This is a genomic window from Lactiplantibacillus sp. 30.2.29, from assembly GCF_018991255.1.
GTDB classification, from domain to species: Bacteria; Bacillota; Bacilli; order Lactobacillales; family Lactobacillaceae; genus Lactiplantibacillus; species Lactiplantibacillus pentosus.
Window position 1 is genome coordinate 1 of the sequence record NZ_JAGYGU010000008.1, and the last position, 115,343, is coordinate 115,343.

Sequence of the window (115,343 nt, forward strand, 5' to 3'; positions counted from 1 at the left end):
TCAAAATCAAGAGACCCTACACATTTGATTCGTCGAAACTTTGTTCAGTTTTCAAAGGTCTAAATCGTTCGTTGATTACCTCAACGCAACTTAATCATCATATCAAGTTATCAACATCTTGTCAACAACTTTTTATAATTAATTTTTCGTTGGAAGCAAGCAGCTAACCGCTTTGTGCGCCTCAACAACGTATACTAATTTACCAATTATCCAGATGAATTGCAACCCCTAAAACGTAAAAATAACCAGTCAATAATATCATGTTAATTAATCCAGCATTCGAATGTACGGTATTAATTTTCGAGCCACCCTTTTTCACTCGTAATTGACCCGGTTTGTCACTCAAAAATTCGGTTTTCCTTAATTTTATCCAACTCGCATCGCAACAATGTTCGGTTAAAAATTTTTGAACTTTTTTTCAATCAAAACGTTTTCTAAAGTTAAGCGGCACTAAAAAACGGCATCTAACTCAGGTCAACTGAGCTAAATACCGTTAAAAAATTACTTATCTTCTTCTGGACGCATGGTTGGGAAAAGTAAAACGTCGCGAATTGAATCCGCATCCGTCATCAACATAACCAACCGGTCGATCCCAATTCCTAATCCACCAGTAGGCGGCATCCCGTATTCCAACGCCTCGACAAAGTCTTCATCGATATGTTCCGCTTCATCATTACCAGCAGTCCGTTCAGCCGCTTGAGCTTCGAACCGTTGCCGTTGATCAATTGGATCATTCAATTCACTAAAGGCATTGGCATATTCATTACCTAAGATAAATAATTCGAATCGGTCGGTAAACCGAGGGTCGTCTTCATTCTTCTTAGCTAATGGTGAAATTTCAACTGGATGACCATAAACAAAGGTCGGTTCGTTTAAGGTATCTTCAACGAATTCTTCAAAGAACGCGTTGATAATATGACCAACCTTCCAGTATGGTTCATATTTAACGTGATGTTCATCCGCTAATTTTTGCGCATCTTCTACTGACATTGGTTGCCAGAAATCGATACCCGTCTTTTCTTTGATCGCATCAACCATGTGAATTTGCTTAAATGGTTGGTTGAAATCAACTTTTTGGTCATGGTAAGTCACGATGCCATCTTCAGTCACGGCATTAGCCGCAGCTTTAAAGATACCCTCAGTCTCGGCCATGACATCGTGGAAGTCATAGTAAGCCACGTACGTTTCCATCATTGTAAATTCAGGATTGTGTTCGCGGTCCATTCCTTCATTCCGGAAGACCCGGCCGATTTCGTAGACTTTTTCCATCCCACCAACGATCAAACGCTTTAGATGTAATTCTAAGGCGATTCGTAGGTATAAGTCGATGTTCAAAGCGTTGTGATGCGTGATAAATGGTCGTGCAGCAGCACCACCCGCCTGATTATGCAACATTGGCGTCTCAACTTCAGTGAAGCCCTGACCGTCCAAGTGATGCCGAATCGCAGAAATAATCTTCGTCCGCTTCAAGAAACGATCGAAACTATCCCGATTCGAAATCAGGTCCAAGTAACGTTGACGGTAAATCTGTTCCACATTCTGTAAACCATGGAACTTGTCTGGTAATGGGCGTAATGCCTTCGATAGGAATGTTAAGCCCGTCACTTTGATCGTCAATTCACCGAAGTCCGTCTTGAAGACTTGACCAGTGATCCCTAAGAAATCACCGATATCGGAACGTTTGAAAATATGATAAGTGTCTTCGCCGACCACGTCTTTACGTACGTAGAGTTGCATCTTACCTGAGCGATCCCAGATATCAGCAAAGCCTACTTTACCTTTACCACGCTTAGCAAGCATCCGCCCAGCAATCGTTGCTGTAACTTGCTTAGCATCCAACTCGTCCTTATCCATCTCGCCATACTTGTCTTGCAAGTCTTGGGCTAAATCAGTCCGTTCAAACCGGTGACCAAAAGGATCGATGCCTTCTTCACGCAGTTCATCCATTTTTTCGCGACGAACCTTTAATTGGTCGTTCATCGTCTGTTCTTGTCGTGCCACTAGTGTTCCTCCATTTCTAGTTAGCGTATAGATTACTCCATACCTAAACAATCACTACATGTTAATTTTGACAATCACGCCGTCAAAATGCAAGTTAATTATTCACTTTACCACATGGTCGGCTAAATAAGTCGCTAATTGCGCTTGAAAATCCGTCAAAATCGACTTCATCGCTGCCAACGAGTCTGCTTCCATCAGGGCCACCTTTGTTCGAGCTGAACGTGGAATGCCCTTTGAATAGTACGGGGCCTGTTCACGGAATTCGTGACAGCCACCACGTTCACCCTTCAGTGCCACCAACCGTTCTAAATGTTCGATGGCCGTTTGCATCTTAGCCATCGGTGTCGGCGGCGTTAACAGTTCCCCCGTTTCCAAATAATGAACGGTTTGCGTCAGCATCCAGGGATTGCCTTCGACTGCGCGACCAATCATGACCGCGTCAGCACCGACTTCCGTTAACATCCGAGCGGCATCCTGGGGTGTTTGGACATCGCCATTTCCCATAAACGGAATCGTGACGGCATCCGCAACGCGTTTTAACACGTCCCAGTCAGCGTGTCCCTGATACATCTGCTTACGAGTCCGACCGTGCATCGCAATTGCAGCGGCCCCGGCGCGTTCAGCTGCCCGTGCATTTTCGACTGCATAGACATGTTCTGCATCCCAACCAGTCCGCATTTTGACTGTCACTGGTTTATTGACCGCGGCCGTTACCGCTGCGACCATCTCATAGACTTTGTTAGGGTCCAGTAGCCACTTAGCGCCCGCATCCGTCTTAACGACCTTATTGACCGGACATCCCATATTAATATCAATAATATCCGCATTCGTCTGCTGGTCGACAAATTCAGCCGCCTGCACTAAGGTTTCCTGACTGCCACCAAAGATTTGAATGCTCATCGGATGTTCCTTCGGGTCGACAAACATCATTTCGAGCGTTTTGCGATTATGGTACATGATGCCCCGGTCGGAAATCATCTCGCAAACCACCAGTCCCGCACCAAAATCCTTACAAATAACCCGAAATGCGGCGTTAGTCACCCCAGCCATCGGTGCAACCACGACCCGGTTGGGAATCGTCACGTCACCAATCTGCCAAGCACTCGTCATTATTCAGCACCCTTAGACCGTGAGAGGACTGCTTCAAGTTCGGCCTCACTGAACTGGTATTGCGACCCACAGAAATGACAAACCGCCGTCGCACCATGGTCTTCATCGATCATGGCCCGAACTTCATGCTTTGGTAAGGCCATTAAGGCTTCGGCAAACCGTTCCTTAGAACAATCACATTCAAACTTGACGGGCATCTTGTCTAATACTTTGACATCACCATCAAATAGCAAGTCCAAAATATCTTCGGGGGTCTTACCCTCGCGCATCAGTTGTGAAACGAGTGGTAAATCTTTGAGCTTGGCTTCCAAACTACTAATCGCCTCATCAGTAGCGTTCGGCAATACTTGGACTAAAAAGCCCCCGGCCACACCAATCGAGTTATCATCATTCACAAACACCGACAAACCAACCGCTGACGGAATCTGTTCTGACTGGGCCAGGTAGTAAGTGAAGTCTTCGCCTAATTCACCAGAAACCAAGGCGACCGTCCCCGTAAACGGATCACCGACACCCTGATCCTTGGTGACTGACAAGAAACCGTCCGTCCCGACCGCCGTCTTAACATCAATCTTATGTTGTTCATTTAATGGTAGGTGGATGTGTGGATGCTGCAGGTAACCTTTGACCGTTCCCTTGGCATTGCCGTCGATCACGATGCCACCAACTGGGCCGTTACCGTTGATTTTAACGGTCATCTGTTCGTCACCCTTCAATACGGACGACGCTAACAAGAGCGTCCCCACTAAGCTTCGACCTAAAGCGGCGGAAGCAGCACTCCAAGTATCATGACGCTGCTGCGCTTCTGCAACGACCCCGGTCGCGTCGACCGCGTAGGCCCGAAACATTTCGTTACCGGCCACGCTCTTGACTAAATAATCTGACATTCAATCAAACTCCTATCTTTAATTAGATTTACTTGTACTTTTGATCATACGGTTCATTACTGCACTCAAATACGGTTGCCAGGCGGTTCGACCACCGCCAGTGTATTTGCCTGAAATATCATAACGCAAAAAAGGAGCTGAGACAAAGTCCCAACTCCTTAATAACCATTTTAATTGCGCCTACGCTTGAGAATTAGAATCATCCTGTGACGTTGGTGCCGCACTTTCAGCATGTGGTAAGCCAGTCTCTGAAGTGGATGTCGCACCACTCGTCGCTGAACTAGTTGCAGAAGTTGCATCTGCTGAACTAGCTTGACTGTCTGCACTTGCTTCAGAACGAACTTCCGCTTCACTTAGGAAAGTTGGTTCTTCGACACTGGTCTTGGCCGTGTCATCAGAATCAGTGCTGTCAGCATCGGTACCTTGGTGTTGCGCGTGCTTTTCAGCTTCGCGCCGTTCCAATTCACGCTTGGATTCTTCAAAGGTTGCAGCCTTTTCACTAGGGAATTGGTTGCTATCCTTTTCAGGCATCTTCCCAGTCTTGAATAAACTGAGAATTTGCTTTTCGTCCAAGGTTTCGTACTTCAACAAGGCTTCCGCGATCAACTTGTGTTGTTCACGGTGTGATTGAATAATATCCGTAGCCGTTTGATGTGCTTCTTGACTCAAACGACGAACTTCATCATCAATTAACTGAGCCGTATGTTGTGAGAAGGCACTGGCGCCCATCCCTTGTTGGTAAGCGGCTTGCTGGTTGGCATTTTCTAATTCAACTGGGCCAAGTTTTTCACTCATCCCATATTGAGTGACCATCGCACGGGCAATTTGAGTTGCCTGTTCGAAGTCATTAGAAGCTCCGGATGATTGTGCACCAAAGATAATTTCTTCGGCTGCACGCCCACCCATCAAACCAGCCATTTGTTCCTTCGCATCACGTTTCGACATTAACATCTGGTCTTCACGCGGTAACATGATGGCGTATCCGCCAGCACGACCCCGTGGCACGATCGTTACCTTATGAACGACCCGCGCATCATTTAAGACCAACCCAACGATCGTATGACCCGCTTCGTGATAAGCAACGGTTTCCCGTTCATGCTTGTTCACGACGCGATCATGCTTTGCTGGTCCGGCAATGACCCGGTCCTCAGCCTCATCTAGGTCCGCTGCGTCGACTTGCTTCTTATTCCGACGAGCCGCTAATAAGGCCGCTTCGTTCAGTAAGTTTTCCAAATCGGCACCCACGAATCCGGGTGTTTGCTTGGCGATTTCCTTCAGGTCAACGTCAGCTGCTAAAGGCTTGTTCTTGGCATGGACTTTCAAAATGGCTTCGCGGCCCTTGACGTCCGGACGACCAACTAAGATCTTCCGGTCGAAACGACCTGGACGAAGTAAGGCAGGGTCTAGGACATCAGAACGGTTCGTCGCCGCCATGACGATGACCCCTTCATTACCCGTAAATCCATCCATTTCAACCAGCAATTGGTTCAAGGTTTGTTCACGTTCATCGTGACCGCCGCCCATACCATTACCACGTTGACGTCCAACCGCATCAATTTCATCAATGAAGATAATTGATGGGGCATTCTTCTTCGCTTGTTCGAATAAGTCCCGAACCCGGCTAGCACCGACCCCGACGAACATTTCGACGAAATCAGAACCAGAGATCGAGAAGAATGGCACACCGGCTTCACCGGCAACCGCCTTGGCAAGCAAGGTTTTACCAGTACCAGGAGGCCCCTCGAGAAGCACCCCAGATGGAATCCGGGCACCTAAGGAGACAAACTTCCTTGGATCCTTCAAGAATTCGACAACTTCGACCAATTCTTGTTTTTCTTCTTCTTCACCGGCAACGTCTGAGAAACGAACTTTGTTTTGCTTACTATCAGCTGGTTTGGCCTTCGTCTTACCAAAGTTCATCACCCGGTTGTTCCCGCCGCCTTGTCCTGCTTGTCCCATCATCATATAGAAGAGGAACAACATTAGGATGACTGGCGCGATGTACATTAATAACGTGACCCAGATGCCGCTAGATTCCTCGGCTTTCGCCGTCACCTTCACGTCATGCTTAGCCGCCAACTTGGAGACTTGGTCAACCGTTGAGTTGTTTTCCAACATGGTTGTTGAAAATGACGTGGTCTTTGTCGACGCGCTCTTGATTCCAAGGGCGTTAGCAGAAGAAGTCGTCCGTGCTTTCCGGTATGAACCAGTTACCTTGTAGACGCCGCCACTAGGCTGGATACTAACGTTTTTAACGTTATTCTTATCTAATTGTTTGACAAATTCGCTATAACGAATATTTTGCGTCTGCGAGCTTGAATTTCCACCAAAGAAAAAGTAGATAATTCCCATCAAACTCAAGAACATCAAAATGTAAAATAAGCTATTACGAAAGAGTCCATTGCGTCGATTGTTCATATGTGCCTCCTTCATCGAAACTTTTATATTCAGTTACTTCGATAGTCTAAATAATAGCACATTTGACTATCATTGACCAATTATTTATGCTCGTAAATCGCAGGTTTTAAAATCCCAACGTACGGTAAGTTCCGATACCGTTCGGCGTAGTCCAAGCCGTAGCCGACCACAAACTCATTTGGTACTTCAAATCCGATATAATCCGCCTTAATATCAACGAGTCGACCAGCTGGTTTATCCAAAAGCGTGCAGACCTTTACCGAGTTCACATCGCGGCGTTTCAACAGGTCGACCAGGAACTTCAAGGTCCGACCGGTATCAATGATATCTTCAATAACTAGCACATCGCGGCCCGTAACGTCAGCGTCTAAGTCCTTAGTCAGCTGAACCTCACCACTCGAGATGGTTTCATTACCGTAACTTGATAAGTTAATAAAATCAAGGTCCGCGTAAATATCCATCTCCCGAATAATATCAGTGGTAAATAAGACGGCACCCTTGAGTACGCAAATAATTAATGGGTTCTTACCAGCATAGGCGGTTGTCAGTTCTTTTCCTAATTTTTGTGCAACCTGATGGATATCCTCGCGACTATATAGTACTCGTTCAATGTCGTTGTTCATCGTTTCAGATGTACTCCTTTCAACTCTTGTGTTTTAAGGCTAAAAATACGGCCTGAGTGCCAGTCGTTCGATAACTATATTTATGACCAACGACCCATAGGACCTCCCCTTGAGCATTCACTAACACTTGCACCTGATCTCGCTGTTCAGCCGGCACTTTTTGATTGATCAGTAGCCGTCGAACCGTCTGATGCCCGCCACCCTTTAAGGTCACTCGGTCACCAGACTGCCACGGTCGCCAAACTAGCGGCCAATCAGCGGTCGTTAACCAAAATGGTTGACTAGTAGCAGTCGGTGCTTGTGTAAAGATTCCAACCGTCTGGGTTGTCGTGATTTTCTGCCATTGGTTTAAGTCTACCATAATTTTTTCTTGGGGCATTAACTTTTTACCCCTTTTTTTGATTGGCGCAGCTTCAATGATATCGGCACTGCGCTGTAATTCCCAGCTCGCATTCACCGCCACGGTTCGAGACGCTGAGGACGATGGTCGTGCCCAGGCAACGAGTGGCTTCAACTTCAGCTCACTCACTAGGCTGCCCGTCCGTTCAGTCAACCACGCCTTGAACACTGGCAGTTGCCACTGGTCCGGCACTCGTTGCCACTGACTCACGATCAGTCCCCCAGTTTTCGTCATCACGGTCGGTAATAACGTCGCTACCATCTGTTGCTTAGCTGCCAACAAATCGGCCAACTGTTGCTGATAATCCGCAACATGACTCAGTAACCGCGGATTGACCGTCATCAACTCTGGAACAACGCGCTGCCGAATCCGATTACGCGTCAGCTGGACATCTTGATTCGTCGCATCTTCGAAGTAGGTAACATCATGTTGGGCCGCATAGTCTCTTAGCTCCGCCTTCGACCAATCCAGTAGCGGTCGTACTAATTGTCCGCCCGCAAACGGCCGACTATCAGCGATTCCCGTCAATTGTGCGATGTCGCCACCGCGCGCTAGCTTCATTAAATAGGTCTCAACTTGGTCATTGGCGTGATGGGCCGTCAACACGGCTTTAGCTCCCGTTGCTTGCATCACCTTGGTGAAAAAACGATACCGAAACTGGCGGCCAGCTGCTTCAACGCCATGTTCGGGATGGTCCGTCACCTGCCAATCCGCCAGCTTTAAGTTCAATTGATGCTCCTGACAATAATGCTGTAAGTACGCCGCTTCCGTCTGGCTTTGTGCCCGCAAATGGTGATTAACATGCGCGACGACCAAATGCGGCCGCTCCGTCACCGGCAATTGTTGCAACAACCGCAACAACACCATCGAATCCACTCCCGTCGACACCGCCACCACGACCGTCACTTGCGGCGACAAAAGTCTTGCGGCCGCCAACCGCCGATTGAATTTTTGAATTGGGGTCATTTGACACCTCCTATCTATAAAACATCATTCTTCATTGTATATTGACATTTCAAAATCAAAACCGACCAGCTTAGGTACGCTCGAATCAAAGTGAGGCAGTCATGTTCGTCTGCATCAGGTTCGTCCTAGTCCGACCTCCGGGGGTGGCTGACAATTGCTGGAACGTAAGCCGACATCGATTTGAACTCACGCAGAAACCCACTGCGCAATTTCAAATACGAGTCTTATTCTAAGCCGGAAGCAACCCACTTCCGACTAAGAATAATTTGGCTACTGAGCATTGTCCGCCACCCCCTCCAGTCGGGAACCCGTTCGAATGGCGGATGAACGGCCACCTATCTTGGTGTAATTGGCCACTGAATATTGGGAGACTGGTTCTTCAAGCAAACTCTGAATTGATACCGATGATGAGTTATTGAACAACGGATTTATTCAAAATAAATACTTGTCCGATTCAAATACTGAGATGATGGCCTGAAAATCATTCACTAATCTCAATGAATTGGCCTTAAGATCAATCAATAGAATTACCCTTCGTTTGGTGTTTAAAGCATTGTTATCTTAGATGGTTAGAGAAAGTTCTGACAATGTTCAGTAATGTTGCTGATTCCGATGATTAAAGCATGAGTATGACAGCTTTTATCAGGAACCAACCTTACAGTTTAATGTCAAAACAATTTTTACTAGAATTAGCGATCAGTTTATTTAAATTTGGGTCCGCACACGTCTGTCTTTCGAATACCATCCCCGGCTGGAAGGCGTTTCTGACAATGCTCAGCGCTTTTCAGAGTGTGAGGTTCAGACGAGTTGGGACTGAGGATTAGCCTAGCTAGAGCGTTAAGCGGCGCATTTCCGCTTGGCGTTCTGGCGTAGCTAACCGGAAGTCCCAGTCTGACCCGAACACGTTTCATCCATATTGCATGGAACGTGGAAGACCAGTATTTAAGACGTGGTCTTCGGCTTAAATCTGCGTCCATCGCGTTCCAGCGTTGTCGGAAATGCCTGGAAGCCGGACTAGGACTATCTACCACTGCAAGTTTACACTAACTCGCCCTATTTCCAGCGCCCCTAAGCTGGCCTGCGGTTGACTTTGAATTAGTACCAACCGCCAAGTTTTGAACAAAAAAAGCACGGTCTGACTTTAGTCGCACCGTGCTTCTCAATTTAACTAGATTAATGGCAAGTCACTAAGTTTAGCTACGACGACCGCCACGGCCACCGCGTTTACCTTCCGTATTACGCTTTAAGGTCGCTAACCGATCCTCGCTGTCTTTTAAGAAACCAGACATCAATGAGTCAAAGTCTTGCTTCTTAGGTTCATGTTGCCGTGATTGGTAACGGCCACCGCCATTGCCGCCGCGGCTATGAAAATTATTGCTGTGTTCACGATGATTACCATTGGATTGGCGTTCGCCACGGCCATGGTTATTGCCTTGATGATTATTATTTGGACGGCCACCACCTTGATGATTGCCATGATGTTCATGTTCACCCTGTGGCTTGTCGACAGCTTTACGAATTGATAAGCCAATCTTACCGTCGTCACCGACTGATAAGACCTTGACCGTCACTTCATCGCCAACACTCAAGACGTCATGGATGTCCTTCACGAACCCATCGGAAACTTCACTGATGTGTACCAGCCCCGTTTGATTATTACCCAAGTTTACAAATGCACCAAAATTCGTAATCCCAGATACCTTACCAGTGACTTTTGTTCCTACTTCAATTGCCATAAAAAAAGTTGTTCCTCCTATGAAATAATGGTTTTAGTATAGCATACTTTGTGAAATGTTGAGTTATACATTTAAGCAATTATTAAAAAGTGGTCTACCTACATAAAGTAGACCAAATTCCCGACTAGTTGGCAGTTACATCCGCAGCGCTGTCATTTGGTAAACTGTAGACCGTTTCGCCACTCTTCGTATAATCATACTTTGAACGTAATAACTTTTGTAAGTAATCCTTATTATTCAGCTGTTTGATCTGACCTTCGAGTTGGTCATTTCGCTGCTGCACCTTTTTTAATTTAACTTGACTGGTCGCAACTTGGCGGTTCATCTGGTGCAGATTAGACCGCGTATTAATTAACTGAAAGCCTAAAAATAATATCAACGCGCCGAACACCGCAACAATCAAAACAAACCGTCGCCGTCGCACCTGTGAGACTCGCTGGGCTTGCCCATGCTCATTAGTTGCAACTTGGCGGATGTAATCATTATCTAACTGTTTGATTTTATCCCGTGACCCATTCGTCATGTTGGTCCAGTCCTTTCAAATTGGGTTGCCTAAATTATAACAACTTCACCGGCTGGTGTAAACGACATCATTACGATTAAATCAACGCTTACGACCATTTTAATGAACGGATGCCCGCAATTAATCGCTGAATGGTTGCCGATAATCCGTTTTATAATCTTCACTGACAATATCATACATTAATTCAGCGTCATTTTTCTTGGTCGTTTCCAATAATTGCGTCACTTTGACCGTTAATGTCTTATTACCAAAACTAATGACTAATTCATCACCAACACTGACATTGCTGGAAGATTTGGCGACTTTGCCGTTGATTTGAATCCGGCCCTTATCCGCAATTTCTTTGGCGACCGAACGCCGTTTAATAATCCGTGATACTTTTAAAAATTTATCTAACCGCATACTCATGAATGATGTTCCTTTCCTTTTGCAACGGCCTTAATTAGCCGTTTTCCGTATGGTAAGACTAACCACTCGCGAATCGTGAATAATCGGGCGTAGATTGCGCCGACTAGGAAGACGATCACGCCGAGCACGACCCCGACGACCGTCACGATTCCCGCCATTCCACGCGTATTTGCGAGGACCGGGTTGACGAGCGCGGTCATCTGATGGCTGGTGAGAATCACCACAATGCCCATCACCGCACTGATGGCGAGTAGTTTAATCAAATAACCACTCTCTAATAACACTTGCTGTAAATCTTCAGGTGACCCGAGCCACATCACCGCAAACATCACGGCGAGGCTGAGCACGGTCACCGCACTGGCCCCGTTAATGCCGTAGTGAACGACAAAGACGTAATTGGCGAGCACCTTGGTTGCCAGACCAGCTATGATGCCAATAATCATGGCGGTATACTGGTTCAAACTTTGCAGAACGCTCGTATACGTCGTGATGAGGGCGGCAAACAAAATACTAATAATATAAATTCTCAGCGCGGTGGTCCCTTCTAGTGAGCCAAACAATAATCGGTTGATTTGCGGCATCAAGGCAATTAAGCCGACAGTTGCCGCCATCGATAAGGCCAAACTCACGTGGACCATCGCCTGGGTCTGCCGTTTAAATTCAATGGGTTGACGTTTGGCGAGTGCATCCGTCAACGCCGGTAATAAAGTGGCCGAAAAGGCAGTCGCCACGACCAACCCGAGTTGAACTAACGGTTGGCCTCGGTCATAGACCCCTTTTAAGGTTTTGGCGACGTCTGGTAGCTGGCCCTGGCGAACGAGTCCACGCATCACGGTGAACGAATCCACGAGCTGTAGCAAGATTACGACGGCCGCGACCAGACACAGCGTCCCACCTTCGACGATAAACCGTTTGGTCAGCTTACGATAACTCGGCAACGGCCGGGTTGCGGCGGGCGCGGGTGCTAACAAGTATTTCAACCCAAAAGTCGTAAAAATCAGTGAGGAACAAATTGCCGCAATCGGCGCAGAGCTCATCGCCCACGTGCCCATGTGGTAATTGTCCCAACCAAGCCGGACACTGAAGTAGGCTGCCATAATAATGATGCCGACCCGAACGACCTGCTCAATCAGCTGGGAGACAGCGGTCGGGCCCATCAAAAACTTGCCTTGATAGTAGCCACGCCCTGTCGCCAGCCACGGCATGAAGATAAACATCCACGCGACCGCACTAATGATTGGCGCCAAACTGGCATCGCCCATATGGACCGCAATCCAAGTCGCCCCTAGCTGAAGGCCAAAGAAGACGATCAACGACAGTCCTGTCAAAATATGGAAGGCCCGTCGCGCAATCAGTGACTTACTGGTCTCATCCGGCTGCTCCGCCACTAACTTTGAAATGAAATTTGGAAACCCATTTAACGCAAAGGTCATGCCAATGCCGTACAAGGGGTAAATTTGTTGATAAACGTAAAATCCCGTATTACCAACCATGTTCTGTAACGGAATTCGGTATACCGCGCTCAGTATCTTAGCAACTAATGATGATATCGATAAGATGAGTGCGCCTTTGAACATGGTGTTCAAGTGATCCTTTGGCATAACCAATCCCTTCTACCGAGCGACTCGGTGCTTCAATCTAACTGACTGACTGAATTTCCCAGTCAGGTGTGCCGACCAGCCTGACTACGACGCGGTTGTACGGCGCGCCACACTGGAAGCCAGAATTTACTCACGATCTTGACAGTCAGTGACAACTTTCAACCAGCCATCCGTTGCGGGTCACCGGCTAAAAGGTGCTTTAAGCCATGCGATTTAGGACGCACTGGCCACGTCGTCTTCTGCCAAGATCAAACTGAGCTGTTCGACAAACTGGGTTAACTGTTCGAGCCATTCATCCTGTTGCATCTTCGGTTGAATGACTAATTTAACCTTCATTTTATCATCATCAATTCCAACTGTCGCTTTTAATTTGGTTTTTGCTAAGGCCTTAAAAATATCTTTAGTATCTAGCTTAGCGGTACCTTGTTGCGACAACGTCAACTGTAAGTCGCTGTCTTCACGTTGAATCTTTTCAATCAGCGCATCATCGGCTAACATTTTCAGCTTACCGACTGCCAACAGTCCCGCTACTTCAACCGGATAGTCGCCAAAGCGATCCATCAAATCATCCTGGACTTCCAAGTACTGATCGTTGTTTTCCAACTGCCGAATCCGCTTGTAAATCTCAATCTTCTGCCGTTCGTCTTCAATATAGGACGTTGGCAAGTAAGCTTCGATGCCCAATTCGACGGTCGCATCCGTCTTGACTTTCGTAGCCTGCCCGCGTTTCTTGGCCACCGCTTCCGACAGCATCTGTGTATAGAGGTCATACCCAACTGAGTCGATGAAACCGTGCTGTTGCTTACCTAGTAAGTTCCCAGCGCCCCGAATCGAGAGGTCGCGCATCGCGATTTTGAAACCAGAACCTAGTTCCGTGAAGTCCTTGATGGCTTGTAGCCGTTTTTCACCGACTTCCGTCAAGACTTTGTCCTGTTGATAGGTGAAGTAAGCATATGCGACCCGACTACTACGGCCGATCCGTCCCCGCAATTGGTACAGCTGTGACAAGCCCATCCGATCCGCATTCTCCACAAACAAGGTGTTGACATTTGGAATATCGACCCCGGTCTCGATGATGGTCGTCGTCACGAGCACATCGTATTCGCCACGAATGAAGTCGTAGAGAATCCCTTCCAGCTGTGACTCGGGCATTTGGCCGTCAATGTGCGCCACGGCGGCATCCGGCACTAAATCCTTAATCTGCGCCACGACTTTGTCAATATCATGCACGCGATTATGCAAGTAAAAGACTTGACCATTACGCTGCATCTCACGCTCGATGCCTTCCTTGATGACGCCAAAGTTCTGGGCCATGACGTACGTCTGAATCGGATAACGGTTCGTTGGTGGCGTCTCAATCACTGACAAGTCCCGCACACCCAGCATCGACATGTGCAGCGTTCGTGGAATTGGCGTGGCGGTCAATGTCAGCACATCGACACTGGCCTTCAATGATTTCAACCGTTCCTTATGCTTCACACCAAATCGTTGCTCCTCATCAATAATCAGTAGACCGAGGTCGGCAAACGCGACGTCCTTTGATAACAGACGGTGCGTCCCGACGACGATGTCTAGCTCCCCATTCTTGAGTTGTTGGACCGTCTCCTTCATTTCCTTGGAAGTCCGGAAACGTGACAGCATGCCAACGTTGATCGGATAACCTTCAAAGCGATTAAGCATCGTTTCGTAATGTTGTTGGGCCAAAATCGTGGTCGGCACTAGGAAGGCGACTTGCTTGCCGGCTTCAATCGCCTTAAATGCCGCCCGCAAGGCAACTTCCGTCTTCCCATAACCAACGTCACCAACTAGCAAGCGGTCCATTGGTTTCGGCCGTTCCATATCATGCTTGATTTCGTTGATACTCCGCAATTGGTCCGGGGTTTCAGGATATGGAAAATCATTGTCAAAGTCTTCTTGGTAACTGTCATCGGGTGGAAAGGCATAGCCCTTCTCCGCTTCACGTTTGGCATACAAGTCCACGAGTTCATCCGCAATATCCTCAATCTTGGCTGCGACTTTACGCTTGGCTTTCGTCCACTCGGTCCCGCCTAACTTGTTGATCTTAGGCGTCTTAGATTCGGATGAGACGTACTTCTGGACCAAGTTCAGTTGTGTGACCGGAATAAAGATTTTGGCGTTATTTTGGTACGCGATCGTGATGTAGTCCTGATGCACGCCGTCAACTTCCAGCGTTTCCATGCCGACGTACTTCCCAATCCCGTGGTTGACGTGGACGACATAGTCTCCCGGCTTCAAGTCGGTATAACTCTTCAGCCGTTCTGCGTTGGCCAAGGTCTGGCGCCGCGGCCGCTTCTTAGCGACTTTCTTGAACATTTCCTGTTCAGTGACGATCACCAGTTTGCCATCCGGGAACTCAAACCCGTTCTGCAGGCTGCCCTGAACGATCTGGACTTCCCCTGGTTGCAAGTTGGTCGCCTTAGTCATCACCGCCTCGATTTCAAAATCATCGAGGGTATCACTGACTTTGGTCAGGCGTTCGGCTTCCGACACCATCAAAACGACCGTCTGCTGTAACTTATGCCAGCGGTCCAATTCAGTCTTCAAGGCCGGCAATTGACCAAAGAATTCTTGCATCGGCCGAGTCCGCACGTTGGTCACTTGCGCCAACCGAACGTTCCCGATGCCCTTTTGGAAGAGCGAGATCAGTAATTGCGCGTGGGCGTCATCCCGCAACAAATCCCGAATGTCATTGCCGTAACTGGCCGTTGCCAGTACCCGATGATGGGAAAGCTGGTCGGTGACCCAGTCAGCTTCTTGGGTCAAAAGTTGTTGTTCATTATCTAGGAGTCGCGAGTATTCTTCAAAAATCACCAGCCCGTTTTCAGCCACGTAGTCTAAAATGCTGGTCTTGCTGTCATATAAATAATCACCGTACAATAACAAATCATTGCCGATAATTCCTTTTTGCATATCGGCCAAGGGTTGTGCCAAGTTGTCCGCTAATGTCTGACGATCAGCTGGTTTGAGCTTCTTGCTCTCCGTTGCCATCGCGGCCTTTAACCGCTCAGCCCCGGCCGTCATCATGTCGTCGGTCAAAATAAAATCGGTCGCTGGCAAGACGGTATACGCATCGAGTGATTCCACTGAACGTTGGGTCTCCGGGTCAAAATACTTCAAGGTATCAATCTCAGTATCGAAGAAGTCTAACCGCAATGGGTAATCCGCGTCGAGCGGGTAGATGTCCACGATTGAGCCCCGGACCGCATAGTCACCTGGCCGTGCGACCAGCTTTTCTTTGACGTAGCCCATCTCATGTAATTGATGTTGGAGCACTTCTAGATCAATATCCTTGCCAACTGCTAAGGATAACGTCGCTGCTTTGAACTGTTCGACTGGTGGTAAAAACCGGCGGGCACCCGCAACGGAGGTCACAACTACTGCCGGCTGCGGACTGAGTAAGGCGTTGAGTGCCTCGACCCGTTGTGCCCGTGATTCTGGTGAACTAGTCGCCACCTCGGTCGCAATCATCTCTTCTGCCGGGAACAGATAGACTTGGTCTTCATCTAATAGACTGGTCAAATCATCCACTAACTGACTGGCATGAAAACCGTTGTCAGTCACGATCAATAATGAATGCGTTAATTGATGAAATAGCGCACTTAAATAAACCGTTCTCGCCGAACCGTTTAATCCTGTAATCAATTGACGACTGTGCGGACTGATTGCCGCTAAAATCGTTTGAAAGTCGGGCGTTTGCTCAACAATCGTCTCAATATCCATACTGTGTTTCCTCCCGGGCTAGTTATACTGATTCATAACTGCCGCAAAATCATCGTTTGCTAACCACGCTTCGATTGCCGCCAAAGCGGTCGTCTTCGCATCTTCAAACTGGGCCACTTCCGCCGGTTTAAATTTGCCGAGCACGTAATCGACCACCGACATCTTTTGTGGATGGTCAATGCCGACCTTGACGCGTTTGAAATGCTGGTCACCGACATGGCTGATAATACTCTTAATGCCATTGTGACCGCCCGCGGAGCCCTTTTGCTTCAACCGGACCTTACCGAGTGGCAGATCTAAGTCGTCGTGAATCACCAGCAGATCTGCCGGCTCGATATTGTAGTAACTCATCAGTGGGCCGACCGCCCGACCCGAATCGTTCATATAAGTCGACGGTTTGACCAGCAAAATCTTCTCACCATTCTGAAATGCAGTCGCCACTTGGGCTTCAAACTTACTCGTCTGAAAATCAGCGTTCAACTTAGCCGCTAATTCATCAATTATCATAAAGCCGACATTGTGCCGTGTTTGGGCGTACTGGCGCCCGATATTACCTAATCCAACGATCATTTTCATTACGTTTATCTACTCCCATTACTTGGCCTACCAAAACAGGCCGAACCGGTTATCCACCGATTCGGCAACTTAGCGTGGACCAGCCAGGCTCGTCACACGCACACCACACCAATTTAGCTGGGGCGGTGCTCAAAAGTTAGCGTTTATTAAGTGCAGTAAGTATACCACAAAGCGCTTGTTGACGCCCGTCAAAGGATTTCGGCAAGATTGCTAACAATCACATGAGAAGCATGTTCAATTCCACACTTGGCTGGCGTAAATATGTTACAATACAACCGTAAAACTAAATTTTCATTATGAGAGGATGACTTATTTTGTCAAGCATGCCAAATCATCAAAAAGTTGTGTTAGTCGGCGACGGCGCTGTTGGTTCTAGTTACGCTTTTGCCATGGCACAACAAGGAATTGCTGAAGAATTTGTAATTGTCGATGTTGTTAAGGATCGGACAAAGGGTGACGCCCTTGATCTTGAAGACGCCCAAGCTTTCACCGCTCCCAAGAAGATTTACTCCGGCGAATATTCCGATTGCAAGGACGCCGATTTAGTTGTGATTACCGCTGGTGCCCCACAAAAGCCTGGCGAATCACGTTTAGACTTAGTTAACAAGAACTTGAACATTTTATCATCAATCGTAAAACCAGTGGTCGACTCCGGCTTCGACGGCATCTTCTTAGTTGCTGCTAACCCAGTTGACATCCTGACTTACGCGACTTGGAAATTCTCTGGTTTTCCAAAGGAACGCGTCATTGGTTCCGGGACTTCCTTAGATTCTTCACGTCTACGGGTTGCGTTAGGCAAGCAATTCAATGTCGACCCTCGCTCCGTTGATGCTTACATCATGGGTGAACACGGTGACTCTGAATTCGCTGCTTACTCAACTGCCACTATCGGGACTCGCCCTGTACGCGACGTTGCTAAGGAACAAGGCGTTTCTGACGACGACTTAGCTAAGTTGGAAGATGGCGTTCGGAACAAAGCTTACGACATCATCAACTTAAAGGGTGCAACCTTCTACGGTATCGGGACTGCTTTAATGCGGATCTCAAAGGCCATCTTACGTGATGAAAATGCCGTCTTACCAGTTGGCGCCTACATGGACGGCCAATATGGTTTGAATGACATCTACATCGGGACACCAGCAATCATCGGTGGAACTGGTTTGAAGCAAATCATCGAATCCCCACTTTCAGCTGATGAACTGAAGAAGATGCAAGATTCTGCCGCTACTTTGAAAAAAGTGCTTAACGACGGTTTAGCAGAATTAGAAAACAAATAATCCGAATTAATTAAGCTTACATGCGCACGCTCAACCGACCACTCGCTGGCCTGAGCGTGCGCTTTTTATTTGCTCACATCAAGTTGGAACATGACTGGTCACGCGTTGTGGGCGTTAATTTGTCATGAATCATGATTAAAGCGTGCGGTTCTTAAGTTCAAGAGCTGCCAGCTGAGATCCGCTGGAAACAAAGCGAGTTCGCGTAAGCTTTCTGTTGTAGCTGCGTCCTATTCCGGCTTCCAGGCATTCTGTGCAATGGCCGGAACGTGGTGGACACAGATTTAAGCCGACAGCCCACGTCTTAAATACTGGTCTTTCACTAACCAAGCACAAAACGCTTGCTAAGTGAAATTTCACCACTGGGCCTTGCTCAGAATACCTTCCAGCCGGGATGGTATTCGAAAGGCGGACACGTGCGGACTCAACTTTTCGTTGGACTAGTCGTTGGTGCCTTGGTACACGGTCATTTTTATATTCAACTGTCAGACCGGTTTCTAACAATCACTAAACTTCCTTACCCATGATTTAATGCTTCGGTCGCGCGGCTCCACTGAAATTGCTGGAATTTTCTTGAGTTACCTGAAACAACAAGATCTTGAATCCTGAGCGCAGGCAATTTTATCGACTAGTTTTAAGATTTGTTGTCATTGAAATTTGTGGTATATGAGATAAGTGATTAATATTCAGGTCATCTTCTCAGTGATTAGATGCCATAAATTATCATCCATGCTGATTCAAAAAGTTTGCCTGAAGGACTAGATGCTTAACATTCAATGGTCAATTGTACCCAGATAGGTGGTCGTTCATCCGCCATTCGAGTGGCTTCCCGACTGTCCGGACTGCCGGACAATGCTCAAGGGCGAAATTCTTCTTGTCCGGGTGGGCTTCCCGGGCTAGAAGAAGACTCGTATTTGAAATTGCGCAGTGGGTTTCTGCGTGAGTTCAAATCGATGTCCGCCCTGTTCCAGCGTTGTCAACCGGCCCCGGAAGTCAGACTAGGAAGCACATCGGCTGACGAACAGGAATCCACCAATTGGCACGATTTAATCATCCTTAAATGTTAAAGAATAGCTCAACGCGTGACTGACCGTTAATCGTTAAATAGGCAAATATTAACGCGCGTACCACGGATTTAACAATTTCTTATCACGATTCCCGGCCTTGACGTTTGCACTCGCGCCACTTCTGTTATAAGGTGAGTTTATTACAAATAGATGGAGGACCAACTTAATTATGAAACATAAACGCGGGCTAATCGTCGGGGACAGCATCCTCGGTCTTTTAGTCATCGGGTACGTTGTCACCAGTCTGGTCTGGCAACACCAACAAACGTTCCTCACGAATACTTCGGTAGCCGGCGTCGACGTCAGCGGTAAGACCGCAGCGCAAGCCGCACCCAAGGTCAATCGGGCCTTAGAACACCGAACCTATCGGATTATTGAAAATGGAAAAACGCAATATCACTTTACAAGCAAGTCTGCGGGCATCACGATCAATACCAAAAAAGATTTGACCAAGCTGGTTGCCAAGCAAAATTATTGGCGCTGGCCACTCGCCCTCTTACAATCAGCGCAAGCCGCTGACTCAGCCGCGGTCGGACAACTGACGATCAAGCACAGTGATTTGAACACACTCCTGCAAAAAATCACGACGACTGCTAATCAAACTAAACGAACCAAGACTGAGAACGCCAAGTTAGTTTATAAAAATAACCAAGTGGTGATTCAAAAAGAAGTGCAAGGGACCGAGCTTGACCAAACCAAGCTGAAGGACGTTGTGACCAAGGCAATCAGTAATGGGCAGTCCCAAATTGCCCTGAAAAAGGCCTACGTCACGCCAACGGTAACTAGCACAAGTGCCAGTTTGAAAACCGCCAAGACCAAATCGGCTAAATACGCGAGTGAAACGGCGACCTATAATATCAACGGTCACAAGTTCACGATTCCGCACGACTTGATTCTTAGCTGGATCAAAGTCGATAAACAGGGCAAGGTCAGCCTCGACCAGAGCGCCGTCTTAGCCTACGTCAAAAAGCTCAATGATAAGTATCATACCTATCACACCACGCGGAAGTTCAAGAGTACTGCCCGTGGCACGGTCACGGTCAGCGGTGGTTTCTACGGTTGGACGATCAAAACTGAGTCCGAAGCCAAGGCATTAGCGGCTGAGATTCTAAAAGGTAAAGACTTCACCCGCTCGCCAATCACCAGCGGTTCCGGCTATAACAACAATGGGACCGACATTGGGAACACGTACGTCGAAGTCGATAAAGTCAACCAGCACATGTACGTCTACGTTGACGGTAAGCTCAAAGTTTCGACCGACGTTGTCACTGGGAAACCAGGCAAGCACGCCACAACGACTGGTGTCTGGTATATCTGGAATAAGGAAAAGAACGCGACGTTGAAGGGTGACAATGATGATGGCTCAAGCTATTCACAGCCCGTCTCCTACTGGATGCCATTTGATGACACTGGTGAAGGCATTCATGATTCATCCTGGCAAACCCATTACGGTGGCACTTGGTACAAGAAGCACGGGTCGCACGGTTGTGTGAACACCCCACCTTCCGTCATGAAGAAAGTCTTCGCGGCTGTTCCTGAAGGTACGCCTGTGATTGTTTTCTAATTTAAATTTAATTTAAAGAAGCCGGCCTGACAACGTTCAGGCCGGCTTTTGACGCCCATTATTACGGTTTGCGGTTGCAGAATGATACCAGTTTGCGGCGGTTTTATGGTATTATTTATTAAAACAAACTAATAAATCTGGGGGACCAACTGCTATGCTATTAAAAACACTCGTTAAGCCTAAAGAACGCCTCGTCACGATCACGGCTGACGCAACTTTAGAAGACGCCTTAAAAGTCTTGGAAGATTCCGGCTTCCGCTGTGTGCCAATCTTAGACGAAACCGGCCATATTTTCCGCGGTAACATTTACAAAATGCATATCTACCGCCACAAGTCTCGGGGTGGCGACATGTCACTTCCCGTCACGACCTTACTGAAAAACGCGACTAAGACGATTCAAGTCGATTCAGCGTTTTACAACATCTTCTTCTCCATCAAAGATTTGCCATACATCGCCGTCCTCGATGAACACGGCTACTTTTATGGCATCTTGACGCATACACGCCTGCTGGATATGCTGTCACAATCTTGGAACGTCAACGTTGGCAGTTACGTCCTCACCGTTGTCTCCGTTGGTGAACGTGGAGACTTAGCCGCCATGGCCAAAATCATCACCAAATATACGTCAATCGCCGGCTGTTTGACCTTGGACGTTCAAAATGGCACCTTGGGCTACCGGACGCTCTTCACCCTGCCAGAAAACGTCGACAGTGAAAAACTCAAACGCATCATCGATAACTTGAACCGCAAACAATTCAAAGTTATCGAAGTTGAAGACTTACAAGCTGAATAGTCAGTATGCTTTGGCAGCCGCATTAAGAATTGAATCCTTGATGCGGCTTTTTTTGTGCTGGAATGCTGGGTCAGATGTCCTCTGTTCGTCAGCCGGTGATCTTCCTCGTCCGACTTCCGGAGCCGGCATAGGGCGCCACCCGCCACTGCAAATTTACGCGAACTCGCCATGTTTCCAGTGGGCCACAGCTGGTCGCTTTTGAGCTTAAGAATTGCACGTTTTAATCAAGATTCACAACACCTTAACTCGCACAACACCTACCTGTATTTTTTCAAGAATACATTTGACAAGCGCGAAATCCAATGATAAAGTAATCAACATTAAATAAAGATTAGAAAATAATTAAACGTCACGATTAGGAAAGTAGCCCTTAATGACTGTTCAGAGAAGTTCCGGTTGGTGCAAGGAACTCATGTTATTAGCACGCGAAAATCCCCTAATCACGGTGAGTGCAATCAATTTTTGTGAGTACTCAATGGCGGCATCCATTATCCTGCTAGCGCATCGTAACTGAGTTTACCGTGCGTGAATTAAGGTCAGTTTTTTTGACAAAGCATAGGTGGTACCGCGGCGACGCCCTATATCAATCCAGTATTCGATTGATATAGGGCGTTTTTTGTTTTCCAATTATTTGGAGGTCATTTTATGTTAACAGGCACACATTTATTACAGCTTCACAACGGGTTTCATTTATTCACACGCACAGTCGGTCATGGGCCAGTCAAACTACTGTGTGTTCACGGTGGCCCAGGCAGCAACCACACCGAATTCGAAAACTTCGCTGCTGAACTTGGTGAAGATCAGGTTCAAGTTAGTATGTATGACCAATTAGGGTCCTTTTACTCAGATCAACCTGACTATACGCAACCCGAGAATCGGCAGTACCTCTCCCTGGACTACTACCTATCCGAATTAGAGGAAGTCCGCCAACAACTCGGATTGGAAGATTTTTATTTGCTCGGTCATTCCTGGGGCGGCTTATTGGCGCAAGAATACGCCCTAAAATATGGGCAACATCTTAAGGGACTCATTATCATGAGTATGATTGATAACATTGCGGAATACGCGCCCCACGTTAATGCGTTGCGTCAACAAACGCTCTCCACCAGCCAAGTCGATTACATGAAAGGCATCGAAAAAGCAGAAGCGTTCGATGATCCTGAATATCAACATCTCGTTGACGTCCTCAATGCACACTTTGTTTGTCGACACCCAGAAAATGGGCCACGACAGCTCGTATCGACACTTGCAACGCCCGTTTACAATTACTTTCAAGGTAATAATGAATTCGTGATGGTCGGTGCACTAAATGGTTGGGACCAACGGAAAAATCTCCATCAAATCACCGTCCCAACTTTGTTGACCTTTGGCGAATACGACACGATGCCGCTAAATGTCGCCCGGCGCATGCAGCAAACACTTCCACACGCTCGGCTGACACTCACACCGGATGGCGGTCATTGTCACAGCGTCGATAACCCGGCAGCGTTCTTCCACAACTTGCATCAATATTTGCATGATGTTGAAGCTGACCAATTCACGGCATATTAATTTGGAGGTGTGCATATGAAAATGAAGACAATGGTCATTGCGAGTTGCTTGTTATTAGTCGCCCCCTTAGCCGCCTGCGGACGTGCCCATGCGAATACGACAACCACGCAAAAAACGTTACACTTAATGCAAGATACGGAGCTGACTTCCTTGGACACATCTAATACCGCGACGCTGACCCAATGGAACGTGCTGCAACAATCCATGGAAGGCCTCTACCGGATGAATGCCCATAATCAAGTCGTAGGTGCGATGGCAACTAAAGTCGTTAAGCCTACCAATCACGGTAAAACCTACACGTTCCATTTAAGGAAATCAGCTAAATGGAGTAACGGTCACCCCGTTACCGCTGCAGATTTCGTCACCGCTTGGCGTCGGTCGGTCAGTTCAACTTCCACTTCTGGCTATAGTTACATTTATGAAGGGATCAAGAATGCTGCCCAGATTTCAGCGGGTCACAAATCAACCAAAACGCTCGGTGTCACCGCAGTTAACAAACACACCTTACGCGTAACACTCAGTCATGCGATGCCTTATCTTAGCAAAATGCTGACGATGCCGGCGTTCTTCCCGCAAGACCATCAAGTCGTCTCCAAGTATGGCAAGGATTACGGCACTAGCAGCGCTAAAATGGCTTATAATGGTCCGTTTACAGTTAGCGGTTGGAACGGCACCAACGATTCCTGGAATTTGCTAAAAAATACATATTATTATGACAAACAATCAATCAAACTCAACAAGATGACGATGCAGGTCGTCAAGGATTCAACGACTGCCCACAACCTATTTTCACAAGGTAAACTAGACGATGCGACTGTTACCGGCGTCACGGCTCAAGGCGTCCAAAATGATAGTCACCTCAAACATGTCAGCAAAGCCGGCACTTATTACTTACGCTTGAACATGCAGAAGAATCGGGCCCTCAATAACAAGTACTTGCGGCAGGCCTTGAATCTCGTACTCAATAAGAAGACGCTGACGAAAAACGTGCTCAGTGATGGTTCGACGCCTGCTTATAATTACGTGACACCTGGTCTCACGACTGACCCAACCACGAACAAGGATTTTGGTACAGAAACGCAGAGTAGCTATCGCTATAACGTTAAGAAGGCCCAAGCCCTATGGAACAAAGGATTGAAGCAACTCGGCCGGTCTTCAGTCACCTTGAAGTTGGTCAGCGATGACACGACGGTTGCCAAAAACATTGACCAATTCGTTCAGGCAGCGGTCAAGCAGCATTTAAACAATGCCAAAGTTACCGTTTCAGCGGTGCCGTCCAAGTCATCCGGAGATGCCGTCACCTCTGGCAATTATGATATGACTTATACGCTGTGGCTAGCGGACTACGCGGACCCAGTCTCGTTCTTCGACATCCTAACTAAGAACAACCCGCAAAACTACGGTCACTATGACGATACCGTCTTCAACCAACAAATTAGTGCCGCGCACAATCAAAATGCAACGAACACAACTGCTTACTGGAAAAACATGCGAACGGCTGCTAATCGGCTGAACCAAACCGCTGCGGTGGTGCCACTGTATAACATGACGGAAAGTCATCTCGTTAATTCCAATTTGAAAGGCGTAAGCTACCATTCCGTTGGCGAGAACGACTATACTCGGGCGTATTTCAAATAATTGTTTAAGTAACGCATTGTGCTAGTTAACTTGTCATGATTCATGGTTAAATCATGACAAGTTGGCGTCCTGTTCGTCAGCCGATGCGCGCCTTATTCCGACTTCCGGGGCCGGCTGACAACGCTGGAACAGGGCGGACATCGATTTGAACTCACGCAGAAGACCACTGCGCAATTTCAAATACGAGTCTTCTTCTAGCCCGGGAAGACCACCCGGACAAGAAGAATTTCGCCCTTGAGCATTGTCCGCCAGCCCCTCCAGTCGGGAACCCGCTCGAATGGCGGATGAGCAACCACTTAATTTAGCACAATTGTCCACTGAATATTGGGAGACTGTTCCTTCAAACAGACTTTAAATCAGCATCGCTAATGATTATGACAGTTAAATACTGAGAAAATGGATGAATATTATCAACTAGTCCCAACAAAAAATCAGTCTTGAGGCTAGCTGATAGCATCGCCAATCATGTAAAATCTCGGACTTGGCCATCTCAGTCGAAAAGGAAAATACCAACAATGTTCAGTAATATTGACGGTTGATCAAATCGAAAGAAGCGTATGACAGCTTAGGGATCGCTTCAGACTAACCTTAGAGTTTGATGCTAAATGACTCGTTACTAAGAATCAACGACTAGTTCATCAAAAGTTAGGTCCGCACACGTCAGCCTTTCGAATAGGATCCCCGGCCGGAAGGTGTTTCTGACAATGCTCAGCGATAAAATTCCACTTAGCAAGCGTTTTGTGCTTGGTTAGTGGAAGACCAGTATTTAAGACGTGGGCTTGTCGGCTTAAATCTGTGTCCATCGCGTTCCAGCATTGTCAGAAATTCCTGGAGGCCGGTGTAGGACGCGACTATCAAATCAGGTTTACGCTAACTCGCCTCGTTTCCAGCGGGTCACAGCTGGCCGCTTTTGACTTTGATTTTGACTTTGATTTCGACGTTGCCCTTGCTCCAATCCTCAATCCAACTCAAAAAGACCGTTACAATCACCGACATGAATCGGTATTGTAACGGTCTTTTAGGTCATCTAGACACGAGTTAACCTATTGGATCCGGTCACTAAAGTGTAAGATGCGATCTAAGCTATACATAATTGGTGCGGTAATACTCATGATAATTAATTCGGATAATGCGGTCGTAAGGTACGTTGGCCAGAATGCGACGCCGCTGCTCATCATGGTGATCATGATGGCAATCATGAACATCGAGACGGTGAAGAGGAAGATGTTCAGTAACATCCGCTGCCACACCGTCTTCAACTTAGGCGCGAGCCAAGTCAAAATCAGTAAGGCCAGTAAGGATTGGCCGCCACCGAATAAGACGTTAAGTAGGCTGGCACCTGGGCCAAAGGCGTCGAATAAAATCACCCCGGCAACGATGCCCCAAATATACTTGCGATTGAAGACTGCCAAATGATTCAGGCCTTCTGAGACCCGAAATTGGATGGCACCCGAGGCCAGACTGAAGGCTGCGGGACCGAGACATAGTACGACATACATTGCAGCGACCAGGGCATTAATGATCCATGGTCGAATTTTGGATTGCGTCATCCGCTTGATTCCTCCTAGTTTTTTAACGTGGGATGGTTACGAACCACGTATTAATTATGAAACAAAGCGAATATTATCGTAGCACGCCCTCAGCTTTCCCGCAAGCCAGCTAGGCAAAAATGCTGTCGGGAATAAATAGATCGCCCAAAGTTGCGGCCATGACTGCCTTGATTGCGGGCATTCGGTTGGCGGCCTCCTCGAAGACGACCGATTGCTTGCTTTGGAAGACGTCGTCGGTGATTTCAAACGCCGCAAGCTGGTATTGTTCACCGAGTTTGGCACCGAGATCAGTCTGATGGTCATGGAGTGCTGGTAAACAGTGCATGACGATGGTCGTGTCCTTGCCAGTTGCCGCTAGCAGGTCGGCGTTAATTTGAAATGGCAAGAGTTGTTTGATTCGTGCGCCATAATCGACCTGTTCACCCATGGAGACCCAGACATCCGTATACAAGGCATCTGCTTGGGCCACGGCCTGCTGCGGGTCGGCCGTGATCACGACGGTGCTTCCGGCGGCTTGCGCATACTGTTGTGCTAACGCGGTCACGTGGGCATCCGGCTGGAGTGCTGCGGGTGCGCCGATTGCCATATTGATACCGAGCATGGCACCAGCGACTAACAAACTGTTGGCCATATTATTGCGGCCGTCACCAACGTACGCTAGTGTCAGTCCTTTTAAATGTCCGAAGTGTTCTTTGAGCGTTAAAAAGTCGGCTAAAATCTGGGTCGGATGCCAGTCATCCGTTAGACCGTTCCATACCGGTACGCCGCTATATTGCGCTAAGTCCTCGACAGTAGCCTGTTTGAAGCCCCGAAACTCGATGCCGTCATACATTGAGCCGAGCACTTTGGCCGTATCAACGACCGATTCCTTAGTGCCAAACTGAATATCGTTTTTACCGAGAAATTCAGGATGCGCGCCCAGGTCATTAGCTGCGACCGTAAAAGCCGAGCGCGTCCGTGTCGAAGTCTTCTCAAAGAGCAACGCGATATTCTTACCTTGTAAATAAGGATGCGGAATATGTTGGGCTTTGAGCGCTTTTAAATGGCTCGCAAAATCGATCAGATAGGTCAATTCTGCGGGTGTAAAGTCGATTTCTTTTAAAAATGACTGACCTTGAAAATGATTATTCATGGGTTTAAACCTCCGTCGTTAAAGCTGATAAGACTTGCGTAATCGTGGCAACTCCGGCTAATAAGTCGTCGGGTTGCATCACGATCGGTGGCAATAGGCGTAACGTATTATCCCCAGCCGATAGTGTCAATAACCCGGCTGCTTGTAATTGGGTGATGACCTGGCTGACGGGCAGCTGCTCGTCCAAATGAATCCCGACCATCAAACCTTTACCCGTCAATTGTTTGACGGCTGGTAATGGGGCCACCTGAGTCTCAAGCGCGTGCCACAAGGTTGCGGCGTGGTCACGAACTTCCGCTAACAACTCGGGGGTCAATTGCGTCAAAACACTGTTTGCGGCCGCCATTGCGAGGGCGTTGCCCGCAAAAGTCGAGCCATGGCTACCCGGACCAAACGCGCTCGCGAATTGCTTGCGGCCAACCATTGCGCCAACCGGAATCCCGTTTGCTAACCCCTTCGCAACCGTATAAATGTCGGGGTCCAGGCCGTAGCCTTCATACGCCATCCGGTAACCGGTCCGGCCGATGCCCGTCTGAACTTCATCAATAATCAGTAAGACGCCGGTTGCCTGACATTTCGCATTAACGTGTTGTAACCAGGCTTGTTCACCCGTGTAGACGCCACCCTCACCTTGGACGACTTCTAGAATGACCGCTGCTAAGTCCGGAGTGATTTGTGCTAGTGCCGCCTCATCGTTGTAAGGGGCAAAACTAATTCCTGGGACCAATGGCGCGTAACCGGCTTGAATGTGGGGATTGCCCGTCATCGACATCGCACCATAAGTCCGGCCGTGAAAGGAATGTTGGAAGGCTAAGATATTAGTCTTACCCGTATATTTGCGGGCGAGTTTGAGCGCCGCTTCGTTGGCCTCGGTCCCGGAATTGGCAAAATACACCAACCGGTCTTCACCGTGGGTCAATAAGCCGGCGACTTGGTCCTGCAAGTCATTTTCATAGAGATTTGGCGTATGCCAGATATGCGTCAATTGCTCAGCGACCGCTTGTTGAATCTGGGGTTGATGGTAGCCAAAGTTACAGACCCCGATACCGGCCGTGAAATCTAAGTATGTGTTGCCGTGATTGTCCGTCAAGTGAACGCCTTGACCGTCTTCAATCACAAATGGGAACCGTTGGTAAGTTGGAAAAACGTGTTGCATGGTCATACGGCCACCTCCTGAATAATTGCTGTACCGGGACGATCAATGGCATTCGTAATGACTGCCTGCTTGACACCGGTCTGAATTGCGGCGATTGCCGCCCGTACTTTGGGTTGCATGCCCGCCGTGATAACGGCCGTTTGAATCAATCGCTGGGCCTGATGAGGCGAAAGTGACGTCATCAAATTGCCATGGTGCATGATGCCGGGAACATCCGTCAACAAGACTAATTTTTCTGCGTGTAACTGTTGTGCTAGAACCGTCGCCGCCATATCGGCATTAACATTCAACCATTGCCCATTTTCTGTAAGGGCCAGAGGTGCCAAAACGCCAATGTGGTGAGCCAACAGATGACTGAGCTGGTTGTCGTCGACTGCCGTGATGCGGCCAACATAGCCCAACTGTTGGTAATCGACGAGTTCCCCCGTCAACAATTGATTGTCGGCAGCATTCAGTCCAAGTACTGGTAGTCCATGTTGACTGAGTTGGCTCAGCAATGCGGGTTGCGCATCCCCTAACAGCGCTAGTTTGGTCAAATTAAGGGTAGCGGCATCCGTGACGCGTAAGCCGTTGACTTTTTTGACTGGCAGGGCCAATTCATCCGTCAGCTGCGTAATCATTGGGCCGCCGCCATGTACGATCAGTAGTTGATAATCTTGGTCGCGCCAGTGCTGTAACTGGGTAAAAAACGTTGGTTGTAGTTGGTGGATCGCCTGCCCGCCAATTTTAATTACGATTAACTTTTGCATCATGTGACAGACCTCCGTTTAAGTATGGTAGCTGGCGTTGATTTTGACATAGTTGTAAGTCAGGTCACAGCCCCACGCCTGTCCACTGGCCGTGCCATGGTGCAAATCGACGTCAATCATGATTTGACTGTCATGCAAGGTCCCTTGAACGGCGGCTAGGTCAAAGTCAACCGCTAAACTGTCCTGAACTAGTGGAATCCCATTCATTTCAATATCGACCGTGTCGATGTCAATGTCTGCATCGGTCGCGCCAATCGTACTGATGATCCGGCCCCAGTTCGGGTCTTCGCCAAAGATGGCGGCCTTCACGAGGTTGGAACCCACGATGGCCTTGGCAATCTTTTGACCATCTTCATCCGAGGCCGCGTGGGTCACGTTACATTCGACTAACTTGGTCGCCCCTTCACCGTCCGCCGCAATTTGTTTGGCGAGTTGCCCCAAGACATAATGCAAGGCTTGATTAAAAATGTCATAGTCGGTGGTCCCGGGTTCTAAGCTAGGATTGTCGGCTAACCCGTTGGCCATCGTTACGACCATGTCATTGGTAGAGGTATCGCCATCGACCGTGATTTGGTTAAAGGTCGAATCCACGTTGGTACTTAACATGCTTTGGAGCACGTCGCCATCTACCTGGGCATCAGTCGTGACAAAGCCGAGCATCGTGGCCATCTTCGGATGAATCATCCCGGACCCCTTGGCAAATCCGGTCAGCGTCACTAAATGGCCACTCAATTCACACTGCACACAGACGGTTTTCGGATGTTTGTCGGTCGTCAAAACGGCGTAGGTCACGGCATCGCTCTTAGTCGGTGTCAACTGTGGTAAGCCATTTTGAATTTTATCCATCGGTAGCTGAGCCCCAATCAATCCGGTCGAAGCCACGCCAATCAAGTCAGGGGCAACGGCTAGTTTATTGGCTAGCCAAGTTTGTTCTTGCAAGGCATTTTGCCAGCCCTGCGCACCGGTACAGGAATTGGCGATGGCGCTGTTCAACAATAAGCCCTGTAACTGATGATTGTGGTCGATCATCTGCTTGGTCAGCTTAGTAGGTGCCGCCTGAAACTGGTTCGTGGTATACGTTCCAGCCGCACTGGCAGGCACTTTTGAAAACAACCAGCCGAAATCTTTCTTATGCCGACGTAGCCCAATATGAATGCCATCACTGTAAAACCCATTCGGCCACTGAAAAGCGACCGTTTCAAATTTCGTATTCGTTAAAACTTGCATCTGAATAACTTCCTCTCTTATGGAACTACCGGACATGGAAACTACGGGTCATAGAACGACGAGTCATGCATCCAAGAGTCATAAAACTAGGGTCATAAAACTAGCGTCCTAAAACGACGAATTAAGGGAATACGGGTAATGTCGGTAGCCCTGCCGTCACGGGTAACTCAAAGTAACGATTGAAGTTTTGAATGGCCTGGCCCGCCGCCCCCTTCATTAAATTGTCGATGACGCTGACGACCACGATCGTATTCGTGACCGGATTATAATCGACCCCTAACGCGCAGTTGTTCGACCCAACGACGTCTTTTAAGGTCGGCATGCCCGTTGGTAAAACTTGCACGAACGGTTGCGCTTGATAGCTGTCATTAAACGTGGCCTGAAGTTGCGCCGTCGTCAGTGGTTGTTGGGCCTTGGCGTAAATTGTGGCCATAATGCCGCGGGTCACGGGAATCAGCGTCGTTGTAAATTCGATGGCCGGAACCGCTGACCACCATTGCTGCAATTGCTGCATGATCTCTGGAATGTGCTGATGCTGGTTTAATTTGTATAAACTCAAATTATCATTCACGGCAACGTAGTGACTACTATCCGTCGCACGTTTGCCCGCCCCCGATAACCCCGACTTGGCATCGACGACGATCGAGGTCGGGTCAATCAACTGATGCTGGACGAGCGGTGCTAATCCTAATAGCGTCGCCGTTGCGTAACACCCCGGATTAGCAATGTAGGTCGTCAGGGTGGCCGGTATATCTGCTAAACCGTAACTCGCCTGCGCCAACGCTGCGGCCGGAGCGGGCTCACGATGATACCAATGTTGATACTGTTGTGGGTCATGTAGTCGAAAATCACCAGACAAATCGATGACTGGAAAATGTGCTTCAATTAATGGTAAGGCGAGCTGCCGGGTGATTCCCGCCGAAGTGGCGAAGAAGACGACCGCATCGTCGCGCATAATTGTAGCTGCATCGAATGGTCGAATCTCAGCCGTTTCTTCCTGGTACATCGTGGCAACCGTCTTTAATGGAACGGTCGCCGCATCCGCATGCCCGTATAAGTGGATCTCATCAACTTGCGGGTGTTGCTTCAAGAGTCGGTACAACACCATGCCACTGTATCCCGTAACGCCAACTAGCGCGACTTGCATATAATCACCTCAAATATTCAAAAATAGTTTTCAAATCGCATATTCATGCAACGAGTATGCTTCACACTATATTCTCATTATTTTTAAAACGCAAGCTTTTTTGAAAAAATATTCAAATTAATTCATTATAATGCATAAAATTGACTTTATTCAGCCGTTTATACAGTTATTTTGTATTTTTAATTGACATTCGTTTTAAAATGCTGTTTACTTATCCCATTAACTAAAATAAAATTTTAACCAAATCATCAGAAAGGGTGCGATTGGGATGAACAAATACTTAACTTTAGCGGATGGCACACAGTGGATTGGAACGGCGATTGGGGATTGCCAATTAGAGACGTCCGGACAAGTCGTCTTCAATACGGGGATGACCGGTTATCAAGAAACGCTGACTGATCCGTCCTACTTAAATCAAATGATTGCTTTTACTTACCCCTTAATTGGTAACTATGGCATCGACCCGACCGTTGCCCAGGCACCGACCGTGGGCGCACAGGCGATTATCGTTCATGAACTTGCGACTTTTGAGGATCATTATACGAGCCGTCAATCACTGGCCAACTTCTTAACGACCCACCATGTTGCGGGCATTGAAGGCATCGACACCCGCGATTTGACGATTCATATTCGGCAGACAGGCACGCAGATGGCAATTTTAAGTAACCAACCCGTGAGCGACTTTAATGCCAAACTCGCCACACTACCGGCTCATCATCTTAACGCCGCGCCACTACCAGCCGTACCAGCATCAAACACTAAGCCGCGAATCGCAATCCTCAATTTTGGTGAGAAAGCCGCAATTACGGCTGAGCTTCAGGAACGGGGCTGTGACGTCGTTGTACTCCCCGCCATGACTAGTCTTAAGGCAATTGCCGCCTATCATCCAGACGGTATCTTACTCTCCAACGGCCCCGGCGACCCAACTGACTACGCAGCTTGCCTACCAACGATTCGCCAGTTAGCGCACCAATATCCGCTCGCTGGCATTTGCCTGGGACATCAATTGATTGCCCTCGCATACGGCGCTCAGACTTACCAATTACCATTTGGGCACCACGGGATGAATCATCCGGTGCAAGCCTGCGTTGATGGCAGCGTCATGATGACGTCGCAAAATCACGATTACGCTGTCGACCCGGCTTCTATCAAAGCCACCCCGCTGATGGTCACCCATACCGAACTGAACGACGGCAGTATTGAGGGGCTACGGTTGCCACATCAAGCCGTCATGTCCGTTCAGTTTCACCCTGAAGCGCACCCTGGTCCCAAGGAAGCGGGTCAATTCTTCGATAATTTCTTACTAACGATTCAAAAGGAGGCCGTCGTTAATGCCTAAAAATACTAAAATCCATTCCATCGCCGTCATCGGGTCCGGTCAAATCAAGATCGGTCAAGCGGCCGAATTTGACTACGCTGGCACTCAGGCTTGTCTCAGTCTCAAAGCGGCTGGCTACCACGTGATCCTCATCAACTCGAACCCGGCCACCATCATGACCGACACAACGACGGCCGATGAAGTCTATTTACAACCACTAACACTCAGTAGTGTCACCAAAATCTTACAAGCAACCCGTCCCGACGCCTTACTTCCCACACTTGGCGGGCAAACCGGCTTAAACTTGGCGATGGCACTCGACCAGGCGGGTGTTCTGACGGAGTTACACATTCAACTCTTAGGCACTTCGCTGGCCACCATCAATCAAGCTGAAGACCGGGCCGCCTTCAAAGCGCTGATGAATCAACTCCAGCAACCGATTCCCGCTAGTACGACGGTTCACCACGTGGCTAGTGCGCTGAAGTTTGCTGAAAAAATCGGCTATCCAGTCATCGTGCGGCCAGCCTTCACGCTCGGTGGTTCTGGTGGCGGGATCGCCAATAACGCCACCGAATTAACACAAACGTTACAACGGGGACTCACCATGTCGCCGGTCAACGAATGTCTGATTGAACAGAGTATTGCGGGTTATAAAGAAATCGAATTCGAAGTGATGCGTGATAATCAGGGTGACAAAATCATCGTCTGCTCAATGGAAAACTTCGACCCTGTCGGCATTCACACGGGCGATTCTATCGTCTACGCTCCCGTTCAAACGTTGACGGATACTGAATATCAGCGATTGCGGACCGCAGCTTTAACGATTGTCGAAGCCCTAGATATCAAGGGCGGCTGCAACGTCCAATTAGCCCAAGATCCGGCCAGTCAGCAGTACTACGTCATCGAAGTCAATCCACGGGTCAGCCGTTCTTCTGCTTTGGCTTCCAAGGCGACCGGCTATCCAATCGCCAAAATCGCTGCGGAAATTGCGGTCGGACTGAATTTATCTGAAATCAAAAATCCAGTCACTCAAACGACCTACGCTGCCTTCGAACCGGCGCTCGATTACGTCGTCGCCAAGATTCCCCGCTTTGCTTTCGATAAATTTCCGACGGCCGACGCCCATTTAGGTACCCAGATGAAAGCGACCGGCGAAGTGATGGCTATCGGGTCGACGCTTGAGGAAGCGACCTTGAAAGCAATTGCCTCATTGGAAACCGCCCCGACTGTTCAGACGACCTTAAAGCCGAATCATCTCGTCACCACCGCTGAATACATCGATCAGCTGACGCATCCGACTGACCAACGGCTCTTTTACCTACTTGGTGCGCTCCAGGCGGGCTGGCCACTCGCCAAACTGGCCGAATTGACCGGCATCACCCCGTTTTTCCTGAGCAAATTGCAACACATTACGACACTTATCCAGGATTTAACCCACAGTGCGACAGCCAGTCATCTATTAGCCGCTAAAAAATATGGCTTGAGCTTGGCTACCATTGCACATTACACGCACCTACCGCTCGCCACCGTTGCACAATTGACCGCTGATTTACCATTCGTTTACAAAATGGTCGATACTTGTGCCGGCGAATTTGCGAGCGTCACGCCGTATTTTTACAGCACCGCCTTTGGTCAAGCCAACGAGAGTCAAGCACTCGGTCACAGTATTCTCGTACTTGGCTCAGGTCCGATTCGAATCGGGCAAGGTATCGAATTCGACTATACGACCGTCCACTGTATCAAGGCGATTCAGCAAGCGGGTTACCACGCAATCGTGGTCAATAACAATCCCGAGACCGTTTCGACCGACTTCTCGACTTCGGATAAGCTCTACTTCGAACCGCTGACCATCGAACGGTTAATGCCGATTATCGAACTTGAACAGCCAGTTGGTGTCATCGTTCAATTTGGTGGTCAAACGGCCATCAACCTCGCCCAACAGTTAACGGAATGCGGCGTTAACGTTCTCGGGACGAGTGTTGCTGCGACGGACCTGACCGAAAATCGGCAAGACTTTGCGGCCTGTTTGCAACAATTAGACATTGCTCAAGCTGCCGACACCACCGTCACTGATTTTGACGGTGCACTCAAAGCCGCCGAAACCATCGGCTATCCACTGCTCGTACGTCCGAGTTTCGTGCTGGGCGGCCGGGCAATGGCCATCGTGCATGATGCTCAGGAACTCACGCCGGTCATTAAATCCGCAGTCGCAGCGGGTCATGGCGCCCCTATTTTGATGGACCAGTACTTAGCCGGGACCGAATGTGAGGTCGACGTGCTTTCTGACGGCACGCACTGCTTCATTCCCGGGATCATGGAACATATCGAGGGCGCTGGTGTGCACTCTGGTGATTCAATCACGGTCTATCCACCCCAACATTTGTCGGCCACGGTCCAAGACCAAATTGTTACCATTGCCACCAAACTCGCCCAGCACCTACACTGTATCGGCATGATGAATATCCAATTTGTTGTCACCGACAAGGTCTACGTCATTGACGTCAACCCACGGGCCAGCCGGACGGTACCATATATGAGTAAAGTGACGCACTTGCCGCTTGCCCAACTTGCGACGCAACTGATCCTGGGTCAAACGTTCGCCGACCTCGGACTGCAGCCAGGATTACTGACGCCACAGCCCAATCAAGTCGCCATCAAAGCCCCCGTCTTTTCGTTCAACAAGCTGCCACAGACACCGGTCGTCCTGAGTCCAGAAATGAAATCGACGGGCGAAACGCTGGGCGTTGGTCCAACTTTTGCCGCCGCTTGGCACGCAGCAATGGCCGATAGTTACCAAGTCAATGACTGGCAACCATCCGCTGGCATTATCACCGACAATGCGACCTTAACGCATGCTGGTGTTCAAGCTTTGTTGAAAACTCACGACGTACCAGTCACGACCATCCACGACGCTAGCGATTGGGATGCAACCACTACTGCAATCGGCTTCACGCTTGACGACCATCCACATAACCCCGTGGCAACAGCCGCGCTCAACCACGGTCAACCGCTCATCACAGCCATCGACACTTTAGCGACACTCCTAACCGTCGTCCCTGCGCCGGTGCGGGCTTAGTTCTTACGAGCTCTTAAGTTCAAAAACCGCCAGCTGGGGGCCGCTGGAAACAGGGCAAGTTTGCGTAAACTTGATTTGATAGCTGCATCCTACGCCGGCTTACAGGCATTTCTGACAACGCTGGAACGCGATGGACGCAGATTTAAGCCGACAAACCACGTCTTAAATACTGGTCTTCCACGTTCCATGCAATATGGATGAAACGTGTTCGGGTCAGACTGGGACTTCCGGTTAGCTATGCCAGAACGCCAAGCGGAAATGCGCCGCTTAACGCTCTAGCTAGGCTAATCCTCAGTCCCAACCCGTCTGAACCTCACACTCTGAAAACCGCTGAGCATTGTCAGAAACGCCTTCCAGCCGGGGATGGTATTCGAAAGGCAGACATTTGCGTACCCAACTTTTGATGGACTGGTCGCTGATACTCAGAAACCAGTTATTTTGATAATTAACTGTAAGACTTGTTTCTGATAATTGCTGAATCAGCATACTCATGTTTGGCTTTCAGGAGCCAGTAACATTACAGAACATGTGGCACATCGTCTCTAGTCGCCCGAGATGAAAAAAGTCCCGAATGCGCAACGACTGGAAATGAACGAATAATACTCAATCAAGCACCTGAGTCTTCGAATGCGACAACTCATTTTCGATACTGACTCAAAGTTTGCCTGAAGGACTAGCCACTTAATATTCAGTGGCCAATTGCACCAAGATAGGTGGTCGTTCATCCGCCATTCGAGCGGCTTCCAGACTGTAAGGGCCGGCTGACAATGCTCAGTAGCCAAATTATTCTTAGCTGGAAGTGGGGTGCTTCCGGCTTAGAATAAGACTCGTATTTGAAATTGCGCAGTGGGTTGCTGCGTGAGTTCAAATCGATGTCGGCTTACGTTCCAGCAATTGTCAGCCGGCCCTGGAAGTCGGAATAGCACGATCACCGGCTGAAGAACAGTAATCCAACTCTTTTATAACCATGATTCATTGCGAATTGATTCCACAAAGTAAAAAAAATGCTGCTCAAGTGCTTAGCCATTAGCTAAGTCGCTTGAGCAGTATTTTTAATTAGCGGGCCGCTTGTTCGTCACGGGCACCGAAGTTTAGTTTATCTTGAATTTGATGACGGAAAGCCGCAAAATCGGCACTGACGCGGGAGCGCGGATGCGGCAGCGGATTGGTCACGATTTCCTTGATGCGGCCGGGGCGCGGTGTCATGACAATGATGCGGTCACTCAAATAAACGGCTTCATCGATGTCATGTGTCACTAAAATCATCGTCGTCTTGGTCTGTTGCCAGACACGTTCGATAACATTTTGAATATCCGCGCGGGTGAAGGCATCTAGTGCGCCCATCGGTTCGTCCAGTAATAATAATTCCGGATTCATGATAATCGACCGGGCCAACGCCGCTCGTTGCGCCATCCCACCTGAGACTTGGTGCGGATATGCGTTTTCAAAGCCCGTCAGTCCCATCAAGTCAATATAATGTGTCACTAACTGGTGGTCGAAGTGCCGGCCGCGCGTCACTTTCAAGCCAACGCTAATGTTCTCTTTGATGGTCGCCCACGGAAAGAGGCTGCCGTGCTGGAAGACGTAGCCCCGCGAATAATCCGGGCGCGTAATCAATTGGTCGTCGATCTTCAACTGGCCACTAGCAGACTGGTCCAACCCTGAAATGAGCCGCAACAGCGTGGTCTTGCCACAACCTGAAGGCCCGATGATGGCGATAAATTCACCCGGGTCGACCGTAAAATCAATATCGTCTAACACGTCAATTGAACGACCAGTGTTGTCCGCTAATCGTTGATTGACATGTTGTACTGTCAGTAATCCCATAATTGCCAAGCTCCTTTCTAGTGACTACTGTCGCGCCAACGCAAGCAGTAATCTTGGACTTTCGTGAACACCGCAAATAGCACTGAAAATAGAATCGCCATAATCACGATGGCCGCGTAGACCTGGGTATAGTTACCGGTACCCTTGGCCCAGTTGATAAACCAACCCAGCCCGACTTTGGCGCCAATCATTTCAGAAATCACTAGCATGGTGAAGGATAGGCCCATCGCCGTATAAACGCCGGTAAAAATACTCGGTAAGGCACCTGGTAACACGATTTTGCGGATGATTTGCCACTCGCTAAAGCCCAAGGTCCGGGCCGATTCAAAGTATTCTTTACTGATACCTTGGACCCCACCAATCGTCATAAACGCTACCGGGAACCAGACGGAAAAGGCAATCAAGAAGACTTCTGCCATGTAGCTGGTCGGGAAAATCACCATCGTCAGTGGCATCCAAGCTGCCGCCGGAATGATCCCGATGACTTTTAGGTACGGAAAGGCCCAGTAGTTAAACTGCCGATAACGGCCCATCCCCAGACCAAGCAAGATGCCCAGCAACGTCCCAATCACAAAACTGATTAACCATAAGCCCAGCGATGAGAGTGTCGACGCCCACAACAAGGCTGCGTTTTCACGCATCTGGTCTAAAATCTGGGCAAAACTAACGAAAAATGGTTGTTCCAAGACCGCAAATTTCTGTGTCAATAAATCTTGAACGATCAATAAACCGCCTAACGAGACGTTTAATTGAGCGAAATGGCCGTTGTACCGACGAATGCGGCCATGGGTCACCGTCCCGATGATTGTCACCAGCAATAAGTAGGCGAAGTACAGGCCTAAGAACCAATGATAAGTCTGATTATTAACATATTCTTGTGCCGTCACCCATTGATTTTCAAAATACGCGAGGGCAACAACAATTAAGCTGATAATATTCCAGGTCAGGTGCCACGGCTTCCAGTAACGCCCGGTCGTCTTGGTGGCCTGCGCAGCCTTTTTACGACTCAATTGGACTGCTGTGATTTGCATGTGATTCAACCTCCTTCAACTTAATCCTTCGACAAGTCTGGGTACCAGTAAGCTTGTTTCAGTAACTGTTTGTTGTTCGTGTTCTTCTTCAAGTAACCGGCTTGCTTCAATTGCTTGATGTAGTAGCTCAAGTCTTCCTTACCGGTCTTCAAGTTCAATTCAAAATGTTCATCCTTCAAAATCTGAGTGACGTTCTTGACGTTGATAAACTTGGTCTTTGAAACGTAACCCTTGTTCAACTCAATCTTGGCCGTTTCTTCTGGATGCTTGTTGATCCAGGCAGCCGCTTGTTTGTACGACCGAACGATAGCTTTCGCCTTGGCTGGATTTTCCTTGATCAACTTGCTTGAGAGGTAGAGGTAGCAGCAAGAACCCTTTGATTTCATGCCCATGGCCGCCATCTTGGCATTGCCACTATTGTTGTTATTGTCGATGATCGTCTTGAAGCCATCTTGCCGTTGCGCTTGATAAGCATATGGATCGACCGTCCCAATCGCATCGACCTGCCCCTTTTCAGCGGCCTTTGCGAGCAAATCAGTACTGTAAACCTTCCACGTCACGCCCGTCTTCGGGTCGATGCCCGCGTGTTGTAAGGCAATTGACGTCACGTACTGTGGTGTGGACCCCTGCGCCGGAATCCCAATCGTCTTGCCTTTCAAGTCCTTGACACTATTGATTTTGGAATTTTTCGGAACTAATAATTTGATACAGCCTTGGTGAATCCCCCCGACTGCTTTGATTTGTGCGCCATTTTGAATCGCTGGTAAGTACTGAAAATCACCATTTTGTGCATCATATTTACCACTCGCAAAGCCGGCTTCCAAATCACTAATGTCCCGCGGATTGGCGACTAACTTGGACTTGAGACCATTCTTCTTGAAGAACCCCTTCTCATAGGCGATATAGTTAGGCGCGTTACAAATCGACCCATCCTTCGCAGGAATCGTAATCTCCCCATACTTATAAGTCTTGGAAGCACCCTTGGTACTGGCACTGCTACTCCCACAACCCGCTAACACCGTTCCTAGTGCAATAAAACTCAACAACCCGAAAATAATTCCCTTTTTCCGCATATGCGAAACCTCCCAAATAAATAAAATAAAAAAATCGCCCCACTGCCGTTATGACAGAAGGACGATTACTCGCGTTACCACCTTTAATTCGACTATTTCTCACAAAATAGTCCTCATCAGGTACGTCAATCTCACTGAATTGAGATACCCTTGTCCGCTATCGGGGACCACCGTCAGTACTTAATCATTCGGCACTGAATGCTCCAAGACCATTTTCAACTGTGTCCGCATACCGGCTTGCACCTGTCCCGGCTCTCTGTGCTGCGTCCAACTAGCTTACTTATCCCATCACCGCATGTGAATCATTAGAATATAATTAGATTATAGTCTTAAGTTCACACTTGTCAACTTAATTTTTAAATCAAAGTTTAGGCGTGGGACAATCGCAATCATTCAGTTATCAGCTGACACAAGCCATTTTATTTAGGCTAAGCGCAATTTAGATGGCTGTAAAAAGCACCGTTTAAATTAAAATAAAATGAGCGCCCCCCTAGGATTGTTTCTCCGTAATCGGCAATGCGGGAATCTCACTGAACAAAATCGGGACGGTCTCCACGGTGACTTCTGAAAATTCCAAGCCAAACCATTTGGCAGGCGTCGTCGCGTATTTCTTGATCGCCAACTTAGTTTCGAGCACCCACCGGTCTAATCGGGATAACCGGCTACTATTCGTTAACTTTTCCTCAATGATGACGAAGCGGAAATCGCCCACGTCACGTCCCGGTGTCACCGAATACGTCTGTTCCTGTGAGGCTAGCCGTCCTGAAGCCATCAAATCACGGACGATCGTGCGCAGGTAGCGGTTGATATCCTGGCGGACGCGGAATCCCAGGTAGAGTTTAACCATCACCACGTAATCAGTGGCGAGCGTATCGACCTTGTATTCAGCGGTATACGGCTCATCGGTAATCGTGACGTTGACGAACCAGTAGACATCCGCACGTTTGGGCCACTTGTCCAGAATCGAATACAAGACCTGCCGCTCCAATTGGTCCCCGTCCATGCGGCTCGTTAAGAAGACGACATTGGTTTGGAACTTATCGATTGTTTGGTCATCACGCAAACGGGCCAGCTGCGGCTTGTACTGACTCAGGCTGAGCGGTTGGCTGTGCTGCTTCACCAGTTGTTCACCGCGATACCAGATGGCCATCACTAAGAAAATCAATAGCGCCAGCCCGACAGCCACATAGCCTCCGTGCCAAAATTTGGCGGCACTAGCTACTAAGAAGATGCCTTCGATCACCGCAAAGAAAGCGGTCAGACTGCCGGCACCGAGAATCGGCACTCGTTTTTGGCGCATATAGGCGTAAATCAGTGTCGTGGTCATGAGCATCGTCAGTGTAATTGCTAATCCATAGGCGGCTTCCATCTTTTCACTAGTTTGAAAGAACAGCACGAGCGAACTCGTCACGACCCAGAGACCCCAGTTGACGGCTGGCAGATACATCTGACCGACCGCATTTCCGGGATAAGTGGTGAACAGTCGTGGGAACAACTTGAGCCGAATCGCCTCGCTGACCAGGGTAAACGACCCGCTAATCAGTGACTGCGACGCAATAATCGCAGCGACCGTCGCAAAAATAACGGCAGCCATCGTCAAATTAGCTGGTAACATAGCAAAAAACGGATTAACGTTACCCTGCCGTGCCTGTCCGGGGCCCAAAATCCAAGCGGCTTGTCCGAAGTAGCTCAACAGTAAGCAGATTTTGACATACGGCCAACTCAACCGAATATTGGTCTTACCGACATGCCCGAGGTCGCTATACAACGCCTCCGCCCCCGTCGTTGCCAGAAAGACGCTCCCTAAGATCAAAATGCCGACTTTATTGGCTGGACTAATCAGTAACATACCGGCATAGTAAGGATTAAGTGCCCGCAAAATCGTCCAATCGTGCGTCAAGTTCAGAAGCCCGCTCAGGCCTAGAAAAGTGAACCAAGCGAGCATGATGGGTCCAAATAATTTACCAATCGTATTGGTGCCGAAACGTTGCAACATGAACAAGCCCGTAATAATCGCCAACGTGATGATAATGATGGCTTGCTGGCCCGTCCCAAAGAGTTGCACGTAAGCTGGCACATCACGCAAGCCTTCAATGGCCGTCGTCACCGTCACCGCGGGGGTCAATGCCCCATCGGCTAATAGTGCGGCACCACCAATCATCGCCGGTACCACCAACCAGCGGGCCCGGTGCCGAACTAATGCGAATAGGGAGAAAATACCACCTTCACCATGATTATCCGCATTGAGCGCAATCATCACGTATTTGACCGTTGTTAGCAGCGTCATCGTCCAAAACACCAACGAGACCGCCCCTAACATAAAAGTTTCATCAACGGCTTGAAGACCGCCTTGGCCGGTCACGATTGCCTTCATCACGTAGAGGGGACTAGTCCCAATATCGCCATATACCACGCCCATCGCCACTAACAGACCGGCGGCGCGGCGCTTACTTAACTGCGTCTGCTTACTCATGATTCGCCCATCCTTTCTACACCATTTGCGGGTGACTAATTGGTTCCGTACTGTGGGTCCAATTAGCTTACCTAACGCCTAGTGAAAAGGCAACCATAACGCAATCGCTATTCAAGGCTCGGTGGCTAGCCGGCAGTCGGTGGGCAGTTGCTACGGCGATGGGACTGAATGATGACTAATTTGCCCGTTAGTTTGGTCAGTAGCCTTTTGAGCTCAAGCTGATTCGCTGGTTAAATTTGCAAGTGTGACTAGCATGCTCAGACTAACTGGATGGCGTGATTTAACCGACCTCACTATCAAAATGCGACAATCAGCGGTAGTTCCAAACCGGATTACCAGCAACAGTCAACGGAGAACGAAAGTAGCCGCCGTCAGTGACCAAGATTTTTACTTGATTGCCAACAACTATTATCACGCCAACATAAAAAAGCGTCTCAAAACAAGTGACCCATCGACGCCAAAAATTATAGTGCTAGCCAAAAAAGGCCACTGATTCAGCAATTACTCTGAATCAGTGGTCCGCATTATTAACCTCGGTCATCGCACCGAAATAGCTCAATTATGTAAATAATTTATCCCCATCGATTGACTATGATTGGAACGTGCGTTGTGGCCGTCGTCGTGTTCGGTCAGCTAACCCGATACTAATTTGTAACGCATTATCAACTCGGCGCATCGTTTGGTCATCCAAGTGCGTGACCCGATCTTTAAGCCGTTGCTTATCAATCGTTCGAATTTGCTCTAACAATACAACCGAATTTTTTTCAATCCCCGTATGGGCAGCGTTAATGTTCACGTGGGTGGGCATTTTCGCTTTTTGAACCTTGGCAGTAATTGCTGCAACAATCACCGTGGGACTGTAATGGTTACCGACATTATTTTGTACGATTAGCACTGGGCGCATGCCCCCCTGTTCGGAGCCCACGACTGGTGATAAATCTGCATAGAAAATATCACCACGCTTAATGTCAGCTGCAGCCATCGCCTCATCTCCCTTTATTCGATACCCAGATAACTGATAGTGCCCCAATATAACTATCTTGCTACTCATGATAGCATGAATCATTCACTTTTAGCAACCGTTTACCAATTTAATCCAAAGACTAATTGGTAGAAATGGCCTCACCTTATGTCTAGAGGGTGTTACCGAAGTAGATTTTTCTAGTGATTTAATGTCAAACACAGCCCGCAAAAATCAGAGCAAGTCAGTATAAACCTGCACTGATTGGTTCGTCCTGCACTGATTTCCAGGCATTTCTGCAAACGTTGGCAGTCAGCACAGGATGCCCGAATAGTCACCCATAATCCTGATTCCCTAATTAATTAAAAAGGCTCCAAAAAGTCAGCGCGACTTTCTGAAACCAATATTCACTGAGTTGTCAGCGGTATTTCGATTTTAATATCTTAAATGTTAGTCTAATCAATGTAAACGCGTGGCACCCGTGTGGCAAGTCCACAGGCAATTTCGTAGTGAATCGTGCCACAGTAATCCGCAATATCTTGTAACGTAATCGTGTTATCGCCATCCGTCCCAACTAGCGTTACCTTGGCACCGACAGGAACCTCATGGGGTAACCGAACCATTAACTGGTCCATGCAGACCCGCCCAACGATTTCACAAAATTCGCCATCAACTAAGACGTGAAAGCCCTGGAGTCGGCGTTCATAACCGTCAGCGTACCCAATTGGCACCGTCCCGATCCATTCATCCTGGTCAGCCGTATACGTGGCGCCATAACTCACTGATTTACCGCGAGCAAGCCGCTTCACAAACGTCAACTGAGCGGTCAGAGACAGTGCTGGATGCAGTGGGTATGGGGTGCTGAGTTCCCGGCCAGACGGGTTCAGTCCATATAAGGCCACACCAAACCGAACCATATTACCGTTGCAAGCCTGATGCCACAAACTCGTCGCAGAATTCGAAACATGCACATACTTTGGCAGTTCATCCACTGCCGCAATCAGCTTCTTCCACTGGTTCAATTGGTGCGTAAAGTACGTGTCATCGGCTTGGTCCGCCGTGGCAAAGTGCGTAAAGATACCTTCAAAATCAAAGGGTGACTTCGACTGGCGAAGTGCTGCGACCGCCTGAGCTAATTCGGCAGGCGTTTGAAAGCCGATGCGGCCCATACCAGTATCTAGTGCCAGGTGAACGTGTAACGGTGTGACGACCTCGTTAGCCGTCAAAATTGCGGCCGCTGTTTTGAGCCACTCCTGCGTTCCCACTGCGAGCGAGATGTCTTTTTCTGCCGCTAGCGGTGCAAATTCAGGTTCTGTAATGCCCAACACTAAGATGGGTTCGGTGAGCCCAGCAGCCCGCAAGGCCAGTGCTTCATCCAAAATAGCGACACAAAAACCAGTCGCACCGGCTTCCTTAGCTGCCTGTGCCACTTGGATGATGCCGTGGCCGTAACCATTGGCTTTAACAACTGCCCAGAGTTCCGTTAGCTCATCCTTTTGCGCCATTTCTGCACTAATATTTGTCTTAATTGCCTGCAAATCAACTGTGACTTGCGTGTGGCGGTGTTCCCCAATTACAACCATCACAAATTGCCTCTTTCCAATATAACTTGTGTCATGACGAACGTATCCGTATGCGAAATTGAGACCCAGGCCGGCCCATCAAATGGATGCCGCGTAATCTCAGGTTTGCCATGCTGATTATCTAAAATTTCAATATCTTGAAACCCAACTGCAGCGCCAATGCCAGTCCCGTACGCCTTACTGTAGGCTTCCTTGGCTGAAAAACGTCCTGCTAAAAATTCAATTTGCCGTTTTAGCGGGTAACGTGCAAACACCGCTTGTTCAGCGGGAGTGAGGACCTTTTCAGGTAGCTTCAATCCCTTCGCCAAAATCGTTTGAATCCGACTTAGCTCAGTTAAATCGATCCCGGTCCCATAAATCACGCTGATCCCCCCTCTTTTACTCATTAACATGATTCATTGTATCAACGGCAATCCACCAGTTGAATTCTATTTCAATACTTAAAGTCAAAGGCGGCCAGCTTCCATTGAATTAGGCACTAATCTTCAGCTAATCCTGTCGACATTCGAATATCATAAATCATCATAAATATTATTTCAAAGTTTGCCTGAAAGACCAGTCGCCTAATATCGATGGTCAATTGCACCAAGATAGGTGGCCGTTCATCCGCCATTCGAGTGGCTTCCCGACTGGAAGGGCTGGCTGACAATGCTCAAGGGCGAAATTCTTATTGTCCGGGTGAATTTCCCGGGCTAAAAGAAGACTCGTATTTGAAATTGCGCAGTGCTTTTCTGCGTGAGTTCAAATCGATGTCCGCCCTGTTCCAGCGTTGTCAGCCAGCCCTGGAGGTCGGATTAGGACCCCTCACCGGCTGACGAACATGCCATCCACTTCACATTTTTGAATTTGCGCACAGCAAGCAGCCTAACGAAAAAACTGCCCAATTCCGTCGCTTCAGGTTGATGTTTCCAATTTACCACAGCTACCGGTTGGATAAAAGGGGCAGTGCACGCAATCTTTTCACGTCAACATGAGTAATCGTTGTCTACAGATTAAAATTTAGAAGACGCCGGTCATCGCAGTCAGCCACTATATCCAATACCGTTGCGTCCCTCATTCGATTTTAGCATTAATGCCAACAAAAAAGGCCGAGCCTGCGCTCGACCTTTGGGCTTAACGGAACATTAAGCCGATTTAATTTGTGAGTTGACTTTAATCATTAGTCCGGATCGTGTAGCTCCGCTTACTGCTTTGCTTACGACCATCATCATGATTCCGGTTGTTGCTCCGGTTGTCGTCACGGCTACGACTCTTGTAACCGTTGCTCTTACGATCGCCACGACCATTGCGGTCACGATCGCGATTACGACCATTGTGTGAGTAGCCACCACGGCCGTTGCCATGGCTGTTGTTCCGGCCACGGTTACCGCCACGATAACCACCACGACGGTTGTTACCGCCGCCCTTATGACGAGGTAATGGCCGTTCTGGGGTAATCTTAACAGGAACGGCAGAAGCATCGTCCTTGGTCAAATCATTTAACAAGGCCGCAACTAAGTCCGTTGCATCATACTTCTGCAAGAGTTCAGCAGCTTGTGTGGCGTACTTATCAGTTGAAGTCTTCGCAACCAACGTATCAACGTCCGCTTCAGCAGCAGCCAATTGGCCAGCAAAAGCTTCGGATTCAGTTGGTGGCTTCAATGGTAACATCCGCTTCTTGGTCAACTTTTCGATGACCCGCAAATATTCCATTTCGTTTGGTGTGACGAAGGTCAATGAGACCCCTTTATGTCCGGCCCGGCCAGTCCGGCCAATCCGGTGAACATAACTGTCAGGATCTTGTGGAATATCATAGTTGTACACGTGGGTCACACCAGAAACGTCTAGTCCCCGGGCAGCCACGTCAGTCGCAACTAAGATATCCAACTTACCAGCCTTGAATTGACGCATGATTTGCGTCCGCCGTTGTTGACTTAAATCACCATGAATCCCAGCAGCGTTGTAACCACGTGCTTCAAGACCCTTAGATAATTCGTCGACCCGGCGCTTGGTCCGACCAAACACGATGGTGAGTTCAGGTGCCTGAACATCGAATAACCGAGTCATGATGTCGAACTTTTCAAATTCTTTGGCCTTAACGTAATATTGATCGACCGTGTCGGCAGTCATTTCTTTCGACTTGATCTTAACGTGGTGCGGTTCCTTCATGAACTGCACACCAATCCGTTTGATTTCTGGTGGCATCGTTGCGGAGAACAGCATTGTTTGACGTTCATCCGGCACTTGTTTGATGATTGATTCGATGTCTTCCAAGAAACCCATGTTTAACATTTCGTCAGCTTCGTCAAGAACTAACATCTTGACGTGGTCTAATTTGACCGTTCCACGACGAATGTGGTCAAGTAATCGACCAGGTGTCCCTACGATAACTTGAGGATTTTGTTTCAGATTTCTGATTTGGCGCCGAATATCAGCACCACCGTAAACGACTTGGACCTTGGCCCGTTCGTCTTTACCTAAACGGAAGATTTCTTCCTGAGTTTGGATGGCTAATTCACGCGTTGGTGAAACTACCAAAGCTTGAATGTTATGGTTGTTAAAATCCAAGCGTTGTAAGATTGGCAATGCAAACGCGGCGGTCTTCCCAGTACCGGTTTGTGCTTGGCCAATCACATCTTTGCCTTCTAGCACCATTGGAATGGTTTCGGCTTGAATCGGGGTCGCTTCTTCGTAGCTGGCCCGCTGAACTGCTTTAAGTAGGCTATCGGATAAGCCTAGTTCTGTAAACTTCAAATATGTTTCCTCCTAAGGATGACACCATGGGATTACTGACAGCTAGGAAAAAATCCGTTTCCCGTGAGACGCTGTCATGTAAGCCAACGGTCTGACTTTCAAATGGTACAACTGAATCATCATACACCGGTTATTCTAAATAAGCAAGCAAGGCCCCCGCAATGATAAGCGTTGAAATGACGTGTCAAAATTCATGTTAGCGTCACCATTACCTAGTCACCGCGAGGGCCTCTTAATTTAAATGGTTAAAATTTTATTTTTCAGGTGCGGCTTGCAAGGCAGCCAAGACATTTTCGAGATGAATGCCGTGACTCCCCTTCAATAGGACTTGATCATCAGCTTCAACCGCTGCCGTTAAGGCGTCAATCAGTTGCGGCTGTTGAGCCGTCGCGTAGTAGTGGATACTACCAGCCGGGTACTTGTCTTGCAAAACTTCCGCCAAGGCCCGCATGTGTTCACCATTCAAGTACACACTTTGAATCGTGGCAGGATCTAATTCGCTTGCCAGACTCATGTGCAATGCGTCCGATTGGTCACCCAATTCAAGCATGTCTCCTAAAACGGCGATGCGCTTGCCCTTGGTCGGAACGGCTGCGAATGCGGCTAATACGCGCCGCGCAGCAGTTGGGTTGGAATTATAAACATCACTCAAAATGGCTTCGCCACGTTCACCCGTCAGCCATTCCGTCCGATTCTCAGTTGGCACGAAGCTCGCAATAGCTTGTTGGGCAGCAGCTGGTCGAATATGGAACGTATCACCAACTAAGAGTGCAGCCAAGGCATTGTTGACGTTGTAGGCACCCATCATTGGAATCGTGTAAGTTGCATCCGGCCACAAGCTCGCTTTGAACTGTGTCTGAGCGCGACTGGTCGTGATTTCACTACCTGCTAAGGTGTTCGTCGCATCTAGTCCAAAGGTCCGTTGATGTTGACTCACTTCTTTCGCCCGTTCTTGTAATAGCGGTTCATCACCATTAAAGATGAAGGTCCCATCTTCTTTGAGTCCGTGGACGATTTCTAACTTGGCATCCGCAATCCGGTCACGCGTGCCGAAGAATTCAATGTGCGCTTCACCAATCATCGTAATCACCGCAACATCTGGTTGGACTAAGCGGCTGAGAAAGTCGAGCTCGCCAAAATGGTCCATGCCCATTTCGACCACTACGACCTCGGTGTTAGGTTCCATACTAAGTAAAGTGACCGGCACCCCAATCTGGTTATTGAAGTTCGCATGCGTTTTGGTGACGTTAAACTGCGTACTCAGCACACTGGCAATCATGTCCTTGGTCGTAGTCTTCCCATTACTGCCCGTCACGGCGACGACCTTCGGATTGATTTTTTGTAAGTAATACTGACCCAGTTGTTGTAACGCGGTCAACGTGTCGGCGACCATAATCACCGGGATACTTTCAGGAACATTGTCGGCGTGGTCGCTGGCCCATAAGGTCGCAACGGCCCCGTGCTCGATTGCACTTTGAATATATTGATGACCATCATTGGCACCCATCAGCGGTATGAATAAATCCCCCGCTTGCAGGTGCCGGCTATCAAACGCCACTCCCGTTACATTGACGTCGGGCCAAGCCTGTTCGGCATTGACCGCTTCAACGGCCTTGGCAATTTCGGCAACTTGCATCTTCATATCGATTAAACTCTCCATTCATGGTGACCACTGTTCGGCCACCAACTTCTGACTAAGGTTCCACTTGCTCGAATCGTAGCCCCAATTCAAGCTACGCGCAATAAAATTATACCACTTTGACTACGGGTACTCTACGGTCAGGCTGAATTAGGCGACAATTCGGTTTGAGCGTCTAGCCCAAAAACGCCCGCTAAGACTTAGCAGGGCGTTCATAATCAACTTTTTAATTGAATCATATTACTGTTTTAATCTGCGAGCATCCAGACGAGCTGCCTGGACCGCCGCTGACGACTTGTTGCCACAATAGCGTATGCGTGGTCGCTGGTGGTTGGCCCGCTGACCTACGAATAGCTGTCATAGCGCATCCGCCCGACCGATACTGGTGTACTGCTGGCAACTCTTAGCCTCACACTGACCAGGCTTCACAGCTACCAATTAACTGATCACTATAAGTGTGGCTCAAAGGCCGTCTCATCATGAACTTGTAGCGCCCAGGTGCCAGAGTTCAAGTTGAACTTGAGTGTGGCCACGTTATGGGTCCGTCGATTCTCTCCGCCCCGCGCTGGGTCAAAGACTTCGATCTCATTCCCCGTCGTCTCCGTATGCACAGGCACTAGCAATTGGCGTTGGCGAACCATCGACTGATCAAAATAAATGAACAGTCCATCTGGCATCAACGCGACTAACTGCTTTAAAATTGCTTCGGGAACTCGAGGAACGCTGAGCGAACGCATGAACATCCGCCGACCGCGGTAAGCAGCCAACGTGTGGCGAACGATTGCGGCACTCAAAATATGGCTGAACGCCGAAATATAATAGAAGTATAGCTTGATACCACCGTTGCGCTGCTCCAAGAAAACGTAGCGATTGCGCAACTTATAATTGAATGGTGACCGAATTGGCCGATCCATGTGGCCTAAATAGAGCAATTCGGCAATTTCGGTGGCCGTTAGAAAGTCTAAGTCACCGACCTCATCATAGTCCAGCCACTTAACGGGTAACGAGTGACTTTGGAGCATGTAACGCCGAATTTCATTTTCATCATTAATGACGTTCAATCCGGTATGGGCATTGACCGCATGTTCGTTGTCATCAACGCCCACTAACGAAACTAAGTTCGCTGGGAGCCGCTTAATACCGTGTACAAAATCGCTCTGGTCGATTCCATAGGCAAAGACAAGATTATCCAGTTTTTCCAAATTGGCGTAAATATATTTGCGTTGCAACCGTCTCACTCTTTCAACTTTCTATTTAGTTTTATTATAAGCCGTTATTAACCTCAGCGCATTTTTTTATTACATATTTTTTAGGCGGGCGATTCGGTCAGCCATCGGTGGGTGCGTCTCAAAAAGGTGCGTCCATGATTTCTTAGCCTTGAACGGGTCGGAGATATACAACGCGGCACTGCTAGGATCCGCTTGTTGCATCGGCTGACTGTCGTCGATTTTTTCTAACGCATTGATCAGGCCCAGTGGATTACGCGTGAGTTCAACACTACCCGCGTCCGCCAAGTATTCACGGTTCCGCGACAGGGCCATCTGCACCAGACTAGCGGCTAACGGAGCCAGAATGATAACGACCACGGCAAGCACCATCAATAGGGCTTGGGCGCCGTTACTATCGCGATCATTATCACGACTGCGCCGACCACCGCCCCACCAAAAGGCATTCATGCCCCAGTTGACTAACAGGCTAATGGCCGCCGTTAAGGCCAGTGCAATCGTCTGTAAGCGAATGTCGTAATTACGCACGTGACTCATCTCGTGGCCAATCACGCCTTCCATCTCTTCACGATTCAACCGAGCCTGAATCCCAGTAGTGACCGCGACCGCAGCGTGTTCCGGATTATTGCCGGTCGCAAACGCATTGGGGCTCTCATCGTCAATGATAAATACGCGTGGCATCGGTACTTTAGCCACTAGTGCCATGTCTTCGACGATGTGCCATAACTCAGGATCATCGTCCGCATGATGTAACTCACGCGCATGATTCATATTCATGACGATGTCCGTCGACTGACTAATCATGAGTAACATATAAAAGCCGGCCGCAATCATGGCAATGATCAGTCCAGCCAGCGAACTGTTGAAAAAGACATAGCCCACAGCGAGGCCGATGACGGCCAGTAAAACGACAAAAGCGGCCATCACGTATACCGTGTGCCGCTTGTTGCGGGCAATTTGCTCAAATAACATGGGCGTAACCTCTAATCTTCAAATGAAACAGTTGGTGCTGCTTTTTCAGCTTCAGGGGCCGTTAAGAATTCAACGTCCTTAAAGTGATGAATTCCCGCAATGATATTGGATGGGAATTGTTGTAACTTCATGTTATAACTAGCGGCACTCGAGTTAAATAATTGCCGTGAATACGCAATCTTATTTTCAGTATTCGTTAACTCTTCCATCAGCTTGCCAAATTCTTGGTTCGCCTTTCAAATCAGGATAACTTTCAGCTAAAGCAAAGATACTCTTCAACGAATTTGTTAATTGATCCGAAACTGCCATGGCCTGTTGGTGATCGCCACTTGGAACTTGCGTTAATTGGTTCCGTAACGAAATGACCTCAGCCAAAGTGCTTTTTTCATGCTTGGCATAGCCCTTGACCGTATTGACCAGATTAGGAATCAAATCCGTCCGCCGTTTGAGTTGCACGTCGATTTGACTCCAGGCTTCCTGCGTATACATCCGCGACTTCACTAAGCCGTTATAAATAACCACGTAGATTGCGATCAAAACTAAAATGACCGCCACGATAATTAAACCAACCATCAATAGACCCCCTCTAAATTTAGATCAACCTGAAACAGATTAACTTAAGTTATATTGTACCGTGAAATTCACTCGGACGGTATCGATACCCTCAAATTGTAATAATTGTTAATATTTGTTGTTAAAATGACTTGTAAAGGCCTTCTGAACCTGAGCCGGTGCCGACTTGAACGACCATTTTTGGACATACGTTCCGCGAATCATCAGTCGGCCCGCTCCGGTCTTGTCACACGTAATCAACGTAATCAGCTTTTTGCCGGGCACGTCATCGATCACTTGGACATCCGTCGCCTTAATAAAGGTCCGTTGACTCGTCTTGTAAGCGTAAATCTTCTTCGCATCACTGACATAAATCATTTGACCAACCTTACTCTTGTAATAGAGTGGGCTAAATAGAGCGCCGTGCTTGATCATATGGTGACCGGCCAGTGCGTAGTTCCCCTGTCCCATCTTTTGATCAGCCTTCATCGTTCCCGCGGCTAAGGCGAGCGTCTCGTTGCTGACACCATTTCCAATCGGTAAGTATAAATCAATGGACGGAATCGCAATCGAACCAATCACGTGAATCGCGTTCTTATTCATGCGGGCTTTCGCGACCGTTTGAAAGTCCAACGATTTAACTTTTGAAAAGTTGAAATCACTCTTTTTCTTAGCATTCTGTTTGACCGTTTTGGTCGTGACCGTTGGTGAATATGAACTGACCAACCAACTCTTGATCTGCTCATTAAAAATCAGCGCCAACGACACTAACACTAGCAGGACAAAGACGCCCCGACCTAACCACTTTAACCCGGGATGTTGCTTGGACTTCATTAATCCCGCCTCCTAATTTGTTTACGCCCTTTATCAAAGGCCTTAGGGTAAATATACCTTAATTGCCGCACAGAATAAAGCCCCGAATTCGTTAAGTTGCGTCAACTTAAACGGAATTGCACCTCCGTCAGGGTTATCAGACTAAGTCGCGTGGTCAAAACTGCACTTAAATCAGTGCGATTCACCTACCCTTACGTGCTTCACTCATCAGTCTGAAATCAGCTGAACGGCAATGACATCAGTGTACTAACTGCCTTCATCGCAAATAGTTGAACACTGGTTGACCAACCGTCAGCTGACAATGCAACCTGAGCCGCCTCGATTCGCATTTCAACTTATTATAATCATAATATTTGCGTTAATAATCCAATCCTTGGTATGCTAGGCTTATCAAATACAGAAAGCAGGTTGGACCTATGGAAACGATGGTTAAAAACGATCTCACTCAACTGATGCAACAGCGCGACGACGGCCCCTTCATTGCAATCTATGGCAATACGGCCGTTGTCATGAACGACCTGAACCGCCGCCGCTTACAATTCAAACAATTAATTAACGACGCTGAAACCCAGATGGCCCACCACTTTCCCAAGACAGACTTTGCGCCTTATCAGCAACAGTTGACCCAACTGATCGATGATAACGCTTTTTGGCTTCAACACACGGGGCCTCAAACGGGGATTATTACCAACGGCCGCGATTTACACGTCTTTGACCTGCAATACCCAACCGAAAATCAAGTTATCGTCAATAGTATGCCTGCGATTCGTCCGGTGCTCGCCGACCGTCAACATCAATTTGATTTTGATTTGTTAGCGCTTAACGAAGATAGCATGGCACTCTATGCACAACGTGACGGTCGCTTCATTGAAATCGAGCTGCCCGCGGATGCCCCTCGAACTTTGACAGAAGCACTGGGTACTGAAAAGCGCGGCGGTGACCTGAATTTCAACGCGAGTCCGGTCCACGGCGCGAACTATCACGGCCACAACGCCAAAGCCGAAGAGCGCGATATTGACCAGCGCAACTATTACCAACAAGTTGCAACCTATGTCCAAGCCTACTCACAACGGACACAACGCCCACTGATTTTGATGGGCTTGCCGCATAATCAAGCTGTCTTTCGGGCAATCAACAAGAACCCGTACTTGTCGCAACACTTGATGATTGATAAATCGCCAAGCAACTTAACGTTAGGTGCCATGCAAACGGCCACTGAACCAGTTCAGACTAAGTGGCATACGCAGCTCGCCGACATCATGATGGAGCGCTACGACCAGGCCCAATCACGGCAACTCGCCATTGACGATCCCTTCGACATGATCAAACCCGCACTCAGCGGTCGCATCGACACCTTGATCGTTGCAGCTGACGCGAATGTCGCTGGTGGTCTGCCAACAACCACCGTCGAACAACCCGATCCCGTCGCCGCACCGGATAACCTAATCGATGACCTCGTCGATGTGGTGATGGCAATGAATGGCCAGATTCGCATCATCCCAGCTGACCGGATGCCCGTCGAAACTGCCGCTCTCGCCATCATGCGGTACTGCTTAAACTGATATAACCCGCCCGAGTTTGTGAGAACTTGGGCGGGTTATTTGGGGTTGTTCAGCTTCAAATTCTGCATCCTTTTCAATATTGAATACTTTAGGAATGGTTAGGACTGCGGAATCACCCACCAATCTTACTTTGATCTTCATAATGCTCATTGTGATAGTTAATTTGTCATGAATCATGCTATTCCAAGTTCAAAAACAGCCAGCTTAGAATCGCTGGAAAACAAGGCGAGTTACTGTAAACTTTCTGTGGTAGGCGCGTCCTACACCGGCTTCCAGGCATTCTAGGCAATGGCCGGAACGTGGTGGACACAGATTTAAGCCGACAACCCACGTCTTAAATACTGGTCTTGCACTAACCAAGCACAAAACGCTTGCTAAGTGAAATTTCACCACTGGGCCTTGCCCCGAATACCTTCCAGCCGGGATGCATTCGAAAGGCAGACATGGGTGGACCCAACTTTTTGTTGGATTAGTCGTTGGTTGCTTGGTACACGGACATTTTGATATTCAACTGTCAGACTGGTTCTAACAATAGCCAAACTTTTTTCTCATGCTTCAAAGCTTCTGACTAGTAGCTGCACTGAATGTGTTAGAACTTTCCCTAGCCATTTAAGATAGCGGAATGTCAAATTATCAACGCAAGTAATTTTATCGTCTAAATTCAAGACTAGTGTCCGTTGAATTTAGTGTCATTGAAATTAGTGAATCATATTCAGTAATCTTCTCAGTACTAAAACGTCGTCAGGCATCAACGTTACAAATTAAGCCTTTGTCTGAAGGACCAGACACTTAAATATTCAGTGGTCAATTGCACCAAGATAGGTGGTCGTTCATCTGCCATTCGAGCGGTTTCCCGACTGTAGGGGCTGGCTGACAATGCTCAAGGGCGAAATTCTTCTTGTCCGGGTGAATTTCCCGGGCTAGAAGAAGACTCGTATTTGAAATTGCGCAGTGGGTTGCTGCGTGAGTTCAAATCGATGTCCGCCCTGTTCCAGCGTTGTCAGCCGGCCCCGGAAGTCGGACTAAGACGCGCATCGGCTGACGAACAGGAATCCACCAACTAGCACGATTTAATCATCTATAATGCTGAAGAATAACCAGCACAATGCGTTCATAACATCTCTCCCATATCTCTGAGTATCTGCACCAATTATTGGGCCACGACCCAACAGCTAACTTTCTGTGACACTTTATCGTCATATTATCCAGCCCCAACCATTTCAGGCAACAAAAAAAGACGCCCCAACCGAAGTCAGAACGCCAATTAATTGTTTGCTTATTTGAGACCGTATTTCTTGTTGAAACGATCGACCGCACCATCGGCCTTGGTAAACTTTTGCTTACCAGTGTAGAATGGATGTGAATCTGAAGTAATTTCAACACGGATCAATGGGTAAGTGTTACCATCTTCCCATTCAACAGTTTCTGCTGAAGTAGCTGTTGAACCAGAGATGAACTTAAAACCAGTAGTTGAGTCTTGGAACACAACTAAGTGGTAATCTGGATGAATTCCTTTTTGCATTGTATTTCGCTCCTTTGCCCTGAATCATTTGCTGAAACAGAGATTATCATAGTTTTAACCAACGATAAACATGTTATCACGAATGACTAGGCCCCGTCAACCACTAAAAGGACTGGACTAGCGCCGTGGCCGCCGGGTTGACTGCCCTGTGAATTTCAAACCCGATAAATCGCGTAAAAATTCAGCATTCGTCTTCGTATTCTTCAAGAATTGTAAGAGTTGTTCGGTGTATTCAAGCGCATTGCCGGTCATTGAACGCCGAATCTGCCAGACCGGTTCCAAATTCTTCCGACTCACGAGCAATTCTTCCTTCCGGGTGCTAGATTGTTTCAAGTCTAGCGCTGGGAAGACCCGCCGTTCAGCGAGTTCACGAGATAATTGTAATTCTGAGTTCCCGGTCCCTTTGAATTCTTCATAAATCATATCGTCCATCCGGCTACCGGTATCGACCAAGGCCGTCCCTAAAATCGTGAGACTACCGCCCTCCTCGATGTTCCGTGCAGAGCCAAAGAAACGTTTCGGTTTATAGAACGCCGTGGGATCGACCCCACCCGATAAGGTCCGTCCGCTCGACGGAATGACCAAGTTATAAGCCCGCGTCAGCCGCGTAATCGAATCAAGTAGGATAATCACATCCTGCTTATCCTCAACTAGTCGGCGTGCCCGTTCTAGGACAAGTTCTGCGACCCGGACGTGGTTTTGAGGCTGTTGGTCAAACGTCGAACTGACGACCTCACCTTTAATCGACCGTTCCAAATCGGTCACTTCTTCGGGCCGTTCATCAATTAGCAACATGATCAACTTAGCGTCGGGATAATTAGCCACGATACCATTGGCGATATTCTTCAATAGCGTCGTCTTCCCCGCTTTAGGTGGCGCAACGATCAAGCCCCGTTGACCAAAACCAATTGGCACAAAGGTATCGATCAACCGAGTTGCCAGTACGGACGCCGTTGTCGATAATTTGATTTGCGTCTCTGGATAAAGGGGCGTTAAAGCCGGAAAATGAGGCCGTTGCTTGGCCTCATTTGGATCCTTACCATTCACACTTCCAACTCGCATCAACCCATAATAACGTTCATTAGGGCGTGGTGGACGAGCTTGACCAGCCACATAGTCCCCATTACGCAAGCCAAAACGATGGATTTGTGATTGGGAAATATAGATGTCTTCCTGCGATGGCCCATAGTTAATTGGCCGCAAAAAACCATAGCCCTCTTGGCTGATAATTTCCAAGACGCCTTCCATCTGCACAAATCCGCGCTTTTTGTCCTGTTCACGGAGAACGGCTAGTGAGAGTTCCTTCTTATTCATTTGCGAATAATAAGAAATTTTGTATTCACGGGCATAGTTATAAATTTCTTTTAACGTCATTTGCTCGAGATCGTGCATTGTTAAAATTTTTTCCATAACCACTGTTCTTTCTTAGCTGACTATCGTTATTTTTCAGGAACCTCTTCATCGGCAGCGATTTCAACATCCGCACCCAAGGTATGCAACTTATCAATGACGCGGTCATACCCCCGCAGAATGTTGTCTGCACGGCTGATTTCGGTAACGCCACTTGCGGCCAAACCAGCAATCATTAATGCTGCTCCAGACCGAATCTCGCCAGCCTCAACGTGTGCACCCTGTAAATGTGCGGAATGTCCGACAACGATCAGGTTATCCTGAACACGAATATCCGCACCCATTTTGCGTAATTGGGCGACATGTTGAGTCCGTTGTGGGTAAATCGTGTCGATGACCACACTACTCCCGTTCGCCCGTAATAATAGCGGCGTAATGGGTTGTTGCAGGTCAGTTGCGAAGCCTGGATAGGTCATCGTTTTGACCCGAATTGGATCTAGATCCTGTGCACGTGGCACGTAAATACTATCTTCATTGATTTGGAGGTCAACGCCCATCTCGACCAGCTTAGCAGTAAATGATTCCATATGTTCTGGAATCACATTCTTCAGTAAGATGCCGTCCCCAATCGAAGCGGCGAGTGACAAATAAGTCCCCGTCTCGATGCGGTCCGGAATAATCGTGTGGGTCGCCCGCGAATGTAACGCTGGAACACCTTCAATCCGAATGACATCCGTACCAGCGCCGCGAATCTTGGCACCCATATTGTTCAAGAAGGTTGCTAAATCAATAATTTCAGGTTCTTTGGCGGCATTTTCAATTGTGGTCGTCCCATGTGCTTTGACCGCAGCCAAAATAATATTGATGGTCGCACCAACCGAAACCACATCTAAAAAGATGCGCGCGCCGTGAAGGCCTTCCGTACCCGTCGAGATGAATACAGAATCATTTTCTTCAACCACATTAGCACCTAGGGCCTTGAACCCCTTAATATGCTGGTCAATTGGCCGTGGCCCGATATTGTCACCACCCGGGAAGGTCACCGTCGCGCGGTTGAACCGTCCTAGCAAAGCGCCCATAAAGTAGTAGGACGCCCGCAAACTTTTAATGGCATGACTTGGTAATTCAGATTCTTCAATATTTGTTGGATCAATTGTTAGAACATCATTTTCAAAAGTGGAATGGACGTTCATTGACTCTAAAATCAGTCGTAAATTGTGAACGTCTAAAATGTGCGGAACCGTATCGAATTGGACCGGAGTGTCTGCAAGAATCGCAGCAGGAATCAGTGCGACGGTACTATTTTTTGCGCCACCGATCGTTAATTCCCCAGAAAGTCGTTTTCCGCCATGGATAATCATTTTTTTCATAACATAACTTTCCTCGCTAAATAAGTGTCACACTGTATCATACAATCATTAACCATAATAAAGAATGTCCGTCCAAAATACAACCAATATCAGGAAACTGTAATCTTTTTACGCAATAAAATCATCTGAGCAACTAATTCAAACGCTTTCATTGATGATTTGGATACATAATTAAGTCACATTTAGGCTGTGATGGCACTTGATTGCTAACATTAGGTCACCGTTTAGTCTATGATAGACTCTGCCAGTACAGCGTTAGTGCCCTGCGACTGTCTATGTATTACTGCTTAGAATCGCTTATACGAGCCGTTAAGTCGTATTGTGATCGATGACATGCAATTATCCTACAGCTCGCTAGATGACCGTACCAGGCCTGATTCCAGTCCCAACTGACATGTTTCCGTTTCATTCAAACGGCTGGCTCGCATTCCTCATGCTACGCAATGTGCTAATTAATTTGTCATGAATTATGATTAAATCATGCCAGTTTATAAGTTCAAGTGCTGCCAGCTGAAAACCGCTGGAAACAGTGCGAGTTAGCGTAAACTTTCTGTGGTAGGCGCGTCCTACGCCGGCTTCCAGGCATTCTGGGCAATGGCCGGAAACGTGGTGGACACAGATTTAAGCCGATAACCCACGTCTTAAATACTGGTCTTTCACTAACCAAGCAAAGAACGCTTGCTAAGTGAAATTTCACCACTGGACCTTGCCCAGAATGCCTTCCAGCCGGGATGGTATTCGAAAGGCGGACATTTGCGAACTCAACTTTCGATGAACTGTTCGTTGGTTCTTAGTGGACAGTCATTTTGATATTTAACGGTCAGACCAGTTTTCGGTAATATCCAAGTTGCCTACCTGTATCTTTAGTTCGCATCACTGAACATTGACAGAACTTCCTCTCGTCGATATAGCTGCTAAAGGCCTAGATTCACCACAAGTGGCTATTTTATCATCTCATCGTAAATCTGAATTAATCAGTAATCTTCAGACAACCTTACCGGTAAATAAGCATCATCAATATAGATTCACAGTTTGCTTGAATGACCAGCCACCAAATATTGAGTGGTCAATTGCACCCAGATAGGCGGCCGTTCATCTGCCATTCGAGTGGCTTCCCGACTGTAGAGGCTGGCTGACAATGCTCAGTAGCCAAATTATTCTTAGCTGGAAGTGTTTTTCTTCCGGCTTAGAAGAAGACTCGTATTTGAAATTGCGCAGTGGGCTTCTGCGTGAGTTCAAATCGATGTCCGCCCTGTTCCAGCGTTGTCAGCCGGCCCTGGAAGTCGGAATAAGGCGCGCATCGGCTGACGAACAGGAATCCTCCAACTGGCATGATTTAATCATCCTTAATGCTTAAGAATAACTAGCCCAACGCGTATCATGCTGCAATTTAGTAGTTGACTGGCATTGCCCACACTTCAACATTGACTACCGAATGCTGAGTTACAGACACTAAAAAAGTGCTAATGCTGGTGATGGGTTTCACTGGCATTAGCACGTTCTGGACTGGATTGAACCTGATGGACTATCAGCATTCATGTCAAATCACTTCCTTATTTAATTAGTCACACCATATTAGCCGTTAATCGCGAGCAGCTGTTCAACATGCTGCGGCGCCATATTCAGTTCCCGCAATTGCAATAACGTCTGCTTTAAGTGCTCATACTCGGTCTCCGTATACAAGCGATTCTCAAAGCCAATCTGATAAGCTTCGGCAATTGTAAATAAATCACGTCGTAAACGGCGTCGAATTTCGTTCGGTGTCAACATCGAATCACCTCCATTTATTTATTCATCATAATACCACATAATACACTAGCCAAGGACGTCTGATACGATTTGATAATCTTTTATAACTGACCAAAAATCGGCTTAGTTCCTGATACATCAGCCTTTCAACTCGATTTCAACTAATGAGAAATGCATGAGATTTATTATCATAATAATCAGTTGATAACCAAGCTGATGACCCGTAATCCAAACAATTGAGACGCTCTAGTCATCGCTCATGCCAAATGAACTAGCACAGTTCAAAAAAATCAGTTAAAATGCATCAACCAATACCACATATACTGTGTTAGCTGATGCATTTTAACTGATTATGGCGATTCGGGTCTTAATAACGCCGACCTAGTTACTTGAAAATTTTGGACTTCAAAACTTGCCATCAACCCGTAAATCCAATCACGTCAGGAGGCTTAGTTTAATCCACCCGTAATGAATCGCTTACAATTATGCCGTTCAATTCTACTGTAAATCCTCATCCTTGACGGTCTGTAAATAACGATAAACACTCGGGTCAGACACTTTGAGGACTTTAGCGGCCTCGCTAACCGAATCTTTCAACAGGAAGTAGCCTTGGTGATACAAGCTACGGACAATTTCTAGCTTTTCGTTTTGCTTTAAATATTCTACGGAAACACCATACTTGGCACAGACCGCCTGTGTCACTTCGCGGGCCAAATCTGTGATAGAAGTCGTCAGATGCTCTGGCGCTACCGGTGTGTCGTGGGCCGTCTCGGTCGCTGGGGCGCCCTTAGGTTGATGAATCGTCGGCGTATTCAAGTGTTTGTAGCTTGCCATCACCTTCAGCACTTGTTCTTGCAAGTCGTCTAAGACACTGTCATCCGTATTGATGCAAATCATCCCAACAATTTCGCCATCCAACCGCAAAAAATAAGTCGATGAACGCAGTGAGTGCTTACCTTGTGAAACGCCCTTATAATTAGCCAGATAGTCTCGTTTTTCAGCTTTGCCGGCTTTCATCGTTCGCAGCGCTAAGTCCGTTGCGGGGTCACCAACTTGTCGATGCGAGATGTGAGAATTGCGAATCGCCACAACGGAGTGATTCAAATCCATCAAATCGTTCAAGACAACTTCACTACTTGGGCCTAAGATATCGGCTAAAAAATCAACGAACGGAATAAATTCGCGGACGTATTCTTGCTCAGCTGTTAATGGTTTTTGCATAACGGCACCCACCTCACTATTTTTTGTCAACATTATAACTTAATATTATTTTATCACACTGATAAAACGTTAATACACGTCACCATATCAATATTGAAATAAAAAAGATGATAGCGTTTGTCGTCAGCCCATCATCTTTCCACGAAACTTTTATGCATGAACTTGTGAATTAGTCGAGCGGCCAAAAATCTTCTCTTTCATCCGAATACCAGTTGGTGTCGCCGCTAAGCCACCCAAACCAGTCTCCCGTAGTGCTTTTGGCAAGCCCTTACCGACTTTATCCATAGCCGCAATGACTTCATCCGCCGGAATTTTGTTCGTGCATCCGGCTAGCGCCATATCGGCCGCAATCAAGGCATTCCCGACCCCGATCGCATTCCGTTTAACGCAAGGCAATTCAACGAGTCCAGCAACGGGATCACAGACTAAGCCTAGCAAGTTGCTGATTGCCATCGCCAAAGCCTCTGCACTTTGTTCGGGTGTGCCGCCAGCCAATTCGACCGCTGCGGCCGCACCCATCGCAGACGCACTACCCACTTCGGCTTGGCAACCACCAGTCGCACCAGCAATCCCGGCATTATTCGCAATGACCATCCCAAAAGCCCCGGCTGTAAACAGAAATTGAATCATCTGATCACGATTCAAGTTCATGCGATCCTTCAACGTAAAGATCACACCTGGCAACGTCCCCGTCGATCCAGCCGTGGGGGTCGCACAAACGACACCCATCGAGGCGTTAACTTCATTGGTTGAAATGGCGTTTTGAACAGCTTGCATCATCGTATCCCCTGATAAGGTGTGCCCTTTTTGGCGATACTTCTTCAAGAGCACCGCTTCACCACCAGTTAAACCAGTCGTCGAGTAGACGCCATCACCGGCAGCGCCTTTATTAACGGCAGCTTCCATGACATCTAGATTCCGGCCCATCGTGTGCCAGATTTCTTCGCGACTCACCTGTGAGGTTGCCATCTCTTGTTCAATCATTAATTCATAGATTGGCTTCTTCGTTTCTTGGGCCGCTGTAACTAGTTCCGCTACGCTCATATACATGATCATTAACCTCCCCGATTATAAGTAAACTAAGTTCGCGTGTTCCTGCGTTAGTTTCTTGATTTCATCCTGCTTGAGGCGGCGATCCAAGTCGTATTCGTATAAATTGCCGCGGTCCGTCTTATAGTGCCGTTGGTCATTCACTTTAGTCAAGTCAGCCAACTGTTTGGTGACATGTTGATGGTCATTCTCGCCGCCCTGAACTAATAAAATTGGCAGCGGGCCTTTCGGTTTGACATCAAAACCATCCATCTTAATCTCACGAATTTCAATCGTCCCACCGCCAATCGAACATCCGGCGACCGTTACCTGTTTATCATCATTCTTTAAGTCAATGATGGCGGTGTTCGGGTGATTGATGGGACTGTCGCCAGGCTCTTCAATAAACGTAATATTCATCCCCTGGTCTCGCGCTAAGCCAATGGCATACGGTACCCGGCTGTCGTCCGGATCAAAGCCCAGAATTCCGCTAATAATCGCATAATCCGTCCCATGGCCCTTGTGAGTTTGGGCAAAGGATTCATAGTAATGAATTACGATATCTGTCGGCTTCTCCTTAAAAATGCTATTTGCTGCTCGACCGATCGCACAAGCCCCCGCCGTATGCGAACTGGATGGGCCAATCATAATCGGACCAATAATATCAAAAACACTCTTGTAGTTCACCGTCATTTTAGTCATCCTCCTAGTTGAATCATCACGTCAAATTAAGCTTTGGCACGCGCAACTAGCGCTTCGCTGCGCCTTCATCGTCAGTGCACCGTTTTGAAACTTGATGAAGCTTACAGTTACGGCACAAGCAAGCACCAAAATTATCCTGATGAGAAAGCACCAAGCCGCTGCCATCAAAGCTTTCATTTCTGGGTTAATCCCGCCGTTATGATTAATCCAGCCGTCGATATGGCCATTCGATTCGCGTGTCTCACGGAACCCCCAACACCGTCATGAGCCTCTCGTTACGAGCACTAGCACCGAGATTGGTGACAAAAACTGGCTTCAATAATATTAACCAATCTGAATTTAGCCCGTATTTTAGTCAGATTACTAAACGAACAATTTGATGATATTGAACAGGATACCACTAACTGCGATCAAGCCAATGACCACAACAAAGACATTACTGTGTTTGCCGGCATATTGCTGTAACTTAGGACTCTTATGAATCGCATACATTGGCATCAAGAACAGGATAAACGCAATGATTGGTCCAATGATGGTTTCAATCATTCCCATAATGGATGGGTTGATCCAAGCAACGAGCCAGGCACTTAGTAACAGAACGATATCAACAATTGCTGAAACGGTTCGACTTGGAAGCGTCTTGTCGGATTTTTCCTCCATCTTACGAATAATCCCACGTAAGCCTTCACTCGTTCCGAGATAATGGCCTAAAAAGGACTTGGCGATCGCAATAAAGGCAATTACGGGAGAAACGTATTTAATAATTGGACTATTAAAAGCAGTCGCAACGTAGTCCAGAATCGAGACATTTTCATTTTTAGCTTCAACGATTTGGTCTGGCGTCAGCGCCAGTGTACAACTAATGACAAAGAACATCGCAACCACGACCATCAAGGTTTCGGCCGACAATAGAATTTTGGAAATCTTTTTATCGACTTTATCCTTACCGTCCCCACTGTATTCTTTACGTTCGGCAACGGAAAACGAAGAGATGATTGGGGAATGGTTAAATGAAAAGATCATGACAGGAATCAGTAACCACAGATTTCCTAACGTCCCAACCAAATGTCCGCCAGAGACAGAACTGGAAAATGTTGAAAGAATGGCGCCATTCCAATGTGGAATCAGATAGAAGGAAAACAGAACAATTACAATAATAAACGGAAAGGCCAGGCCACTCATCACTTTAGTAATCAAAGACGTCCCAAAGCGCGCGATCCCGATAAGAATCCCAACGAGTACTAGTGACAACAACCAACGAGGTGGTGTTTGCATGTGCATCTGGTCGGTCATAAATTTCGATACCGTATTCGTGATAGAAACGGAATAAACTAATAAGATCGGATAAATGGAGAAGAAATAAATAATGGTAAAAAGCAAGCCAATCTTAAAGCCAAACTGTTGTTCAACAACATCAGTAATGTCATCGCCATCATTTTTCGCTGACAGAACGAACCGACTCAGACCCCTGTGAGCGAAAAACGTAGTCGGCAAAGCCAAAATAAGTATCATGATGACACCCAGAATACCTGCTGCACCAACCCCGATAGGTAAGAATAACACGCCCGCCCCAATCGCGGTACCGAACAGACTCAGCATCCAAAAAATATCATTTTTTCGCCAACCCTTAAATATATTTGTCATTTTTAAGTCTCCTTTTCATAACGTTGTTCTGGTCACACCAGAGAATGTCCAAACATAGCCTGCATGAATAAACCCTCCTATTAGATTTAACGTCGCAACTCGCCGTAAAACGGTACTTTGTGATAAGTATCACTTTAGAGCCGTGAAAACCCTTTCTTCATGAGAAAATATTATCACGGTGACAATTATCGTTCATGTGAGTTTAATTAGCAAGATTAAATATTATTGATATCAAATTAAAAAGGATTGAGATTAGCATAACAGATCTAGCCTGTATCCATCTCAATCCTAGTGATATTAAGTTTAACATTCAACTGGATTATTTGGATAATAATTTATTCTCATAATAATTTTATTTTATCTCTGTCATGCCATGCATGTAAGGTTGGAGCACCTTAGGAATCTTAACCGTGCCATCCGCTTGTTGGTAATTTTCCAAAATTGCCGCCACGGTCCGGCCCACAGCAAGCCCCGAACCATTCAGCGTGTGGACGTAATCGACCGTCCCATCAGCTTTCCGGTACCGAATCATCGCGCGCCGTGCTTGGAAATCTAAGCAGTTAGAACATGAGTTGATTTCCCGATAAACACCCTGTTCCGGCATCCACACTTCAACATCGTAGGTCTTCGCTGATGAAAAACCAGTATCACCCGTTGAAAGCTTGATGACGTGATAGGCCAATCCTAATTCACGTAAGACTTCTTCGGCATTATCGGTTAATTTTTCGAGTTCATCGTATGAATTTTCAGGCTTACAGTACTTCACCATCTCAACTTTGTGAAATTGGTGCATACGAATCAAGCCACGCGTATCCCGACCTGCGCTCCCGGCTTCAGACCGATAACATGGCGTCATCGCGGTAAAGTAGGTTGGGAGCTGATCCTCAGATAAGATTTCATTGGCGTAGTAGTTCGTGAGCGGGACTTCAGCGGTTGGAATCAGTGTCATGCCAGAAGATTCCACCGTGTAGACATCTTCCTTGAACTTAGGAAATTGCCCAGTCCCATACATCGTCTGTGCGTTCACCAGGTATGGCGGGATAATCTCATGATAGCCTTGCTTTTGCGTATGCAGATCTAGCATAAAGCTATAGACGGCCCGTTCCAGGAGTGCGCCGGCATCCTTATAGTAAACAAAGCGTGCCCCTGAAACCTTCGCAGCCCGGTCAAAGTCTAGAATTCCTAAACTTTCGCCTAATTTCCAATGCGCTTTGGGTTTAAAATCGAAAGTTGGAATCTCACCGTGTTTGCGCATTTCAACATTGCTATCTTCATCCGGACCAACTGGTACATCGTCAGCGGGCAAGTTTGGGAAGCGGATGGCTAAGTAATGCAAACGGTCATTGACTTCTGTTTGGGCTGCTTCAGTGCTCTTAATGTCCCCATTCAATTGCTTGACTTGTTGAATCAGCGCTTGACCCGCTTCGGACTGCGGATCACTTTGACCAATTTGTTCCGTCAATTGATTCTTTTGTTTCTTCAAACCTTCAACCTTAGTAATCGCATCGCGGTTTTGTTGATCTAGCTGTAGATATTCATCGACCTCAGCTGGATCAACCTTTCGAGTCTGGAGCTTAGCCTTAACCAGTTCTGGGTTATTACGAACAAACTTTGGATTTAACATACGAAAAACCTCCTTAAAATTAAAACGCCCCATAGTCTTCATCAAAAAGACTATGGGACGTCATTACCAACGTGGTACCACCCAACTTACTGCTCTACGAGTATATCGTCTCACCGCGACCTCTTAAAAACGAGGTCAAACGCTAAATGGCGGATTCACCCGTCCGGTTAACCAACTTTCAGCACCCATTGGCTCTCTGAATAACCAAACGAACTACTAACCCATTATGTTTGCGCTTTCATTTTACACCTATAATTTAACCCTCACTTGAATCATTGTCAATAGCTTTTTATCATCATTTTATTTTTCTATTATTGAGATAATCATTTATTGTGGTTTTAATTATTTCGCTGGGGCTTGAAATGGGGATTAACGAATTAGAATGACCATCGCTAAGGTACCAAAGGAGTAAATCTATTCATTAACTGCGATAGCCACCTAACCACAATTAAAAAATGCGCACCAGCAATTTTAGCCCGTACGCATTTTTATCACTTACCAATATTCAACTACGTACATCGTATCCCCATGAAGCGCTAGTTGCCAAGAATTGGAAAGTCTTCATAAGCAATGCGTGCAATGTTATCTGCACCAATTAATTCTAGTAGGTGACAAAGTTTACGTGCTTCGGCATATTTGCATTCGAATACCGCCAATCGAATTCTACTGAGAAGATGTAAATCATAACGGTGCGCATCTTTCGCAATTTTAATACTAGTTGTTAGATACTGTACAATTGTTTTTTTGCTTAATGTATCAGGATGTTTCATCCCTAAATAGCCAAGATTTACGTAAATTGCATTTTTAAGTAGCAGGTCATCTGGCGCATAGTGCTCGAGGCGCTTGATGACCTTTTTACCAACTTTCTGAGCAGTTTGCGGATCAAAAATATAGAGTAAATTATTTATGATAAATAAATCCGTCCGATTCCATTCTTTAAGAACGCATAGTTCATTCCAAACAGGTTTAACCAGCTGTGTTAGCTGTTCTTGTTGAACGCAATCAACATGGAGAAGCGCATTTAAAATTGGAATTAACTGATGAACATAACGAAGCTGTGAGGTTTCATTCAGCTTTTCAGCACGACGCAGCAGCAATTTGATTTGCTCCGATTGAGATGTATCAGATAGATGTTCGAAGTCTACGATCAGTGCTTGATCAGGCGGCAATTGATGGTCATTACGATAATCTTCAAAGTCAGTGACAGACACACCTAATCTTTCGATAATCCTAATCATGTCTAAATACGTAATATTTTGTTTACCGTGCTCAATTTCACTTATTGCACGCCGTGTGGTAATTCCATCAGCTAATTCTGTTTGCGTTAAGCCCCTATTTTTACGAAGCATTGCAAGGACGGTGCCAAATTCCATGGTTATTATCATACCTTTCTGTCTATGCAAGGGAGGGATAAGCGACAAAGTACTGATAGCTTGTAAATTACCATCATAAGTTAACAACTCAGTAGAAAGCGTTAAATTAAGTTTGGCTTTAATCTGTATTATTTAGATAGAATACGCATTATTACGTGACTACAAGGATAATAATTTTACGCTACTTCATTCAAGTTGCTTCAAATGGAACTCAATATCTTGTGGGGCTTTCCGTCTAATTTCAACATTTTAATTTGATTTTAATTTATTGTGCGCATATTGCACATTTGACACAGTAACACTTAAGTTTGAATTATATTAGAATTATCAATTAACAATTTCGGGAAACACATGAGATTAGCTCGTAGCAAAGTCAAAGAAACTCAAACTATGCGCTAAATAACTGTCTCAAATCTTAGGTGAAATCCAGTCATACGATAGTCAAGATTGTTCTCAATACTAGATATCGTATCAAGTCAAAAAATTGACTTTCAATCAGCCATCTGACGACCTCAAGGCAACGATTGGTATGTCACGTTTTCATATTAGAACGTTAAGGTATCTAAATAGGTATTCATTGCAGCCTTGGCAACACTAATAGTTGATGTTGCTAGTGCACTCATAGTTTTCATCATTAATTTATTCAGTATCAATCATGAGGGTTATCGCAGATTTTTTTGGGACTCATTATATGTTAAGGCTCAAAATAAAAGCGCAACCTCAACCATAATACAATTTGGCTATACAGGAACATACTGGTATGCAACGGTATTTAATATTTGTTTGTTGTTGGGAATGTTCGCCATAGTTACGGTCATATATTGGTTACTAGATAAAAGACAATCTTTGTCCAAAAATACAGGTCACAAATGAAGGCCAACTGTATGTACCTTTGGAAAATTGTCTTTCTTCATACTTGCTTACTCCTCAACTTTGTTGTATTTAACATGATAAAGCTCCACACAGCGCCAATTAGCATAATCACGGCCATCCACAGAAAACCAATGTTAGCCCCAAATTTATCATTAGCGACTCCCATTAAGGTCGATGCAAATACTTCAATTAATTGAGCGGTGCCATTCCAAATAGATGTTGCTCTACCCATAAATTTCTTGTCCACTCGATGCATTAGCACTGTATTAATAACCACTCGAAGTGCTGAGTTACTCAAGCCAAGGCTGAACGTACAAACATAGGTCAAGGGAATAACATGTGTCCAATATAATGTCAAAAGTCCTATAGTAGCTAAAGTAAAGAAAAAAACAATGATATTCTTATTTTTAAAGTGATTAATCAAGTATCCGGTGATTAATCCAGCAGCCAATCCTCCGACTCCATATCCCATATCCCATATCTGCAAACCCATATACCACACTATTGGCTCTTAAAACTGTTGACACGTAATCTGGTGATGAAACGTTAAAAAGCTGCGTGACTATTAAAGGTAAAATTGAAATAATTCCCATACTTAAGATTGACTTGTGCTTCCAAATATACGCTAGACCATTGGAAAATCCGGCTGATTCTTCATTTACCCCTTTATTAACAGGTGAGTCTGCCTTAATGGCTGCTACTAATAAGACTGCTGCCACAAACATAATAATATTGATAACTAGAATGATCATAAATCCAGTGTAATTCAAAATAATTCCCGAGATAGCACCAGCGGCAAACATGCCAACTTGCAATGACACTTCAATGAATGAATTGGCTGTTCCTAACAGTTCTTCTGGTAGTACAGCTTGTACATATCTTCTGGAGGCAGCCATATAGGTAATCCATCCGGCTCCTGTTAAAATCGCAAGCCCGTACATTGCCCATAGATTAAAGCCAGCGTATCCAATTACTAATGCAATCAAACTCATAGGTACCGCTCTACCTAAAAAGGTCCAAAGTATCACTTGTTTACGTGAAAACTTATCCGTCAAGCTACCAGCTAATGGTGACATCAAAAAGCCAGCCAACACATTCACGGTTAGGTACATGCCAACTAATTTGTTTGAATGCGTCGCTTGTAGCATGTACCAATTTGCCCCGACAGTCGTCAGCCCGACACCAAATCCAGAAATTATATCGGCCAGAAAGAAGTTACGAAATTCTCTTCTACCTAAAAGATTCGTTATATTCATTGTAAAGTCATCCTTTCAAGAACTTTGATACTTGCGTTTTTACGTCAGGCAAATTTTTTAATATGATGTTTGCTCTTTTTGCCTCGTATAACGCATTAGGATCATTAGAGATTGTATCTGGTCGATTAGCTTCTCCAACAACACTTACAATTAATTTCATGCCTAAAAATTCGCAGATATACTTAAACTGATCAATAATAACTTGGCCTTTTACCACCGGGTCATCACCGCCGACAATAATCAAAACAATTTTCTTACCTTGCATCGCTTCACGAAAATTAGTGTCAACTTTTAGACTTTTTGACCATCTGTCGATGAAGCTTTTGAGGATGGCAGGAATTCCGTACCAATATATCGGAGTTGCGAAAACAATAATTTTTGCCTCTTTCAATTGTTCGATTATGCCGTAATAATCATCATTCTGTCGTGGCCAGTTTGGCGCAAAGCGAAAATCTTGAACATCAAATATTTTTACATCATTTAGGTTTACTTCCTGATGCACTAGCCCCTTTAATACTAATTTAGCTAAAAGCGTTGAATTTGAAGGCACATGAGTTGAGGCACTAATTAACAGAACTTTTTTCGTATCGATATTAATCCCCTCCGTAAATGACTTTAAAATAATGACGAGTATGCCAAATAATTAATAAATTACTCACCGTCATTTAATGCGATAAGCTCATTTTACAATCGTTTTTCGATGTTGTATGATTGTGTACAACAATTCGTCAAAAGGGGGGATTTAGCTTGACACATGGGCAACTAATCAGAAGATTACGAAAAGAACGCGGCCTAACTCAGGCACAATTAGCAGAAGGAATTTCTAGTCGCACTACCCTTTCCACATTAGAAAACAATAAAACTGATGTTAATATAAATACCCTTTTTAGCTATTTGGATCGTTTAAATGTATCCATTCAGGAATATCTATTTTATTTCAACGACAGTTCTAACACCGAAAAGGAACTAGCAACCAAATACTTTTACGATAATATTGTGAAAAAACGTGATATTGAAATAGAACAACGGATTTTAGATTATCAGTCTAAATATAAAGATTCTAAGGATTTTTATTACTGCTGTTTGTCTATTGAGCTAAAACTCTTCTTGAATAAAAAGAAGGATAAAACTGTCTTTGACGTCAGGGAAGATACAGAGATTATCAAAAAATATTTGGAACGGGTTACGCAATGGGGACATTTTGAGATGTCTATCTTTGCTAACTGTCTATACATTTTCACCAGTGAGTATATTCGAGCCACTTTTACAATCCTATTGAAAAGAACTAAGATTCTCAGCAAAATTGATACTTATCAAAATGACATTTCCATTTTTCTCAATAATTGCATCGTACTGGCACTCGAAAGAAAGAATTACCAAAATGCACGTTTCTATATTCAACAGCTTTATCAAATATCCGAGAAAACACCTCGTAAAGCTTATGACAGAATGATGTGTGCTTATTACCTAGCACTTCTCAAACAAATTAAGGGCGCTAATGCGAACGTTGATAGTACGATCAGTCATTTTAAAGAACTCGGTTTTTCTGAGCACGCTGAAATGCTTGAAAATTTACGGGATAGATTACTGTCTTCGGGTAAGCAATCCATCGCTTAGTGATTAAACGGAAAATCGTCGCTCCAATCAACCCCATCACCACGCAAAAACGCGTACCAGCCATTCCAGCTAGTACGCGTTTTTGACAACACTTATATTTCGAATTTATGCCTTAACCTTACCAGTCTGGTTAGCAGCATCGATGAATGCCTTGAATAACCCTTCTGGACGGTTAGGACGTGATAGGAATTCAGGATGGTATTGTGAGGCAACGAAGAAGCGCTTGTCTGGTAATTCAATCACTTCTACGAGACGGTTGTCAGGTGAAGTTCCAGAGAAGACCATGCCCTTAGCAGCCATCGCTTCACGATACTTGTTGTTGAATTCATAACGGTGACGATGCCGTTCCATGACGACTTCTTCGTTATGGTAAGCCTTGGCTGCAACGGTACCAGGCTTCAACTTGCAAGGATAAGCACCCAAACGTTGGGTCCCACCCATGTCTTCAACGTCTTCTTGGTCTGCCATTAAATCAATAATGTTATCTGGCGTGTTTGGATCGATTTCAGCGGAGTTCGCATCTTTCAAGCCAAGGACGTTGCGGGCAAATTCAACACTGGCCATTTGCATCCCCAGGCAGATGCCTAAGAATGGCACGTCGTTTTCACGGGCGTACTTGATGGCCGTAATCTTACCTTCAATCCCACGATCACCGAAACCACCAGGAACTAAAATTCCATCCGCATCGCCTAATAATTCTTCGACGTTGTCAGGTGTGACGTCTTCAGCTGAGATCTTCTTCAAATCAATGTCAGCGTCATCCGTATATCCCGCATGCTTCAAAGCTTCAGTCACTGAGATATAAGCATCTTGTAAGGCCACATACTTCCCGACCAATGCGATTTTAATCGTCCGTGATAAGTTTTGAACGTGGTGTTCTAATTCGACCCAGTCGCTCATGTCGGCCTTTGGTGCTTGTACGCCAAAGTGGTCTAAGACGATTTGATCCATGTTTTGCTTCTGCACATTCAACGGAATCGAATAAATCGTCTTCACGTCTAAGGATTCGATGACTGCTTCCGGTTCAACGTCACAGAAAGACGCAATCTTGTTCCGCATTTCGCGGGTGATTGGTTGTTCCGTCCGCACGACCAGCATGTTTGGTTGAATCCCGTAGCTCCGCAATTCTTTAACAGAATGTTGCGTTGGCTTCGTCTTCATTTCACCAGCTGCTCGTAAATATGGAATCAGCGTCGTGTGAATGTAGAAGACGTTGTCAGAGCCCAGGTCGCTCTTCATCTGCCGTAATGCTTCGATAAATGGCAAGGATTCGATATCACCGACCGTCCCACCGATTTCAGTAATCACGATATCGGAATCCGTCGTCGTACCAGCCCGCATGATTTTTTCCTTAATAGCATTCGTAATATGTGGAATGACTTGTACCGTTGCCCCTAAATAGTCGCCCCGCCGTTCCTTTTGAAGAACTTCAGAATAAATCTTACCGGTCGTGACATTTGAGTATTTATTAAGGTTAATATCAATAAATCGTTCGTAATGTCCAAGGTCTAAGTCAGTTTCGGTCCCATCATCGGTCACGAAGACTTCACCGTGTTGATAAGGACTCATCGTACCAGGATCAACGTTGATATAGGGATCAAACTTTTGAATCGTGACCTTCAAGCCCCGGTTCTTTAATAAACGCCCTAACGAAGCAGCGACGATACCTTTACCAATGGATGACACAACGCCACCAGTTACAAAAATATATTTGGTCATGTGATAACTCCTTAAAGATTTATTTCGTGGGGTGGTATAAATAAAGAAAGCTCCCTATTTCAAACAGAAATAGGGAGCTTAATCCGATCGTTTGTCTCAGGTATTTCTACCAGAGAGCCCAAATAAGATAATACAAGGAGATTCACCTTTCGTCAAGGGAAAATCCTGAAAAGCTTATTTGGATTCGTCTTCATCCTCGTCATCGTAGTCGTCATCATCATCGTCATTTAACTCTGATAATTGACCTTCGATGCCATCTGGCAATGTCTCATCAGCAACGTCGTCATCCGTGTCATCAACCCCAGCAAGTTCATCATACTTGCTGCTTGCTGAATCATCGTCATCGTCGTCCTGATCATCATCGTCATCATAATTGTCGTCATCTTCGGGATCGTCGTCATCATAATCGATCACGTCGTCATCATCCCCGGCGTCAGCCAAGAAGGCGTTGACCTTCTTACGCTTCTTGCGCTTTGGCCGATCTTCATCTTCGTCATCATCCGTATGGATAACAGCTTCGTCAATGGATTCAAATGGGTACCATGCACGCAGGCCCCACATATTGTCACCGAGCGAAATGAAACTACCATCGATATTAAGATCGGTATAAAATTGTGATAAACGCTCCCGAATTTCTTCGTCGCTTTTACCTAAATATGATTGCACAGCGTTGGTCAAATCGGCAAAAGCCATCACATCACCATGTTGTGATAAGATTGCGTGAGCAACCTCGATTAAAGATAATTCGGACTTTTTTTGTCCATCAAATTGTTTTAGTTCCAAACTGGTGCACGTCCTTTCCACAGTTTATAGTACATCATACCAAATTAAGCCGTGAATTGCAATCGCAACTTGTAGTTACCAAGTAGTTGTTCCCCGGCGTATAAATCGTAATCCACATTCACTTCACCAGAAAATGGCCGCTCACGTAGCCGAACCCGTAACATCGGCGTCACGGTCTCAACTGGTAGCATGCCCATCGGTGTCTGGTAGTGGGCCCGCACCCGTTTGCCATTCGAAAAATGTAACCGCAAGCGATTCTCGGCACTGCGAGTTAAGACCACGTCACCATTCGTCGCTAATTTGATGGTCACTGGAATCGGATCAGGCTCGTCATCATTGACTTCCTTGTAGCGCAAATAAAACGCGCCGCCCATTTGAACCAGTTGACCATCAACATCTAACGCATAGTTGGCCGTCTCACCATCTTGGCGCGCCCGCGTCTCCAAATGAATGGCGACTGGAACGCCAGTTGTTAAATCATCCATACTTGGACCTCCCGTTATTTAATTGAAATGACACGCTGAAGCGCCCGTCGCGGATCACCGTGTTATCGTCCCTTTATATCCTAAAACTTCCTGTTCAATTATAAGCCATTCGCACCGAAATAACTAAGAATTAACCTAAGAAATCCTGCCCACGGTTCAGCGCCTTATCCACCCAATGACCACCTCAACGGACTGCCATCCCGTGGGTTACGCCTCTCAAGCTCCGGGTACTGGGGTCCCACCAGCCGTCATCAACTAAAACAATTGGACCGACCCAATGCAACCGCTTTGCATTTCTAGTATAATTAATAATGATACGGGCAATGATGGCGGTTCAGCCGCCCATTGCTTGGTAATAGCGACTAACGGGGTGACCTTTGTGACAGAACCAACCATTGCAACTTTGAGTCAAAACTATGAACCGGCAGCGATGCTCGATAGTTTTGCGTATACGAACGCCTTACTTTGGCTGACCGCCAATCGACAGCAGCCAATCGTCCACTTCTGGCAACTGCAGCCAACCGTGATTCTCGGCTTACTAGACCAACGTTTGCCACAGTTACCGGCTGGGCTCGCCTACTTGCGCCAGGCTGGGTATCAGGTGATGCTACGCAACTCTGGGGGCTTAGCCGTCGTGGCCGACCCCGGCGTCCTGAACGTGTCACTGTTGCTTCCCGCCGAACGCGACCGCTATTCGATTACCGAAGCTTATCAACTGATGGTCGATTACGTGCGGGCAGTCTGGCCGACGCTCAAGATCGATACCGGCGAAATCACCCAATCCTATTGTCCTGGCGATTACGACTTGAGCATTGCTGGCCGTAAAATCGCTGGCATGTCACAACGCCGAACAGCCGACGCGCTAGTCATCATGCTATACGCCAGCATCAATGGCAATCAGACCGCGCGCAGCCAACTGATTCAGCAATTTTATCAGCTTAGTCTGGCCGGCAAGTCAGATTCACGTTTTCCAACCGTCGACCCGAACGTCATGACGACGGTCGCGGAACAACTCGATCCCACGTACACGGTCAAACAAGCTCAGGCCCAATTCGTTCATGTACTCGCCCAGGACGGCACGGTCGATTCAACTAGTCTCCCGCTCGTGACCGAGGAGCCGGAATTTCAAGCCCATTTAAGTCAGGCCTATCGCCAAATGCAACGCCGCCAACAGCGCTTGCATCATTGAAACCTTGAAGCCTTGAAAAAATGAAAGACTGAACGACTGAAAAAAATGAACCCTTGAAAAAATGAAAGTCCGAACAACCGCAAGTCTGCAAGATTGAAAGACTGAAAGAAGGAATTAATTTGGCCTATCGTCAACAATTATTACCCATGGAGAAAGTTTTCCGGGACCCCGTCCATGATTATATTTATATCCAACATCAAGTTATTCTGGATTTGATCAACACTTCAGAGTTCCAACGTCTGCGCCGCATTAAGCAACTGGGAACGACTTCGCTAACTTTCCACGGCGCCGAACACTCCCGCTTTGGTCATTGCCTCGGCGTTTACGAAATCACGCGTCGAATCTGCGATAATTTTGAACGCAACTATCCGACCCACACTCCTGGCGATGGCGGCTGGGATGACCACGAACGACTCGTTGCCCTGTGTGCGGCCTTGTTACATGACATCGGTCACGGCCCCTATTCACACACCTTCGAGCACATTTTCCACACGGACCATGAAGCTTTGACGGTACAAATCCTCACCTCGCCAGAAACAGAAGTCAATCAGGTCTTGCGGCAAGTCTCACCAGATTTTCCTGCGCAAGTCGCTGCCGTTATCCAAAAAACGTACCCGAATCCACAGGTCGTTCAGATGATCTCAAGTCAAATCGACGCTGACCGCATGGATTACCTGCTGCGGGATTCCTACTTTACCGGGACCAACTATGGTAATTTCGACCTAACACGGATTCTGCGGGTCATGAAGCCCTACGCAGGCGGAATCACGTTCGCGATGGAAGGTATGCACGCCGTCGAAGACTACATCGTCAGCCGCTTTCAAATGTACATGCAAGTCTATTTCCATCCGGTCTCACGGTCAATGGAAGTCATCTTAGACCGGCTGTTAGAGCGGGCCAACGACTTGTACCAAAGTCACGCGGCGGATGCTGAAGCGACGCCGGTCATGTTACTGCCGTTCTTCAACAATCACTTTACACTACATGATTACTTACGTTTAGACGACGGTGTCCTCAACACTTATTTCAGTCACTGGCGCGATAGTCACGACCAAATCTTGGCCGACCTCGCCACCCGGTTCCTAGATCGGCGGCCACTAAAATCAGCACGGGTCGATACCACGACGCAGCCGCTGATTCCGGACTTACAGCGTTTGATCGAACAAGCCGGATTTGACGCCCACTACTACACGGACACCAACGACAGCTATGATTTGCCGTACGACGCCTACGATCCGAAGATGAAGAAACCCCGGACGCAAATTGAACTGATGCAAAAGGACGGCTCGCTCTTAGAACTGTCGACCGTCAGCGATCTGGTCCGGGCAATCACTGGCAAGGTTTCGGGGGACCAACGTTTCTTCTTCCCGAAAGAAATGCTCAGCGAAAACGCCGACAGCGATTTATTTAAACCCATTTATCAAGAATTTCAGCAATACATTTTGAACGATCGCCTGGTCGTTCCACACTAATTTTGGAGGAATCAGTACATGTCAGTTAAACTTATTGCCATCGATATGGACGGCACCTTGCTCAACGAACACAGCGAACTCAATCCCGCGACGATTCAAGCCGTCCGTGACGCCAATGCTCAGGGCATCAAAGTCGTTATTTGTACCGGCCGACCATTGAGCGGCGTCACCCCATTTCTACAACAACTGGGTATCGCTGGTGAACACAACTATGTCATCACTTTCAACGGGTCGATGGTCCAAACCATCCCTGGTAAAATCATCACTGGCCTGACGCTTTCACACAATGACTACATTGACATCGAGACGTTAAGTCGCAAGCTCAATGTGCATTGCCATGTCGAAAGTGAAGACCACATTTATACGGCGAACCGGAATATCAGCCCGTACACGGTCGGCGAAAGCTCACTCGTCAATATGCCGATTCGCTACCGGACACCTGAAGAAATGCGGCCAGACTTACCAATCGTCAAGTGCATGTTCATTGACCATCAGCCGTTACTGGATGCGGCCATCAAGGCACTACCAGCGGACTTCTCAGAACGATTTACCATCGTGCGCTCAGAAGCCTATTTCTTGGAATTCATGAATCCGGAAGCTAGCAAAGGAAACGCCCTACGCACGCTTGCAGACCACCTTCACCTGACCGCGGATGAAGTCATGGCAATCGGGGACCAGGGGAATGATCTGAGCATGCTCGAATACGCCACACACAGCGTCGCGATGGGCAATGCCATTGATGAAGCCAAACAAATCGCTCGCTACGAAACCAAGACCAACGTGGAAGACGGCGTTGCACACGCGATTCGGACTTGGGCGTTGGCTGAATAAACTGGGTAATCGGTGCCAAGCGGCATGTTCGGCGAGCTGCCTGAAACACGCCACCCAATTGACAGCACCCGTTTGAACGCGTCTAGCAGGCGTTTAACGTCCAATACTCAGATGTGATGAGCAACTAATTATCGGTTTGAAAATAGGACTTCAAAAAAATCGCTTCAAGAATTCGATTGAATTCTTGAAGCGATTTTTAGTGACTAAGCAACTCGTGCCAGATTCTGAACCTCATCGGTAATCCTGGTTATTCAAAGACTTAAAGCTTAAGTCGTTGAATGATCAATTCAGACCCACCAGACCGTTTTATTCAAACGTCCCGCTGGCACTGTCTTCCTTGGTCACGTTACCACTATCGGGATAGTAGCGATACGTGTCAGTGACGGTCTTAGAAGCCGAACTAGACGACTCATCCGCCGCATACACTGCGGTGATCTGGTAATAATCACTCGTCTGCTTAGTGATATTGAACTCTGTATCTGAAGCAAATGTGACCCCAGCGGCATCCTGAAATTGCTTGATGATGGCCGAAGTCGTTAACGTCGACGAAGAACTGCTCGACGTGCTACTATCTGACGAACTCGTGGCAGTCGATGAAGACGAGCTGGTACTGTCCGTACTGCTCGTTGCTGAATTTGAATCAGATGAACTGGACGACGAACTTGAACTAACAACGGTGGAACTCTCACTACCGGAACTCGTTGATTGCGACGCCTCATAATTCATAATGGCTTGTTTCATTGCCAAAGCTTTCTTCTGTAATTCTTTGATGACCGGATGGGAGACTGAGACCCGATCCAGCTTATCAATATTGGCCTTCGCAGTGGCCAAATCATGAACACTCAAATCATCGCGGGCGGCATTATAATAACCATTAGCTTGCTTAACAGCTTGATACTGCTTGACTAACTTCTGACGCGCAGCAATAAAGCTGGCATCAGTGGTGCCGTCATAGCTACTTAATGTCTCAAAATAGCCCTTAGCTAAACTCAATTGGTTATTTTCAAGCGCTTCTTCGGCTTCTTGATAATACTTTAAGCCCGTTGCGAGATTTTTGACCGCCGCATTCGGATTAGCAGCACTAGCTAACGTCTTCCGAGCAGCGGCGATTTTTGTTTGCGAAATTTGCTGATCAGCTTTGGTTAAAACGGCCGTTGTACTATTATTAGTAGCGGTCGTGGCCGAACTTGCGGTTACGCCTCCGGTATTTTTGGCACAGCCTGATAGTGTGATGAGTCCAATCAGAACCATCACAATCAGTGGCCAAGACGATCGATAGGCATGATCCACGGCAAACCCCTCCTTTTTATCATCCCTCATTATACCATTAATCGCGATGACGTTTTTTTCAAAGCTCTGAGGTCGAGCATTACTAAACTAACCGAACTAACGCCAGCACGTAACCAGCCGTTAAAAGCAGTACCATCGCAAGGTTCGACCAGCGATACATGACGATCAGTGCCAGGTACTCCCGAAACATCGCGAATGGCAAGTAATATAGCGGCGTCCGGGCCCCAATACCCGTCAAGTTCAGGTGGAGCTGACGGGCAAAAATATTGGCTCTGAGTACGTGATAGCCACTCGTAACGATGACCGCGCGATAAAACGGATCAGTGCGGACGAGCAGTGCGTGTGAAAACTTCAGATTTTCAATCGTGGACGTCGACCGGTTCTCCTCTTGAATCGCATCGCGCGGAATCCCCGCAGCGACCAGGTAGCGCCGCATCGCGGTACTTTCGGCCATCACCTCATCATCTCCCTGACCACCAGAAACGACGATGGTAATTGGCTGGTGGTAGCGGCTCCGTTGCGCATGGTAGTACTTAGCCGCGGCCTGCAACCGGAAAGCTAAGGTCCGAGTCGGTTGGCCATTGGGCATCAAGCCAGCGCCCAAAACAATGATGTGGTCGATCTGACGCCGCCGTCCCATCCGAGTTGTCACACATGCGACCAGATAGGCGATAAAGCTAAAGGCAAAATACGCCGTCAATAGTAATGCTAAGCCCAAGAGCTGCCAGACGCGCGGCACTTGCCACAGCCAAAAATTCAGACCAGATAGCACTAACATCAACAGCAGGATCACCCCCACGATTGCGAGCAAACTGTAATGTAGCGCCCAGCCCTCCTTGCGAATCAGCCGGTAACTATAGCGCACGAAACTGATAGCTACGATTAGAATCACAACTGGCAGGAGCGTGTACGCCAACACCTTCGCCCCAACTAGCATGAATTGCCACGCGGGGCTGGCCTGGGCACTAAACTCCTTGTAAGCGCTTAATAAAATACCGATAATGGCCAGTAAAAATAAATGGCCGGTCAACCAGTGACGGCGGTCCGTCAATTGCAACGTCAGCGCACTGACGAAGGCTAAACTGCCCCAATAAAATGGTGTCATGGCAACCACCCCCTATCTATCCATTGTACCCATTTTGCGCCAACTTACCAGTTATTTACAGGTGGTGAACACTGCCGGTTGAGTTGTTGTGAATCATGATTAAAAAACCTGTTAGTTGGTTTGTTGTTCGTCTGCATTTGCTCACCTAATCCGACTTCCGGGGCCGGCTGACAATTGCTGGAGCGCAGCCGACATCGATTTGAACTCACGCAGAAACCCACTGCGCAATTTCAAATACGAGTCTTATTCTAAGCCGGAAGCAACCCACTTCCGACTAAGAATAATTTGGCTACTGAGCATTGTCAGCCAACCCCTACAGTCGGGAAGCCGTTCGAATGGCAGATGAACGACCACCTATCTTGGTACAATTGACCATTACATACTAGGAAACTGGTCCTTCAGGCGAACTATGAATTAGTATCGATAATCATTTGGTGGTATTTAAATACCGACGAGCAGGCCTGAAAGTTATTCACTTATTTCAATAACAGCTAGTCTGAGATTAGTCGATAAAATTACCATCCGGTTGGAAGTGAAGGCTTTACCATCTCAGTTAAGTTAGAAAAGTTCTGATAGTCTATCGCTTTAAAATGCGAAGAAGACAGCTTAAGTATTGCTGGAGCCTATCTTACCGTTGAATGTCAAATGTCTGTCTATTAAAAACCAGCGACCAGTTCATAAAAAGTTGAGTCCGCACATGTCCGCCTTTCGAATACCATACCTGGAGGCCGGTGTAGGATGCTTCTACAACAGCAGGTTTACGCTAACTCGCCTTGTTACCAGCGGTTCTCAGCTGGCTGCTTTTTAACTTGGAGATCGACACATTTTAATCATTTCCGCTCAGAATCTAAATAGTCGCTTCAAGAACAACTCATTCTTGAAGCGACTATTTAGAAAGCAATTTATATTTAACGCATTAATTTTCTTCGTTATGGAACCGATTCTTAAATAATGGGCTAACTGGTTTATTTTCGTGGATAAACTTGATCGCTTGACCCATTAATTGACCAACTGAAACTTCTTCGATCTTGTCGATACGTTTTGAAGCTGGCAATTCGATTGAGTCAGTCACAACTAACTTCTTAATTGGTGACTTTTCGATCCGTTCGATGGCTGGACCAGAAAGTACAGGGTGGGTACAACTTGCGTAAACTTCCGTTGCACCGGCATCAACTAAGGCCTGTGCACCTAACGTGATCGTCCCGGCCGTATCGATCATATCATCGATCATGATGGCCCGTTTGCCCTTAACATCACCAATGATGTTCATGACTTCAGCAACATTCGCCCGTGGACGCCGCTTGTCGATAATGGCAATTGGGGCCTTCAGGAATTCAGCCAATTTACGTGCCCGAGTCACACCACCGTGGTCAGGTGAAACGACCACAGCATTCTCATCTAAGTGGTGGTTCAGGAAGTAGTCAGCTAACAGTGGCGCACCCATCAAATGGTCCAATGGGATATCGAAGAAGCCTTGGATTTGAGCAGCATGCAAGTCAAGTGCTAAAATCCGGGTTGCACCGGCCGTTTCCAGCATGTTGGCAACTAACTTAGCGGTAATTGGTTCACGAGAACGTGCCTTCCGGTCTTGCCGTGCGTACCCATAGTAAGGAATAACCACGTTAATGGTCTTAGCACTGGCCCGCCGAAGCGCGTCAATCATAATCAATAATTCCATCAAATTATCATTAACAGGAGCGGAAGTTGACTGAATGATGTAAACTTGATCACCACGAATACTTTCCTCAATGTTAATGCGAATTTCGCCATCACTAAAGCGATCGACCGAAGTCTTACCTAACTTGACCCCAACGGCGTCCGCGATTTTTTCTGCCAATGGTTTATTTGAATTCAAAGCAAAAATTTTTAACTTTGGATCAAAATACTGTTCTGACATAATTTCCTCCATTCGAAAATTTATTACTTACTAAATAATAGGCATTTTGCTAGTGAAAATCAAGTCCCAACAACGGCGCAAAAATGCGTGAGACTGGGCTGGAAGCACGACTTTCGCCGATTGACGCCCCTTCACAACTAAAGATTAAAGTTTCGTGAGCGCCATTTCTAGCCCTTCAGTACCTCATGAAGCCGAAATGGTACCGCTATCAGCTATAGTTGATAGAAACAACTAGTTCTCGATAATAACTCAGGCCCAATTGATGCACCGATTATCGATGGTGGTCCAGATAGTTGACAACATCTCGGCCCAGGCGCTGCATGCCCTGATATTGTTGTTCTTGTTGGCCATTTTGCGCCATAACGACGATACTATACGTCCCATGCTTGGTTTTAAAAATCGCCGCATCATTTTGAACGCCCTTATCCGGATACTCACCGGTCTTGTTATAGACAGTCGCATGCTTGACTAAGGCGGGCAGCTTACTGTGATTACGGCAGCCCTTCAATAGCGTCAGCATCTGCTTATCATAAGTCTTGCCTAACAACTTGTGCCGGTAAACGCGGGTCAAAAAACGCGTCAAGTCACCGACTGAAGTGTAATTATCACGACCCTGTTCAAGTGCAGCCGTGTCTAACATGTGTCGTTGTAGTACCGTGTGCCGAAATTTGAACTGCTTAATCGTTTTATTGATTGGTTTGAACCCGCCGGCGCGGTCGATCAAACGATTCGCCGCGGCGTTATCTGAATTGTGAATCATCAACTGCAAGTCACGCCGATCCTGTTGCGTAAGCCGCAACTTTTTCTGTTGTACCTGCCGATAAATCGTGAGCATCACGAAGACTTTGATCGTGCTTGCAGACCGTTGCCGTGTCACCCGTTGATTACCAGTTCTCACCGTCAGTCCCCGTTTCTGGCCTAAACGAGTCACTTTAACTGACCACCGGCCGCCCAGTGGCTGTAAGTCGCGTTTGACCAGTCGTTTGACGGCTGCCCGTTCATGTTTAAGCGACGTCGCTTGAGCAGTCACCGCCCAGTTCAAGCCACCGAGTAGCACCAGCCCACAGATGAGTCCCCGCAACCACCGTTTCATTTGCATTCCTTCGCCTCCAAATCACGCTCGTATCACGTTTCCACGCTAATTATACCAACTTTTACGAGAAATAGACACGCACTCACCATCAATATTTTTATACGAAAAAGAGCCATTCAAGCACCATCGTGTGAATGACTCTTACTATCGATATCAATAAATTTATTTCGACCGCCGTTTGCGTCAGGGCTTACCCCCCTCACCGCTACAGCCAATCGTGATATTACATGTTTTCTGGTTCGTGTGGTAACCGGCCCCAGAAGTCCGGCTTGTTGGTCTGACGGGCCCGGGCAATCGCCATGTCATGGAAGTTGACATCGTCGGTGATCGTCGAACCGGCCGCGATAAATGAATGGTCCGCCACTTCGACCGGCGCAATGATGTTGGAATTGCTACCGATGAAGGCTGAGTCGCCGACATTGGTATGATGCTTGTTGACGCCATCGTAGTTGACGAAAACGACCCCACAACCAACGTTAATATCTTGACCTAACGTTGCATCACCCACATAGGTCAAATGACCAACCTTAGTCCGTGCACCGATTTGGGACTTTTTGACTTCAACAAAGTTCCCTAAATGTACGTGTTCGCCGATTTCAGCTTGTGGCCGTAAATGACTGTACGGGCCAATATTGCTATCAGCATGCATGATTGAATCTTCGAGGAAGGAGGACGTAACACGAACTCGGTCTTCGATGACCATATCATGAATCTCAGAATGAGCGCCGATAAAACAATCTTCGCCAATCGTCGTCTTGCCCTTAATCAGGACACCTGGTTCCACGATGGTATCCGCACCAATCTTAACGCCAGCATCGATGTAGGTGTCTTCAGGATTAATAATTGAAACGCCATTTTCCATATGCTGTTCGTTGATGCGCCGTTGCATGACCTTCGTTGCTTGTGCCAATGCGGCGCGAGTATTGACCCCCATGGATTCGTCAAAGTCATCCATCTGGTAAGCGGCAACCACGTCACCCTGGTTCTTCATGATCTGAATCACATCCGTCAGGTAATATTCACCCTGCGCATTGTCATTCGTCACTTGATGTAAGGCGGCAAACAGCTTCTTATTATCGAAGCAGTAGACCCCCGTGTTGATTTCGCGAATTTCTTGTTCTTCCTTAGTGGCATCTTTTTGTTCAACAATCTTTTCAACGATGCCTAACCGGTTACGAACGACCCGGCCATAGCCTTGAGGGTTTGGGGCTTGTGACGTCAAAATCGTCCCAGCAGCACCCTTGGCTTGATGATATTCAAATAATTCTTCAAAAGTTTCAGCTTTAAATAGCGGCGTATCACCACTAACGATCAACGTCATCCCGTCGGCGTCCTTCAACAATGGTTCAGCCTGTAAGACGGCGTGTCCCGTTCCAAGTTGTTCAGCTTGAACGGCATATTCAGTCCGGTCGCCCAAGGCTGCTTCAACGTCTTTGGCACCGTGACCCACGATCGTGACGATGTTGGCCATGTGTGTGGCTTCAACTTGGGTCAAGACGTGGTCGACCATTGATTTACCACATACCTGATGTAAAACTTTGACTAGCTTGGATTTCATCCGGGTCCCTTTACCGGCGGCCATGATGATTGCATTTTTGGTTGTCATTACAAATTTCTCCTTAGTCCTCAGATAAGTCAATCATATCAAAAAAACGCTTGGGATAACATACTCGGCTAGGCTTCCGCACCGAAAACTTTTTCCAAATAATTCCCCGGAATGACCTTGATGGCCTTGTCACTATCACTCACGTTGGTCACTCGTAATAACGACGTGTAGTCATCGATTAAACGATTGCCGACGAAACTTGCTTCAGCAAAAACAGTGATACCAATCAAATTAGCGTCAAATTCTTCAATCAGCGTCTTCATCCCGTTGATCGTGCCGCCGCCCTTCATGAAATCATCCACGATGAGCACGTTGGCACCTTCCGTCAAACTCCGCTTAGAAAGTTCCATTTTCTTGATTCGTTCTGAAGAACCAGAGACATAGTTCACGCTCACTGTGGAGCCTTCGGTAATCTTGGAGTCATTACGCACGATGACGAATGGCACGTTGAGATAAGTTGCGACACTTTGTGCAATCGGAATTCCCTTGGTTGCCACCGTCATCACGGCATCGATCTTCTGGTTCAAATATTGAGTCGCAATGACCCGGCCAACTTGGCGTAAAATATCGGGTTGCCCCAAAATATCTGACAAGTAGACGTAACCCCCAGGTAAGACCCGGCTCTTGTCCGCCACCTTAGTCGTCATTTCTTCAATAAATGTCTGCGCTTCTTCCTTTAAAATATATGGGATGAAGCGGGCGCCCCCAGCAGCACCGGGAATGGTCTCCAAGATTCCTGTTCCCCGGGCCTGAAAAACCTTCTTTAAGATCGTTAAATCTTCACTGATCGACGACTTTGCGGATGCGTACCGTTCCGCGAAGTATGTCAATGAAACTAATGTATGGGGACGTTCCAACAAATAACGCGTCATATCAATCAAACGTTCGCTTCTACGTACTTTCATATCTTCCACCTCAACCTAAATCATCATTTTTAAAGTCTATGCAAAATGATAACACAAACGTTCGGAAATAGGCTAACTTTTTAACACTTTTTTACTAAACCATCGGAATTTCTTAATAAGATTGCCAATTATCTTGTCTGTACAGCTCAGATTTGGCGAATTCGAGAACAATAAGTTTGGGCGACTTAATGGCGTGATCGTTCTTAAGTTCAAAAGCAGCCAGCTGAGGCCCGCTGGAAACGGCTCGAGTTTACGTAAACTTTCAGCGATAGAAACGTCCTATACCGGCCTCCAGGCATTTCTGACAACGCTGGAACGCGATGGACACAGATTTAAGCCGAGAACCCACGCCTTAAATACTGGTCTTTCACTAACCAAGCACACAACGCTTGCTAAGTGAAATTTCATCGCTGAGCATTGTCAGAAACACCTTCCAGCCTGGATGGTATTCGAAAGGCAGACACTTGCGGACTCAACTTTTGATAAATTGATCGTTGTTCCTTAGTCAACGGTCATTTGATATTCAACTGTAAGACTAGCTTTCAGTAATCTCCAAACTAGCTTACTTATGTTTTAATTCTGGTACCAATCGATACGCTTCCGAACCATCACTGTCCTTCGAATTATTCAAAGCACTTGGAGCCAACAGGCGTATTGGATTCTCAGTATTCAATCGGAGTTTGCCAGGCCTTGATTAACTAGATCATTGTTTAAGAATAGGTTGAGCGTCTTCAGCCCTTTTGTTCAACCTAACTATCCGAAATTAAGATTTTTATCTAAGCTGAAGTTCAAACAAAGTATTATTTTACAATATAAACTTCAAAAATCCTTGGCTTACCACCAACCATAAATTGAACGACATCCTTTTCCCAAAAAGGTAAAATATCATCCTCAAAACTGTCCATTATTAAACTTTTTAATTTTGGCTTTTTATTCATGAAACGCCCATATTCATTTATTATTACTGCAATTTTTTGATTGGGTATCCAGCTCAAGTCTGTCATCCAATCTGAATAGGCAGCAAAGCCTGCATAATCAGGCATTTTAAATTTTTTACCCATAAAATTCAGATATTGACGAAATGTGCAAATTTTTTTGCCAGGGATTGTAACAACAAAATAGTTTAAATCATTCAATCGTTCTTTCAACGACACAAGCTCAACTTTATCGACATAAGAAATGGTGTTTTTTTTCATTGTTATTACCTCATTTAACTTTCACAAAAGAAGCATAGTGATTACTCGTATAATATACATGCCCTTTGCTATCTATCAAAAAACGTTCCGCATCTCGAGATTTATTCGGTACCAATAAATCCATCTAGATTGTGTCAGACTTGTCAATTCAATTAGTAAGTTTATACCTTACCAGCCCAATTTTTTTATTTTAGGATAGGGTGTAACCACAATTCCGTAATATTTCCATCATCATCAATTCCCATTATAGTGCCTGGAAAAAATTCCACATAACTACTTTTAAGAGAGTTATTTTCTCCCCCAAATCTAAGCCAACCGTTGCTTATATCGTAATCAGTTTTCCATGAGTTTGCATCAGTTATCCTCTTGCTATCGCCAGGATTTATGTCTTCATCCAAAACAACTTTACCTTGATGGGCTTTCGGAGGTATCAATATACTCGATTTCCAATTAAAATTATGATGAAATCCCCAAACTTGCGTAGACTCACTGTTCTCCGAATCAAAACCAATATATATATATCCCACTAAAATAGTTATATCAGAATTTACACTTGGTTCTGACACAAACTCATGTGAGCTTTCTAGATAAATCAGCCTTCCAAAAGTATTAATTTTTGATTCAATGACTTCAAACATGTATTTTCCTTTCTACTCAGTAAAATTGAAATGTACAATTTTATTTGTATCTAAATCTACTACCAGCTCCCAAAAGACTTAATTAACTAGATTATTGTTTAAGAATAGGTTGAGCGCCCGCCCTCCAAAGATGCTAGCAGTTTTGCTCCAGTTTTCCTGCATTTGTTCCACTCACTAGTATCTTTAAGCGCTTCTTTACACCAAAGTGCCTTATTCTTACTCATATCATCTAATCTTTCATCAATGCTCAGGAATTGCTGATACTGTTTTGTAGTTATCCAAGCATTTTCAAATAATTCCTTTGCATAATTTAATGTAATATCAGAAAAATCCGAAGCTAGTTCATCAGCAACCGAAAAACCTTTTAATTGTTTGATCTGATTCTCTGGAGACATTGAAAATTCTTGAAGATTCTCGATAACTCTGTCATATAACATTGTCAACTTTTCTACATCTTCAGTCATCATTTCACAACCTTCCCATTCGTATAAATCCTAATAATTCCATGTTCTGGAGAAGAAACTTCATAATAAGGTGAATCGCCATGGTGACCACCACCAGGGTGATAATGGTTTCACCCTCATTTACCAAACCCGAACCACCAAAAAATTTTCCGACTGTATTCGTCTCAGTATTCTGCAGCATTAAATTTCTCGTGGCAACAGCATCATCTATTGATAATATCTTATGCACCATATTTACTCCTCTATATTTTGATAGAAGATCTTTGTTTGCTATATCGTTAAACAGATTTAATATCCACTGCCCTCATCAGCCTCAAAAATTTGAATCCAACTTAACTAATAGAAATATTGTGAATTTATTCATCTTGAAAATCTATCGAAAAAATCTTTCCAAAAATCACAGACAATTTTACTCTTCCATTACGATAAAAATATAGTTGGTTTTCGTTTCTTTTCAATTCGGAAATATTGTCTAACTCAATGGACAGTATGTTCTGATCTTTGTAGCTCAAAAAAACATTACATTTCATTTCATACGTGTATATGAACAACGTCAATTTGAAATCACTTATTTTTCTTCTGTATAAAACTTCTCCATCATCTATTTCGCCCGTTAAGCTTTCAGATTCTGACCAGAACAATTCTAACAAATCCAAATCATTATATTTTGTAAACACTTTTATTACGCTCCTATCACAAACGGGAAGTTACAACACAAACAAAAAACTAGCCGTCCCCCAAATTCCCAATGAATTCCAGAAACGACTAGTAACATTTTAACGTATCACAGCGACCTGCTTAAATTCCGCAGATTGCCCGTTTTTAATCTCATATCACCGAACAAAAACAGCCCAACTAGCTTCCGACCCGAAGCCGCTGATAGACCAGCGCAGCAAAGTAGAACAAGCATTCGATGGCCGCGATGAAGAAGCTGACGGGCAGGTTCGTGATGTAACTTAAGTACAAGCCCAACCAGACGCCAATCAGTGCAAAACTGATTGCGAGGAAGATCATCTTGCTGACGGTGTGCACGAAGTAACGCGCCGCCGCAGCGGGTAACGTCAATAGGATGAAAATCAGCAGTGACCCCACGATTTGGGCGGCAACGCTGACACTCATTGCAACGAGGACTAAGAAGACTACTGAGATGCCAGTCGTCCATAAGCCGCTCACCCGGGCACCAATCGCATCGAAGGAATCAAATTTGAGTGGCCGGTACAAGCCCAACATCACGAGTAAGACGATGGCCGACAAGATTGCGACCCGAATGACATCCGCGCTGGCAATCCCAATCACACTCCCAAATAGAATGCTCGTCGCATAACTCGAGGTCTGATTAGATAGCGACAGGAATAGGATCCCTAAGCCGATAAACAGTGCGGAAATCGCAGAAATCGAGGCTTCGCGCCGTGATTGTTTCACACTCATCTGCCCCACGATGACCGAACTGATGACGGTAAAAATCAGCATCCCACTCAGTGCCGTCCAGCCCATGAAAATCCCGAAAGCCGCTCCGGCAAAGCCGATTTCAGACAACGTGTGGGTTAAGAATGATAGGTTTCGGGCAATCACAAAGACCCCGATCGTCCCACAAATAATCGCAATAAATGTCCCAGCCAAGTAGGCATTACGCATGAAGACTAAACTAAACATTGACATTCGTGACCTCCTTGAGCTGTTCGGCCGACATATCAGCGATGTTGCCAAACTGTTGCTGGCCCGGTTTTAGCGCCAAATAATGTTTGGCATACTGCTTCGCTAATGGTAAGTCGTGCGTGACAAAGAAGACCGTAATGTGACTCGTCTGGTTTAAATTCTGGACTAGATCTAAGAGTTCGTACTTCATTTCGTTATCGAGACTGGCCGTCGATTCGTCCAAAATCAAGAGTTGTGGTTCCTGGACGATGGCTTGGGCGAGATAGGCCCGCTGCTTTTCACCACCAGAAGCCATACCAAGTGGGCGATGGCGTAACTTTTTAAGGTTGGTGACTGCTAACGCCGTTGTTACTTGGCGACGCTCGGCCTTCGACAGCCACGGCTGCCACCCTTTCAAATTCAGGCCGACAAAATCCTCAATCGTTAGTGGATATTCTTGGTCCAAATTACGAAATTGGGGCACGTAGCCAATCTTGATGGCTTTTTTATTCGGATAATAGGTGATTTGTCCCGCTGTTGGTTTCAACATGCCGAGCAATGCCCGAATCAGGGTGGTCTTGCCGACCCCATTCTCGCCAATCACGGTCAAAAAGTCGCCTTGTTCAATTTTAAAATCTAAATCTTTAAACACCTGGTTGTTTGGAAAACTAATTCCAAGGTGTTGGACGGCAATTAACGGTTCCGTCATAACACTACCCCAACTTTCTCAATTAAAGTAAATCGTAATGATTACTATTTTAGTTTACCTGAAAGCCATTATTTGTCAATAGGGCCACTGGTACTATTTCAATCGTCTGGAAAGCGGATCCATCACCGCAGCTTCAAGCTTAATTTGCAACTGACGCCCGCCACATTTTTTCAAAATAAAAAGACCTAGCTATTCTGAGCAAGGTCTGGTCATCATTATTCAATTAAAAGTCCTCACGCTAACTCAAGCCAACTTGTTCTCGCAAGAATTCATCAACAACGGCTTGGTAGCGGTCAGGATGCGTGCGAATTGCTTCCACGTGGCCCGCATCTGGGTCGATGTACACCCCCTTTTGTTGTGGCAACTGGTTATACAGCGCATGGGCGTTTCGGACGGGAACGGTCTGGTCCTTGGACCCATGAATCATCAAGATTGGCAAACCACTCGTCAATACTTGCTGTAAAATGCGGCCGTCTTTGAAGCCATAACCCGCGCGCACGTGTGCCAACTGATTTGCGACCGGCATGATTGGATAAGCCGGTAGATGGAATTTGTGGGTTAGCCGGAACTTGGCTTCATCGTACAAATCCGCATAACCACTATCCTCAACGATGGCTTTGACGTTAGCAGGCAGTGGTTCCCCGCTGGTCGCCATCACCGTGGCCGCGCCCATCGAGATCCCCATCAACACAATATCAATATCAAGGCCTAACTGGTTGAGCGCCATCGTGATCCATCGTTCATAATCCAACCGATCCAACCAGCCATAACCAATCGTGTGGCCCTGACTGTCGCCAAATGCCCGTGCGTCCGGCATCAGCACATCATAGCCCAAACTCATGAAAATCCGCGCATACGGAATCATCTGTTCACGTGAATGTCCAAGACCGTGCGCTAAAATCGCCAGCCGTCCCACCGTTTTAGGGTTAGGAATATAAGTTGCCGCTAAGTTAAGGCCGTCAAATGACTGAATCATCCACTGTTGCTTCGGTTGTTTCAAATACCAGAAATTTTCAATCTCCGTATTTTCAGCATGCGACCGTTCCTGCCCTTTCTGCTTCTGAGCATCACTCACATGCATGGCAAACTTGTACGCCACTAACCCGCCAAACAACGTTCCTGCATAGGTTGCGGCACCCACGACACCTGCTAGCTTTAATCCGAATTTCGTCGACTGCTTCATCCCAACACCTCCGTTACCTTTTATTTAAGCATAATCCAGCCAAAATTGCTTTGAAAATTGCTCAAATTATGATTGTTCGTGACCGGTTTGGGACATATTGGGTGCGGTGGGTGGCTGAATAGGGCGTTTGGGATTAACCATACTGCGGGGAGTGGTGCCCATCTCTGCCGCATTGTCGAAACGTGTTCAGCCGAACTGGGTCTCCGGTTAGCTACGCCCCGACGCCAAGCGGATAACCCACCGCTTAACGCCGGGGCTAGGCTAATCCTCGACCCAAACCGTTCGACTTCACACTCTTTTAAACGTGCTCAGGGCCGCTGAAGCTTGTGCTTGCTACGCTAGCGGACCAATGCTCGACTTCAACCCGCGGCCCCTCACACTCTTTCCGTCAAATTCACCGGTCTAACCAAATAAACCTCACGACAAAAGCCCTTAAGCGAGTTATAAACGCGCTGTGCCCGTGACTGCTTTCGGCAGACGCCGAACACCGTTGGACCCGTGCCACTCATTTGAGCGGCGTCCGCCCCAAACGTCAATAACTGCTGCTTGATTTGCAAAATCTCTGGATAGCGCTTGGCCGTAATCGGCTCCAACACGTTGCCCATATTGGCAAAGATCGCCTCAAAGTCTTGGTTGCGAATGCCTGATAGCAGTCCATCAATATGGGGATGCGCTGCGATTCGGTCATAATTGACTTGCCGTAAGATATTCGGCGTGGAAACGCTGATCTTTGGCTTTGCTAAGACAATCCACATCGGCGGTAATTTAGGCAACGGCGTCACGACTTCACCCTTGCCAGTGACGTGCGCCGTCTGACTGTAGACACAATATGGCACGTCCGAATCGACCTGCAACCCTAGCCGTGCTAACGTCGCTAAGTCTAATCCTAACGACCACATGCGGTTCAACCCGCGCAGGACTGCCGCAGCGTCCGATGAGCCGCCACCCAAACCAGCCGCTACTGGAATGGCCTTTCTGATTTTGATTCGCACACCCCAATCAACGTGACAATACCGTTTCAACACACTCACCGCTTGAAAAGCTAAGTTACGGCGATCATTCGGTAAAAAGCCACTATCGGTGACGACCTCGATTCGATTCGAATTCAAGGATTCCAACATCACGTAGTCGGCCAGATCAACCGACGTCATCACCATATCCCACTCTTTGTCACCATTTGAATGCTCAAATAAGGTATCCAGCCCTAAATTAATCTTGGCTGGTGCTTTTTCAACGATTTGCACGCGTCTCACCCTCTTCCATGACCGCGATTACCCGGGGTCGCTGACTTACTTTGATACAATTATACTAATATCAAGGCAAAATAAAAAGACCTTGCTGGGGGTCTTAATATTGAGAATTCACGAGACGCGAATTAAGCTTCAGTTGTTTCATCGTCAAAAGCGATTTGAACGTTCTTTGTCAGAACATCGGTATAACTGTAGGAGACCCGTTCAAATGCGTTTTCTTGTTGATCTAAATCTACAACAAATACGGAACGGTAAGTTTCTTTTAACACACCGTGGCGTTCAGTTGTCTTCTTGCGGCCGGCCTGGGCAACGACCTTCATGCGTTGGCCGATCCGTGAGTCAAGTTTATCTTTAATTGCAGCTAGTGAAATTGGCATTGAGAATCCTCCTCATGAAAGACACTATACTAGCTTTTCACAAAAAAGTCAATATTATATCACAAGGTTTTCTAATGTGCAACCATTTTATAACAGAACAATCTAGAGTAAATCAGCCTGATGACATGCATCCGTCAGCGTGATAAATTCATCGACCGTTAGCCGTTCTGCCCGAATCTTCGGGTCAATGGCCGCAATCTCAAGCGCCTGCTGAATTGCCGTCTTGGTGTCAGGTTGCTTGCCAAATAAACTTTGCAGATTGTTCCACAAATTTTTTCGGCGATGGGCAAACCCAGCTTTGACCACCTTGAAAAAGGCTGCTTCGTCAAATGGTACATGGGTCCGCGGTGGTAACGCCGTCAACTTCACAATTGCTGAATCAACGTTCGGCGCTGGGACGAAGACAGTCCGCGGAACGACCATCGCCATTTCAGTAGCCATCCGATACTGGACCGCAATCGTCAGCGCCCCATACGCTTTTGTCCCTGGTTCCGCTGCTAACCGGTCAGCGACTTCTTTTTGCATCATGACCACGATGTTTTCAAAAGCAACGTCGCCCACCAATAGGTTCATCAGAATCGGCGTTGTAATGTAATAAGGTAAGTTGGCGACTAGCTTCAACGGCCGCTCGTTATCTAAATGTTCACTGATCATCGCTGCCAGGTCATCCTTCAAAATGTCTTGGTTAACGACCGTTACATTGTCATAATCAGCTAGTGTCTCATCCAAAATTGGCAGTAACCGCTCGTCAATTTCAAACGCCAAGACATGGTGGGCTGCACGAGCCAAATATTCAGTCAACGCCCCAATCCCCGGGCCGATTTCAATCACATTATCATTGGCGCCAATGTCCGCCGTTGCAACAATATTGTGTAAAACGTTCTGGTCAGTCAAAAAGTTCTGACCCAGGCTCTTTTTAACTTGTAAGCCGTACGTGTGCATAATGGCCCGCGTGCGGGCGGGATTAGCAATATCTAAATCTCTACTCATAGTTACTCCTCTGTCGTCAGTTGATTCACCGCCGCCCAAAAATCAGCGGGCTGAATCTGAAATAGTTGCAGGCGTTTGGGTAATTGTTTCCCATTCACGTAGCCAATACCGAGCCGCTCGCCTAGTTGTTCACGCCGTTTACGGGCAGTCGGGCCCGCCAACAAGCCGGCCTGAATCAGGTCATGTTGCGTGATCAACGGTTGGGCCTCATCGACTTGTTCGGTATACAAATGGGCAAGTGCGGCTTGAATCGCTGCTGGACTCGCATGTTCCACGCCCAGACTGCCACCAGCCTTAGTTGGGACTCCCGCTTGACGCGGCAAAAAGGCGTGTTTGACCCCCGGAACGGCCGCCGAAATCGTCTTGCGAATCCGCTCCCCTGAAAAATCTGGGTCGGTAAACACGATCACGCCCCGACTTGCCTGTAACGTCTTAATCTGGGCCAACGTCGCTTCTGAGATGGCTGAGCCATTCGTTTCCAATGTATCTGCATCAACGGCGAGGGCCAGACGTTTCGTGTCATCCTTGCCTTCGACGACGATTACTTCTTTAATCTTCTTCAATCTTAAAAAATTCCTCTGCATTTTGATAAGTTTGCGCCGCAATGGCTTCCGGCGTCATTTCACGTAACTTGGCAATCGCTTCAACCACATAGCGCGTGTACCCGGGTTCGTTCTGCTTGCCACGGTATGGTTCCGGCGTTAAATAAGGGGCATCCGTCTCCACTAGCATTGAATCCAAAGGCGTCTGTTTGACGGATTCGTGGACTTCATGGGCATTCTTGAAGGACGCCACCCCACTGTAAGAGATGTGCATGCCTAAATCCAAGAAGCGTTTCAGCCATTCCGGATCACCATTAAAACTATGCATGACACCACCCGTATCACGAATGTCAGCCGCCTTCAAAATCTTGTACGTATCTTCAAAAGCATCCCGGTTATGCACAGAAATCGGCAGTTGCATGTCTTTGGCAATCGCGACTTGGCGTGCAAACACCTTTCGTTGCACGTCTTGTGGCGACGTATCCCAATGATAGTCCAGGCCAATCTCACCCAACGCAACGACTTTTGGCTGTTGTAGCTGGTCAATCAAGACTTTTTCCGCTGCCTGATCATAATTCTTGGAATCTTCTGGATGCCAGCCCACGATGGCGACGAGCTGTGGATAGGTCTCCGCCAGTTTAATCGCATCGGCGTTCAGTTGTGTATTCGAACCAACGATTGCCATTCGCGTCACGTCAAGGTCAGCCGCTTGTTGCAAGTAACGTGGCACTTCCTGGATAAATTCTTCGCTATTTAAATGGGTATGAGAATCAAAAATCCGCATGTAATAACCCCTTTTCGACTTTTGTTATCTTAGTTGATTTTACCATGGGACGCAAGTTTTCGGAAAAGAAGCTGGTAATTCTAAAATAAAAAAGCCTGGGTTCCCCCAGGCTTTCAAACACAATTAATGACGTACACGTCGCCAATACAGCTCCGCGTACACCACCGTCATCACGACGACCACGCCTAACATGTATACGGGCAATGCCACGATACTACCGTTGTGGAACCAACTCATTAGGTACGTTAGCACACTCACTAGCAGATAATAACCCAAGCTAAACCAGCCACTGGCACTACCCATCACCGTCTCATAGCCAATCAATGCACGATTCAACGCATTCGGCAAGGTGATGTTCAGACCTAAGAAGGCCAAAAAAATCCCAATCAGCATTCCAATGATGTGATTGCCAACAGCGCTCATCACCAAGCCAACCGTCGCTACTAAACTCAATCCCAAGCCACTTAAAGCAACCTGCATTGGTGACCAATAGTTGACAAGCCAATTCACTAGCAACGCACCCAGCAGACTGGCCGTAGCTAAGACTAAACCGAGACTACCGTATTGCACAGCACTAAAGCCAAAGTACGTTTCAAATATAAACGGCGCTTCAGCGTAATAACTAAACAAAATACCATTAATACCACTAATCAATAAACCGTAACACCAGGCCACGGGATCGTGCAACAATCGTGAAACGATAGCACTTTGTTGCCGCCAAGAGGCCACTTTGACCGCTTCTGGCCGAGTCTCCGGTAAGCAACAACCTACGTACAGCAGTATTGCGACTGCCATCATGCTCAAGATAGAGAAGACATGCTGATAGCCGAACACAGTCTGGACGCCACCTCCGATGAGTGGTCCGAGGGCGGGCGATAGTGCCATGGCTGCACTCACCTTAGCAAATATTTTTGCACCAGAAACACCTGTAAAACTTTCACGCATAATGGTCTGTGTCACAACCGAACCAGCACTAGCACCGAAAGCTTGAATCAAGCGGCAAACCAATAACCAAGTAAAGCTTGGACTCAGATATAACCCTAAATTACCAATCAAATAAAAGGCTAATCCACCTAACATGGCATCACGTCGCCCGCGATAGTCAGCATATTCCCCCCAAAAGAGCACCCCAACTGCAAAAGCCACAAAGTAACTGCTCATGGTTAGTTGGCTGTGGCTGGCGCTAACGTGCATTGCCTGACTGAGTGCTGGCAAGATTGGCGTAAAAATTGATTCACTGATTTGCGGGAATCCCACTAATGTGATTAACAGTAATAATGATGGCACTTGTTTTTGGACGTTTTTCATTTAATTAAGTCTCCTAAATTTAATTAATTTGCGGAAAAACGTCCTTTTCCATCTACGGAGACGCATACGAGAATCTGTTCATACTTCATATGTTCTCACCTCATTTCTTGTTCGTACTACTGTACGGGAGATTAACCCATTTGTCAAAAACAACTGAAATAACAATTAAATTACAAACAAAAAATCGAGCTCACTGTTTCAGTGCGCCCGATTTTTTATTCAACATCTAGTTTTAATTACGAAATCAATGATCCGTTGACCATATTATCTGGCACGGTGATCAATTGGACCTTACCGTCGTGTTCTGCAGATAATAACATGCCTTGGCTCATCTCACCACGTAACTTCCGTGGCTTCAAATTACCAACAATGACAACCTTCTTACCAATCAATTCTTCTGGTTCTGGATACCACTTGGCAATTCCAGACAGAATCTGACGGTGGTCAGCGTCACCTGCATCTAGCCGGAATTGGAGGAGCTTGTCAGCACCCTTCAACTTCTGGACCGTGATAACTTCCGCAACTTTTAGTTCGACCTTATCAAAATCATCAATACTGATTTCTGGTTTGGTCAAGTTTAAGTTAGTTTCGGCTGGATTCCAACCTTGTTCGACTTCAGCTTCATGCTTAGCAGCTTCCATTGCTTTACGTCCCTTCTGCTTGTCGGACTTCGTCATCTTAGCCTTTAAGAAGGCAATTTCTTCATCCACATCAACCCGTGGGAAGATTGGTGTCCCCTTCGCAACGACTTGGGCTCCGGCTGGTAAATCAGCGAGTTGTAAGCCTTCGATTGCCAAAGTGTCCACATCTAAGCCCAATTGGGTGAAGATTTCCTTTGGCGCATGCGTCATTACTGGACTGATCAAGCTAGCGATAACTCGTAAACTAGCTGCTAAGTGGGCCATCACACTTGCCAACTTATCAGCGTCCGCCGCGTCGTCGCTCTTAGCTAATTGCCAAGGCGCCGTTTCGTCGATGTACTTGTTCGTCCGGCTGACCAACTTCCAAACTTCACCGAGTGCATCGGATAAGTGCAAACTATCCATGCAAGCGTTGAAGTTTTCGATAGTCGTGGCTGCAGTGGCTTCCAAATCAGCGTCAAATTCAGTGACACCGGCCTTGAAAGCAGGAAGTTTGCCATCTTCGTACTTATTGATCATGGCAATCGTCCGGTTCAATAAGTTACCTAAGTCGTTGGCCAAGTCATAGTTGACCCGCGCCACGAAGTCTTCAGGTGTAAATAAGCCATCGTTCCCATAAGGCATGGCCTTAACGAGATAATAGCGCAGTGCATCGAGACCATAGCGTTCGACCAAGGTTTCAGGATAGATAACATTACCCTTCGACTTGGACATCTTGCCATCCTTCATCAGTAACCAGCCGTGGCCGAAGACCTTCTTTGGTAATGGTAAGCCGAGTGCGTGTAAAATGATTGGCCAGTAAATCGTATGAAAACGCACGATTTCTTTACCAACCATTTGGACGTCAGCGGGCCAGAACTTGTTGAATAAGTCCTCTGAATCACCCGTTGCATAGCCTAATGCGGTGATATAGTTCGTCAATGCGTCGATCCACACGTAGACCACGTGCTTAGGATCACTCTTAACGGGCACGCCCCAAGTAAAGCTGGTCCGTGAAACCGCTAAATCTTCCAGACCAGGCTTGATGAAGTTGTTGATCATTTCAGTCATCCGATTGCTTGGTTCGATAAAGTCAGGATGTTTCTGATAGTAATCTAACAACCAGTCCGCATACTTGCTCATCTTAAAGAAGTAGGACTGTTCCTTGACCAATTCGACTTCGTGGCCGCTTGGTGCTTTCCCACCGATTACTTTGCCATTATCATCGCGGAAGACTTCAGCTAACTGCGTCTCAGTGAAGTATTCTTCATCGTCAACTGAGTACCAGCCTTCATATTCACCGAGGTAAATATCGCCATTCTTCAACAAGCGGTCAAAGATTTCTTGAACCGCGCGTTCGTGATAATCATCCGTCGTCCGGATAAACTTGTCATTAGAGATTTCGAGTAATTTCCATAAATCTTTAATTTGTTTAGCCATCCCATCAACGTATGATTTAGGATCAGTATTCAATTTTTCTGCTTTTTCTTCAATCTTCAGGCCGTGTTCATCTGTCCCGGTCAAGAAATAGACATCGTAACCCATCGCCCGTTTGTACCGTGCAAGCGTATCACACGCAATGGTCGTATATGAGTTACCGATATGTAATTTCCCCGAAGGATAATAAATCGGCGTCGTAATGTAATAAGTTGGTTTTGTTTCTGCCATGACGTAAGTTCCCTTCAAACTGGTTTTGATCAATCGTTAAACATGTCTTTATTTTAAAAATCCATGAACAAATCACACCGTGTGTCAGACGATCGTATTTATCCAAAATAACACACGCTAGACACAATGTGTAGAATCTCTTATATTGTATCATATTTCCTCTGCAGATTAAGAAACGATAACAAAAGAGTTGCTCATACCACTAAGACCTTAGCGCAACGACTGCTGAGCCGGACGCTAAGGTCTTAGATTATCTTGTTCATGAAGTTCAGCCAGGAGCCAATGTCCCCGCAACTGATTATTATGGAGACTTGATGAACTGCCATATTGCACTAGCACGAAACCGTGGTGACTAACAATCATCAAGCGGCTCGCCTGGTTTTCTGTGTATTCAACCTAAAACAAATCCAACTGATGCGGTCCCAAATCACCGAATGAAACGCCGAGCAACTCTTTCAACGCCATCGCGTTATCTGCAGCGTCGCCACCAGCATTGTTGTTGAAGATGACGCACACTTCATCAGCTTGAGCTTGCAACTGTTCCACCGTTTGTTTGAATTCGGCCAGCTCAGCATCACTGTAGCGATATAAGGTGCGTTGGCTGCGCCAGTTGGGCCCCTTAGCAGACCAGCCCTGTTGATTGCGACCATGTAACCGCAACAAGGCCAACTTGGCATTCGTCACGACGGGTTCAAAGCTGACGCCATCGTTCATTGCGTGGGGTTCATCGACGACGACGTGAATCAAACCCAGGTCGTGGAGGAAGCTGAAGACGGCATCCTTGACACCATCCTCATACCAACTCTGATTACGAAATTCAACTGCAATCGGCACGCCGGGCAGCCATTCCACCATCCGCTGAAGATAGTGAAAATTCCGGTTGGAGCGTTCAAAGAATGGCGGGAATTGGAACAACACGGCTTTGAGTTGGTGATGCTGCGTCAGCGGTTTGAGCATCGCGCGGTATTCTCGATAGGCTGTCTTGAGTGCATCCATCGAGACGCCTTCATCGTAAGTGTCGTGCAAGGTCATGACTTGATTGGCTTTCAGAATGAACTGAAATTTATCTGGTACCGCTTTTTGCCACTTCTTGACCGTCGCGACCTTGGGAATCCCATAAAATGGCGTGTCGACCTCAACCACGGGTAACACACCCGAATATTCAGTTAAAGTCAACTTATCCGTGCCACCGAGTAGACTGGGGTGTTCCGTCCAAGTTGTCAGACCAATCGTCATCATTAGACTTGCACCTCCTCGAAGAAGGTCGTTGCATCTTCTTGGACCATTGTGAAATCAAATGGCAGTTGCAACGGTTCAGCGTTAACGGCGAGCACTTGGGCTTGCGGGTTACGGTAATCGATCAAGCCAGCAAATGGATAGACCCGAAACGACGTCCCACAGATGACGACCAGGTCCGCTTGCTGCAAATACTGAACAGCGCGTTCAATGTTTTCAGGCGCGATTCCTTCATCATAGAGCACCACGTTGGGCCGCAAGTAACCGCCGTCCGCTTGATGCGTGGGTGCCTTCAAATAGTCCTGCCAATCTACCGACTGACCACACTTCGTACAATATACTTGGTATAAGTTGCCATGAAATTCCACCAAGTTGGCCGTCTTCGCCACCACATATAAATTATCGATATTTTGAGTAATCACGCTGGCGCGCCCCTGCTGCGTCAGGGCCGCCATCTTTTGATGGATGACATTCGGTTGCGCATCAGGATAATATAAATTTGATTTTAAATACTGATAAAATTCCGTGGGATGGCTCGCTAAAAAAGCATGGCTTAAATAATACTCTGCATTATGATGTTCCGTATATAAGCCGTTTTTCGAGCGATAATCTGGAATCCCAGACGGCGTCGAAACGCCCGCACCCGTCATAAAGACAATGTGTTGTGCTTGCTGTAATGCTGTCTGTGCTACTGTGTCGTTCATCACGACATTCCCCCAATCGAATCACCGTAACGTATAGGGTAAGTTCATTTCTTGGAACAATTCCTTGACCGTCTTGTCGTACACTTCCTTGAAGAAGGCATCACTCTTCTTTTGCGCTGGTGCTGGTAGCACAAAGGCATTCTGGCGATCACTCTTGTATAACCCAATGTACGCCCGGGTATGCTTGTTTTTATCTAATAAATCTGAATGGTACACATCAAATAGTTGGCGAACTTCTAGCCGTTCTTGCCGTTCACTTAAGACGCTTTGGACCGTGACAAATTCAGTGCCATGCAGGACGGGTAAGTGCCAAGCCGTCATCTGGTCATCGAAGGCCTTGAACAATTTGACGACGGTCCGCCGCATCGCAAATGGCGTATCGACAGGCTTCTTGCTAATCACCGCGTATAATTGTTGTGCGGCTGGCCAGGCTTGTGGATAGGCCTTAGCGACCTGTTGCTCACGTTCAGCAGAGAGTTCCCCGTTGAAGAAGACGAGCAGGTCAGTCAACGTCAATAACCTTAACGTCATCATGGCATCGGCCTTATCTGGTTGTTCAGGGTCAATGGTCGCCGCCACGCCCTGCATGTACCAGTCCTCGATTTGGTCGTCGATCAAGTCATGTTCCCGTTGTTTGCGCACCACGAGCACATGGCTGACCATATCGTAGAGTTCCATGGCGATCGCCATCAGTTGTTCATCGAGTTGTTCGTCACGCGTCGTTAAATTAAACGTCACCTGCGGAAAACCTTGTAATAGCAAGAGCAGATGCAACAATTCATGCGACGCCGTGTAATTTGGGGCAGTCACGTCATTCACGCGAACTGTCAAATCACCATTATCCAGAACTTGTTGTGCTTGGTCGTGCCGAACATAGCCGACCTGGTCTTCACCAAAACTAACACTAATATTGCCTGGGTACAGGGAATTGGCAGTGCTTAGTAAGTCCGTTACCGTTTGATTTAATTTAATTTCAGTCATCAGTCTCTTCCTTTGCTTGTCGCAACTCGGTAATGATACGTTGCGTCGTTGCGAGATCTTGTTGTGGCGCTAATTCGAGTCGTTGTAAAACCGTCGACAACTCATCGTCGGTCGCGCCAGCCGCCATTGCGAGTGTTTTCAATTGTAAGTGCATGTGGCCCTGTTGAATCCCGGTCGTCACGAGTGCCCGTAACGCTGCTAGGTTCTGCGCTAGCCCAACGGCGACCATAATTCGTTCCAAATCACCCGCGCTTTTGACGCCTAACAGCCGTTGGTTCAATTGGGCTAATTCGTTGATTTTGATTGACCCGCCAACGATTCCCACTGGCAACGGCATTTCAAGTTCACCGTGAAGGATTTTACCGTTAGTCATCCATCGACTCATGCCACGGTACTGACCGTTTTTGACCGCATAAGCGTGGGCACCACTTTCAAGCGCCCGCCAATCATTTCCACTGGCAATTGCCACTGCATCGATGCCGTTCATGATTCCCTTGTTATGGGTCGCCGCACGGTAAGGATCAATGTGCGCGACCATACTTGCCGAAGCAATCTTTTGCGCCACCAGCTCGCCGGAATAGCGTCCCGCTTGGAGTAATTCGACTGGAATATCGCAAGCGGCTTTGACCAGGCTAGCGGTCGCATAATTCGACAAGATGCTCATCAACGAATCCTGCTTCGTCATCACGGCAATCGCTTTGGACACGGCCTCCAGCATACTATTGAGCATATTGGCGCCCATGGCCTCTTGAACGTCAACGAAGAGGTCAATCGATAGGTAACCCTGACCGAGGACCCGCGGCCGAATCCGTCGTGCGCCGCCACCCCGTTTTTCCAAACTTGGATGGGCTTCATTCGCCACGGTCAACAACGTGGACGCATGCTTGGTCACCATCGCCGCCACCGCAGCCGGATCGCTCACCTTTTCCAAGACAACTTGTCCAATCATTTCGCGCTGATTCAGCGTTGTGGTGATGCCACCGCCCCGTTTCATGATTTTAGCGCCATTGCTAGCCGCCGCAATCACGGACGGTTCTTCTGTCACCATTGGCACGATTCGGTTGATACCATCAATCACGAAATTGACTGCTAAGCCCATTGGTAGTGGATAATCAGTCAAATAGTTCTCAATAATCTCGTGGTGTTGCGGGACATAATATTGCTTAAATAGTGCCTGTTCAGCGGGTGTCAAATGGGCCTGTTCCGCGACGATTGCGACGCGTTCATCCCAATTTTTTTGGTAAAAGTGTCGAAAATCTGCTGTCATATTCTCATTCCATCCTCTTATTTAGGTTACTGTGCTAGGTGTTCAGAAATAATGCCTTCGCGGACGCCACTCTCAGAGAAAATGACGCGGTCGCTATCGAGCATCTGCAATAAGGTGACAAGTGGTAACATGCCACCAACAATAGTATCCGCGCGGTCGTACTCCATTCCGGAGATTTCTTGACGACCCGTTTTAGAGCGCGAGAGTAAATCTAAGAAGGTATGAAAGACGGTCTCGGTCTTCAACCGGTAACCATGGATATCTTCGACCTTAAGTTTTTGTTGCCTGCGCCGATTGATGCGCGCCAAGGTCCGATTGGCACCCCCTAGTAGAATGATTGGATCATGTAACGCTTCCGATAACCACCAAATATCCGCGAGCCGATTGCGTAAAAACATTTGGGCACGAAATAGACTGGCAGACGGCACCAGGTCATCGAGGCCAAATTGTTCAGATAGTGTCACTGCACCAAACGGAATACTGATCAGCTGCTGCTTACGCCCATTTTTGACTAAAATCAGTTCACAACTCGCGCCACCAGTGTCCAAAATCAGACAATTATTGATGACTAACGAATTGGCAACCCCTAAGTAGTCGTAGTAGGCTTCATCGTCACCAGACAGCACCCGCAAGTCTAAGCCAACTTCTTGCTTCACTTGGTTCAAAAAGGCTGTCTGATTCTCAGCCATCCGAACTGCCGCCGTGGTAATGCCAATGACATCCGTATCCGGCATCTTCTCATAGAGTCGCCGAAAGTTCAGCAACGCTTTGATCGTACGCTCAATTGCAGCTGGCTGTAAGACGTGTGACGCCCCCATTCCTTCAGACAAACGGGTATCTTCCTTGACCCGCTTGATTTCTTGAGCGGTGCCATTGGCGTGCAACCGACTCACCGCCATTCGCGCTGAATTGGAACCCAAATCCACAATTGCTAAGTTTCTCATAACACCACGCTCACTTTTCGCTTTTTGGAATATCGATTAGCTTTATTCTAACATTTATGCGGTCCCACGGGGGCTTCTCGCGTTAGATTGTGCACAAAAAGATTGTAAGACTATCAAAACAAACGTCACTAGGGTTGTGGGCTAGTGACGCTCGTTGGGAAGGTTTAAGAAAATTATGCGCCGTTCCAGATTTGGTCGACTAGCTCTTCTACTTCGCCCTGTGTCCGTTCATCACGGTCATCCTGATACAAGGCATACAAATGAAACGGGTCCAGAACATTTTCTGGATAATCCTGAATTTGCTTAAACAATCGGTTGAACCCAGCTAGCTGATATTTTGAAACTTGAACTTCACAGCCCGACGCTGCCCCAAGCTGAGATTGGCCCGCCGACAATACCTTTTGACGCTGTGTACGGTCGATAATAATGGTGGGTAGCGCTTGATTGTCGCTAATCATCGTCACTTTTGATAGCGCACTAACGCCAGAATAAAGAAAATCAGCGGCAATCGTTGATGTCGGAAATTCAGCAAACTGCACACGATTGGCATTTTGCACGGGTGAAGTTAGGAATGGCGCGATTTGCTCAAACAGCCGACGACTATTGAATTGACAAGCATAGACGCGGTCCTTAGTCTCCCCTAACGCCTTAAGCCAACCACGTGCAACGAGTTGCTTAGCTGCCCGGTTAAACGTCACTCGATTATTAATATTGACCTGCTTACCAATCGTATCCGCAAATCGTTGGCCACTTTTAATTAGGAACCGATCATTGGCCGTGCTAAACGCAGCGAGTTCAGGTCGCGTCTGTGCGTGCTCAGGACTGCGTTCAAAAATCAACTGTGCCATAACGAGGGTCAGCGCTAGTCGTTGCTCAGCAGGGGCTAGCTTGTCTGGGGGCAGCACTTGTTGTTCAGTGACCAGCCCGGGCAATAAGCGCGTTCCCATGAACGGAAGAAACATCTCACCATCGGAAGTCATAAATGGCAGCAGGTGTCGCAAGTACTCACGGCGTTCAACCGTAGACAGTTGCGTTGCTAGCAATACGATTGGCGTGTTCGTTGATTGCTTAATTTGCGGAAACAACACCACCGGCCGCAGTGCGCGCTGACCATTGTAGACCAAGAATAAGACAGCCTGATCAAGTATCGTTCCCTGCACAAGCAGTGTGTTTTTTTGATCAGACGGGCCCATTGCAACCGTCGACGATTCAACTGCTTCCCCGACCGCTATCGGTATCCCAGTCCCTTGACTAATCTGATGTAACTGACTAATGATTCGATCCACGTTTGCGCCCTCCTCGCGGTTATTTTCGCTGATTGTAACATCATTTTAATTGATTGTAACATTGCAACGTTACAATTATCCAAAGTAACGTTACAATCTTTTTCAACCCCGTCGCAATCAAAGTTCATTTTTGTTGGGCAACCGCTATTTAGGTCGTCACCTCCGAACTCACGAAATGCGGAATCCAATTATCAGTCATCGCACAATGGCAACTAATTGCCACTACGATATAAATACGTCAACTAGCATGCTGGCCATTTACAATCGGCATAAACTCATTCAATTCTTAACTGTATTTGGCTCAGATTTATTCGCGTCCTCATTGGCGGAACCATTTTTACTAGTGCAAACTAAAGCGGTCCCCAGATAAACAGGAGACCGCTTAGTAACACTGTATTTCAAATAATCAATCAATTTTGTCCGTTCACACTGGACTAATCTCGTTAGCCAACGAATCAACTTAACGTAGTGCTTTCGATGGCCGAACATTGATTGTAACCCGCTCAAAACGATTGTAACATCGGAACCTTACAATCGCGTCAGGCCGGTGATAATTCACACCTCAGACCCGTTCTTTAGCCTGATACGCCGCCAAAATCTTGCGCACATCGTCCGTTGATTTGGCATCCATCATCGTATTGCGTAGGTCGGTGGCGCCTAATTCTGGCCGCGCATAAATCTTGAAGAACCGTTTTAATGATGGAAAACGCGGAACGTCATAGCGCGTTGCAAAATCGTCGAACAAGTCGAGTTGCATATTCAGTAAGCCCAATAGTTCGGGCAAATCGTGCGGCTGTGGTTGTGCTTCAAAGGCGAATGGATTGGCGAAGACGCCCCGGCCAATCATGATACCATCTAAGCCAGGGTGGGCTTTGGCCAGTGCGACCCCCGCTTGATAGTCAGCCACATCGCCATTAACTTGCAACAACGTCTCCGGGGCAATTTCGTCACGCATCTTAATGAGATCATCGATGACCTCAAAGTGCGCAGGAACCTTGCTCATCTCCTGCTTCGTCCGTAAATGCACGGTCAAAACGGCAACGTGTTGTGCCAACAGGGTTGCAATCCAATCATGGTATTCGGCGACCTTGCTGTAGCCTAAGCGCGTCTTGGCGCTGACTGCCAGTCCCGAAGTCTTCGCCGCAGCAATCACATCCGCCGCCCACTGTGGATTTCGAATCAAATCACTGCCACCATGATTTTTGATGACCGTGCCATCCGGACAACCCATGTTAATATCAACGGCTTCAAATCCCCGCTGACTCAGCTCAGCAGTCGCCGTTGCAAAATCAGCCGCTTCATTGCCCCACAGCTGAACGACCGGTTTACGCGATTCAGCGTCTGCCACGTAAAGTCGCCCGTGCACTGGGAACTTCGTATTCGGATTCGTGATGCTCTTAGCGTACACGAACTCACTAAAAAACGTATCCGGTGCTGCCGCATGGGCGATCACTTGCCGAAAAACCGTATTACTAACAGCTTCCATGGGTGCCATGGTGAAAAACGGCCGCTGTTCAGCCTTTGCTTGCGCCGCAATCTGCGACCAAAATGGTGTTGCTGTCACGTTCTCTTACCCCTCATCAATACCTTGATTTCAAATTAATGCTTTCAATTTTAGCATTGATTCACGCGTTTTGCAGGAATGACGTTTGACGCTTCTTGACTCAACCAACTAAATCACCTACTCAAAACGATGCTGGATGACTTCTTGGTGACGCAGCTCGCGTAATAAGGCTTCAATAATGTATAGGCACGGAACTTGGCTAGTTAAATCATAATATTGGTGAATCCGTTCTTCAGTTGCTCGATAAGTTAAAGCATATCGACTCATCCGTGCAATCGTACTTTCGATATTGCTGGTGATGCTGACGATATTCACCTCAGGATTATTCACAAAATCATTCAGCATTTCGACAAGTTCCGTGGTTTGACCGGATACTGACACCGCTACCAAAACATTGTTACTCGTATTACGCAATTGCGGTAACAATGGATAGAACGGATCCTTGACAACGTAACTGTTGAACCCCAAAGATGACGTCTGTCGTGAGGCGTATTCCCCTAGTGCTGCAGAAGCGCCAATTCCAACAAACACAATGTTATCTGCGTTAACCATCAGCTGTGCCGCCAATCGAATAATTTTCGTTATATCGGCCGGAAAGGCGCTAGGCTGAACAAATTGAATTCCCGGTGCATCAGTCTTTTGAATTGGCGTCTCACTGCGCAACGAGACTTTAAATTCTGGAAAACTATCATACCCAATTTTGTGAATAAATCGCATGACCGACGAATTAGAAACATGTGCGCCCCGTGCTAATTCACGGACTCGCATATATGGAATTTGCTCATCGTGTTCCACGATAAAACGATAAATTGCAAGATCTACCCCAGACAATTTATCAATATCCTTATAGCCAAAGAATGCCATCGTTAGCCACCACCCTATCTGATAATCTATCCACTAGATTACCATAAAACAAATGACTAATTAGAAAAATATCTTAGATCACGCGTTACACTAGTTGTTATTTAGCATTAAAGATGATTAACTCATGCCATTTTTCGTTCAAAAGCGGTCAGCTGAGAACCGCTGAAAACACAGCGAGTTAGCGTAAACCTATCGTGTTGTTCGTCCTATACCGGCTTCCAGGAATTTCTGACAACGCTGGAACGCGATGGGCACAGATTTAAGCCGACAACCCACGTCTTAAATACTGGCCTTCCACTAACCAAGCAAAGGACGCTTGCTAAGTGGAATTTCATCGCTGAGCATTGTCAGAAACACCTTCCAGCCTGAGATTGTATTCGCAAGGCAGACATGTGTGCACCCAACCTTTAGCGGACAGATCGTTGATTTTTTTAACAACCGTCATTTTTAAGTTCAACTGTAAGACTAGTTTCTAGGTTGTTATGTTCATATTTTATTATCAATATCCCTGAACCTGGCCGAATTTTCTTTAGATAAACGAGATGTAAAAGTCTAAATACCAAACAAAGCACACGACTATCGTTTAACTTTAAGACTTGATCTCATTGAAATTAGTCAATATTCTCAGCATCTGAAGACGATGAAAAATTATTGACGCTGATTAAAAAAGTTTGCATGAAGGCCCAGTCACCTAATATTCAGTGGCCAATTGTACCTAGATAGGTGGCCGTTCATCCGCCATTCGAATGGCTTCCCGACTGGATGGGCTGGCGGACAATGCTCAGTAGCCAAATTATTCTTAGTCGGAAGTGTTTTTCTTCCGGCTTAGAATAAGACTCGTATTTGAAATTGCGCAGTGGGTTTCTGCGTGAGTTCAAATCGATGTCGGCTGCGCTCCAGCAATTGTCAGCCGGCCACGGAAGTCGGAATCGGACGCGCATCAGCTGACGAACAGTAAGCCAAACAAATGGCATGAGTCATGTCAAATCAACTAGCACAATGCGTATCAGATTGCTCTTTCTACCGCTAGAATTAAAAAGTGTCTAGCTCATGAATCCGCTAGACACCCCTCAATTCTTACCCGCGTTTAATCAACTGATACACCGCTCCAATCATTCCCGCATCATTTCGCAACCGTGCTGGAACAACTGGCGCTAACTTTAACTGTTTAATACTATTGTGATTGGCATGCAAATCAGCAATTGTCGCATTCAAGTTCGTCATAAACGTTTCATTGGCGCTAATGCCACCACCAATCACGACTATTTCTGGGTCAAACGCAACCATCAAATTAATAATCCCCTTAGCCAAACTATAGTAATAGCTGTGAAAAACATGCTTGGCCAGCGTCTCACCAGCGGCCGCACGCTTGAAGATTTCGCGAGCATCATTAACAGTGTCCGTGCTAAATTGATTATAGCGACGGATTAAGCCGATTACCGTTGCCCCGCGAAAGTTAAGCGTCCCCATCTCAATATCGATGTCATCGTCATCAACCACCATCCAGCCAAATTCTCCTGAACGTGCATGTGCCCCACGATAAACTTGATTATTGATGATCAGTGCCCCACCAACGCCAGTTCCTAAGACTAGACTTAAATAATTAGGAACATTTTGTGCGACACCCAGCCATTGCTCGGCAATCGCTGCCGCGTTCGCATCATTTTCAATAATCACCGGCAACTTAGTTTGGGTCTGCAACTCGTCTCGTAAATTAATCTGCTCAAATGCGGTCACTGCACCAGCGGTCGTCAAAAAGCCATCGCTTTGAACAACACCAGGCATACTGACGCCAATCCCCGCAACCGGGCCATCCGTTTGTAACTCCTGAACCATCGCAACCAAGTCAGCCATGATATCAGATTTAGTCGTCGCAGTTGTCCGGGTTACCTTACGACTAATATGACCATTGCCATCAACCAAGCCACACTTGATTGAGGTCCCACCAATATCAATTCCAATATACATTGTCATTCAATCTTCCTCCTAACGTGCAATGGCCAGCTATCTAAGCTGGCCGTGCACAACATCTATTTATGATTAGCTTAGTCACAAAGTTCATCTTTATTTCCAACAGTAACTATTCAATCTCAGCACCATTGGTTGTAATGACATGCTGATACCAAGCAAACGAGTCCTTTTTATAGCGTTTCAGGCTACCAGAACCGTCATCATTCTCATCCACGTAAATGAAGCCATAGCGTTTGGACATCTGACCAGTGCTGGCCGCAACTAAGTCAATGCAGCCCCACGGCGTATACCCAATCAAATCGACCCCGTCTTCTAAGACTGCCAGCTTGATTTGCCGCAAATGATTCGTCAAATAATCGATGCGATAATCGTCATGAATTTGATTATCCGCCGTTTTTTCATCAATAGCACCTAACCCATTTTCGACGATAAATAATGGTAAGTGGTAACGATCAGTAAACCAGTTCATGGCATACCGTAGACCAATTGGATCAACTTGCCAGCCCCAATCACTCGCTTTAAGGTACGGATTTTTGACCAGATCGTGTTCTTCGTTATACACGAGTTTACCCGTATCCTTTACCGTAAATGACATGTAATAACTGAAGCCAATATAATCTACTGTCCCCGCCTGAAGGATCTGCAAATCTTCATCAGTAATGTCCAGGTTAAAATGTTCCGTTTCAAATCGGTTCTGTAGCCATTGCGGATAATAACCATTACAATGCACATCCGCAAAATAGAAGCGTGTCTGCATTGCTCGCTGAGCGAATAGCACATCGGCCGGTGCCGCCGTCAATGGATAAATCGGGCACATCGCAATCATACAACCAATTTGAAAGTCAGCATTGATTTCATGCCCCAATCGAACGGCCATCGCGCTGGCGACTAATTCATAATGTGATGCCTGGTACATCCAACGTTCACGATTTTCGCCTGGCTGATGGATGATTCCTGAATCTGTCAACATGGCGCCATCTGATTCAAAATTAGTCTGATTGTTGATTTCATTAAATGTCATCCAATACGTGACCTTATTGCGGTAACGTTCAAAACAAGCCTTAGCAAATTTCAAATAGAATTGGATCAGCTTCCGATTACGCCAACCGCCATATTGCTTCACCAAATGATATGGCATTTCAAAGTGTGCAAGTGTCACTACCGGCTGAATGCCATACTTGAGACATTCGTCGAATAAATCATCATAGAATTGAAGTCCAGCTTCATTAGGCTCATCCTCATCACCATTCGGGAAAATTCGCGTCCAGGCAATCGATGTCCGAAAGCACTTGAAGCCCATTTCAGCAAATAATTTGATGTCTTCGGGATAACGATGATAAAAATCAATTGCTTGATGATTCGGGTAATACTTATCTGGGACCACGCCATCCGTAATTTCTCGTGGCTGCTCGTTAGTACCTAACGTCATAATGTCGGCTGTACTAATCCCTTTTCCACCTTCGTTATAACCACCCTCTAGTTGGTGTGCTGCAACCGCACCGCCCCATAGAAAACCATCGGGAAATGCTCGTCCTTTAATTGTCATATCTACTCCTTTAAACTTACGCCTTAGCTGCTTCTGCCGTACTACCGTCTGCTGCATCCTGCGTATTTTTGTCAGACTGGCTATCCGAAGCCATCATCTTATTCGCGGCCAGAACAAACGGCATGTACGTTAATACAGAAATTCCTAAACAAAGAAAACCAATAATCAGACCAAGCCAGTTACCACCTGTTCCTAAGAACGGCATCAGCGGTCCAGGCGCGTCCATGTCAATCCAAAGGCCGGTGTTGGTATCCAATTAAAGATAACGGTCACCGTATAACCAACCAAGATATTGATGACTGGTGTTAAAACAAATGGAATCGCCATAATTGGGTTCAAGACGATTGGTAGCCCAAACATCAATGGCTCATTAATGTTGAACAACCCTGGTACCAACGCTAGTTTGGCAATTTCACGATAATCTTTACGCCGTGAAACCAGGAAGATGGCAATAATCAAACCAAGGGTCATCCCACTACCACCCATGTTCGCAAAAACATCATTTAACACACTCCAGGTCGCACGGTTTGGAACACCCCATGCCGTCCCGTGAGCGTTAATAAACGTTTGATTCTTCAAATCAGCTTCAGTAAAGATAATGGAACGTAAAGCGTTTAATGTATTCGGACCGTGAATCCCAACTAACCACAAGAGATTTTGAACAATAGCGATGATGATAACCCCAAACAGGTTAACGCCAATATGGGTCAAAGGTGTTTGAATTGATTTATAAATAATATCATTGATACCTTGTGGTGAAATTAGTGATAAGCCATAGTTCAGCATAGAGAACAACATAATCATAATAACGATTGGAATGAGCCCGTTGAAGGACCGCGCAACTGCCGGCGGAACCATTTCAGGCATCTTGATCTGCATCTTTTTAATCTTCGTTAAGCGCGGCAAAAATTCACCAACTAAGCCACCTACAATCATTGCCACAAATAACCCTTGGGCACCTAAGTAGGTTGTTGGTAGATAAGTAACGCCATCTTTAACGATCGATGGTGAGTATAAAATCATGAAGCAGGCAATCCCCGTCATCCCCACTAACATGTCGTCCGCCTTAAAATATTTTGCTAGATTCCGCGCAACTAATAGGCAATGAAAATCGACAAAATATTCATGGTCCCGTTAGTCACCGAAGTCAATAACTTCTGCGCATTTTCCAAATGTGGGAAAAATTTGGGTAAAAATAGAATTTGTGCAATAAACCCTGTTTTGGAAAAGACCAAATTATTAATTAAAATAACTAACGAGGCAGCCATTGTGATTGGAAATGTATACATGAAAGCATCCCGAATCGCTGCAACGTGCCGTTGCTCGTTCAACTTAACCGCAAATGGTACAATGTGTTTTTCCATAAACACGTTAAAACCGTTCATCATAAGTTGTTTCCTCCCTTTGATTTAACTTACAAAAACTAGTATAAGGCAATCACAATCGCTCTGAAAGGGCTTACAGCGTCGTTGCGTACTTGTTCCCTCTTGATGGTATCGCGACCACCATTGGAACACTATGTACCACTCAGTTACCGACTGAAATGGCAAAGCCTCAAATTCCATACATAGGATTATTCTATTCGCACCTTTAAGGGCCACTTCCACTGAGATTTATCAATGGCCTTCAAACCGCCTTACTAAGTCGATAAATGTCATAAATCAATGCAGTACTAATTCAAAGTTTGCCTGAAGGTCCAGCCGCCTAATATCAAATGGCCAATTGTACCAAGTTGGGTGGTCGTTCATCCGCCAGTTGAGCGGCTTCCCGACTGTAAGGGCCAGCTGACAATGCTCAGTAGCCAAATTATTCTTAGCTGGAAGTGGGTTACTTCCGGCTTAGAATAAGACTCGTATTTGAAATTGCGCAGTGGGCTTCTGCGTGAGTTCAAATCGATGTCGGCTACGTTCCAGCAATTGTCAGCTGGCCCTGGAAGTCGGCCTAGGGCACCTCTCAGCTGACTAACAGTACACCAACCAGCAGTGCATTATGATCACAATTCACATTAACTTCACGCCAATGAAAAAAACGATCTCGCCCAAGTGAGCGAAATCGTTTTTTCAATCCTAATGTCTACTGCCCATAACTAGCAGCCATTTGCGTCATCATTTTCTTAAAGCGGCGTTTGCGGAACCAACCCAGGAAGAGGACGCCAAGCTTATTGTTGGCATTAGTCTTCCGATCTTTACCGAGGAAGGTTTCAGCGTATTCTAAGACGGTTTGCTGACCATCGTCAGTTGTCGCGAATTGGTAGTCGACCCCGTAATGGTCACGCGGCGTCTCTAATTCGTAGGCGTAATGGACACCCGGCTGTGCGTGGGTGATCTTCAATTGACCAGTCAGACCGTTAGACCACTGTTTTGCATATTCGTAGCCTTGAAGACTCTGACGTGGTGCTGGTCGTCCGGTTTGCTGCTGAATATCAGCGCGCGCGGAGTCGATCAACTGTTGGTATAAATAATCCACTGGGGCATTCAAAGTTAATTTAATCTGCATGTTTATGGCTCCTCTCTAACTGGCCCACCCGCCGATAAACGACGAAGAGCGCTGCACTAACCGCCAAACCTAATCCGAGCGTCACCCATTGACCCGTGGTTCCGGCCAGGGGACTTAAGATAACGGCTAAAAATCCAAGGTTCATCCCGATGAGTAAACACTGCTTTAAGCTTTTCATGACAATCTATTCTCCAATCGCTGCTGGTTTAATCTTATTAGCGGCCTTAACAAATGGCACGTAAATAATGAAGGCAACTGCGGCGTTGAACAGCTGTAAGACAACTGAACGCCAATCCATAGTGGCAACTAACGCATTCATAATCGGTGGCATTGACCAAACAATGTTGTTCGTAATTGGTGCGACCCAACCGGCAGCCAAAGCGGCGTAAGCGATTGAAACGGTCACAACGGGTGCTAAGACGAACGGAATAAAGTAGATTGGGTCAAGCACGATTGGCATCCCAAACATAACTGGTTCGTTAATGTTGAAGAATCCAGGTCCAATCGCTAATTTGGCAACCGAACGTTGATCGTCCCGTTTACTGAAGACCAAGATGGCGACTAACAGTAGTAAGGTCGAGCCGGCCCCACCAATCCAAGCGTATAAGTCAAAACAGTTCCGAGTCCAAACGTATGGTAAGGCTTTGCCAGCTTGGTAAGCGTTAACATTAGCAAGCTGAGCAGTTAACCAAATCCCATCCAAGATTGGTGCTAACA

The 115,343-nt window shown here is 46.8% G+C and carries 94 protein-coding genes, 2 pseudogenes, 1 riboswitch and 2 other annotated features (1 of these 99 running past the window's edge); of the genes and pseudogenes, 12 read left to right on the forward strand and 84 right to left on the reverse strand.

Annotated features, from left to right (window positions below; translation table 11 throughout):
• Positions 1–501: 501 nt before the first annotated feature.
• The 12 genes from lysS to pth form a co-directional block, all read right to left on the reverse strand.
• Positions 502–2,001, reverse strand: a complete 1,500-nt coding sequence (gene lysS / locus KGF65_RS05770; RefSeq protein ID WP_082230173.1) for a lysine--tRNA ligase — start codon at positions 1,999–2,001, stop codon at positions 502–504.
• A gap of 102 nt (positions 2,002–2,103) precedes the next feature.
• Positions 2,104–3,111: a tRNA dihydrouridine synthase DusB gene (gene dusB / locus KGF65_RS05775; protein ID WP_216748127.1), complete on the reverse strand. Its 1,008-nt coding sequence runs from the start codon at positions 3,109–3,111 to the stop codon at positions 2,104–2,106.
• Positions 3,111–3,998: an Hsp33 family molecular chaperone HslO gene (gene hslO / locus KGF65_RS05780; RefSeq protein WP_050337688.1), complete on the reverse strand. Its 888-nt coding sequence runs from the start codon at positions 3,996–3,998 to the stop codon at positions 3,111–3,113. Before hslO ends, dusB begins: the two co-directional genes overlap by 1 nt.
• Before the next feature lie 180 nt (positions 3,999–4,178).
• Positions 4,179–6,416, reverse strand: a complete 2,238-nt coding sequence (gene ftsH / locus KGF65_RS05785) for an ATP-dependent zinc metalloprotease FtsH (RefSeq protein ID WP_216748128.1) — start codon at positions 6,414–6,416, stop codon at positions 4,179–4,181.
• A gap of 80 nt (positions 6,417–6,496) precedes the next feature.
• On the reverse strand, positions 6,497–7,039 hold the full coding sequence (gene hpt / locus KGF65_RS05790; RefSeq protein ID WP_003637712.1) for a hypoxanthine phosphoribosyltransferase: 543 nt from the start codon (positions 7,037–7,039) through the stop codon (positions 6,497–6,499).
• Positions 7,040–7,058: 19 nt separating this feature from the next.
• The gene (gene tilS, locus KGF65_RS05795; RefSeq protein WP_216748129.1) at positions 7,059–8,405 is read right to left on the reverse strand and encodes a tRNA lysidine(34) synthetase TilS; all 1,347 of its coding nucleotides are present in this window, start codon (positions 8,403–8,405) and stop codon (positions 7,059–7,061) included.
• A gap of 1,193 nt (positions 8,406–9,598) precedes the next feature.
• Positions 9,599–10,141 (reverse strand): S1 domain-containing RNA-binding protein, encoded by a 543-nt coding sequence (locus tag KGF65_RS05800; RefSeq protein ID WP_050337695.1) that lies wholly within the window; start codon positions 10,139–10,141, stop codon positions 9,599–9,601.
• A gap of 124 nt (positions 10,142–10,265) precedes the next feature.
• On the reverse strand, positions 10,266–10,664 hold the full coding sequence (locus tag KGF65_RS05805; RefSeq protein WP_003637709.1) for a septum formation initiator family protein: 399 nt from the start codon (positions 10,662–10,664) through the stop codon (positions 10,266–10,268).
• 120 nt (positions 10,665–10,784) lie between these two features.
• Entirely contained in the window at positions 10,785–11,066 is a 282-nt protein-coding gene (locus KGF65_RS05810) for an RNA-binding S4 domain-containing protein (RefSeq protein ID WP_031267632.1), read from the reverse strand.
• A 2-nt stretch (positions 11,067–11,068) separates the two neighbouring features.
• Positions 11,069–12,673: a polysaccharide biosynthesis protein gene (locus KGF65_RS05815; protein WP_216748885.1), complete on the reverse strand. Its 1,605-nt coding sequence runs from the start codon at positions 12,671–12,673 to the stop codon at positions 11,069–11,071.
• Between the two features lie 213 nt (positions 12,674–12,886).
• Positions 12,887–16,414, reverse strand: coding sequence for a transcription-repair coupling factor (mfd, locus tag KGF65_RS05820; RefSeq protein ID WP_105923819.1), 3,528 nt, complete (start codon positions 16,412–16,414; stop codon positions 12,887–12,889).
• 18 nt (positions 16,415–16,432) lie between these two features.
• On the reverse strand, positions 16,433–16,990 hold the full coding sequence (gene pth, locus KGF65_RS05825; protein WP_003637705.1) for an aminoacyl-tRNA hydrolase: 558 nt from the start codon (positions 16,988–16,990) through the stop codon (positions 16,433–16,435).
• A gap of 314 nt (positions 16,991–17,304) precedes the next feature.
• Here pth and KGF65_RS05830 point away from each other — a divergent pair, with 314 nt between their 5' ends.
• The 5 genes from KGF65_RS05830 to KGF65_RS05850 all read left to right on the forward strand — a co-directional run bounded on the left by KGF65_RS05830 (position 17,305) and on the right by KGF65_RS05850 (position 24,877).
• Positions 17,305–18,267 (forward strand): L-lactate dehydrogenase, encoded by a 963-nt coding sequence (locus KGF65_RS05830; protein WP_050337700.1) that lies wholly within the window; start codon positions 17,305–17,307, stop codon positions 18,265–18,267.
• 1,233 nt (positions 18,268–19,500) lie between these two features.
• Positions 19,501–20,895, forward strand: a complete 1,395-nt coding sequence (locus KGF65_RS05835; protein WP_216748131.1) for a L,D-transpeptidase/peptidoglycan binding protein — start codon at positions 19,501–19,503, stop codon at positions 20,893–20,895.
• Between the two features lie 154 nt (positions 20,896–21,049).
• Positions 21,050–21,688, forward strand: coding sequence for a cyclic di-AMP binding protein CbpA (gene cbpA, locus KGF65_RS05840; RefSeq protein ID WP_003637701.1), 639 nt, complete (start codon positions 21,050–21,052; stop codon positions 21,686–21,688).
• 342 nt (positions 21,689–22,030) lie between these two features.
• Positions 22,031–22,272 (forward strand) — a binding site (T-box leader).
• Between the two features lie 61 nt (positions 22,273–22,333).
• Positions 22,334–23,239: a proline iminopeptidase-family hydrolase gene (locus tag KGF65_RS05845; RefSeq protein ID WP_050337703.1), complete on the forward strand. Its 906-nt coding sequence runs from the start codon at positions 22,334–22,336 to the stop codon at positions 23,237–23,239.
• Between the two features lie 15 nt (positions 23,240–23,254).
• On the forward strand, positions 23,255–24,877 hold the full coding sequence (locus KGF65_RS05850; protein ID WP_050337704.1) for a peptide ABC transporter substrate-binding protein: 1,623 nt from the start codon (positions 23,255–23,257) through the stop codon (positions 24,875–24,877).
• Between the two features lie 1,043 nt (positions 24,878–25,920).
• On the opposite strand, the gene KGF65_RS05855 is transcribed toward KGF65_RS05850, so the two are convergent.
• The 6 genes from KGF65_RS05855 to argC all read right to left on the reverse strand — a co-directional run bounded on the left by KGF65_RS05855 (position 25,921) and on the right by argC (position 31,838).
• A complete protein-coding gene (locus KGF65_RS05855; protein WP_003637700.1) occupies positions 25,921–26,427 on the reverse strand; it encodes a QueT transporter family protein in 507 nt (168 codons plus the stop codon).
• A gap of 8 nt (positions 26,428–26,435) precedes the next feature.
• Positions 26,436–26,480: riboswitch (PreQ1 riboswitch) on the reverse strand.
• A 56-nt stretch (positions 26,481–26,536) separates the two neighbouring features.
• The gene (gene argF, locus KGF65_RS05860) at positions 26,537–27,559 is read right to left on the reverse strand and encodes an ornithine carbamoyltransferase (RefSeq protein WP_101874066.1); all 1,023 of its coding nucleotides are present in this window, start codon (positions 27,557–27,559) and stop codon (positions 26,537–26,539) included.
• Between the two features lie 4 nt (positions 27,560–27,563).
• Positions 27,564–28,721: an acetylornithine transaminase gene (locus tag KGF65_RS05865; protein WP_216748132.1), complete on the reverse strand. Its 1,158-nt coding sequence runs from the start codon at positions 28,719–28,721 to the stop codon at positions 27,564–27,566.
• Entirely contained in the window at positions 28,718–29,464 is a 747-nt protein-coding gene (gene argB, locus KGF65_RS05870; RefSeq protein ID WP_101874331.1) for an acetylglutamate kinase, read from the reverse strand. Before argB ends, KGF65_RS05865 begins: the two co-directional genes overlap by 4 nt.
• 18 nt (positions 29,465–29,482) lie before the next feature.
• Positions 29,483–30,691: a bifunctional glutamate N-acetyltransferase/amino-acid acetyltransferase ArgJ gene (gene argJ, locus KGF65_RS05875; RefSeq protein ID WP_105923817.1), complete on the reverse strand. Its 1,209-nt coding sequence runs from the start codon at positions 30,689–30,691 to the stop codon at positions 29,483–29,485.
• A gap of 121 nt (positions 30,692–30,812) precedes the next feature.
• Positions 30,813–31,838 (reverse strand): N-acetyl-gamma-glutamyl-phosphate reductase, encoded by a 1,026-nt coding sequence (gene argC / locus KGF65_RS05880; RefSeq protein WP_101874069.1) that lies wholly within the window; start codon positions 31,836–31,838, stop codon positions 30,813–30,815.
• A gap of 268 nt (positions 31,839–32,106) precedes the next feature.
• Between argC and KGF65_RS05885 the strand changes: the two genes are divergently transcribed.
• Both KGF65_RS05885 and carB read left to right on the forward strand, forming a co-directional pair.
• The gene (locus KGF65_RS05885) at positions 32,107–33,177 is read left to right on the forward strand and encodes a carbamoyl phosphate synthase small subunit (RefSeq protein ID WP_105919896.1); all 1,071 of its coding nucleotides are present in this window, start codon (positions 32,107–32,109) and stop codon (positions 33,175–33,177) included.
• Positions 33,170–36,232, forward strand: a complete 3,063-nt coding sequence (gene carB, locus KGF65_RS05890) for a carbamoyl-phosphate synthase large subunit (protein WP_216748133.1) — start codon at positions 33,170–33,172, stop codon at positions 36,230–36,232. Before KGF65_RS05885 ends, carB begins: the two co-directional genes overlap by 8 nt.
• Before the next feature lie 1,056 nt (positions 36,233–37,288).
• On the opposite strand, the gene KGF65_RS05895 is transcribed toward carB, so the two are convergent.
• The 14 genes and pseudogenes from KGF65_RS05895 to KGF65_RS05955 form a co-directional block, all read right to left on the reverse strand.
• On the reverse strand, positions 37,289–38,059 hold the full coding sequence (locus KGF65_RS05895; protein ID WP_216748134.1) for an ABC transporter ATP-binding protein: 771 nt from the start codon (positions 38,057–38,059) through the stop codon (positions 37,289–37,291).
• A 17-nt stretch (positions 38,060–38,076) separates the two neighbouring features.
• The gene (locus KGF65_RS05900) at positions 38,077–39,090 is read right to left on the reverse strand and encodes an ABC transporter permease (protein WP_105923814.1); all 1,014 of its coding nucleotides are present in this window, start codon (positions 39,088–39,090) and stop codon (positions 38,077–38,079) included.
• A 20-nt stretch (positions 39,091–39,110) separates the two neighbouring features.
• Positions 39,111–40,163 (reverse strand): ABC transporter substrate-binding protein, encoded by a 1,053-nt coding sequence (locus tag KGF65_RS05905; RefSeq protein WP_216748135.1) that lies wholly within the window; start codon positions 40,161–40,163, stop codon positions 39,111–39,113.
• Positions 40,164–40,217: 54 nt separating this feature from the next.
• Positions 40,218–40,464, reverse strand: a binding site (T-box leader).
• A 189-nt stretch (positions 40,465–40,653) separates the two neighbouring features.
• Positions 40,654–42,636: a KUP/HAK/KT family potassium transporter gene (locus KGF65_RS05910; protein WP_101874075.1), complete on the reverse strand. Its 1,983-nt coding sequence runs from the start codon at positions 42,634–42,636 to the stop codon at positions 40,654–40,656.
• A 589-nt stretch (positions 42,637–43,225) separates the two neighbouring features.
• Entirely contained in the window at positions 43,226–43,618 is a 393-nt protein-coding gene (locus tag KGF65_RS05915; protein ID WP_003637688.1) for a type II toxin-antitoxin system PemK/MazF family toxin, read from the reverse strand.
• Positions 43,619–44,052: 434 nt separating this feature from the next.
• On the reverse strand, positions 44,053–45,180 hold the full coding sequence (gene alr / locus KGF65_RS05920; RefSeq protein WP_101874077.1) for an alanine racemase: 1,128 nt from the start codon (positions 45,178–45,180) through the stop codon (positions 44,053–44,055).
• Positions 45,180–45,542 carry a holo-ACP synthase gene (acpS, locus tag KGF65_RS05925; RefSeq protein ID WP_003637679.1) on the reverse strand — a complete coding sequence of 121 codons (363 nt, stop codon included), beginning with the start codon at positions 45,540–45,542 and terminating at the stop codon, positions 45,180–45,182. The genes alr and acpS overlap by 1 nt, the downstream gene beginning before the upstream one ends.
• 116 nt (positions 45,543–45,658) lie before the next feature.
• Positions 45,659–45,793, reverse strand: a complete 135-nt coding sequence (locus tag KGF65_RS17255; protein ID WP_257790725.1) for a hypothetical protein — start codon at positions 45,791–45,793, stop codon at positions 45,659–45,661.
• Between the two features lie 539 nt (positions 45,794–46,332).
• On the reverse strand, positions 46,333–47,913 hold the full coding sequence (locus KGF65_RS05930) for a DEAD/DEAH box helicase (protein ID WP_101874078.1): 1,581 nt from the start codon (positions 47,911–47,913) through the stop codon (positions 46,333–46,335).
• Positions 47,914–48,166: 253 nt separating this feature from the next.
• Positions 48,167–49,555, reverse strand: coding sequence for a UDP-N-acetylmuramoyl-tripeptide--D-alanyl-D-alanine ligase (gene murF / locus KGF65_RS05935; RefSeq protein ID WP_101874079.1), 1,389 nt, complete (start codon positions 49,553–49,555; stop codon positions 48,167–48,169).
• A gap of 446 nt (positions 49,556–50,001) precedes the next feature.
• Complete coding sequence (locus KGF65_RS05940) at positions 50,002–50,790, reverse strand: hypothetical protein (RefSeq protein ID WP_050337716.1); 789 nt, start codon at positions 50,788–50,790, stop codon at positions 50,002–50,004.
• Between the two features lie 60 nt (positions 50,791–50,850).
• Positions 50,851–51,750, reverse strand: a complete 900-nt coding sequence (gene htpX / locus KGF65_RS05945) for a zinc metalloprotease HtpX (RefSeq protein ID WP_003637675.1) — start codon at positions 51,748–51,750, stop codon at positions 50,851–50,853.
• A gap of 11 nt (positions 51,751–51,761) precedes the next feature.
• A pseudogene (locus KGF65_RS05950) lies at positions 51,762–52,323 on the reverse strand (LemA family protein).
• A gap of 108 nt (positions 52,324–52,431) precedes the next feature.
• Positions 52,432–53,136, reverse strand: coding sequence for a class A sortase (locus KGF65_RS05955; protein WP_088770083.1), 705 nt, complete (start codon positions 53,134–53,136; stop codon positions 52,432–52,434).
• Positions 53,137–53,552: 416 nt separating this feature from the next.
• Here KGF65_RS05955 and KGF65_RS05960 point away from each other — a divergent pair, with 416 nt between their 5' ends.
• A complete protein-coding gene (locus KGF65_RS05960; RefSeq protein ID WP_216748136.1) occupies positions 53,553–54,698 on the forward strand; it encodes a hypothetical protein in 1,146 nt (381 codons plus the stop codon).
• Between the two features lie 1,276 nt (positions 54,699–55,974).
• Here KGF65_RS05960 and KGF65_RS05965 read toward each other — a convergent pair.
• The 13 genes from KGF65_RS05965 to KGF65_RS06020 all read right to left on the reverse strand — a co-directional run bounded on the left by KGF65_RS05965 (position 55,975) and on the right by KGF65_RS06020 (position 71,045).
• Positions 55,975–56,220: a type B 50S ribosomal protein L31 gene (locus KGF65_RS05965; RefSeq protein WP_003637671.1), complete on the reverse strand. Its 246-nt coding sequence runs from the start codon at positions 56,218–56,220 to the stop codon at positions 55,975–55,977.
• 117 nt (positions 56,221–56,337) lie between these two features.
• Positions 56,338–57,630 carry a transcription termination factor Rho gene (gene rho / locus KGF65_RS05970; RefSeq protein WP_050337723.1) on the reverse strand — a complete coding sequence of 431 codons (1,293 nt, stop codon included), beginning with the start codon at positions 57,628–57,630 and terminating at the stop codon, positions 56,338–56,340.
• 29 nt (positions 57,631–57,659) lie between these two features.
• Positions 57,660–58,940 carry a UDP-N-acetylglucosamine 1-carboxyvinyltransferase gene (locus tag KGF65_RS05975; RefSeq protein WP_050337724.1) on the reverse strand — a complete coding sequence of 427 codons (1,281 nt, stop codon included), beginning with the start codon at positions 58,938–58,940 and terminating at the stop codon, positions 57,660–57,662.
• A gap of 1,575 nt (positions 58,941–60,515) precedes the next feature.
• Positions 60,516–60,710 (reverse strand): hypothetical protein, encoded by a 195-nt coding sequence (locus KGF65_RS05980; RefSeq protein ID WP_101874082.1) that lies wholly within the window; start codon positions 60,708–60,710, stop codon positions 60,516–60,518.
• Between the two features lie 477 nt (positions 60,711–61,187).
• Positions 61,188–61,910: a transcriptional regulator gene (locus KGF65_RS05985; protein ID WP_088770086.1), complete on the reverse strand. Its 723-nt coding sequence runs from the start codon at positions 61,908–61,910 to the stop codon at positions 61,188–61,190.
• Positions 61,911–62,060: 150 nt separating this feature from the next.
• Positions 62,061–62,960, reverse strand: coding sequence for an L-serine ammonia-lyase, iron-sulfur-dependent, subunit alpha (gene sdaAA, locus KGF65_RS05990; protein ID WP_003637666.1), 900 nt, complete (start codon positions 62,958–62,960; stop codon positions 62,061–62,063).
• 18 nt (positions 62,961–62,978) lie between these two features.
• A complete protein-coding gene (gene sdaAB, locus KGF65_RS05995) occupies positions 62,979–63,632 on the reverse strand; it encodes an L-serine ammonia-lyase, iron-sulfur-dependent subunit beta (protein ID WP_050337727.1) in 654 nt (217 codons plus the stop codon).
• 372 nt (positions 63,633–64,004) lie between these two features.
• Positions 64,005–65,285 carry an aromatic amino acid transport family protein gene (locus KGF65_RS06000; protein ID WP_050337729.1) on the reverse strand — a complete coding sequence of 427 codons (1,281 nt, stop codon included), beginning with the start codon at positions 65,283–65,285 and terminating at the stop codon, positions 64,005–64,007.
• A 352-nt stretch (positions 65,286–65,637) separates the two neighbouring features.
• Positions 65,638–66,909 carry a serine--tRNA ligase gene (gene serS, locus KGF65_RS06005; RefSeq protein WP_216748137.1) on the reverse strand — a complete coding sequence of 424 codons (1,272 nt, stop codon included), beginning with the start codon at positions 66,907–66,909 and terminating at the stop codon, positions 65,638–65,640.
• Positions 66,910–67,445: 536 nt separating this feature from the next.
• Positions 67,446–68,282 carry a helix-turn-helix domain-containing protein gene (locus KGF65_RS06010; RefSeq protein ID WP_213472147.1) on the reverse strand — a complete coding sequence of 279 codons (837 nt, stop codon included), beginning with the start codon at positions 68,280–68,282 and terminating at the stop codon, positions 67,446–67,448.
• Positions 68,283–69,192: 910 nt separating this feature from the next.
• The gene (locus tag KGF65_RS16980) at positions 69,193–69,606 is read right to left on the reverse strand and encodes an MFS transporter (protein ID WP_216780044.1); all 414 of its coding nucleotides are present in this window, start codon (positions 69,604–69,606) and stop codon (positions 69,193–69,195) included.
• On the reverse strand, positions 69,572–70,411 hold the full coding sequence (locus tag KGF65_RS16985) for an MFS transporter (RefSeq protein ID WP_216780043.1): 840 nt from the start codon (positions 70,409–70,411) through the stop codon (positions 69,572–69,574). The genes KGF65_RS16980 and KGF65_RS16985 overlap by 35 nt, the downstream gene beginning before the upstream one ends.
• 7 nt (positions 70,412–70,418) lie before the next feature.
• Positions 70,419–71,045: an NAD(P)H-dependent oxidoreductase gene (locus tag KGF65_RS06020; protein ID WP_313819618.1), complete on the reverse strand. Its 627-nt coding sequence runs from the start codon at positions 71,043–71,045 to the stop codon at positions 70,419–70,421.
• Between the two features lie 113 nt (positions 71,046–71,158).
• Here KGF65_RS06020 and KGF65_RS06025 point away from each other — a divergent pair, with 113 nt between their 5' ends.
• Positions 71,159–72,028, forward strand: a complete 870-nt coding sequence (locus tag KGF65_RS06025) for a helix-turn-helix domain-containing protein (RefSeq protein WP_101874087.1) — start codon at positions 71,159–71,161, stop codon at positions 72,026–72,028.
• A 105-nt stretch (positions 72,029–72,133) separates the two neighbouring features.
• On the opposite strand, the gene KGF65_RS06030 is transcribed toward KGF65_RS06025, so the two are convergent.
• From KGF65_RS06030 to KGF65_RS06040, 3 genes are all read right to left on the reverse strand, one after another.
• The gene (locus tag KGF65_RS06030; RefSeq protein WP_101874088.1) at positions 72,134–73,747 is read right to left on the reverse strand and encodes a CTP synthase; all 1,614 of its coding nucleotides are present in this window, start codon (positions 73,745–73,747) and stop codon (positions 72,134–72,136) included.
• A gap of 174 nt (positions 73,748–73,921) precedes the next feature.
• Complete coding sequence (gene rpoE / locus KGF65_RS06035) at positions 73,922–74,530, reverse strand: DNA-directed RNA polymerase subunit delta (RefSeq protein WP_003637659.1); 609 nt, start codon at positions 74,528–74,530, stop codon at positions 73,922–73,924.
• A gap of 44 nt (positions 74,531–74,574) precedes the next feature.
• Positions 74,575–75,015 carry a DUF1934 domain-containing protein gene (locus tag KGF65_RS06040; protein ID WP_021336936.1) on the reverse strand — a complete coding sequence of 147 codons (441 nt, stop codon included), beginning with the start codon at positions 75,013–75,015 and terminating at the stop codon, positions 74,575–74,577.
• A gap of 277 nt (positions 75,016–75,292) precedes the next feature.
• Between KGF65_RS06040 and KGF65_RS06045 the strand changes: the two genes are divergently transcribed.
• From KGF65_RS06045 to yidA, 3 genes are all read left to right on the forward strand, one after another.
• Positions 75,293–76,204 (forward strand): lipoate--protein ligase family protein, encoded by a 912-nt coding sequence (locus KGF65_RS06045; RefSeq protein WP_216748139.1) that lies wholly within the window; start codon positions 75,293–75,295, stop codon positions 76,202–76,204.
• A 119-nt stretch (positions 76,205–76,323) separates the two neighbouring features.
• Positions 76,324–77,676 carry an HD domain-containing protein gene (locus KGF65_RS06050; RefSeq protein WP_050337735.1) on the forward strand — a complete coding sequence of 451 codons (1,353 nt, stop codon included), beginning with the start codon at positions 76,324–76,326 and terminating at the stop codon, positions 77,674–77,676.
• An 18-nt stretch (positions 77,677–77,694) separates the two neighbouring features.
• Positions 77,695–78,507, forward strand: a complete 813-nt coding sequence (yidA, locus tag KGF65_RS06055) for a sugar-phosphatase (RefSeq protein WP_050337736.1) — start codon at positions 77,695–77,697, stop codon at positions 78,505–78,507.
• A gap of 306 nt (positions 78,508–78,813) precedes the next feature.
• Here the strand turns inward: yidA and KGF65_RS06060 are convergent, their stop codons facing one another.
• The 36 genes and pseudogenes from KGF65_RS06060 to KGF65_RS06235 all read right to left on the reverse strand — a co-directional run.
• On the reverse strand, positions 78,814–79,797 hold the full coding sequence (locus KGF65_RS06060) for a hypothetical protein (RefSeq protein ID WP_216748140.1): 984 nt from the start codon (positions 79,795–79,797) through the stop codon (positions 78,814–78,816).
• Between the two features lie 82 nt (positions 79,798–79,879).
• Positions 79,880–80,902 carry a YdcF family protein gene (locus tag KGF65_RS06065; protein WP_101874092.1) on the reverse strand — a complete coding sequence of 341 codons (1,023 nt, stop codon included), beginning with the start codon at positions 80,900–80,902 and terminating at the stop codon, positions 79,880–79,882.
• Positions 80,903–81,818: 916 nt separating this feature from the next.
• The gene (locus KGF65_RS06070) at positions 81,819–82,799 is read right to left on the reverse strand and encodes a ribose-phosphate diphosphokinase (RefSeq protein ID WP_003637652.1); all 981 of its coding nucleotides are present in this window, start codon (positions 82,797–82,799) and stop codon (positions 81,819–81,821) included.
• Between the two features lie 271 nt (positions 82,800–83,070).
• The gene (locus KGF65_RS06075; RefSeq protein ID WP_101872782.1) at positions 83,071–83,898 is read right to left on the reverse strand and encodes a serine hydrolase; all 828 of its coding nucleotides are present in this window, start codon (positions 83,896–83,898) and stop codon (positions 83,071–83,073) included.
• A 217-nt stretch (positions 83,899–84,115) separates the two neighbouring features.
• Positions 84,116–85,498 (reverse strand): bifunctional UDP-N-acetylglucosamine diphosphorylase/glucosamine-1-phosphate N-acetyltransferase GlmU, encoded by a 1,383-nt coding sequence (glmU, locus tag KGF65_RS06080; RefSeq protein WP_216748141.1) that lies wholly within the window; start codon positions 85,496–85,498, stop codon positions 84,116–84,118.
• 68 nt (positions 85,499–85,566) lie between these two features.
• The gene (gene purR, locus KGF65_RS06085; protein ID WP_050337741.1) at positions 85,567–86,403 is read right to left on the reverse strand and encodes a pur operon repressor; all 837 of its coding nucleotides are present in this window, start codon (positions 86,401–86,403) and stop codon (positions 85,567–85,569) included.
• An 800-nt stretch (positions 86,404–87,203) separates the two neighbouring features.
• Positions 87,204–87,599, reverse strand: a complete 396-nt coding sequence (locus tag KGF65_RS06090; protein WP_181185323.1) for a hypothetical protein — start codon at positions 87,597–87,599, stop codon at positions 87,204–87,206.
• A 10-nt stretch (positions 87,600–87,609) separates the two neighbouring features.
• Positions 87,610–87,723, reverse strand: coding sequence for a ribonuclease domain-containing protein (locus KGF65_RS17400; RefSeq protein ID WP_105922231.1), 114 nt, complete (start codon positions 87,721–87,723; stop codon positions 87,610–87,612).
• A gap of 61 nt (positions 87,724–87,784) precedes the next feature.
• Positions 87,785–88,237, reverse strand: a complete 453-nt coding sequence (locus tag KGF65_RS06100) for a hypothetical protein (protein ID WP_101874342.1) — start codon at positions 88,235–88,237, stop codon at positions 87,785–87,787.
• Positions 88,238–88,335: 98 nt separating this feature from the next.
• Complete coding sequence (locus KGF65_RS06105) at positions 88,336–88,704, reverse strand: hypothetical protein (protein ID WP_225368146.1); 369 nt, start codon at positions 88,702–88,704, stop codon at positions 88,336–88,338.
• A 1-nt stretch (position 88,705) separates the two neighbouring features.
• Positions 88,706–88,930 carry a hypothetical protein gene (locus KGF65_RS06110; protein WP_191993267.1) on the reverse strand — a complete coding sequence of 75 codons (225 nt, stop codon included), beginning with the start codon at positions 88,928–88,930 and terminating at the stop codon, positions 88,706–88,708.
• Positions 88,931–89,057: 127 nt separating this feature from the next.
• Complete coding sequence (locus tag KGF65_RS06115) at positions 89,058–89,378, reverse strand: hypothetical protein (RefSeq protein WP_101874343.1); 321 nt, start codon at positions 89,376–89,378, stop codon at positions 89,058–89,060.
• 178 nt (positions 89,379–89,556) lie between these two features.
• Positions 89,557–90,354, reverse strand: coding sequence for a metal ABC transporter permease (locus KGF65_RS06120; RefSeq protein WP_033618651.1), 798 nt, complete (start codon positions 90,352–90,354; stop codon positions 89,557–89,559).
• Positions 90,347–91,045 (reverse strand): metal ABC transporter ATP-binding protein, encoded by a 699-nt coding sequence (locus KGF65_RS06125; RefSeq protein ID WP_216748142.1) that lies wholly within the window; start codon positions 91,043–91,045, stop codon positions 90,347–90,349. Before KGF65_RS06125 ends, KGF65_RS06120 begins: the two co-directional genes overlap by 8 nt.
• A gap of 238 nt (positions 91,046–91,283) precedes the next feature.
• Positions 91,284–92,228, reverse strand: a complete 945-nt coding sequence (locus tag KGF65_RS06130) for an alpha/beta hydrolase (RefSeq protein ID WP_216748143.1) — start codon at positions 92,226–92,228, stop codon at positions 91,284–91,286.
• A gap of 374 nt (positions 92,229–92,602) precedes the next feature.
• Positions 92,603–93,472, reverse strand: coding sequence for a 4-(cytidine 5'-diphospho)-2-C-methyl-D-erythritol kinase (gene ispE / locus KGF65_RS06135; RefSeq protein ID WP_088770097.1), 870 nt, complete (start codon positions 93,470–93,472; stop codon positions 92,603–92,605).
• A gap of 131 nt (positions 93,473–93,603) precedes the next feature.
• Entirely contained in the window at positions 93,604–93,855 is a 252-nt protein-coding gene (locus tag KGF65_RS06140; protein WP_003637638.1) for a Veg family protein, read from the reverse strand.
• 102 nt (positions 93,856–93,957) lie between these two features.
• A complete protein-coding gene (gene rsmA / locus KGF65_RS06145; protein WP_216748144.1) occupies positions 93,958–94,845 on the reverse strand; it encodes a 16S rRNA (adenine(1518)-N(6)/adenine(1519)-N(6))-dimethyltransferase RsmA in 888 nt (295 codons plus the stop codon).
• Positions 94,846–94,847: 2 nt separating this feature from the next.
• Positions 94,848–95,408, reverse strand: a complete 561-nt coding sequence (gene rnmV, locus KGF65_RS06150) for a ribonuclease M5 (protein WP_101872778.1) — start codon at positions 95,406–95,408, stop codon at positions 94,848–94,850.
• Positions 95,395–96,171: a TatD family hydrolase gene (locus KGF65_RS06155; protein WP_050337745.1), complete on the reverse strand. Its 777-nt coding sequence runs from the start codon at positions 96,169–96,171 to the stop codon at positions 95,395–95,397. The genes rnmV and KGF65_RS06155 overlap by 14 nt, the downstream gene beginning before the upstream one ends.
• Before the next feature lie 123 nt (positions 96,172–96,294).
• A complete protein-coding gene (locus KGF65_RS06160; protein WP_216748145.1) occupies positions 96,295–97,479 on the reverse strand; it encodes a multidrug effflux MFS transporter in 1,185 nt (394 codons plus the stop codon).
• 236 nt (positions 97,480–97,715) lie between these two features.
• Complete coding sequence (metG, locus tag KGF65_RS06165; RefSeq protein ID WP_216748146.1) at positions 97,716–99,767, reverse strand: methionine--tRNA ligase; 2,052 nt, start codon at positions 99,765–99,767, stop codon at positions 97,716–97,718.
• A gap of 396 nt (positions 99,768–100,163) precedes the next feature.
• Positions 100,164–101,006: a DUF72 domain-containing protein gene (locus KGF65_RS06170; protein ID WP_021336950.1), complete on the reverse strand. Its 843-nt coding sequence runs from the start codon at positions 101,004–101,006 to the stop codon at positions 100,164–100,166.
• Positions 101,006–101,707, reverse strand: a complete 702-nt coding sequence (locus KGF65_RS06175; RefSeq protein WP_101872776.1) for an NAD-dependent protein deacylase — start codon at positions 101,705–101,707, stop codon at positions 101,006–101,008. The genes KGF65_RS06170 and KGF65_RS06175 overlap by 1 nt, the downstream gene beginning before the upstream one ends.
• 21 nt (positions 101,708–101,728) lie before the next feature.
• The gene (locus KGF65_RS06180) at positions 101,729–102,688 is read right to left on the reverse strand and encodes a hypothetical protein (protein WP_003637628.1); all 960 of its coding nucleotides are present in this window, start codon (positions 102,686–102,688) and stop codon (positions 101,729–101,731) included.
• Positions 102,681–103,955: a hydroxymethylglutaryl-CoA reductase, degradative gene (locus KGF65_RS06185; protein ID WP_050337749.1), complete on the reverse strand. Its 1,275-nt coding sequence runs from the start codon at positions 103,953–103,955 to the stop codon at positions 102,681–102,683. Before KGF65_RS06185 ends, KGF65_RS06180 begins: the two co-directional genes overlap by 8 nt.
• Before the next feature lie 26 nt (positions 103,956–103,981).
• On the reverse strand, positions 103,982–104,899 hold the full coding sequence (locus tag KGF65_RS06190) for a Ppx/GppA family phosphatase (protein WP_216748147.1): 918 nt from the start codon (positions 104,897–104,899) through the stop codon (positions 103,982–103,984).
• 173 nt (positions 104,900–105,072) lie between these two features.
• Positions 105,073–106,185 carry a hypothetical protein gene (locus KGF65_RS06195; protein ID WP_101872775.1) on the reverse strand — a complete coding sequence of 371 codons (1,113 nt, stop codon included), beginning with the start codon at positions 106,183–106,185 and terminating at the stop codon, positions 105,073–105,075.
• 562 nt (positions 106,186–106,747) lie between these two features.
• Positions 106,748–107,749: a tRNA-dihydrouridine synthase gene (locus tag KGF65_RS06200; protein WP_101872774.1), complete on the reverse strand. Its 1,002-nt coding sequence runs from the start codon at positions 107,747–107,749 to the stop codon at positions 106,748–106,750.
• Between the two features lie 117 nt (positions 107,750–107,866).
• Positions 107,867–108,613: a MurR/RpiR family transcriptional regulator gene (locus tag KGF65_RS06205; protein WP_050337753.1), complete on the reverse strand. Its 747-nt coding sequence runs from the start codon at positions 108,611–108,613 to the stop codon at positions 107,867–107,869.
• A 1,077-nt stretch (positions 108,614–109,690) separates the two neighbouring features.
• Positions 109,691–110,587, reverse strand: a complete 897-nt coding sequence (locus KGF65_RS06210; protein WP_101872773.1) for an ROK family protein — start codon at positions 110,585–110,587, stop codon at positions 109,691–109,693.
• A 106-nt stretch (positions 110,588–110,693) separates the two neighbouring features.
• Positions 110,694–112,130, reverse strand: coding sequence for a 6-phospho-beta-glucosidase (locus tag KGF65_RS06215; protein WP_216748148.1), 1,437 nt, complete (start codon positions 112,128–112,130; stop codon positions 110,694–110,696).
• Between the two features lie 16 nt (positions 112,131–112,146).
• Positions 112,147–113,515 (reverse strand): annotated as a pseudogene (locus KGF65_RS06220) (PTS sugar transporter subunit IIC).
• Positions 113,516–114,203: 688 nt separating this feature from the next.
• Complete coding sequence (locus tag KGF65_RS06225) at positions 114,204–114,626, reverse strand: DUF3284 domain-containing protein (protein ID WP_003637623.1); 423 nt, start codon at positions 114,624–114,626, stop codon at positions 114,204–114,206.
• Positions 114,616–114,804: a hypothetical protein gene (locus KGF65_RS06230; protein WP_050337756.1), complete on the reverse strand. Its 189-nt coding sequence runs from the start codon at positions 114,802–114,804 to the stop codon at positions 114,616–114,618. Before KGF65_RS06230 ends, KGF65_RS06225 begins: the two co-directional genes overlap by 11 nt.
• Positions 114,805–114,810: 6 nt before the next feature.
• Positions 114,811–115,343: the end of a PTS sugar transporter subunit IIC gene (locus KGF65_RS06235; protein WP_003637622.1), read on the reverse strand. 829 nt of this gene lie beyond the right edge of the window; 533 of the gene's 1,362 nt are visible here — the last part of the coding sequence; its start codon lies off the right edge, out of view — the gene reads right to left on this strand; its stop codon occupies positions 114,811–114,813.

Excerpts from the sequence above, each read along its gene's own strand:
- dusB (WP_216748127.1), bottom strand. The coding sequence starts at position 3,111 with ATGACGAGTGCTTGGCAGATTGGTGACGTGACGATTCCCAACCGGGTC.
- hslO (WP_050337688.1), bottom strand. The coding sequence starts at position 3,998 with ATGTCAGATTATTTAGTCAAGAGCGTGGCCGGTAACGAAATGTTTCGG.
- ftsH (WP_216748128.1), bottom strand. The coding sequence starts at position 6,416 with ATGAACAATCGACGCAATGGACTCTTTCGTAATAGCTTATTTTACATT.
- hpt (WP_003637712.1), bottom strand. The coding sequence starts at position 7,039 with ATGAACAACGACATTGAACGAGTACTATATAGTCGCGAGGATATCCAT.
- tilS (WP_216748129.1), bottom strand. The coding sequence starts at position 8,405 with ATGACCCCAATTCAAAAATTCAATCGGCGGTTGGCGGCCGCAAGACTT.
- KGF65_RS05800 (WP_050337695.1), bottom strand. The coding sequence starts at position 10,141 with ATGGCAATTGAAGTAGGAACAAAAGTCACTGGTAAGGTATCTGGGATT.
- KGF65_RS05805 (WP_003637709.1), bottom strand. The coding sequence starts at position 10,664 with ATGACGAATGGGTCACGGGATAAAATCAAACAGTTAGATAATGATTAC.
- KGF65_RS05810 (WP_031267632.1), bottom strand. The coding sequence starts at position 11,066 with ATGCGGTTAGATAAATTTTTAAAAGTATCACGGATTATTAAACGGCGT.
- KGF65_RS05815 (WP_216748885.1), bottom strand. The coding sequence starts at position 12,673 with ATGCCAAAGGATCACTTGAACACCATGTTCAAAGGCGCACTCATCTTA.
- mfd (WP_105923819.1), bottom strand. The coding sequence starts at position 16,414 with ATGGATATTGAGACGATTGTTGAGCAAACGCCCGACTTTCAAACGATT.
- pth (WP_003637705.1), bottom strand. The coding sequence starts at position 16,990 with ATGAAAATGATCGTTGGATTAGGTAATATCGGGCGCCAGTACGCCCAA.
- KGF65_RS05835 (WP_216748131.1), top strand. The coding sequence starts at position 19,501 with ATGAAACATAAACGCGGGCTAATCGTCGGGGACAGCATCCTCGGTCTT.
- cbpA (WP_003637701.1), top strand. The coding sequence starts at position 21,050 with ATGCTATTAAAAACACTCGTTAAGCCTAAAGAACGCCTCGTCACGATC.
- KGF65_RS05845 (WP_050337703.1), top strand. The coding sequence starts at position 22,334 with ATGTTAACAGGCACACATTTATTACAGCTTCACAACGGGTTTCATTTA.
- KGF65_RS05850 (WP_050337704.1), top strand. The coding sequence starts at position 23,255 with ATGAAAATGAAGACAATGGTCATTGCGAGTTGCTTGTTATTAGTCGCC.
- KGF65_RS05855 (WP_003637700.1), bottom strand. The coding sequence starts at position 26,427 with ATGACGCAATCCAAAATTCGACCATGGATCATTAATGCCCTGGTCGCT.
- argF (WP_101874066.1), bottom strand. The coding sequence starts at position 27,559 with ATGAATAATCATTTTCAAGGTCAGTCATTTTTAAAAGAAATCGACTTT.
- KGF65_RS05865 (WP_216748132.1), bottom strand. The coding sequence starts at position 28,721 with ATGACCATGCAACACGTTTTTCCAACTTACCAACGGTTCCCATTTGTG.
- argB (WP_101874331.1), bottom strand. The coding sequence starts at position 29,464 with ATGCAAAAGTTAATCGTAATTAAAATTGGCGGGCAGGCGATCCACCAA.
- argJ (WP_105923817.1), bottom strand. The coding sequence starts at position 30,691 with ATGCAAGTTTTAACGAATACGAAATTTGAAACGGTCGCTTTTCAGTGG.
- argC (WP_101874069.1), bottom strand. The coding sequence starts at position 31,838 with ATGCAAGTCGCGCTAGTTGGCGTTACGGGATACAGTGGCATGGTGTTG.
- KGF65_RS05885 (WP_105919896.1), top strand. The coding sequence starts at position 32,107 with ATGAACAAATACTTAACTTTAGCGGATGGCACACAGTGGATTGGAACG.
- carB (WP_216748133.1), top strand. The coding sequence starts at position 33,170 with ATGCCTAAAAATACTAAAATCCATTCCATCGCCGTCATCGGGTCCGGT.
- KGF65_RS05895 (WP_216748134.1), bottom strand. The coding sequence starts at position 38,059 with ATGGGATTACTGACAGTACAACATGTCAATCAACGATTAGCGGACAAC.
- KGF65_RS05900 (WP_105923814.1), bottom strand. The coding sequence starts at position 39,090 with ATGCAAATCACAGCAGTCCAATTGAGTCGTAAAAAGGCTGCGCAGGCC.
- KGF65_RS05905 (WP_216748135.1), bottom strand. The coding sequence starts at position 40,163 with ATGCGGAAAAAGGGAATTATTTTCGGGTTGTTGAGTTTTATTGCACTA.
- KGF65_RS05910 (WP_101874075.1), bottom strand. The coding sequence starts at position 42,636 with ATGAGTAAGCAGACGCAGTTAAGTAAGCGCCGCGCCGCCGGTCTGTTA.
- KGF65_RS05915 (WP_003637688.1), bottom strand. The coding sequence starts at position 43,618 with ATGGCTGCAGCTGACATTAAGCGTGGTGATATTTTCTATGCAGATTTA.
- alr (WP_101874077.1), bottom strand. The coding sequence starts at position 45,180 with ATGGTTGTAATTGGGGAACACCGCCACACGCAAGTCACAGTTGATTTG.
- KGF65_RS17255 (WP_257790725.1), bottom strand. The coding sequence starts at position 45,793 with ATGGCGGATGAACGGCCACCTATCTTGGTGCAATTGACCATCGATATT.
- murF (WP_101874079.1), bottom strand. The coding sequence starts at position 49,555 with ATGAAGATGCAAGTTGCCGAAATTGCCAAGGCCGTTGAAGCGGTCAAT.
- htpX (WP_003637675.1), bottom strand. The coding sequence starts at position 51,750 with ATGTTATTTGAGCAAATTGCCCGCAACAAGCGGCACACGGTATACGTG.
- KGF65_RS05955 (WP_088770083.1), bottom strand. The coding sequence starts at position 53,136 with ATGAAGTCCAAGCAACATCCCGGGTTAAAGTGGTTAGGTCGGGGCGTC.
- KGF65_RS05960 (WP_216748136.1), top strand. The coding sequence starts at position 53,553 with ATGGAAACGATGGTTAAAAACGATCTCACTCAACTGATGCAACAGCGC.
- KGF65_RS05965 (WP_003637671.1), bottom strand. The coding sequence starts at position 56,220 with ATGCAAAAAGGAATTCATCCAGATTACCACTTAGTTGTGTTCCAAGAC.
- rho (WP_050337723.1), bottom strand. The coding sequence starts at position 57,630 with ATGGAAAAAATTTTAACAATGCACGATCTCGAGCAAATGACGTTAAAA.
- KGF65_RS05975 (WP_050337724.1), bottom strand. The coding sequence starts at position 58,940 with ATGAAAAAAATGATTATCCATGGCGGAAAACGACTTTCTGGGGAATTA.
- KGF65_RS05980 (WP_101874082.1), bottom strand. The coding sequence starts at position 60,710 with ATGTTGACACCGAACGAAATTCGACGCCGTTTACGACGTGATTTATTT.
- KGF65_RS05985 (WP_088770086.1), bottom strand. The coding sequence starts at position 61,910 with ATGCAAAAACCATTAACAGCTGAGCAAGAATACGTCCGCGAATTTATT.
- sdaAA (WP_003637666.1), bottom strand. The coding sequence starts at position 62,960 with ATGTATATGAGCGTAGCGGAACTAGTTACAGCGGCCCAAGAAACGAAG.
- sdaAB (WP_050337727.1), bottom strand. The coding sequence starts at position 63,632 with ATGACGGTGAACTACAAGAGTGTTTTTGATATTATTGGTCCGATTATG.
- KGF65_RS06000 (WP_050337729.1), bottom strand. The coding sequence starts at position 65,285 with ATGACAAATATATTTAAGGGTTGGCGAAAAAATGATATTTTTTGGATG.
- serS (WP_216748137.1), bottom strand. The coding sequence starts at position 66,909 with ATGTTAAATCCAAAGTTTGTTCGTAATAACCCAGAACTGGTTAAGGCT.
- KGF65_RS06010 (WP_213472147.1), bottom strand. The coding sequence starts at position 68,282 with ATGGAATTTGGCACCGTCCTTGCAATGCTTCGTAAAAATAGGGGCTTA.
- KGF65_RS16985 (WP_216780043.1), bottom strand. The coding sequence starts at position 70,411 with ATGAATATAACGAATCTTTTAGGTAGAAGAGAATTTCGTAACTTCTTT.
- KGF65_RS06030 (WP_101874088.1), bottom strand. The coding sequence starts at position 73,747 with ATGACCAAATATATTTTTGTAACTGGTGGCGTTGTGTCATCCATTGGT.
- KGF65_RS06040 (WP_021336936.1), bottom strand. The coding sequence starts at position 75,015 with ATGGATGATTTAACAACTGGCGTTCCAGTCGCCATTCATTTGGAGACG.
- KGF65_RS06045 (WP_216748139.1), top strand. The coding sequence starts at position 75,293 with ATGCAACCGCTTTGCATTTCTAGTATAATTAATAATGATACGGGCAAT.
- yidA (WP_050337736.1), top strand. The coding sequence starts at position 77,695 with ATGTCAGTTAAACTTATTGCCATCGATATGGACGGCACCTTGCTCAAC.
- KGF65_RS06065 (WP_101874092.1), bottom strand. The coding sequence starts at position 80,902 with ATGACACCATTTTATTGGGGCAGTTTAGCCTTCGTCAGTGCGCTGACG.
- KGF65_RS06070 (WP_003637652.1), bottom strand. The coding sequence starts at position 82,799 with ATGTCAGAACAGTATTTTGATCCAAAGTTAAAAATTTTTGCTTTGAAT.
- KGF65_RS06075 (WP_101872782.1), bottom strand. The coding sequence starts at position 83,898 with ATGCAAATGAAACGGTGGTTGCGGGGACTCATCTGTGGGCTGGTGCTA.
- glmU (WP_216748141.1), bottom strand. The coding sequence starts at position 85,498 with ATGACAACCAAAAATGCAATCATCATGGCCGCCGGTAAAGGGACCCGG.
- purR (WP_050337741.1), bottom strand. The coding sequence starts at position 86,403 with ATGAAAGTACGTAGAAGCGAACGTTTGATTGATATGACGCGTTATTTG.
- KGF65_RS06090 (WP_181185323.1), bottom strand. The coding sequence starts at position 87,599 with ATGAAAAAAAACACCATTTCTTATGTCGATAAAGTTGAGCTTGTGTCG.
- KGF65_RS17400 (WP_105922231.1), bottom strand. The coding sequence starts at position 87,723 with ATGGATTTATTGGTACCGAATAAATCTCGAGATGCGGAACGTTTTTTG.
- KGF65_RS06100 (WP_101874342.1), bottom strand. The coding sequence starts at position 88,237 with ATGTTTGAAGTCATTGAATCAAAAATTAATACTTTTGGAAGGCTGATT.
- KGF65_RS06105 (WP_225368146.1), bottom strand. The coding sequence starts at position 88,704 with ATGATGACTGAAGATGTAGAAAAGTTGACAATGTTATATGACAGAGTT.
- KGF65_RS06120 (WP_033618651.1), bottom strand. The coding sequence starts at position 90,354 with ATGTTTAGTTTAGTCTTCATGCGTAATGCCTACTTGGCTGGGACATTT.
- KGF65_RS06125 (WP_216748142.1), bottom strand. The coding sequence starts at position 91,045 with ATGACGGAACCGTTAATTGCCGTCCAACACCTTGGAATTAGTTTTCCA.
- KGF65_RS06130 (WP_216748143.1), bottom strand. The coding sequence starts at position 92,228 with ATGAAGCAGTCGACGAAATTCGGATTAAAGCTAGCAGGTGTCGTGGGT.
- KGF65_RS06140 (WP_003637638.1), bottom strand. The coding sequence starts at position 93,855 with ATGCCAATTTCACTAGCTGCAATTAAAGATAAACTTGACTCACGGATC.
- rsmA (WP_216748144.1), bottom strand. The coding sequence starts at position 94,845 with ATGAGTAGAGATTTAGATATTGCTAATCCCGCCCGCACGCGGGCCATT.
- KGF65_RS06155 (WP_050337745.1), bottom strand. The coding sequence starts at position 96,171 with ATGCGGATTTTTGATTCTCATACCCATTTAAATAGCGAAGAATTTATC.
- KGF65_RS06160 (WP_216748145.1), bottom strand. The coding sequence starts at position 97,479 with ATGAAAAACGTCCAAAAACAAGTGCCATCATTATTACTGTTAATCACA.
- metG (WP_216748146.1), bottom strand. The coding sequence starts at position 99,767 with ATGGCAGAAACAAAACCAACTTATTACATTACGACGCCGATTTATTAT.
- KGF65_RS06170 (WP_021336950.1), bottom strand. The coding sequence starts at position 101,006 with ATGATGACGATTGGTCTGACAACTTGGACGGAACACCCCAGTCTACTC.
- KGF65_RS06175 (WP_101872776.1), bottom strand. The coding sequence starts at position 101,707 with ATGAACGACACAGTAGCACAGACAGCATTACAGCAAGCACAACACATT.
- KGF65_RS06180 (WP_003637628.1), bottom strand. The coding sequence starts at position 102,688 with ATGACTGAAATTAAATTAAATCAAACGGTAACGGACTTACTAAGCACT.
- KGF65_RS06185 (WP_050337749.1), bottom strand. The coding sequence starts at position 103,955 with ATGACAGCAGATTTTCGACACTTTTACCAAAAAAATTGGGATGAACGC.
- KGF65_RS06190 (WP_216748147.1), bottom strand. The coding sequence starts at position 104,899 with ATGAGAAACTTAGCAATTGTGGATTTGGGTTCCAATTCAGCGCGAATG.
- KGF65_RS06205 (WP_050337753.1), bottom strand. The coding sequence starts at position 108,613 with ATGGCATTCTTTGGCTATAAGGATATTGATAAATTGTCTGGGGTAGAT.
- KGF65_RS06210 (WP_101872773.1), bottom strand. The coding sequence starts at position 110,587 with ATGACAATGTATATTGGAATTGATATTGGTGGGACCTCAATCAAGTGT.
- KGF65_RS06215 (WP_216748148.1), bottom strand. The coding sequence starts at position 112,130 with ATGACAATTAAAGGACGAGCATTTCCCGATGGTTTTCTATGGGGCGGT.
- KGF65_RS06225 (WP_003637623.1), bottom strand. The coding sequence starts at position 114,626 with ATGCAGATTAAATTAACTTTGAATGCCCCAGTGGATTATTTATACCAA.
- KGF65_RS06230 (WP_050337756.1), bottom strand. The coding sequence starts at position 114,804 with ATGAAAAGCTTAAAGCAGTGTTTACTCATCGGGATGAACCTTGGATTT.